Consider the following 115,343-nt stretch of genomic DNA (forward strand, 5'->3'; position numbering starts at 1 on the left):
GCGGGGCTTTCTTGCGTCTCCCACACGCAACCCCAATACTCCCACAACTCACACCCCGCCGCGCGCCCGCGCCCAACCCCGCGGGTGGCCTGAAATCGCCTTGTCAGCGCGATCCTCCGCGCTCCCGCGCCGCGAACCTATCCAGCGCTCAATCAGTCGCGCCTCTATCACAACGCCCTCATGCGACTTTCTAAGGGTCGGGCCGGGTTTCGGCGGACTGCCCTTTCGCCGCTTCGCAGTGCGCGCTAAGCCGCTCGCATCATGAGAGGATCGCCATGACCGACAGCTTCGATATTCCCGCACGCTCCTGGTTGTTCGCGCCGGGCGACAGCCAGCGGAAAATGGAAAAGGCAGTCGGGGGCGCGGCAGATATCGTGATCCTCGATCTGGAGGATGCGGTCGCGCCCGACGCAAAGCCTGCCGCGCGCGCAATGGTGGCCGACCTCCTCGCGTCCCGCCCGGAGCCCCATGACCGCCTATGGGTCCGGGTCAATCCGCTCGATGGCGACTGGACGCTGGCGGATCTTGCCGCGATCATGCTGGCACGTCCCGGCGGGATCATGCTGCCCAAGGCGCGGGGGCGAGCCGATGTCGAGCGGCTCGATCATTATCTGTCTGCACTGGAAGCAGCCCATGGCATTGCGCCCGGCAGCACGAGGGTCGCTGCGCTTGTCACCGAAACGGCGGGATCGATGTTCCATACCGGCGATTATGCCGGTTGCGCGCGGCTCGTCGCGATGAGCTGGGGCGCCGAAGATCTCGCCGACTCGATCGGTGCAGCAAGCAATCTCGATCCGCAGGGCGGCTATGGCTTTACTTATCGGCTTGCGCGCAGTCTTTGTCTGCTCGGCGCTGCACATGCGAATGTCATCGCGCTCGAGACGATTCAGGGCGATTTTCGTGATCTCGACGCGCTGAAGGCACGCGCAGAGCTGGTGCGGCGTGAGGGCTTTCGCGGCATGCTCGCCATCCATCCCGCGCAGGTCGACATCATTAATCAGGCTTTCACACCCGGAGAGGCCGAGATCGCAGAGGCGCGCGCGATCGTCGATCTGTTCGCAGCCAATCCTGGCGCAGGCACGATCGGTCATCAGGGCGCGATGCTCGACCGTCCGCACCTCGCCCGTGCGCAGGCGCTGCTTCGTCAGGCGGAGCAACGCTGACCGCCGTTTGACGCTCCGCAAGGACCGCGATTTCCCGGCCCGCTACGCCATGTGCGGGACCGCGAAGGGAAGGACGGGCGATGCGCGATTTCGATATCATCGTGGTGGGAGCAGGACCTGCGGGGCTTGGCTTTGCCCGTGCGCTCGAACCGACGGGGCTGCGCATCGCGCTGATCGAGCGCCAGGCTGAGGCGGAGCTCGCTTCCCCGCCGGTGGACGGGCGCGAAATAGCGCTCACCCATCGCTCGGTCGCGACGCTGGAGCGGCTCGGCGCGTGGGATCGTATCGCGCCCGAAGGGGTATCCGCGCTGCGCGGCGCCCGCGTCTATAATGGCCGATCCCCCCTTGCCCTCGGGTTCGATCCTGAGGGAGGGGGGGATGCGCGGCTTGGTTGCCTCGTTTCCAATCATCTGATCCGCCAAAGCCTGTTCGAAACGATAGAAGGCCAGCCCGGCGTCACCCTGTTTGCGGGAACCGGAGTCGATCACGTGCATGCCGAGCGCGCCGGCGCAACGGTTGCGCTCGCGGATGGGCGCACCCTCACCGCAACGCTCCTCGTCGCTGCCGATTCGCGCTTTTCCATGGTGCGCGATCAGCTCGGCATCCCGGCGGAGATCAACCGGCTCGGCAAGTCGATGCTCGTCGCGCGGGTGTCGCATGCGCTTCCCAATAACGGCATCGCTTCCGAATGGTTCGACTATGGCCAGACCATAGCGATGCTCCCGCTGGGCGAGCGCCGGTCGTCCGCCGTTCTTACCTTGCCGAGCGAAGCAATCGAGCGGATCGCGGCTTATCCCCCCGAACTTCTCGCCGCCGAGATCGAGCGCCGGTTCGATCAGCGCCTCGGCGCCATGCAGCTCGTCTCCGGTCCGCATGTCTATCCGCTCGCCACGACCTATGCCCGGCACTTCGCGAGTGACAGCGCCGCGCTGATCGGCGATGCGGCGGTGGGGATGCATCCCGTCACCGCGCATGGGTTCAATCTGGGCCTGCAATCGGGGGCGACGCTCGCGCATTTGATCCGCGTCGCGGTCGCCAGACATCGCCCGATCGCATCGCCGCTGCTGCTGCGCCGCTATGAAGCACGCCATCGAATCGCGACGCGGGCGCTGTACAGCGGTACCAATCTCCTCGTTCGTCTCTATACCGCCGAACATCGCGGCGCGCGGTTCGCGCGGCGCACCGGACTTGCTGCCGCACGGATGGCGCCTGTCAACACCGCAATCACCCGAATGCTGCTCCGTCATTGACCATGGCAAAGGCACGCATGACAGTTTTCAAAGAGCAGTCGGAAATGCCCCCAAAGCCGCAACGCCCCGGTGCCGAGGACAGAGAGATGCTGCGTCAGGCAGCGTTGCTGACCCGCGACCTGCACCGCCCCAGCCCCGCAATCTACTGGAGCGATTGTTTCGGTTCGGCAGCGATCGGCTATGCCGCGCTGCTCGGTGCGATGGTAAGCCATCATGCGGCGCTCACGACCGCGCTGGTGCTGCTGTCGATCCTCACTCTCTATCGCGCAGTGCTGTTCATTCACGAGATTACGCATCTCGACCATCGCCTGCTTCCCGGCTTCCGGATCGCATGGAATATCGGCGTCGGGGCGCCGTTGCTGCTGCCCTCCTTTCTCTATGAAGGCATTCACGCGGTCCATCATTCGCGCGCGCATTATGGGACCGAGCGCGATCCCGAATATCTGCCGCTCGCGCATATGCGGCCCTGGACGCTGCCGCTCTTCACGCTGGCCGCGTTGGCGATGCCGTTTCTGCTGCTGCTGCGGTTCGGGATTCTCGGCCCCCTGTCATGGGCCGTCCCGCCGCTGCGCCGCCTGATCGTCGAGCGGTTTTCGGCGCTGGAAGTCAATCCGGCCTATCGCCGCCCGGCACCGCAGGGCGATTTCGCCCTGCGCTGGCGGTGGCAGGAGGCTGCGGCAAGCATGGCCGCCATTGCCCTGATCGCCACCACCGCGCTCGGCATCGTTCCGCTGCGCGCGTTCGGATTATATTGCGCGGTTCTGGCGGGTGTTGCGCTCCTCAACCAGACGCGGACGCTGGTTGCGCATTTATGGGAGAATGAAGGCGGGCAGCTTTCGCTCACCGATCAATATCGCGACAGCACCAATGTGCCGCCCGCTTTTCCGGGCATGTTATGGGCGCCGGTGGGGCTTCGCTTCCATGCCTTGCACCATCTGCTGCCGCGGCTGCCCTATCATTCGCTCAGGCACGCGCATCGCCGCCTCGCCGCCGCGTTGCCCCGCGATTCGGCATATGGCGAGGCGAACTATCCCTCGCTCACCATGCTGCTTCGCCGCCTGACCCGCGCGACCATGGGCCGTCATTCATCGCGCAGCGCACGCGCCGGTTCGGCGCGGGCAACGCGCCATGCCTGACCGAAGATCGTCGTGCAGGCGATGACAATGCCGAGCAGGCTTGCCGCGATAAAATAGAGCGGCGACAAAGCGATCCGGTCGTCGAACCCGGTCAGCCAGCGCTGCATCGCCAGCCAGGCAAGCGGCCATGCAATCAGGTTCGCGATCAGCACGGGCCGCAGAAACTGCCCGATCAGCAGACGCAATATGTCGCGCGTCGATGCGCCCAGCGCCTTGCGAATGCCGATCTCACGCACCCGGCGCGCGGTGTCGAACGCGGCGAGCCCGTAAAGACCGATACAGCCGATCAGGACAGCCAGCACCGCGCCGATGGTGAACAGCCGGTTGCGCTGATTATCCTGCTGATAAAAGTGCTCGTTGAGATTCGCGTTCACGGTTTGCGCGGCAAAGGGGACGGTGGGGGCGATTTGCCGCCACGTCGCTTCCAGCTGCGCTTCCATCGGTTTGGATTCGCCGGTGAAGCGCACCGCCGCGAAAGGCGAAGTCTGGCGTTCGGAGTCGAGATAATAGACGGTCGGGCGAACGGGGTCGCGTGGCGAGCCGAAGCGTTGATCGGCGATGACGCCGATTATGGTGAAGGTGGTGCCGCCGCCTTCGACGCTCTTCCCGATCGCGGCTTCAGGGTCTGCGAACCCCAGTGCTTTGATCGCGCTCCGGTTGAAAATCGCGTTCGTCGCCCTGGCCTGCGATCCGGCCGTATCGTCAGCAGGACGATGGGCGCGGTCGAACATGCGGCCGGCCAGCAGATGTGCGCCATAGGTGGCGAAATAATCCACGCCGATATCGACCTTCATGATAGATGGCTGGCGTTCCGGTGCACCGGCGCGGGCCAGCGTCTCTGCATTGGTCGTATCCTGACTGCCGGGTGCCATATTGCCTGAGGTGACTGAAACGACACCCGGCAGCCGCCGAAACGCAGCCAGCAAAGCGTGTCGCTGCGCGGTTTCGAGTGCGCCGTGCGAGAAGGAGTTCAACACGATGAGGCCGTCCCGGTTAAAGCCGAGATCGGCATTGCGGACATGGCGTGCCTGACCGATCATCACCATGGTCGCGATGGTGAACAGGATCGCGATGGCGAATTGCACGATGACCAGCCCCTGTCGCAGCCGCGCGCCGCTTCGCCCGCCGCCCGGCGCCTTCGCCGATGCCAGCACGCTGGCGGGCCGGAAATGCGACAGCACGAATGCGGGATACAGCCCGGCGAGCACACCGACCAACAGCACCGTCAGCGCCAGCGGCGGCAGGATGCTGTCCGATCCCCAATAGGTGATCGAAAGATCGAGCCCGCCCGCTGTATTGACGAAGGGCAGGGCAAGCTCGGCAAGCGCAAGACCGATCAGTGCCGCGATCCCGACCGTTGCCACCGCTTCGAACAGGAACTGGCCGATCAGCGCGCGGCGCGTGCCGCCCAGCGCTTTGCGGATCGCGACCTCACGCGCGCGATGTCCTGCGCGCGCCGTGGCGAGATTCACATAATTAACGATCGCGATGATGAGTGTGAGCAGCCCAACCAGACCCAGCGTCGCTACCATCGTGCGATCGCCCATAAAGGCCAGATGAACCGCGGAAAGCGGCCGCAGATTCTGGTGATAGATATCGGCGACCCGGTTCCCGAAATTGCCGCCCGGCCCGGCATGGCGCTGAAGAAAATCGGGAAGCCGGGTTTCGAACGCATGCGCCGCCGCTGCGTCGGGAAAGCGCAGGAAGGTCACAAGCTCGGTACTCCCCCAATGGGTGAACCATGGTCCCGAAAAACGTTCGGGGACCAGCTTCACGAACAGATCGCCGCCGAAGCTGGTGTTTTTCGGCAGCGGCGCGAGCACCGCGCCGACGCGATACGGAAACACCTCGCCCCCGATATCGATGTCGAGCGTCCTGCCGATGGGCGAGGCGCTGCCGAAATATTTGCGCGCCAGCTTTTGGGAAATCACTACCCCGTTGGGATCGGCCAACGTCGTCTTCCAATCGCCTGCGCTGACCGGATACCGGAACAGGTCGAAGAAATTGGGATCGACCGCATAGCTGTCTTCGACCGCCACCTGACCGTCCTTGCGGACGATCCCGCCGATGCCGCGATAGCGCGTCCCGACAAGATCGGGAAAATCGCCTCGCAGCTGATCGAGTTCGCCGCCCATCGTGCTCAGGCTCGGCTGCGCCGGAGCGCCGGGGCGGGTATAGACTTCCTCGATCACCCAGAGCTTGTCGGCACCGGGAAAGCGGTCATAGCCGGTTTCGAACCGGACATAGAGCGCCAGCACCAGAAACACCGCAATGCCGAGCGCCAGCCCACCGATGTTCAGCGCGGCGAACAATTTGTGGCGGGTAAGCGAACGATAGAGGGTGAGCAGCGACGTGCCGATCATCGACGCAGTTCCCTTTTATGGAGAGGGTGAGGAAGCGGGCAGCGCCTATTCATAGCGCAGCGCCTTTGCCGGTTCGGCGCGCGCGACGCGCCAGGACTGGGCAAAGACCGTCGCGACAGCGATTGCCAGCGCGATCAGGCTCGCGATCAGGAAATAGGCGGGCGACAGCGCAACGCGATCGTCGAAGCCCGACAACCATTGGCGCATCGCGACATAGGCCAGCGGCCATGCGATCAGATTGGCGAGCAGAACCGGCCGCAGAAACTGACCGATCAGCAGTCGCAAAATGTCGCGCGTTGATGCGCCCAGCGCCTTGCGGATGCCGATCTCTCGCACCCGGCGCGACGTGTCGAACGCGGCGAGGCCGTACAGCCCGATACAGCCGATGACGACGGCAAGCACCGCGCCGATGGTGAAGAGCCGTCCGCGCTGCGCGTCCTGCTGGTAGAAACGCTGGTACAGTGCGTCGTCGACCGACTTTGCGCGGAATGGAACGGCCGGGGCGATGCTGCGCCATTGCGCTTCCATCGCCGCTAATGTTGCCGCCGTATCCCCGGCTTTGGCGCGCACCGTCGGAACCATGCCTTCGGCTGCGCGCGGGACATAATGATAGACGACAGCACCGACCGGATCGCGCGGTGAGGTGAAGCGCATATCTTCGACCACACCGATAATGCGCGGCTGTGTGTCGGAACTGAATTTTGCGATCTGGCCGATTGCCGCTTGTGGCGACCGAATGCCGAGCTGCGACAGCGCGGTCCGGTTCAGGATGATGTTGCGCGGATTCTTGTTCAGCGCCTCACGATCCATGCCGGTGGCATCGTCGCTGACATGCGCATCGTCGAAAAACCGCCCTGCCAGCAAATGCGAATGATAGGTCGTAAAGAAGTCACGACCGACATCGACCTCGGTGACCGAAATATCCGTGCCCGTTGCGCTATCGACATAGCGCGATGCGTTGAAACTTCCGCCCGTGGGAAGAAAGCGCGACATTCCTGCCGATTCCACGTTCGGCAGATTGCGGAACGCGCGAAGCAGATCGGCGCGCTGCGCATCGTCCAGCGCGTCCGCAAGAAAACTCGGCACGATAATCAGACCGCTTCGATCAAATCCCAGGTCCGAATGGCGCACATGACGGGTCTGCGCGATCAGCACAAAGGTGCCGATGGTAAAAGCGATCGCGATGGCGAACTGTCCCAGCACCAACGCTTTGCGCAACCAGACACCGGCCTTCCCTCCGCCTGGCGTTCGAACCGATGCCAGCACGCGCGCGGGATTGAATCGGGACAGGATGAAGGCTGGATAGAAGCCGGCAACGATGCCCACGCCAACAATCAACAGCGCAAGCGGAAACAGGATGGAACCCGTCCCGGCATAGTGGATCGATAGCGATGTGCCGCCCACCGTGTTGACAAAAGGCAGCGCCAGCTCGGTCAACGCAAGCGCGAGGATCGCCGATAGCGCCGCCATCGCGATTGCCTCCACCAAGAGTTGCAAGATCAGCGCGCGCCGCGTCGCGCCCAGCACCTTGCGCAGCGCGACTTCCCGCGCCCGAAGCCCGGCGCGCGCCGTCGCGAGGTTCACATAATTGATGATCGCGATAAGAAGCGTGAGCGCGCCGACCAGCCCGAGGGTGAGTACCACAGTGCGGTCTTTCGGTTGGATGAGGTGCACCTCGGCAAGCGGAGTCAGTGTCAGCTTTTTGAAGTCGGAAGGCTTTTGACCAAGGCTCGATTCTTCGTGCCGATCGATAAAGGCGGGCAGTTTGTCCGCGAATGCTGTCGCGGCAGAAGCGTCCGGGAACCGAAGGAACAGGCGAACAGAGCCGTCCGATCCATTGCCACCTTCCAATGGCGGAAGGCCGATGAAAATGTCGCTGCCATAGGTCATGTTTTTCGGCAGATCGTCGAGCAATGCCGCGATCTGGAACGGGCGCTCGCGTCCGCCGATCGTCATGATCAGCGATTGGCCGATCGCCGGGGCTGACCCGAAAAACCGCTGCGCGGCGCTTCGTGTCAGCACGGCCATATCCGGCTGATTCATGACCGCTATCGGATCGCCTTCAATCGCTGTGGCCGGGAACAGCCGAAACCAGCCGGGATCGACTGCGGAGACATTCTCGGTGGTAAGCGAGCGTCCGTTGCGCACCGCAGTGTCCTGATGCTCCTCCAGACGCACGCCATCGATATCGGCGAAGTCGGTCTTCAGATTTTTCAGGAGACCCGAATCGCTGGTCAGGTTGACGGCCGGAAATCCCGGAATGGCGTAGCTGGTATTGACCAGCCAGATTTTGTCCCATCCCGGCAATTGCCGGTCATATCCCCGTTCGAACTGGACAAAAAGGAACAGCACCAGAAACACCGCGATGCCGAGCGCAAGCCCGCCGATGTTCAGCGCGGCGAACAATTTGTGGCGGGTGAGCGAACGGTAGAGGGTGAGCAGCGACGTGCCGATCATGCCTGATTCTCCCCTTTGCCGAGGCGCTGCCAGAGCAGCGCGATGAGCAGCAGCAGCGCCACGCTCATCAGAAAATCGCGAACCCTCATGCCGCGCGCCGGGCGGAGGTGAGGATGCGGCCGTCGAGCATATGGACGGTGCGCTTGGCGATATCGGCATGGGCGGGGCTGTGCGTGACCATCACGATCGTCGCGCCTTCGCCATTCAGCTCGGTAAGGATGTTCATCACCTGCGCGCCGTTTTCGGTGTCGAGATTGCCGGTCGGTTCGTCGGCAAGGATCAGCTTGGGATCGCCGACGATGGCGCGCGCGATCGCCGCGCGCTGCTGCTGCCCGCCAGACAGCTGGTGCGGGTGATGATCCTTGCGATGCGCGATGCCGACCCGGTCCATCGCGGCAGTCACCCGCTCGCGCTTTTCCGCCGACCCCATGGTGCGATAGGCAAGGCCGAGCGCGATATTTTCGCGGATCGTCAGCTCGTCGATCAGGTTGAAGCTCTGAAACACAAAGCCCAGCCGGTCGCGCCGTAACCGGGCAAGCCGCGCTTCGGGTGCCCTGGCAATATCCTCACCCTCGAAGCGATAGACGCCGTCGCTCGGCCGGTCGATCGTGCCGAGAATGTTGAGCAGTGTCGATTTGCCGCAGCCCGACGGCCCCATCACGGCAAGGAACTCGCCCGCCTCCACGACAAGGTCGATATCGGCCAGCGCGGTGGTTTCGATTTCGTCGGCACGGAATCGGCGGCTGATATTTTCGAGCTGGATCATGAGCGACTTTCCATTGGATTAGCGGATGAGGAGATGCTGGAAGGATTGATAATTCTCGATTCCCGACGTCACGATGCGGTCGCCGGGTTTGAGGCCGCCGGTGATTTCGACCTGTTCGGGATTGCGCCGTCCGGTGGTGATCGCGCGGCGCTCCGCCCGGTCGTCGCCGGTGAGGACAAAGGCGATATTGCCCCCGGCGTCGATCCATGCGCCCATCGGCGCGACGATCGCCGGCCGGTCCGCGCCGAGGATCAGCCGTACATCGAGCGTCTGGCCGCGATTGAGCCCTTGGGGCGCGGCGCCGTCGAAATAGAGTTCGACGCGAAACCGCCCGTCGGTCACTTGCGGCAGGACCTTTGCAACGCGCAGGGTCGCTGACGTTCCGTCGATATCGGCGATCGCCTGCTGACCCGTCGCGACCCGGCCGAGATAATATTGATCGACATCGGCGATGAGCTTCCATGATCCCTGCGCGTCGATCTGCGCTACCCGGTCGCCCGCGTTCAGCGTCTGGCCGGGTTGCAGGCTGAAGCCGGTCAGCCGACCCGCCATCGGCGCGCGGATGGTGAGCGCATCGAGGCTGTCGCGCACCATCGTCAGGCTGCGGCGAAGCTGACGCGCGGTCGCGCTGACCTGTTCGCGCTGATCGGTGAGCGTGCCGCTTTCCTGTGCGCTGGCAGCGGTGAGCGAATCGACCCGGCTTTGCTGAAACGCGACTTCTTCGGCGAGCGGTTGGATTGCCGCCTGATTGACGATGCCCTTTTCGAGCAGGAAGCGCTTGCGGGTAAGTTCGGCCTGCGCCTTTTGCAGCGCGTTTTTCGCCGCTGCGATCTCGCTTTCGCTGTCGAGCCGGTTGCGCTGCATCGACAGGCGCTGGGCGCTGACATTGCCGAGTTGGCCCGCGATATCGGCCGAGCGTGAGGCGACATCGAGTTCGAGCGAGCGATTGCTGAGAATCGCAAGCGGTTGCCCCTCCGCCACCAGCGCGCCGTCGCTCGCGATCACGCGATCAACCTGCCCGCCGGTGATGGCTGAGACAAAGGTGGTGTCGCGCGCCGCGACCTCGCCGCGCAGGGGGACATAATCGCGGAACGGCGCGCGCGTTACGGTGCCGGTGCGCACCGCGTCGCTATTCACCGACAGCGAGCTGGACGAAGGCAGCCAGCGGATGAGCGCTGCGCCCGCCAGCAGGACGGCAAGCACGATCGCGCCAAGCTGCACCGGGCGGCGGCGCCACCAGCGATGCGGCCGCACCACGCGCTGGTCCATATTCGCGCCGCTGATCGATCCCACTTGCGTCATATCGTTCATGCCGACAGGATATGTCGAGATCGATCAAACGACCTAAAGCGCTGAATAATAAAGATTATCGGTCGACGCGGCGATGATTCGAACGCCGAAATGTATGGAGTGTCCGATTCCGAACAGTCTTCCCGCTTTGTCAACCGGCCCCGTCCGAATCCTGTTCGTCGACGATGATTCCGATATCGTCGCGGCGGCGGGGCTGGTGGCGCGGCGCCATGGCATGTCCCTGACCGGTGCGGGCAATCCGGAGGCGGCGTGGAGCCTGCTCGCCGAACGGGCATTCGATGTGATCCTGCTCGACCTTAATTTCGCGCGCGGTCAGACCAGCGGCGAAGCGGGGTTCCGGATGCTCGCCGACCTGATGGCGACCGATCCGCGGCGCGTGGTGATCGTCGTTACCGGGCATAGCGGGATCAATGTCGCGGTGGAGGCGATGCGCGGCGGCGCGTCCGATTTCGTCATCAAACCATGGAGCAATGACGCGCTCGCCGAAAAGCTGAAGCGCGGCGCTGCGCTCGCCGGGGCACGCCGCGCGGCGGGCGGCGATGGTGCGGGCGAACCGGCGCTTCTGCTCGGCGACGATCCCGCGATCGAACGGGTACGAAGGATGATCGCGCGGATCGGCGCGACCAGCGCGTCGGTGCTGGTGCTGGGCAATGCCGGGTCGGGCAAGTCGCTGACGGTTGACCTGTTACGGCGTCAGCGGGCCGGGGAGGATGCGCCATGGGTCGAGATCGGCATGCACGACGCCATCACCATCGCGGTGCTCGAGGAAGCGCTGCGCGCGTCGCGCGGCGGCACCTTGGTTCTCGACCGGGTCGAGCAGGTGCCGCGATCGGTTCAGCCCTTTCTTGCCGGACAGCTTGGCGGGCGCCGCGTGCTGGCGATGGCGCGGGACGACCGACAGGGGGTGCGCGCAGCGCTCGACGCCGATCTGCTCGCGCGGCTCAATACCATAGAGATCGAATTGCCCCGGCTTGCCGAACGGGGCGAGGATAAATTGTTGCTCGCCCGCCATTTCGCCGATCGCTTCGCGCGGCGCCATGCGATCGTGCCCCGTCCGATCAGCGAAGAAGCGGCGCGCGCGATTCTGGCCGATGACTGGCCTGACGATGTGCGCGGCCTGTGTCAGGCGATCGAACGCGCGGTCCTGCTGGCCGAGGGCGAGCGGATCGAAATCGCCGACCTCGCTCTGGGCGATTCGGGGCATGGCGATGTCCGGCCGCGCGCTGCGGCGGCGGACCTGAATCTCGACCGCGCCGAAAAGCAGCTGATCGAAGCGGCGCTCGACCGGCACCGGTTCAATATCAGCCGCGCTGCCGACGAACTGGGGCTGACCCGCGCCGCGCTGTATCGGCGAATGGCGAAACATGGACTCTAGGCGAGCGCGCATTCCTTATGGGCGCATCCTGCTGGTCGGGCTGCTGCCCGTGATGGGTGCGCTGGCGGTGCTCGGCTGGCAGCGATCGCTCTACGCCAATGCCATGCTGGCCGCGTTGCTGGCCTTCTGGGCGATTTGCTTGCTCGCGGTGTCGGTGCGGCGAGAGGTCGAGCCGTTGCCGACCGACCCGGAACCGGGCAGGCGGACCGCCGACGCCGAACGGCAGCAAAAGCGCCTGCTCGCTTATCTCGACCTGTCGCCCGCGCCGCTGATGCTGCTGGAGGGATATCGCCTGCGCGCGGTCAATCGCGCGGCGCGGCGGCTGCTCGCCACGCAGGATGTCGTCGCCGATCCCGACCCGGCGCTGGTCCGGGCGATCGCGGGGACCGCGCCGGGGTTGTCGGTATCGCTGCGGCTCGATTTCGGCGCGGGCGCGGAAGGTTATGCGCTGGCGACCGCCGATATCGTGACGGCGGGCGAGGTCAACCGGATAGCGGCGCTGGTGGGGATTGAGGCGGAAATGCGCGCCGCCGAGGCACGCGCGCTGCGCAACCTGCTCAACATATTGAGCCATGAGATTATGAACGGCCTGACGCCCATCGCGTCGCTCAGCCAGTCGGCGGCCGAACTGATCGAAAACGGCGGGGAGGAGGATCGCGCCGAAGCGCAGGCAGCGATCCGGACCGTCGCACGGCGCGCCGAGGGACTGCGCGAATTTGGCGAGGCGTACCGCAGGCTCGCCCGGCTGCCCGATCCGGCGATGCGCGTGGTCGACATGGCGGCGCTCATCGCCGATCTCGCGCGGCTGTTCCGTCATCGCTGGCCGGACATCGCGCTGACGGTCGAAACCGGCACCGTGCCGCGCGCCGTGGAGGGCGATGCCGATCAGCTTCATGCCGCGCTCTGGGCCTTGCTGCAAAATGCGGCCGAGGCCTGTGGCGATCAGGTGCAGCCGGAAGTTATGCTTCGCGCGGAGGGGGCGGAGCGCATGATGATGCTGACCATCGGCGATAACGGCGCGGGCGTCGCGCCCGCAATGCGCGATTCGATCTTCCAGCCCTTTTTCACCACCAAAGCGGAAGGGTCGGGGGTAGGACTTGCGCTGGCGCGGATGATCGCGCTCGCGCATCTCGGCGATGTCACCCTGCTGACCGATGATTTGCCGGGCACACGGTTCCGCTTCGCCTTCGCCGCAGGCGACTGATCCCAGGCTGGATGGATGGCGACCCATCCCCCGCCATCATGCCAGCGCTTTCGCTGGGGTGACGACGGGTGGTGAGGATCGCAATACGCGGATAGGTCCACTTCAGCCCAGCTTGGTATGGACCTCAATAGATGAACGGTTCGAACGTGCCCCGGTCGACCAGTTCGCGGATATAGTCCTCGCGCGGCTCGGCGGGACGTCGATCGACCGTATGTTCGGGCAGCGGCATATCGCCTTTTGCCTGCGCATCATAATATTCGGCCAGTTCGAAATGGCGGATCGCGGCGATATTGCTCGTCGATTTCAGCGCGAGATCGCGTTCCAGCCGGGCGCGGCCGGTGAAATACAGCTTATGCGTGTCGTCCGACACAAAATACTCCATAGATGGTTGCGCGAAAGCCGCCCGCGATCAAGGCGGACGGCTTCCTGCGCGGTTCGGGCGTCAGATACGCCCAGGTTCGAATTCGCGTTCCAGATGAAAAGCGCCGTTGCTTTCCTCGACATAGACATGGCCGCGCCGTCCGCGCTTCGCGGAATTTTGCGCGGAGAGGATCGCGGCATCGACCGCTGCCTCCTTGCTGTCGAAAATCTCCAGATCGGCATCGCCCTGTTGATTGTCGGAGCGCACTTGCCACTGATCCTGGCGCGGCTCGACATAAAGATTATCGCGCGACATAAGCCACCTCCTGTGTTGCGGGTCGGAGGCCACCAACGAGCGTAAGAAACGAAGGTTCACCAAAGGGTTGGAGGAAATATGCCCGCCACGAAAATGCAAGCGGCGGCGCCGCCTCGCCCGGTTCGCCATGTCCCGCACCTCTTCTGGGGGGCGGGTTTCGCCGCGCTCTCGGTCGCGATCCTGCTCTCGCTCGGGTTTCTGATCGATCCGGCCCGGCCCTATGCGTTCGATGCATGGGTCCTTCGCATGCTGCGCCGGCCCGGCGACCTGGCGGTGCCGGTCGGACCGGCATGGCTGAAAGAAGCGATGGTCGATATCACTGCGCTGGGCGGTGCGACCGTGCTGACGCTGGTGGTGGTGGTCGCGGTCGGCATGCTGCTGGTGTCGCGCAAATGGATGACCGCGGCGCTGGTCGCGGCGGGTACGATCAGCGGATCGCTGGCGGTCAGCGCGGCCAAGGAAATTGCCGCACGCCCGCGCCCCGATGTCGTGCCCCATCTGGTCGAGGTCAGCTCGCAAAGCTTTCCCAGCGGCCATTCGGCGAACAGCGCCATCGTCTATCTGACGATCGCCGCACTGCTCACGCAAGTGACGGGTGCCGATGCGCGGCGCACCTATCTGTTCGCCGTCGTGGTCGCGCTGGTCACGGTCATCGGGCTGAGCCGCATGTATCTGGGCGTCCACTGGCCGACCGATGTGCTGGCCGGCTGGAGCTTCGGCACCTTCTGGGCGCTGGCATGGTGGCGGATCGGCCAGTGGCTGCGAATCCACCCGCATGCCGCCATGCCGCAGGACGAGCGCGAACCCGTCGGCTGAACCCGATCAGTCCCGCTCGGCGAGCTTTCGTTCCCAGGCGAGCGCATCGTTGATGATCGCTTCCAGATCGTCATGGCGCGGCCGCCAGGGCAGCGTGGCAAGAATGGCGCGGTTGTCGGCGACCAGCGCGGGTGGGTCGCCCGCGCGGCGGCCCTCCATGCGGCGCTCGATCGTCCGGTTGGTAACCCGGTCGACCGCATCGAGCACTTCGAGCACCGAATAGCCATGGCCATAGCCGCAATTGAGCGTATGGCTCTCGCCCGGTTTTTCGACCAGCAGGTCGAGTGCGGCGACATGCGCGGCGGCAAGGTCGCTGACATGGATATAATCGCGAACGCCGGTGCCGTCGGGCGTGTCGAAATCGGTGCCGAAGACGCCGACGCTCTCGCGCTTGCCCGTCGCAGCTTCGACCGCGACCTTGATGAGATGCGTGGCGCCCGCCGTGGACTGGCCGCTGCGCCCCTCGGGATCGGCGCCCGCGACGTTGAAATAGCGCAGCGCGCAATAATTGATCGGATGCGCGGCGGCGACATCGCGCAACATGATCTCGGTCATCAGCTTGGATGAGCCATAGGGATTGATCGGCGCTTTGGGCGCGGTTTCCGGAATAGGCACGCTTTCGGGAACGCCATAGGTCGCCGCGGTCGACGAGAAGATGAAATGCTTTACCCCGCACGTCACCGCACTTTCGATCAGCGAACGGCTGGCCGCGGTATTGTTGCGATAATATTTGAGCGGATCGGTGACCGATTCGGGCACGATAATCGATCCGGCGAAGTGCATGATCGCGACCACATCATGATCGCGCATCACCTGACGCACCGTCGCTTCGTCGGCGATATCCGCTTCGACCAGCGTCGCGCGATCATCCACCGCCCAGGCAAAGCCGGTAACCAGATTGTCGATGACCACGACCTGCCACCCGGCATCGAGCAGCGCCAGCACGGCATGGCTGCCGATATAGCCGGCACCGCCGGTCACCAAAACCTTGCCCTTGTGCATCGAACGATCCTTCGATTGATCCTGTCGGTCCGTTGCCTAGCGCCTGCGCGACCCTATGTAACCGGGCAAAAGGAGATCAAAATGGAACATGCAACGCTCGCGGGCGGCTGCTTCTGGTGTGTCGAGGCGGTGTTCAACGATGTGATCGGCGTTGAAACCGTCGAAAGCGGCTATATCGGCGGCCATACCGACAACCCGACCTATCGCGAGGTGTGCAGCGGGGATACCGGTCATGCAGAGGCGATCCGTATCGGCTTTGACCCTGAAAAGGTCAGCTATGACGATCTGCTCGATATTTTCTTCGCAACGCACGATCCGACCCAGCTCAACCGGCAGGGCAATGATGTCGGTACGCAATATCGCTCAGCCATTTTCCCGCATGACGAAGCGCAGCGCAAGGCGGCGGAAGCAGCGATTGAGCGCAACGCCGCACAATGGCCCGCACCCATCGTCACGACCATCGAAGAAAATGGCAAATGGTGGGATGCCGAGGAGTATCATCAGGATTACTGGGATAAGGAAGGGCAGCGTAATCCCTATTGTATGGCGGTGATCCCGCCCAAGCTGCAAAAGCTGCGCAAAAGCTTTGCCGCGCGGACAAAGTCGCAGAATCCGAACCCCGCCTGATTCTGCCTACCGGAGAGACGGCGGGCGAGTGGTGATTGCGCGTCGCCCGCCTTTCTTGCGAAAACATCCGGACAGGAGGGCCTGTCCTCGTTAGCTCTTCCTTAAAACCCTGGCTTTATATCCCCGCTAAACAGGGAGCGATATTGTGGCCGTAGAAGCGCTGATATTTCGGGATTTCGATCGCGCACCGCGAAAGCCGATCGATTCCGACGCCACCATCCGCGATGGCGAAGGCTATCCGGTGCAACTGGCGCTGGTCGATCTTTCCGAAACGGGCTTTCTGATGGAAAGCGATGTCGCGCTGTCGGTGGGCGAGAGTTTTTCGATCGGTATTCCCGGAGTTGCCATGCATGGTGCGACCGTCCGTCGTGTTGATGGAAATCGCTATGGCTGCGAATTTCTCTATCCGCTGACCGCCGAAGAACTCGCTATTGCCGGGCGCGAAACCGTCATCGCCTGGCCCGGTAGTGACCCTGCGAACGGCATCGCTGCGGATGAGGATCTTAGCGAAGCCGGCGCAACCTTTTACGAGCGCTATTCCCGCCCCGTGCGCATTGCCATCTATATCGGTGGTCTGGTGCTTTCCTGGGCTGCCGTGTTCGCGATCGCGCGCCTTTTCTGACGCGTTAATCGGGCGGGACTGCCGCCCGCTTCAGACGATCGCTGATCGCAGCGCCGATCCCGTGGTGGGGAATGGGCGCAACCGCGATGCGCGGTCTTTCCGCCATGTCCGCGCGGTGCAGTGCGTCGAACAGACGGGCCGCTGCTTCGATCAGGTCCCCGGTCGCCGAGAGGTTGTCGTCGCCCCGGACAGCGCCGAATCCGATCAGCCATTCGTCCGGCTGCGTAGCGCGTGCGTTGAGGCGCAGCGGCTTTCCCGGAGCATAATGGCTGGCGAGCTGGCCCGGTGCCTCGATGGCGTCGCCTGCCGCCGCGAGCGGTGTCTGCAACAGCGCCGCGATGTCCTCCGCAGCGATCGGGCCGGGGCGCAGCAGGCGCGGTGGCGGGCCGGGCGCGATGATCGTCGATTCCAGCCCGGCCTCGGTAGGCCCGTCATCGAGGATCAGCCGGATCCGCCCGCCCAGCGAACGCGCCACATGGGCGGCGCGGGTGGGGCTGATCGATCCGCTCGCATTGGCGCTGGGTGCGGCGAGCGGCTTGCCGCAGGCGCGCAGCAGCCCCTGCATCGCACGATGCGCGGGTACGCGGATCGCCACGGTCGAAAGTCCTGCGGTGACCAGCCCGGCAATCTCCGCATCCGCTCTGACCGGCAGCACGAGAGTCAGCGGTCCCGGCCAGAACGCTTCTGCCAGTTTCAGCGCCTCCGCGTCGAATTCAGCGATTCGCTGTGCTGCCTCGATATCGGGCACATGCACGATCAGCGGGTTGAAGCTGGGGCGTCCCTTGGCGGCATAGATGCCCGCCACCGCGCGCGAATCGGTTGCGTCGGCAGCGAGGCCATAGACGGTTTCGGTCGGCACCGCGACGCACTCCCCCCGTGCGATCGCTGCCGCAGCCTCACTCAGCGCGGCGTCGCCGTAGGGTAAGGTTCGCGTGTCGAGTCCGGGATTTGGCGTGCTCACCGGTAACGCGCTATATCCTCCCGCAAAACCGGGCAAGAGAGGACCAATGAGCTTTACCGCACCCGTCGCCGAACAGCGTTTCGTACTCGACCATATTGTCGGCATGGCACAGCTTGCCGAAACCGATCGCTTCGCCGCCGCCAGCCCCGATATGGTCGAAGCGGTACTCGAAGGTATCGGCCAGTTCGCCGCAGGCGAATGGGCGCCGCTCGACCGTAGCGGCGACACGGTCGGCGCGAAATGGACCGATGACGGGGTCGTCATGCCCAAAGGCTTTCGTGAGGCTTATCAGGCCTATGTCGAGGGCGGCTGGGGCACGATCGGATCTCCGGAAGAATTTGGCGGGCAGGGGCTTCCCTATGCGCTCGCCACCGCAGTGCTCGAAACGCTGGGGGGTGCGAATATGAGCTTCGCGCTCGCCCCCACGCTGACCGTGGGCGCGATCGAAGCGCTGACGCATCACGGGTCGGAGGAGCAGCAGCGGCTATATCTGCCGCATCTGGCCACCGGCGCATGGACCGGCACGATGAACCTTACCGAACCGCAGGCGGGATCGGATGTCGGTGCGCTGAAGACTCGTGCTGAGCCGCGCGGGGACGGCACATGGGCGATCACCGGGACCAAGATCTATATCTCGTTCGGCGATCACGACATGACCGATAATATCGTTCATCTGGTGCTTGCCCGCACGCCCGATGCTCCGGCGGGGACCAAGGGACTGTCGCTGTTCCTCGTGCCCAAATACCGGCTCGACGAAGAAGGCGCGCCGGGGGCGTTCAACGATATCAAGGTGGTGTCGATCGAGCATAAGATGGGCCTGCACGCCTCGCCCACCTGCGTGCTGTCGTTCGGCGACAATGGCGATTGCATCGGCGAGCTGATCGGTGCCGAGGGCGGCGGGATCGCGGCGATGTTCACGATGATGAACAATGCCCGGCTGAATGTAGGTCTGGAAGGCGTACAGGTCGCCGAACGTGCGACCCAGCGCGCGGTCGCTTATGCGAAGGATCGGGTGCAGTCGGCCCGCGCCGGTGCGGCGAGCCGCGATTCGGTTGCGATCATCGACCATCCCGATGTCCGCCGGATGCTGATGCGGATGAAAGCGCAGACTCAGGCGGCGCGCGCATTGGTCTATTATGCGGCGGGTCAGGTCGATCGCGCCAATCTGGGCGATGCGGATGCGAAAAAGCGGCTCGACCTGCTCACCCCGCTTGCCAAGGCGCATGGCACCGATCTGGGCTGCGAAGTCGCCGATATCGGCATTCAGGTGCATGGCGGCATGGGCTATGTCGAGGAAACGGGCGCAGCGCAGCATTTCCGCGACGCCCGCGTCACGCGCATCTATGAAGGGACCAACGGCATTCAGGCAGCCGATCTGGTCGGGCGCAAGCTTAGCATGGACCATGGCTCGACGCTGAACGCGCTGCTCGCCGAGATGCGCGAAGGATCGCAGGGCGAAGCGCTGATCGCGCTGATCGATGCGTGCGGGGAAGTCGGACGCCATATGCTGGGCGCAGCGGTCGACGACCGGCTGGCCGCGTCCTATCCGTTTCTGACGATGCTGTCGGTCGCAGTGTGCGGCTGGCTACTGGAGCGGGAAGGTCGCGCGATCGATGATTCCGACAGTTCGGATTTCGCGAAGATGAAGCGGGCGGTGACTCGCTTCTATGGCGATCAGATTGTGCCGGAAGCCCTGGGGTTGCAAGCGTCGGCGCTTGCCCCGGCCGATGCGCTGTACGCGATCGGGCCGGAGGCGTTCGCCGCCTGATCAGGCGGCGAGCGGCGCTGGTTGGGTGCGGCGCGTGCCGCGGACGAGGCCGGTTCCGATCGAACCGCCCTCGTTCAGCGGCAGTGCGGTTTCGCAAAAGGCGCATTCGGCGACGCTGCGCCCGACGATCCAATGCGTATTGCCGCATCCCGGGCAGTGATTGACCTCATGCATGCGATACGAAATCCGGTATCCGGTCCGTCCCGGCAGCGACTGGTCGCGAAACTGGTGCATCTCGGTTACTCCTTAAAGCATTTTCCAGTCGGGTGGACTCACCCGACGGTTTAGAAAATGCGTCAAAACAATAATCCAGAGCGGCCGATCTGATGCAATCAGGGCGTAAACCGCTCCAGAAACTTTGCAGGAATAACCGGGCGGCAGTCCGTTTGGTTCCGGCGACGAGCTGAGGTGAAGCCAGCGAACGACCGGTATCGTTGCCGAAGTGCAACAGTGGTGTTGCCCCGTTTTCAGCGGAAACGCGCCGCTCCGTTCGCCATTATCTCAGGCGATTTCCGGCCCCATGAGTTTTTCCATATCGAGGCCGAGCAATACTATATGTTCACGAATGCGCGGCCATTGTCCGGTCAGAAACCGCTCGCGTTCGGCCGTGCGCAGCCGTTCCACCGCGCCGGGCAGCAGGAACATGCCGACGCCGCGGCGCACGGTGACATAGCCGTCGTCCTGAAAGGTCTGATATGCCTTGGCCACGGTCAGCGGGTTGGCGCCATAATCGGCCGCAAGCGCCCGAACCGAGGGAAGCTGATCGCCCGCGCCATAATCGCCGCGCAGGATCGCCGCCGCAATCTGCGCCCGCAGCCGCAGATAGACCGGGCCTTCCTCTTGTTCATTAGCTGTCATGGTGACTTAATACAGCAACGGGCCGCAAAAGGCCAGTGCGTAGAATTACGATCCGTCCCAGCGCGAGGCCATGTCGTCGAAATCGGGGCGGGGACGTTCGGTGAGCGGCTTGTCGGGCGTGCCGATGAACACGAACCCCGCGATCCGCTCCGGCGCGTTGCCGAACGCATCGCGCACCCGATCATCATAGGCAGCCCATCCGGTCAGCCATCCCGCAGCAAAGCCCATCGCATGGGCTGCATGGCACAGATTCATCGTCGCCGCGCCCGCCGAAAGCTCCTGCTCCCAAAGCGGAATGTGGCTTTCGGTGCGCGGCGAAAACAGCGTTACGATCAGCGTCGGTGCCTGATGCGCGAATTGCTCGATCGCCTCGATCTCCAGCCGCCCGGCATCGGGTTTTCCAGCCAGATAGGCGGCTTTTAGCATATCGGCAAAGGCTTCCCGGCGGTCGTCGGGCACCACCACGAAGCGCCAGGGGCCAAGCTTGCCATGATCGGGCGTGCGGCCCGCAATCGCGATCATCCGGCCGATCTGATTGTCATCCGGGCCGGGAGCGACAAGGTCGCGCGGCTTGCCCGAACGGCGCGTTTCGAGCAGCGACAATGGGGTGGTGGGATCGTTGAAATTCATGGCGTGTATCTAGGTACAGGCACCGGTACGAACAACCGGGCTTCACAGCGCGCGGTTTGCCGTTAGTCTGCGCGCTTTCATCCGCGCGACATCCGCTCGCGGAATTAAAATCATATTGTTCAGGGAGTATCCGCCTGATGGCGAGTGCCAATCCGGTCCCTATGACGGAGAAGACCTTTCTGGGTCATCCGCTCGGACTCATCATCCTTTTCTTCGCGGAGATGTGGGAGCGCTTTTCCTATTACGGAATGCGCGCGCTGCTCATCTTCTACCTTACCAAACACTGGCTGTTTTCGGACAGCGATGCGTCCGTCATCTATGGTGCCTATACCTCGCTGGTCTATATCACGCCGGTACTGGGCGGCTGGCTCGCCGATAAATATCTGGGACAGCGAAAAGCAGTGATGTTCGGCGCGGTCGTGCTGACATTGGGCCATGCGCTGATGGCGTTCGAAGGCAATGGCGGTCAGGGCGATCCGACCATCAACATATTCTGGCTGGCACTCGCCTTCATCATCGTCGGATCGGGATTCCTCAAAGGAAATATCTCGGTGATCGTGGGCCAGCTCTATCCGATCAAGGATGTGCGGCGCGACGGTGCGTACACCATCTTCTATATGGGGATTAACCTCGGATCGCTGATCGGGGTGCTGATCACCGGCTATCTGGGCGAACATTATGGCTGGTCCTACGGCTTCGGCGCGGCGGGGATCGGCATGTTGCTGGGTCTGGTCGTGTTCGTGCTCGGCAAACCGCTGCTGCTGGGCAAGGGCGAGCCGCACAACCCTGCGCTGCTGAAAGAGCGTGTCGCAGGCGTGCCGCGCGAATGGCTGGTCTATCTGGCGGGCGTGGCCGCGATCGGTGTGCTGTGGCTGCTGATCCAGTATCAGGCGGTCGTCGGGTGGCTGCTCGGCATTTCGGGACTGGCACTGCTCGGCTATATCGCATTCATCGCCTTCACCAAGCTGTCGAAGCGTGAGCGCGACCGCATCCTCGTCATCATCTTCCTGCTGGTGCTGCAGCCGGTCTTCTGGGGCCTGTTCGAGCAGGCAGGTGCGTCGGTGAATCTCTATACCGACCGCTATGTCGACCGGATGCTGTTCGGCTGGGAAGTCCCGGCGACCTGGTTCCAGTCGGTCAATTCGGCGTTCATCCTGCTGTTCGGCCCGGTCTTCGCATGGACATGGACCTCGCTTGGCCGTCGCGGGCTGGAGCCGTCGACGCCTGCCAAATTCGGCATCGGCATCATTCTGGTCGGCCTTGGCTTCATGGCGCTCAACTGGGGTGCGCAGGCCATGGGCGTAGACGTGCAGACATCGATGTGGCTGATCGTCCTGCTGTACCTGCTCCACACCATGGGTGAGCTTTCGCTCTCGCCGGTCGGACTGTCGGCGATGAACCGGCTTGCGCCCTGGCACATGGCCGGGCTGATCATGGGCGGCTGGTTCTTTGCAACGGCCGGCGGCAATTTCGTCGCGGGCCAGATTTCGGCGCTTGCCGGGGCAGACGGCGCGGAAGGCGGCGAAGCGGCGAAGGAACTGTATCTGCAGGTCTGGAATACCGTCGGCTGGATCGCCTTCGGGATCGGCATTGCCGTGCTGCTGGTATCGCCCTTCATCAAGAAGCTTCAGCATCTCGACACGCTGGAGGAAGACACCGATCACGCCATGGCGGGCGAGAGCGAGCTCGCCGAGCCGCAGGCCGCGGGGCGCGATACCTGGGAGGAAACGCGCCGCTGATCCATAAGCCATAACCCAAAGGGGGAAATGACGATGATGAACCTGGTGCTTGCGTGTGTCGCGTTTGTTGGAAGCCATTTCCTCCTGTCCCACCCGCTTCGCCCGCCGCTTGTTCGGCGGCTGGGCGAACAGGGATTTATGGGCGTCTATTCGCTGGTCGCGTTTGCGACGCTGGGCTGGGTGGTCTTCGCCTATCGGGCGATCCCGATGCAGCTATTCTGGTGGCATGTCGGCGACGGGCTCTGGACGCTGGCGACGCTGATCATGCTGCTGGCGAGCGTGCTGCTGGTCGGGTCGCTCCACGGCAATCCCGCACTTCCCGGACAGGCGGAGGGGGAGCGCCCGCCCGCGCCGCGCGGCGTCTTCGCGATCACCCGTCATCCGATGATGTGGAGCTTCGCGCTCTGGTCGCTGGCGCATATCCTTGTCCTGCCCGTTGCGGCGAACATCGTTCTGGCGATCGCCGTGGCGATTCTGGCGCTGGTCGGCGCTGCGCTGCAGGATCGGAAAAAGGCGCGGCTCGAACCGATATTCTGGCCACGTTGGGAGGGGGTGACCTCCTACTGGCCGTTCGCCGCGCTTGGCTCGGGCCGGGCACAATGGGCAGCGGCCATGCCGGGCGCGCCCGCGCTGATCGGCGGTGTCGCGCTATGGCTGATCGCGACATGGGCACATATGCCGCTCGCCGGATGGCCCGCCGGTATCTGGCGGTGGGTGTGATCGGTTAAGGTGCCGAGACCTGAAACACATCGCCATCGGCGTCGACGATGAAAAAGATACCTGCCCGATTGACCGCGATGTGCGTGATAGCGGTCAGCTTTCCCTGATCGGTGGTGATGTCCGCCTTGTGGTGCGCGAGCACTTCCAGCCCCAGGTCGGCACCAGGCGTCATCCGCTTCTGCGCAATCGTCCATAGCCCGCCCTTATCATCGCCAAACACGAACTGGCCTGCGAAAAGGCCGGCTCCGCTTGGCGATGGGCGCCCGGGGCCGATACGCGGTCCGTTGGCGCCAATCGGGAAGGTGATCGACGGGAGCAGATTGTGCGGGTTCGGCTGATCGACCACAGGGTCTTGCCCTTCCAATTGCGGCCATCCCAGAAAGGCACCCTTGTCGTTGACCAAATCAAGGACATCGACCTCGTCCGCTTTTGCTTCGCCACGGTCTGCGAGGATGAGGCGCGAGTCTTGCAGCCACAAATCCTGCGGATCGTGCAGGCCGGTCGCCCATATCGCGCGCGTTGCCCATTGGCTCTGATCGGCACCATCCATTCCATCGGGGATGTAATAAACAATCGATGCTCCGGCATAGGGATCGGGGTTCTTGATGAAATGCAGAATTTTGCCCAGGGGCGACGTCAAATCGGCGGCCTTGTCGGGCTCACCAGCATCGCCAGTTGCCAGAAAGAACCCGCCCGATCCGTCAAGCGTAAGCGCGCCGCCCCGGGGCACCGATCCCGACGGCATTACGAAAGATATAAAGGGACGTGGCTGCAATCCGCTTTCCGACGCCGAGATTTGCAAGACTGGACGTACAACCATGTAATCCGAGTCCAGGAAGGCGCTGACCCACAATTCGTTCGTATTGGAAGCACCGGGGGGAAGGGTCATGCCGGTGACGCCGTGAACGCCATCATCGGATATGTCCGCCATCGCGGCCCATAGCGTTTTGGCTCCGGTGGCAGGCGACACGCGATAAATTTTGCCATTCCGTTGCGCGATCAACAGGTCGTCACTGTCAGGGGCGCTGACAGCCGCGACCACGTCAACCAATCCCGATCCCACACGCTTGAGATGGATGTCGTCCGCTACGTTCGACACGCGGACGGTCAGGTTCATCGTCGCGGTATCAACACCGTTGCTTGCGGACAGGCGAACCTCGAACTGGTTGTCGTGGTTGGCGTCCTCCGCAGCCTCGAAATCAGGCAAGCGGGTGAAGGATAGTTTGCCATCCTCGGTAATCGTGAAAAAGTCCGCATCCGCTCCCCCGGTGATTGCAAAAGCGACCGGGCGGCCCTGAACGTCTTGTGCCGCGGCTCGATAGGTTAGCGGCTGATTTTCCAATACATCGTCGGTGGAGATGGAAGTGAATGCGACCTGCGTAGTAGGGGTGGGGGTCGGCGCTGGCGGGGTAACCACCGTGCCATCGCCGCCGCCGCCGCAACCGACCAGCAATGTTGCCGCAGCGATCGCCATATAGCTCGCCGCCGCCTGCTTCAAAGAAATCATGTCCAATAAACTCCCCCCAGACAATTTGCATAAGGAGAAGTTTCCCAACGGGAAAGCGATATTTATAACATTAAGCGAGCGGCAAAGCCTTCGATTTCAGGCGCTTCACACGAGGCGGATCGTCTCTACCGTCAGCATTCCGTCGGCTTCGACAATGCCGGTCAGCGCGACTCGCTTTTCGACCTCATCCACCGGGGTTCGCGGCAGGAGCAACGGCAACCGCGCGCCATGTTCGCATTGCAGCACGAACCCGCCCGCTTCGCGCACCAGTCGCCCGGTTTCGGCGACCCGCATGCCCGCGTCGGCACCTTGCGATGAGGGCAGCGGCATCAGTCGGGCACCACGCGCGGATGGGCGATGCGAAGATCGTCGGCGAGCCGCTCGATCACCGCATTTTCGGCTGCGCTGCCTGTCGGGCTGACATTCCAGTTGCAATGCGGATGCGTGGCGGGATCGTACAGCCTGACCGGCCCGAGTGCGAGCCGCCAGCGCCGCTGATTCCCGCCCGCCTGTTTCAGCAGCGTGCGAAGGAACAGATCTTCGAGTTCGCCGACCCTCACGCGACCCCGTTCTCGATCAGGTGATCGACCACATCGGGATCGGCCAGCGTCGAGGTATCGCCAAGGCTCGACGTATCTCCCTCAGCGATCTTGCGCAGAATGCGGCGCATGATCTTGCCCGACCGGGTCTTGGGCAGCGACGGCGCGAACTGGATCGCTTCGGGTGTCGCGATCGGTCCGATTTCGTCGCGCACCCATTGCACCAGCGTCCTGCGCAAATCATCCGACGCCTCGACCCCTGAATTGAGCGTGACGTAGGCATAGATGCCCTGACCCTTCACCTCATGCGGGCGGCCCACCACAGCGGCCTCAGCCACCGATTCATGCAGGACCAGCGCGCTTTCGACCTCTGCCGTGCCCATGCGATGGCCCGATACGTTGATCACGTCGTCGACGCGGCCGGTGATCCAGTAATCGCCATCGGCATCGCGCCGCGCGCCGTCGCTGGTGAAATATTTGCCGGGATAGGTGGAGAAATAGGTCTGGAAAAACCGCTCATGGTCGTTCCACACGGTGCGCATCTGGCCGGGCCAGCTTTTTGCGATGACCAGATTGCCCTGCGCTGCGCCGGTCAGGACATTGCCGTCGGCGTCCAGAATCTGCGGATCGACGCCCGGCATCGGGCGCGTGGCCGAACCGGGCTTCAGATCATGCGCGCCGGGCAGCGGGGCAATCATATGGCCGCCGGTTTCGGTCTGCCACCATGTGTCGATGATCGGGCAGCGGCCATCGCCGACGACGTTGTAATACCAGCGCCATGCCTCCGGATTGATCGGTTCGCCCACCGTGCCCAGCACGCGCAGCGAGGCGCGGCTGGTCTTTTTCACCGGCTCGTCACCATCGGCCATCAGCGCGCGCAGCGCGGTCGGCGCGGTGTAGAGGATATTGACCTGATGCTTGTCGACCACCTGCCAGATGCGGCTGGAATCGGGCCAGTTGGGCACGCCTTCATACATCACGACCGTCGCCCCGTTGGCGAGCGGGCCATAGACAATATAGCTGTGCCCGGTGATCCAGCCGATATCCGCCGCGCACCAATATACATCGCCCTCGCGATAGTCGAAGGCCAGCTCGTGCGTCAGGCTGGTCCACAGCAGATAGCCGCCCGATGTGTGCAGCACGCCCTTGGGCTTGCCCGTCGAACCTGAGGTATAGAGGATGAACAGCGGGTCTTCGGCGTCCATCGCCTCTGCCGGGCAATCCTCGCCAACGCCTTGCGCCGCTTCATGATACCAGACATCGCGCCCGTCCTTCATCGTGACATCGGCACCGGTCGCCTGCACCACGATGACTTTTTTCAGGACCGGGGCCTGATCGGCTGCTTTGTCGACATTGGTTTTCAGCGGAACCATCTTGCCCGCGCGCCGACCGGCATCGGCGGTGATGACATAGGCGCTGTCGCAATCCACGATCCGCCCGGCAAGCGCGTCGGGTGAGAACCCGCCGAACACCACCGAATGGATCGCGCCGATCCGCGCACAGGCGAGCAGCGCGAACGCCGCTTCGGGGATCATCGGCATATAGATGGTGACCCGGTCGCCCTTCTGTACGCCCTGACCTTTTAGCACATTGGCGAAGCGGCACACTTCGCGATGCAGTTCGCGATAGGTGTAGGTGCGCACCGAATCCTTCGGATCGTCGGGCTCCCAGATAATCGCCGTCGTATCGCCGCGAGTCGCAAGGTGGCGATCGATGCAATTGGCGGCGACGTTCAGCTTTCCGTCGGCAAACCATTCGATATGGAAATCGGCTTCGTCGAACGACCAGTCGCCGGCGATTTCGGGCCGTTTGATCCAGTCGAGCCGCCGCGCCTGCTCGAGCCAGAAGCTGCCCGGATCGGCAATCGAACGGCCATAGAGAGTCTCATATCCTCCGGCGTCCACGCGCGCGCGCTTTTTCCATTCATCAGAAACGGGATAGCGTTCCGGTTCGGCCATTTCATGCTCCTCAACCTTTTTCGCCGCTGTGCGGCGTGGATGCAGCGATATTCCATCCTAACCGGCGAACTGCAACAGGATCAGCCCGGAAGTGAGACACATTGCGGCAAGGATTCGCCGGACGCCGAACCCTTCGCGCAGCCATACCACCCCCATCACCGCTGCCCATACCACCGCCGTTTCGCGCAGCGCGGACACTTTGGCGGTTTCGACGAAGGAAAAAGCATAGAGCGCGGCGCCGAAGGACAGGATCGACAATGCCCCCGCCGCCGCGCCATAGCGCCATTTTTCCCGGATCGCAGCGGCAAGCGCGCCGCGGCGAAAGACGATCGCGGCGATGGTGACGCAGATCCAGTCGAACAGGAACAGCCAGACGATATAGGTCACCGGCTGCTGCGCGGTGCGCACGCCCCATGCATCGGTCGTGTTGTAGAGCGCGATGCCGACCGCCGTCGCCGCTGCCCAGCCGAGCGCCACCTTGTCGGGATGAAGGGCGAGTCGGGTTCCGCCCGGCGGCAGGGCAAAGGCGATCACCGCTGCGGTCGCGATGGCAAGGCCGAGCCATTCGAGCGGGGTAAGCGCTTCGCCCAGCACGACCCCGGCGACGATTGCCGTGACCAGCGGCGATGCTCCGCGCATGATCGGGAAGACGAGCGAAAGGTCGCCGCGCCCCAGCGCCTGAATCAGGCAGCATTGATACGCGAAATGGGCCGGAATCGCGAAGGCGAGGACATGGAATGTCGCTGCATCGGGGGCGGGGACGAGGAAGGCGACGGGCAGGAGCAGCAGCGCAGCGCTCATCGACAGGATCGATCGGCTGACCAGAATGTCGCTGCCCATCTTCACCGCCAGATTGGCGAAGGCGAGCGTCACTGCCGAGAACAGGCCGAGGAGCAGCCCGGCAGCTGCGCTATGCACGGGGCAGGCGGGCGAGATCGTCGGGCGTGTCGATATCGATCAGCTCGCCCGGCGCGGCCTGTACGAGGCGCGCGCTGCGCAAAAGGGCACGCGCACCCCGGTCGCCGCTCTGCGTCTCCAGCGCATCAAAATGGGCAGCGCCGAACAGGGCAGGGGGCATGGCGGTGTCGCTTTCGCTCGACGCGACGATCGCGTGACGCTTTCCCGCTGCGGCGATCAGGTGGCGGATATGGGCTTCGCTGATGCGCGGCATATCGGCCAGCGCGACCAGCACGGCCTGCGGCTGGTATGCGCGCGCGGCGGCCATGCCGAGGCTGAGCGAATGGCTCATGCCGCGTTCGGGCTCGCTATTGATCACGCTTTCGAACCCGGACGGCACCGGCGCGCCTTCGCCGAGGACCGCGATGCGCGCGAGAAACTCTATTCCTGCCAACGTGCGGGCCGCGTGCAGGCCGAGCGGCAGGCCGTCCAGATTGGCGGAGAGCTTGTCTTCGTCTCCGAATCGATTCGATCGCCCCGCCGCGAGCAGGATCAGGGCGATACGCGACGCATCAGCCATGAAAGGCCTGAACCATCCCCGCCGCGATCGACAGCGCGATTTCGGCCGGGCCGATCGCGCCGATGGAAATGCCCGCAGGCCCGTCGATCCGATCGATATCGGCGTCGCTCACCCCGGCAGCGCGCAGCCGTTCGCGCCGCGCCGCATGGCTTTTGCGCGATCCCAGCGCCGCCACATAGGCAGTCGGATGACGCAGCCCCTCGATCAGTGCGGGATCGTCGATCTTGATGTCATGGCTCAGCGTCACCAGCGCAGTCGAGGCATCGGGTTTCAGCGCAGCAACCGCTTCATCGGGCCAGCGATCGTCGAGCGCGACCCCCGGAAAGCGTTCCTCGGTCAGGAACCGCGCGCGCGGATCGACCAGCACGGTTTCGATCCCCAGCTCACGCGCCAGCCCGGCGAGCGCCTGCGCGATCTGCACCGCGCCGATGATGATCAGGCGGCGCGGCGGATCATACCGGTTGACGAAAGCAGGGCCGGTCATCTCCGCCTGCAACCGGCTGACCCCGCTTTCCAGATCGGTGGTGATCGTCACCTGCTCTCCGGAGGCGCGGCCATCGGCGATCCGGTCGAACAATTCGGGATCGAAGCCCAAAGGCGAGACCGGCTGGACCATTACCTCGATCTCACCGCCGCACGGCAGGCCGACTTCCCATGCGGCATCGTCAGCGACGCCATATTGCTTCACCTGAAAGGGCGCGCCCGCAATGACCTCGGCTGCGGTGGCGAGGATGTCGGTTTCGACACAGCCGCCCGACACCGATCCTTCGAACCGGCCATCGGCATGGACCAGCATATGGCTGCCGCGCGGGCGGGGAGCGGAGCCCCAGGTCTTTACCACGGTGGCAAGCGCCATGGGCGAACCCGCCCAGTCGCGCGCCGCCGCCAGAACGGAATCATTATCGGCCATGGTCAGTCCTGTTCGGGGAGCGCGGAAAGCAGCTTATCGAGCGTGATCGGGAAATCATGCACGCGGATGCCGCACGCATTGTAGATCGCATTGGCAACGGCAGCGCCTGCGCCCGAATTGCCGAGTTCGCCCACACCCTTCGCCCCTGCTTCATTGGCGAGGTTGTCCACCTCTTCGATGAAATGCACCTCGATCGGCGGCGAATCGGCATGGGTGGGAATGTGATATTCGCCGAAATCGGGATTGACGAACTGGCCGCTATGCGGATCGATAACGCCGTCCTCGTGCAGCACCGATCCGATGCCCCAGACGATCCCGCCGACAATCTGGCTGCGTGCGGTTTTTTCGTTCAGCACCCGCCCGATATCGAAGATGCCGGTCATGCGCCGCACGCGTACCTCGCCGGTAAAAGCGTTCACCGCGACCTCGGCGAAATGCGCGCCGTAGGAGGCCGAGACATGCGCATCGGTATGCTTGCCGGGCTTGGCATGGCCTTTGGCGCTGATCGCCTCGCCGCCGAGCAGTTCGGTCAGCGGAACGCGGCGGTTGCGCGCGGTGGCATGGCCGTCCTGCAGCGTCAGATCCTTTGCCTCGGCATCCAGCTTCGCGGCGAGCTTTCCCGCAATCTCCTGACAGGCGAGCGCCGCCGCGCTCGATGCGCTCGACGCGCCGAACGACCCGCCCGACCCGGCGGAGCGGGGCAGGCTGCTGTCACCGATCGAAACGCGCACCCTGTCCGGTGACAGGCCAAGCGCTTCGGCGACGACCTGCATCAGAATGGTGTAGGTGCCGGTGCCGATATCGGTCATATCGGTCTCGATATGCGCGCTGCCATCGGCTTCCAGCGTCACCGTGGCGCGCGCTTCGACCGTGATATTGCTGCGGATCGCAGCGGCCATGCCGTGACCGATCCACCAGTCGCCCTCGCGCCGCGACGCCGGTTTTGCCGAGCGCTGGTCCCAGCCGAAGCGGCGTGCGCCTTCCTCATAACACTCGATCAGCTTGCGCGTGCCGAACGGCTTGCCGTTCGCCGGGCTGACCTTCGGTTCGTTGCGGCGGCGAAATTCGATCGGGTCGAGGCCGAGCGCTTCGGCCGCTTCGTCCATCGCGACTTCGACGGCCAGCGTGCCGCACGCTTCACCCGGCGAGCGGACCGCGCCCGATGTGGGATGGTCGGCGCGCGCAAGATCCACCGTCATCAACCGGGCGTCACCGGCATAAAGATGGGTGGTGCCGATATGGACCGGTTCGACGAACGAGCGATTGTCGCGCTGTGCGATGACGGCGTGGTGGCCAAAGGCACGGATATGCCCATCGGCATCGGTCGCGATCCGCACCCGCTGACGCGTCGGCGCGCGGTGATGGGCAAGCGCTGCGACCTGTCGCCGCGTCTGCACGATCTTCACCGGACGGCCGGTATGTTTTGCGGCGATGGCAGCGTAGATCGCCTCTGCCCCGACCGACGTTTTACCGCCGAAGCCGCCGCCCACGAACGGCGCGATGACGCGGACCTTTTGCGGGTCGATGTCGAGCGCGCGCCCGACCGCCTTTGTCGCGCCGCCGGTCGATTGCAGGCTGGAATGGAGGATCAGTTCATCGTCCTCCCACCGGGCGAGGGTCGCCTGCGGCTCCATCGCGGCAGGGAAATGGATCGGGGTCGAATAGCTCTGATCGTAGCGAAAGGTAGCGCCCGCGAATATGGCATCGAAATCGCCGGTCTTCACGGGCGGGCGCAGCCCTTCGGGTTCGATCTCGTCAGGGTGCGAAAGGTCGGGAGTAAAGCGCCCCTGCTGCGGCGCATAGCGAATGTCGACCAGCCGGGCGGCCGCACGCGCTGCCTCCTGCGTTTCCGCAACGACGACCCCGATCGCCTGTCCGAAAAAGCGGATATCGTGGCCCAGTCGCCAGCTTTTGAGCTTGTCGAAACTATTCACCGCATCGGCGGGAAGGCGCGGGTCGTCGACCAGCACCGCGACCACGCCGGGCGCGGCGCGCGCGGCATCGGCGTCGATCGCGTCGATCCGCCCCGCGCCGATGCCGGCGGTCAGAATATGCCCGTACAGCGCATTGTCTGCTTCGATTTCAAAGCTGTAGCGGGCATCGCCGCTTACCTTGGCAGGACCGTCGGTCCGGTCGATGGGCTGTCCCAGAACGCGCTGCACCGCGCGGTCGAGCGTGCTCAGCCGCTCCGGGCTGGATAATGTGTGATCGGCCAAAAAATTCGCTCCTGTGCCCCGGCCCGCAATATAGGCCGGGGCAGGGACGGTTCAAACCGGTGGAAGCGAATCCAGCAGCTTGTCGAGCGTGAGCGGATAATCGCGCACGCGCGCTCCGGTCGCATTGGCGATGGCGTTGGCCACTGCCGCACCAGCGCCCGCAATGCCCAGCTCACCGATCCCCTTGGCATGGAGCGGATTGGCATGGGTATCGCGTTCGGGAAGGAAGCGAATATCGACATGCGGCACATCAGCATGGACCGGCACATGATATTCGGCGAGGTCGCGATTGACGACCTTTCCGTTGCGCGGATCGTGCACCAGCTCCTCGGTCAGTGCTGCACCGATCCCGAACACCACGCCGCCCAGACATTGCGAGGTCGCCGTCTTCTCGTTCAGGATACGGCCTGCGGCAAAGACTGCGGTCCAGCGGTCGATGCGCACCTCACCGGTAACAGCATTGACCCGCACGGCGCAGAAATGCGCGCCATGGCCAGCCTGTCGCACTTCGTCGCCCTGATCGCCGGGTTCGATACGGCCGGTCGCTTCGATCTCGCCCGACATGATGTCCGAAAGCGAAACGCGGCGGTTCGCGGCAATCGCCTCACCGTCCTTCAGGGTGAGGTCCGACGGTTCGCAGTCCATCGCTGTGGCCAGCTTGCGACGAATATCTTCGCAGGCAAGATAGACAGACGATCCGCTCGATCCCGCACCGAACGATCCGCCTGATCCCGATCCCGGCGGGAAGCGGTTGTCGCCCAGCCGGACATCGACCCGGTCGATCGGAAGACCCAGAAGCTCGCCCGCAATCTGCGACAGGATCGTATAGGTGCCGGTGCCGATATCGGTCATATCGGTTTCGACGATCGCGCTGCCATCGGGGCGAAGCACGACACGTGCTTCGGACGGTTGCAGCTGGTTGCCGCGCGCCGAGCCCGACATGCCATGCCCGATCAGCCATTCGCCTTCGCGCATTTTGCCGGGGGTGCGGTTGCGCTTGTCCCAGCCGAACCGCTTTGCGCCTTCATCAAGGCATTCGGTGAAACTGCGGCTCGAATAAGGGATGTCCTTTTCGGGGTCGCGCTTGCAATCGTTGATCTTGCGCAGCTCGACCGGGTCGATGCCCAGCCGCTCGGCAAGCTCGTCCATCGCGCATTCCAGCGCCAGCATCCCCGCCGCCTCGCCCGGCGCACGCATCGATCCCGACAGCACCCGGTTCAGCCGCGCAATCGCATGGGTGATCCGGCGATGTTCGCCGCCATACAGGAAATGGGTGGCAATCCCCGCGGGTTCAAAAAACACTTCGTCGGGCAGGTTGCTGCAATGCGTTTCATGCCCGATGCCGGTCAACTTTCCGTCCTTGCCAGCGGCAAGCCGGACGCGCTGGCGCGTATTCGACCGGCGAACGGTCGCGTCGAACACCTGCTGGCGGGTCATCACCGTTTTTACCGGACGACCGATCTGCTTCGACGCAATCGCGGCGGCGACCGATTCGGGCGCAATGCCCAGCTTCGACCCGAAGCCACCGCCGATATAGGGCGTGATGATCCGAACCTGTTCGGTTTCCAGCCCAAGCGCGTCGGCAAGCGACGGCCGGTCGAAGCTCGGCATCTGGTATGAGCCGTAGAGCGTCAGCCCGTCGTCGTTCCAGAGCGCGACCGAGGCATGCGGCTCCATCGCAGCGCTGTTCTGGCTGGGCGTCGTCCAGACTTCATCGACCGTGGCGTCAGCGTCGCCCATCGCCTTGTCGAGATCGCCCTGATCGTGCGTCGCGGGGGCAGCGCCGTCAGGCGGAATATCGGCATCGGCGATCGCTTCGGCAAAATCGAAATTGCCGCTGCCCGCTTCATGCTCGATCCGCACCAGCGAGGCCGCATCGCGCGCCTGTTCATAGCCTTCCGCCACGACAATCGCGACCGGCTCGCCGAAATAAGCGACATCGCGAACGCCCTGCACCGGCGCGCTCTTCACTGCGCCCTGCGCCGAGTTGCGGATGAAGCGGTCGAAGTCGGTGACGACGTCGATAACGCCGGGAAGCGCCTTTGCCGCCTGCGTATCTATTTTGGTGATCCGGCCCACCGCGAAGGGGGCGCGAACCAGAAAGCCGTAACAGCCGTTTTCGAAACTATATTCGGCCGAATAGGTCGCCTGACCCGAGACCTTTTTGGGCCCGTCGACGCGGTCGAGGCCCTTGCCGATCAGCCCCTGCGCGCTGGTGTCGAGCAGGCTGGTCTCGATCGGATCATCCATCGTGAGCGTATAGGTGTCGCTCATGCCGCATCCCCCGTCAGCTCACGCAGCACCGCGATCAGCGTTCGCCGGGCGAGCGGAATTTTGAAATCGTTCGAACCGAAGCCCTTGGCATCGGCGAGCAGAATATCGGCGGCAGCGTTGAAGGCGGCATCGCCGGGCACCTGCCCGATCAGCGCCTTTTCCACCGCGTCCTCGCGCCAGGGCATGGGGCCGATCCCGCCGAATGCGAGCGAGGCGTTGGTGATCCTGCCATCGTCCACCGCGACGATTGCAGCGACCGACACCAGCGCAAAGGCATAGGAAGCGCGGTCACGGACCTTCCGATAGCTCTGTTTGCCCACCGGCGGAGGCGGCAGTTCGACATGGGTGATGAGTTCACCTGCCTCCAGCACCGTTTCGATCTGCGGGGTATCGCCGGGCAGACGATACAGGTCGTGGATCGAAATCCGCCGCCGGTCGCCATCGGGCTTCAGCGTGACGAGTACCGCATCGAGCGCCCGCATCGCCACCGCCATGTCGCTGGGATGGCTGGCGATGCAGTCGTCGGACGTGCCGAGGATCGCATGGATGCGGTTGAAGCCATCCTTTGCCGGGCAGCCGCTGCCCGGTTCACGCTTGTTGCACGGAACGGCGGTGTCGTAGAAATAATAGCAGCGGGTGCGCTGGAGGAAATTGCCCCCGGTCGATGCCTTGTTACGCAACTGGCCTGACGCCCCGGCGAGCAATGCGCGCGACAGCACCGGATAGCGCGCGGTTACCAGCGGGTTGGCGGCAAGATCGGCATTGGGCACCATCGCCCCGATGCGAAGACCGCCATCCTCTCCCTCTTCGACTTCGTTGAGGTCGAGGCGCGAGATATCGACGATGCGCTCCGGCGTTTCGATCTGCAGCTTCATCAGGTCGAGCAAATTGGTCCCGCCCGCGATAAAACGGGTGTTGCCGACAGCGCCGCCCTGAACGGCAGCTTCGGGGCTATCAGCGCGCGAATAATCGAAGGTCTTCATGCGGGCTCCTCCGCGACTTCGCGAATGGCGTCGACGATATTGGGATAGGCCGAACAGCGGCACAGATTGCCGCTCATCCGTTCGCGGATTTCGTCATCGGTCAGCTCGACATCGCCTTCCAGCCTTTCGCTGACATGGCTGGGCCAGCCCTGTTTCGCTTCGTTCAGCATGCCGGTCGCCGAACAGATCTGTCCCGGCGTGCAATATCCGCACTGAAACCCGTCATGTTTCACGAACGCCGCTTGCAGGGGAGCGAGATTGTCGGGGGTGCCGATCCCCTCGATCGTCGTGATTTCATCGTCCTGATGCATCACGGCCAGCGTCAGACAGCTGTTGATCCGGCGGCCGTTGACCAGCACCGTGCACGCGCCGCACTGCCCATGATCGCACCCTTTTTTGGAGCCGGTCAGGTTCAGATGCTCGCGCAGCAGATCGAGCAGACTGGTGCGGATATCCGGGTCCGCGTCATAATTCTTTCCATTGATCGTGAAATGCATCGCTTTTCCCACCTTGCGTTCCCACGCCAACGCCTCACCCCCTCAGGGTTTCCAAGGAAGTTTCAGATGAGAGTCGTTCGCAGCTTTTTCTTATTTCTCACGGGCTTGCTGGCATATTCCAGCGCGTCGGCGCAGAACGGAGCGGTCATGCACAGCAAACAGCTATCCACCCCCATCGTCATCGCGCATCGCGGCGCCAGCGGCGAGCGGCCCGAACATACACTTGGTTCCTATGGACTGGCGATCGAACAGGGGGCCGATTTCATCGAACCCGATCTGGTCCTGACAAAGGACAATGTCTTCGTCGCGCGGCATGAAAACAATATCGCCGAAACGACCGATGTCGCCGATCATCCCGAATTCGCGGATCGCAAGACCAGCAAGGTGATCGATGGCGAAACGCAGACTGGCTGGTTCACCGAGGACTTCACGCTTGCCGAGCTGAAGACGCTGCGCGCGAAAGAGCGGCTGCCGCAGCTTCGCCCCGGCAATACCGACTATGATGGCCGCTTCGAAATCCCGACACTGGCCGAGATTATCGCGCTTGCCAAGCGTGCTTCGGCCGAAACCGGGCGGACGATCGGCATCTATCCCGAAACCAAACATCCCAGCTATTTCGCCTCGATCGGTCATCCGATGGAGGACCGGCTGGTCGAACAGCTGCATGCGGCGGGATGGGACAGCGCGGACGCGCCGGTGTTCATCCAGTCGTTCGAAGTGAACAACCTCAAAAAACTGCATGACCTGACAAAGATTCGGCTGATCCAGCTGATGTACGAATCGGGCGGTCCTGCTGATCATGCGGTGCCGGGCTATGCCGCGATGATGACGCCGGAGGGACTGCGCGCGGTTGCGGCTTATGCTTTTGGCATCGGGCCGAATACCGGGCTTGTCACTGATCCGAAGGTCGATCTGGTCGCGCATGCGCATGCGGCGGGGCTGCGCGTTCACCCCTGGACCTTCCGCGCGGAAAATTATTTCCTCACCCCCGAATTTCGCAATGGCGATAATCCCGCCGCGCATGGCGATATCGAAGGCGCGATCACGGAGGCGCTGGCGATCGGTGTCGACGGTTTCTTTACCGACTTCCCCGGAAAAGGGGTAGAAGCACGCGACCGGTTCCTGCGCGCCCGTACCGGTCAGTAAAGGTGGAGAAAAGTCCCATGCGTATCCGATTGCTGCTGCCCTTCCTTGTCCTCCCGCTCACCGGGGCGTGCGTGGCCAAGACCGCGTGGAATGTCGCGACCGCCCCGGTAAAGGCGGGCGGCAAGGTGGTCGACTGGACCACCACCAGTCAGGATGAGGCCGACCGCAATTACGGGCGCAAGATGCGCAAGAAGGAGGAGCGTGAGGGCAAAGAGCGCCGCGCATGGGAAAAGCGCTGCGACGGCCACCCCGAACGCGACGGCTGCGATCGCTATGACGGCTATCGCGCGGCTGACGATCCCGAATAATCGTCGTTACAGCGACATCATCACGCTGACGGGCAGCGGCGTCCACACGCCCATGCGTACGCCCGCAAAGCGGAGCGCCGCGCCCGTCCAGCTATTGCAGGTGTTGAGCGCGCTATAGCGCCCCTCACCAGCATAAAAGGCGTCATAGGGGCCATAGCCATGGCGCGCGCGCGGTGCGCCGGGGGCGAAGCTTGCCCGGATGAACCCGGCCAGGCGGCGATATTCCTGCGGGCGCAGCAAGACGGTGCGGACGCGCCCGCCCGGTTCGGGCACGGGGACATGTTCGACATGCAACACGGTGTCGTTGCTCCCGATCGCGGCGCGCAACACGGTTGCAGGCCGGACATCGGCCCAGCGCGGCGTGCCGATATAGAAAGCGCGATCCCCCCATCCGAACGCCAGATGGTCATATGCGGCATAGCGCGGATCAGCGATGTCCTGCGAACGGACGATCGTGTTCCAGTCCACTCCCGCAGCGCGTTTGGGCACGACGATACCGGTATGGATGCCGTTATCCTCGATATAGATACGGATTCCCTGTTCGGGCGGCTGCCATGCGGCATTGGCGGGAATTGCGCCGCCGATCAGCCCCGCGGCCCCATAGCCGGCGAACACAAGCGCGATAGTGAGCAGCAGCGCCGACAGGACGCGAACAAAGCGCCTGCGACGGGCGGCTTTACCGGGATTATTTCCAGCCTGCATCGAACCATGATAAACTGCCGCTATGGCAGAGCAAACGCATATCACCGATCATCCGCCCGAAGGCGCGGCGGCCGACTGGACCGTCCCGCAGGACTGGTCCGCTTATAGCGCCGAGGATCACCGTACCTGGGATACGCTGTTCGCGCGGCAGGCGAAATTGCTGCCGGGCAGGGCATCGGAAGCCTATCTGCGCGGTCTCGACGTGCTGAAATTGTCGAAGCCGGGCATCCCCGATTTCGAGGAACTGTCCGAAAGGCTGATGCAGCTGACCGGGTGGCAGGTCGTGGCGGTGCCGGGACTGGTGCCCGACGATGTGTTTTTCGATCATATGGCCAATCGCCGCTTCGTTGCGGGCAACTTCATCCGGCGGCCCGACCAGCTCGATTATCTTCAGGAACCCGATGTGTTCCATGACGTGTTCGGCCATGTCCCGATGCTCGCCGATCCGCGCTTCGCCGATTATCTGGAGGCCTATGGCCGGGGCGGGCTGCGTGCGCTGGAACTGGGATCGCTGAAACAGCTGTCGCGGCTATACTGGTATACGGTGGAGTTCGGCCTGATTGAGGAACCCGAAGGCTTGCGCATCTATGGATCGGGCATCGTGTCGAGCTTTTCGGAAAGCCGGTTCGCGCTCGACGATCCCAGCCCGAACCGGATCGGCTTCGACCTCGAACGGGTGATGCGTACCGATTACCGGATCGACGATTTTCAGCAGACCTATTTTGTGATCCCCAGCTTCGACGAATTGCTGCGCGTAACGATCGAAAGCGATTTCGAACCGCTCTACGCACGCAATCGCGAAAAGCCCGAAATCGCGATCGATACGATCCTGCCCGAGGATCGGGTGATTACCCGGGGCACGCAGGATTATGCGCGCGGCAAGGCGAAAGCGGCGGCGAGCGAACCCGCCTGACCGCTACCAGCTGCCGAAACCGGGGGCGAGGCCGGGACCGTCGGGTCCCGGGCGGCGCACCCGGCCCACGCCATAGCGCGTCCGTTTGACGAGGCGCAGCGCGGGCCATTCGCCCTCGATCCGTCCGGCAAGCCGCATTCCCTGACGCCGATAGGCGGTAGCGACGCTCTGCAACTGGCGGTCGAGCAGCCCGGCAAGGATCAGCGTCCCGCCCTCGGCAAGCACGCGCGTCAGGCTTGGTGCCAGCTCCACGAGCGGCCCGGCAAGGATATTGGCGATCACCAGATCATAGGGCGCGCGCCGCACCAGCAGCGGATGGTCGACCCCCGCTGCGGTCGCGAGCGCGAGCTGGCCCGGCAGGCGGCCAAGCGGCACCCGGTTCGCCAGCGCATTTTCGTGCGTCACTTCCATCGCGACCGGATCGATGTCCGAAGCAGCGACCGCTGCCGCCGGCCAGAGGTGCAGCGCGGCAAAGGCGAGCAGGCCGGTGCCCGTGCCCACATCGGCGACATTGTGGAAACGAAGCCCGCGCGCTTTCATTCCCTCCAGCATCTTCAGACAGCCGAGCGTGGTATCATGCTGCCCGGTGCCGAACGCGCGTCCCGCCTCGATCAGAAAGCGGTGCTTTCCTGCCGGAACCTCGCCGCAATTCGCGCTGGTATGAACGTAGAAGCGCGCCGTGGCGACCGGCTCGATCCCCGCCTGGCTGAGCGTCACCCAGTCCTCTTCCTCGACAGACTCGGCCTCCGCCGCGATATCGCCTGCGCTCGGCACCAGCGCGCGCACCGCTGCGATCGTTTCGGGATCGGGGCGCTCCTCGAAATAGGCGTCGAGCTGCCATTGTTCGGCATCGTCGCTCACTCGCTCACTGGTCATCAGCACCGGGACCGGATCGAATTCGGCGAGCGCGAATTCATTCTCGCCGATCGCCTCTGCCTCTGCGCGAGTGCAGGGCAAAGTGAGTTTCCAGCTACCGGACAAAGCTTGCTCCATTGGCATCGATCACTGCGCCGGTCATCGAAGCCGGGGCTTCCAGCGCGCAGAACCGGGCGATGGCGGCGATTTCCTCGGTGCTCGCCACCCGGCCCAGCGGAATATCGGCGAGCAGCTTTTCGCCGCCCCGGCTCGCCAGATAGTCGTCGGCCATGCCGGTCATGGTGTAACCGGGGCAAATGGCGAAGGCGAGGATCCCCTCGCTCGCATAGCCGCGCGCAATCGTCTTGGTCATCGCGACCATGCCCGCCTTTGCCGCGGCATAGTGCCAGTGCGCCGGGCTGTCGCCGCGATAGGCGGCGCGGCTGGCGATATTGACGATGCGGCCCGGCGTGCCGTGTTCCTGCCAGTGGCGTACGGCAAGCCGACTGAGTTCGGCAGAGGCGGTCAGATTGACCCGCATCGTTCGCTCCCAGTCAGCGACCCAGTCGTCATGCGGCCGGTCGAGGGCGGACGCTTCGAAAATGCCCGCATTGTTGATCAGCACGTCGATCCGCCCGCCCAGCGCATCGCGCGCGCGGCTCCACAGCGATTGCGGTGCGTTCGGGTCGGTGAAATCGGCAGCGATCCCGTCCCGGGTCGAATGGCGGGCAAGCGCGACATCGGCGCGGTCGAGCGCAGTGGCGATTCCTGCCCCGATCCCCCGGCTTGCGCCGGTCAGCAGAATATTGGTGGTCATGCCCCGCCCATAGGACAAAGCGGCCGGGGGGCGAAAGGGCCGCTTCAGCCGGCTCCCGACCGGGAGAAACGATCTGCCGCATCTTTCAGCCGCGCGAGCTGCTCATCGACCTGCGCGGTTTCCCGGCTCAGCGCGGTGACTTCGCCGGTGACGCTTTCGATATCGCGCCGGATCGCTGCGATGGTGTTCGACATGGCGTCGGCGCTCAGCGCGGTCTCATCCACCGATGCGGTGATCGAGGTCACGATATGCGACTGATTCTCCATGGCGCTGCGGATTTGAGTCGCCCGGTCGCGCAATGTGCCCACGGTGGAGGATACGGACGCGTTGATCCGCACCGTTTCGCGAATATCTTCCTGAATCGCGGCGACCTTTGCAGCGATTTCGTCGGTGGCACGCGCGGTCTGGCTGGCAAGGCTTTTGACTTCCTGCGCGACCACGGCGAAGCCCCGGCCGGCATCGCCCGCGCGCGCAGCCTCGATCGTCGCGTTGAGCGCGAGAAGATTGGTCTGGCCCGCAATTTCGCGGATGAACGCCAGAATCGATTCGATCGATTTGGCATGTTCGTTCAGCATTTCCGAACGCTCTGCCGCCAGATCGGCTTCCTTAGACGCCTGTGTGGCGATGCCGGACGCGTCTTCGACTTCGTTCCGGGCATCGTCGATCGCGCGGATCAGCCCCGCTGCGGTCCCGGCGGCATCGCGCATGGCGATCGCGGACTGGTCGGCTGCGATCGCGACTTCGGACGCTTTTTCCAGCATGCCGTCCACCGATTCCGACGCGGTTTTCGACTGGGCCCGGATTCGGTTGCCGAGACCTGCGGTCAGGTCGAGCGTCGATCCGATATCTTCGCGAAACGTACGCGACCGGTCCTCCTGCTCCTTGCGCGCGATATAATCGCGTTCATGGATGGAATGTTCGACCATGACCGCAGATTCTGCCATCGCCAGCCGTTGCACCACGTCGCATAATTTTGTTGCGCGGGCCGCGTCTCCCTCCGTCCTTCGATAGAGCAATTCCATCAAATGGCTGTGGCCGAGCGCGATTGCGGCGATAAAGGCATGAAGCGGCACGCGGAATTTCAGACTGAGTCCGATGTTGCGAAGCGCGGCGCGCAGCCACTCCCGGCTGAGCGGCTTGCGATATTTCAGGCGGAGATAGTCACGCGATTCGGCGATCTGGCGCTGATAGGCCGGGCTGCCGACCGCCCCGAATTGTCCGTCGCTCGAAATATATCCCCATAAAGAACGAAGAATGATGTCAGCGACCGCTTCGAAATCAGCGTCGCTGAGCTCGCTGATTTCCGCGCATACAGCGGAGACGGCACCGTCCCGGTCATATTCGGGCAGCGATCCGATCAGAACATCAATCGCCGCATCGCGGCTTTTCTGAAGCTCCGCACGCTCCCGGGTTTCGCTGCTGGCCCTGGTTTCGCTGCTGGTGTCCATCGTGCCGGCATCCACGTTATACCGCGACCTTCATCGCGAACTCGCCCGCGCTTGTGCGCAGTTCGCCCAGTTCCCTGTCAAGCGCGGCGAAGCCCTGACCGACGCTGTCGATCTCGCTCGCCACCCCTTCCGTGTCTTCACGGATGGCGGCGATCGTATTCGACATCGAGTCGGCTGCAAGCGCGGTTTCGTCCACTGCGGCGGTAATGGCAGTGACGGTGTTCGCCTGAGCCTCCATGGCAAAGCGGATGCGCGATGCGGAGTCCTGAACCTCGATCACCGTCGTCTGAATCGATGCGTTGGTTTCGACGGTCGAATGAGTCGCGGCCTGAATCGACGCGATCTTTGCGGCAATTTCGTCGGTCGCGCGCGCGGTCTGGCTGGCGAGGCTCTTCACTTCCTGCGCGACCACGGCGAAGCCGCGCCCGGCATCGCCCGCGCGCGCTGCCTCGATCGTTGCGTTGAGCGCGAGCAGATTGGTCTGCCCGGCAATGTCGCGGATCAGGCCCAGAATCGATTCGATCGATTTGGCATGATCGGAAAGCGTTTCGGACATGCCCACTGCCTTGCCCGCCTGTTCCGAGGCGCGATTGGCGATTTCAGCAGCGCCCTCCACTTCGGTTCGTGCATCCTCGATCGCACGGATCAGGCCGGCGGCGGTCTGCGCCGCTTCGCGCATCGCCACGGCGGATTGCTCGGCCGCCGCCGCGACTTCGCTTGCCTTGCCCAGCATGCCGCGGGCCGAGGCGGATGTCTGCCCTGCCTGACTGCGCAGCGAGCTGCCTTCGCGGGTAGCGCGTTCGAGCGTTTCGGTGATCCGCTCCTGAAACTCCCGCGCCAGGCGGTCGCGTGACGCCTGTGCACTGTGCGCACGATAACCGGCATAAATATCGACGGTAATGTCGCTTTCCAGCGCCGACAATCGCATCAGCGTGTCGATCAGCTCGGGCAGTCGCGAATCGTCGCGCTCGATCCGTCGGATCAGCGAATCGAGCGCCACCCGATCGCTGGCGCTGATCATCGACAGCAGCGCCATCGGTTCGACATCCGCAGCATAGGCCGACGCAACCGAGCGTTCGATCGATTCGACCCAGGCGCGTCCTGTCGTGTTGAGAAAGCGATCGGCAAGGAAGGTGCAGCCGAGATCGATCATCTTTTCGGTTTCATGCGGGCTCCAGCGGGGCGCGTCAGGAAAACAGCGCTGCCATTGATGCCAGTAAGCGGCCGATATTTCACGGGAATCGGGTTCGATGATCGTCCAGGCTTCGCGCGCGCGTTCGGTCAGGGTTCCGTCGAGGTCGAAGATCCGCATCCGCGCGGAAAGATCGATTGGGCGCGCAAGTTCGCCGATCGCAGGCATATCCTTGCCGCTATGGATTGCATTCACCGATGAAAGTCCTTGTTAGACGTGGTTTTGGCGCTCGCGAACCGTATCTATGGCAAAGCGGTTAACGCCCGGTTAGTCAGGGGCGTGCGGACGGCGCTTGCATCGTGGGCCATGGTCTTTAAGTAGCGCATCCTGAAAGGAGCCCATCGTCTTGGCAACCGCATCACCGAAATCGCGCCCGCTTTCTCCGCATCTCGGGGTCTGGAAATGGGGCACGCACATGCTCGTTTCGATTCTGCACCGCATTACCGGCGACGGAATGGCGCTGGTCGGAACGGTTCTGGTCGTATGGTGGCTCGCTGCGCTGGCCGGCGGCCCGGAAAGCTATGCGGCCTTTATGGATGTCTTCACGGTGAAGGGCGGCGCGCTGAACATCATCGGCTATATTGTCGGGGTCGGGCTAACGCTCTGCTTCTTCCAGCATATGGCGAGCGGTATCCGCCATCTGGTGCTCGATACCGGCGCGGGATATGAGCTGAAGACGAACAAGATGTTCGCGACGCTGACCATGGTGTTTTCGGTCCTCGCGACGCTGGCCTTCTGGGCCTATCAGATCTGGGGCAAATAATATGGGCAACGGAACCGAACTGGGGCGGGTGCGCGGACTGGGCTCCGCGCGCGAGGGCGCCCATCACTGGTGGCACCAGCGGCTGACCGCCGGATCGAATCTGGTCCTGATGGTCTGGTTCTTCGTGTCGCTCGCACGACTGCCCGGTCTGGAATATGGGCTGGTGCATGACTGGATGGCATCGGCATGGGTGGCGATCCCGATGGCATTGCTCGTCGCCAGCGTTTTTTATCATGCGCGCCTCGGCCTTCAGGTGCTGATCGAAGACTATCTGCACGATGAAAAACAGTTCGTGTTCCTCGTGCTGCTCAACGCCTTTGTCGTGCTGGGCGCAGGCATCGCCATCTTCTCGATTCTCAAGATCGCTTTCGGAGCGTCCGCATAATGGCTGAAGCGTATAAGATCATCGACCACACCTATGACGCCGTCGTTGTCGGTGCGGGCGGTTCGGGCCTTCGCGCGACGATGGGCATTGCAGAGGCGGGGCTCAAGACCGCCTGCATCACCAAGGTGTTCCCGACGCGCAGCCATACGGTTGCAGCGCAGGGCGGCATCGCGGCGAGCCTTGGCAACAACACGCCCGACCACTGGTCCTGGCACATGTACGACACCGTAAAGGGGTCGGACTGGCTGGGCGATCAGGACGCAATCGAATATCTGTGCCGCGAAGCGCCGCAGGCGGTGTACGAGCTGGAACATGCCGGCGTACCGTTCAGCCGCAACGATAACGGCACTATCTATCAGCGCCCGTTCGGCGGCCATATGCAGAATATGGGCGAAGGCCCGCCGGTGCAGCGCACCTGCGCCGCGGCCGATCGTACCGGCCATGCAATGCTGCACGCGCTGTATCAGCAGTCGCTGAAATATGACGCGGATTTCTTCATCGAATATTTCGCGCTCGATCTGATCATGGAAAACGGCGTGTGCCGCGGCGTGATCGCGATGTGCATGGACGACGGATCGATCCACCGCTTCCGCGCGCACTCGGTCGTACTGGCGACCGGCGGCTATGGCCGTACGTTCCAGTCGGCGACCAGCGCGCATACCTGCACCGGTGACGGCGGCGGCATGGTGCTTCGCGCCGGGCTGCAGCTGCAGGACATGGAATTCGTCCAGTTCCACCCGACCGGCATTTACGGCGCGGGCGTGCTGATCACCGAAGGCGCGCGCGGCGAAGGCGGCTATCTCACCAATTCCGAGGGGGAGCGGTTCATGGAACGCTATGCCCCCTCCGCAAAGGACCTTGCCAGCCGCGACGTCGTGTCGCGGTCAATGGCGATGGAAATCCGCGAAGGCCGCGGCGTGGGCAAGGAGAAGGACCATATCTACCTTCACCTCGACCATATCGATCCCAAGGTGCTGGCGCAGCGCCTGCCCGGCATCACTGAGACGGGAAAGATTTTCGCGGGCGTCGACCTGACGCGTCAGGCGCTGCCGGTGGTTCCGACCGTGCATTACAATATGGGCGGCATCCCGACCAATTATCACGGCGAAGTCGTGCGGTTGAAGGACGGCGATCCCGAAAGCGTCGTGCCCGGCCTGTTCGCGGTCGGTGAAGCAGCATGCGTTTCGGTACATGGTGCCAACCGTCTCGGCTCCAACTCGCTGATCGACCTTGTCGTGTTCGGCCGTGCAACGGGCATTCGCCTGAAGGAAACGCTGAAGCCCGGCAAGGCGCATGATCCGCTGCCCAAGGGTTCGGAAGAGATGTCGCTGACGCGCCTCGACCATTTCCGCAACGCCAAAGGCGGTTCGCCGACCGCCGCCATCCGCACCGATATGCAGAAGACGATGCAGCGCCACTGCGCCGTGTTCCGCACGCAGGAGCTGATGGAAGAAGGCATCGAGCATATGGACAAGGTCTATGCGCGGATGGAGGATATTCATGTCAGCGACCGGTCGCTGATCTGGAACACCGACCTTATCGAGACGCTCGAACTCGACAATCTGATTAGTCAGGCGCTGGTCACGATCCGTTCGGCGGCCAACCGCAAGGAAAGCCGCGGCGCGCATATGCATGAGGATTTCCCCGAGCGCGACGACGCCAACTGGATGAAGCACACCGTCGCGACGTTCGACGGCTGGGGCGGCAAGGGTGGCGCTACCGAGATCGGGTATCGCCCGGTGCACGATTATACGCTCACCGACGAGATCGACTATATCAAGCCGAAGAAGCGGGTTTATTGATCCGCGCGTAAGGCATTCAGGCAAAAGAAAAGGCGGGGCATGGCGCTCCGCCTTTTTTGCTCGGGCATCTTATACCAAGCTGCAGGGATGGCGACCGATCCCGCGCCGTCATGCCAGCGCAATCTGGCATCTGCTGCAGCTGCGCGGCTCCGTTTTTCCCAAGTCCTCCGAGGACGCCAGCTTTCGCTGGGGTGACGGCAGGTGGCCAGGATCGCAATACGCCGATAGGTCCACATCAACGCAGCTTGGGATAAGGTGCCGTTGGGAGGAACTTAAGGAGCGTGCGGACGGTTGCGCGCTTTATGAACCAACTCTCCACCGATTCCGACAATCGCGCCAGCCGCTACCCGTTGCTCGCGCATCCGCATGTCCATTTGTCGGGCACGGTGGATCAGGCGATGTATCAGTCGTTTCGTGAGCAGCTGAGCAATGCGCCGGACGAAGGCGCGATCGTCGTCGCTATCTCGACGCTGGGCGGCGATCCGGAGGTTGCGCGGCTGATGGGCGATGAAATTCGCCTGATGCGCGATTATTCGGAGCGCGAAATCCTGTTTCTGGGAAAGGTCGCGGTCTATTCGGCGGGGGCGACCTTCATGGCGGCGTTCCCGGTCGACAAGCGGTTTCTGACGCGCGGGACGCGGATCATGATCCATGAACGGCTGATCACCAAAACGATCAATCTGTCGGGCCCCTTGCGAAGCTGTGTCGCCTCGCTGAAAGCCAGCCTCCATGAAATCGAACATTCGATTCGAATCGAGGAAGAGGGATTCACCGATCTGGTGCGCGGGTCGGATATATCGTTCGAAACGGTACGCGAACGCGCGCCGGAAAACTGGTATATCGAGGCGGAAGAAGCGCGCGACCTGAAACTTGTCCTCGACGTTATCTGATTCCCCGAATGTTCGCATTTGCGGTATGCGCGATGCTGAGCTATCGAGCCGCATCGGGTTGACCGCGGATGCGGGGAAGCCCATCTCGGGACTCTGATCAAAGACCGGAATGGATAATGGCCGAATTCACCCTGCCGAAGAATAGTGTTGTCAAAAAGGGCAAGGCGCACCCCGCTCCTGAGGGAGCGAGCCGGGTGAAGAAGTTCAAAATCTATCGCTACGATCCCGATTCGGGTGAAAATCCGCGCTACGACACCTATGCCATCGATCTGGACGATTGCGGGCCGATGGTTCTTGACGCGCTGATCAAGATCAAGTCGGAGCAGGATTCGACGCTGACCTTCCGCCGGTCGTGCCGTGAAGGCATTTGCGGATCCTGCGCGATGAACCTCGACGGCAAGAACGGCCTCGCCTGCACCACGGCGATGGAAGACATTAAGGGCGAGATTCGCATCACGCCGCTGCCGCATATGGACGTGATCAAGGATCTTGTCCCTGATTTCACCCATTTCTATGCGCAATATGCTTCGATTCAGCCTTGGCTGAAGACCGTGACGCCGCCGCCCGCAGGCAAGGAGCGGCTGCAGTCGCCCGAACAGCGCGATCAGCTCGACGGCCTGTACGAGTGTATTTTGTGCGCCTGCTGCTCGACCTCGTGCCCCAGTTACTGGTGGAATTCGGATCGCTTCCTTGGCCCTGCGATCCTGCTTCAGGCCTATCGCTGGCTGGCCGACAGCCGCGACGAGATGACCGGTGAGCGCCTCGACGAGCTGGAAGATCCCTTCCGCCTCTATCGCTGCCACACGATCATGAACTGTGCGAACGTCTGCCCCAAGGGGCTGAACCCGGCCAAGGCGATTGCCGAGACCAAGAAGATGATCGTCGAACGCGCGATCTGATTCGATCCCATGGTAGCCGACAGCAGCACGGCGCCGCATTTCGTCTATGAAGATGATCCCGACCTTCCGGGCTGGAAGCGTTGGGAACTGGGCGAGGCGGGGCGCTATAACGACTTTCTCGGGCCGCTGTCGGTTCGGATGGAGGGCGATGTCGCGCGCGTGCGGATGGTGCCGCAGCACTGCCATTCCAATGTTTCGAACAATCTGCACGGAGGTGTGCTGCTCGGCTTTGTCGATGTGGCGATGTTCGCTGCATCGCGCGGATTCGAGGTGTTGACCGCAGGGGCGGGCGTGACGCTCGACGTGTCGGTGCAGTTTCTCGCCGCGGGTTCGGTTGCCTCCCCGGTCGAGGCGCATGTCGAATTGCTGCGCGAAACGGGGCGGATGCTGTTCCTGCGCGGGCTGGTGGTGCAGGATTCGACGACGATCGGCAATTTTTCCGGCACGCTGCGCAAGCTGTCGCCGCGATGAGCACTGTCCTCAAACGCTATTCGCAGCTGGTCGAAGCGGGCGAGCTGAAGCCCGATGCCGAGCAGGCGGCGGTGGCGGAGCGGCTCGACAGACTCGCGCAGGAGCTGGAAGCCGTGCCGAAGCGCGGCAGCCTGCTCTGGAAAGTGCTGGGCAAGGCGCCTGAACCTGCGCGCGGCCTGTATATGTGGGGCGGGGTCGGACGCGGCAAATCCATGCTGATGGATTTGTTCTTCGACAATCTCGACATTCGCCGCAAACGCCGCGTGCACTTCCACGAATTCATGCTGGAGGTGCACGAACGCCTCGCCGAGGAACGCAAGAAGGAAGCGGGCGACCCGATCGTGCCGGTCGCCGATGCGATGGTCGGCGAAGCGCGCCTGCTCGCCTTTGACGAGATGGTCATCAACAATACCGCCGATGCGGCGGTGCTCTCGCGCCTGTTCACGCGGATGATGACGCACGGTCTGACCGTGGTGACAACATCGAACCGGCCGCCCTCCGATCTGTATAAAAACGGACTGAACCGCTCGCTCTTCCTGCCGTTCATCGATCTGTTGCAGGAACGGCTCGACGTGCTGTCGCTCAACGGACCGGTCGATTATCGGCTCGACCGGCTGGGCAGCATGGATACCTGGCTGGTGCCCAACGGTCCGGAAGCGACGGCGGAACTGTCCGATGCGTTCTTTCGCCTAACCGACTATCCGGTCGAGGATCGTGCGCATGTCCCGACCTGTGAATTGCCGGTGGGCGGCACGCGCGAGCTGCACGTGCCCAAATGCCTGAAGGGCGTTGCGGTATTCAGCTTCAAACGGCTGTGCGGCGAAGCGCGCGGATCGTCCGATTATCTCGCCATTGCGCGGCGATTCCATACCGTCGTACTGGTCGGCATTCCCAAGCTCGGCCCCGAAAATCGCAACGAAGCGGCGCGCTTCGTGACGCTGATCGATGCGCTGTACGAGCATAAGGTAAAGCTGCTCGCCGCAGCCGATGCCGTGCCCGAACATCTTTATGATGAAGGCGACGGGCGGTTCGAATTCGAACGTACCGTGAGCCGCCTCAACGAGATGCGCTCCGACGAATATCTCGCCAAGGGGCATGGCGAGGGCGAAACGCTGGACGCGCCGGGGACGACTGCCTAGCCTCTATCCCAAAACAGGAGGGATGGATGTGGAAGGTGGTTGCCGGCCTGATTGCAGGCAGCATGGCGCTGTGCGCAGCGCAGGCGCAGGAGGTGGTTCCTGCCGCCCGGGACGGGACTCCCCCAATCACGCTTGTCGCGGCGGATATGCGCGCCGGGCAGGACCTGTCGGGGCCGTGGCATAGGGGGATCGACCCCTATCGTGACGGGCTGGCGGGTTTTCATGGCGGCGATCCCGGCCTTTCCAGCAGGCGCTATGCCGATCTCGACATTGCCGCGACCGAGCGCAACGACGGCGGCGCGCTGTTCGAGCAGGATCTGGCGCGCGGGCCGGTGGTGACCTTGCCCTCCTCCTGGCTCACTGAGGCGCCTGAGCTTCGCCACTATCAGGGGCTGGTCTGGTATCAGCGCCATTTCGATACCGCGAAGCAGCCTGGCAAGCGGTATCTGCTGCGCTTCGGTGCGGCGAATTATGCCGCCTATGTCTATGTGAACGGCGCGAAGGTGGGCGAGCATCGCGGCGGGTTCACGCCGTTCACCTTCGACGTGACCGACCGGCTGCGCGATGGCGATAATCAGATCACCGTCGGAGTCGATTCGCAGCGAAGCGATGCGGACGTGCCGCCGCCTGTCACCGACTGGGAGACCTATGGCGGCATTACCCGCGAAATTCGCCTGATCGCGGTTCCTGCGACCTTTATCGACGATGCATGGGTGCGGCTGGAGCGCGACGGGAACATTCATGCGAGCGGCAGGCTGGAGGGCGCGCAGGCTGCGGGCATGGCAGTGAAGGTGACGATCGCCGGGCTGAGCGTGCCGCTCTCAGCGCGAAGCGATGCGAGCGGCCATTGGGAGGCAAGCGCCCCGGTGCCCGCCAATCTCGAGCGCTGGTCGCCCGAGCGCCCGCGCCTGTACGATGTGACCGTTGCTGCGGGCGAAGACCGGCTGACCGACCGCATCGGCTTTCGCACTGTCGCGGTCGATGGTGACCGGATTCTGCTCAACGGCAAGCCGATCTTCCTGCGCGGGATCAGCATTCATGAAGAGGAGTTCGGCGCTGATCCGACCCGTGCGATCACGCCTGCCGCCGCCCGCGCGCTGCTCACCGAGGCGAAAGAGGGGCTCAACGGAAATTTCGTCCGGCTGGCGCATTATCCGCATTCCGAAGTCATGACGCGCATGGCGGACCGGCTTGGCCTGCTCGTATGGAGCGAAATTCCGGTCTATTGGCGCGTCGCGTTCGATAACCCCGCCACGCTGGCCGATGCACGCACGATGCTGGCCGAGAATATCCGGCGCGATCGCAACCGCGCCGCCATCATCCTGTGGAGCGTCGGCAATGAAACGCCGGTGAGCGACGCCCGCAATCATTTCCTGCGCACGCTGGCGGGCGATGTCCGGCGGCTCGACGATACGCGACTCGTCACTGCGGCCCTGCTGTCGCATCGGGAAAAGCGCGGCGGTGCCGATACGGTGGTGATCGACGATCCGCTGATTCCCGCGCTCGATGTGATGGCGGTGAACGCCTATAATGGCTGGTACAGCGACGACCGGCTTGCCGATCTGCCCGCCCTCCGATGGACGTCCGCTTATGACAAGCCGCTGATCTTTTCCGAACTGGGGGCAGGGGCGAAAGCGGGCTATCACGATCCGGCGGGCACCCATAAATTTTCCGAAGAGTTTCAGGCGGAATATTATCGCCAGACCCTGAAAATGGCTGAGAAGGTGCCGCATCTGCGCGGAATGTCGCCCTGGATATTGAAGGACTTCCGCTCCCCGCGCCGCCAGCACCCGGTATATCAGCAAGGATGGAACCGCAAAGGGCTGGAATCGGAAACCGGACAGCGCAAACAGGCGTTTAGCGTTCTGGCAGACCAATATCGCCGCTGGGCCGAGGCGCCGCCCGACCCGGTGGAGTAGAGCCGTGCGCCAGCTTATTGCACTTGCGAACCATGTGCAAAGAAAGACGTTAACCTTTGGGCGTTACCGGTTGCCCCCGCGCTTTTAAGCGCCTAAGTCGCGTGCGTTTCAATCGCGGGTTCGTCCGAGTCCCGTGACATGGTTGAGGAGATCCCAATGGCCCGTAAGAAGATCGCTATGATCGGTTCCGGCATGATCGGCGGCACGCTCGCGCATCTCGCCGCGATGAAAGAACTTGGCGACATCGTTCTGTTCGACATTGCCGAAGGTGTTCCGCAGGGCAAGGCGCTCGATCTGGCGCAGGCCGGCCCGCCCGAAGGGTTCGACGCGAAGCTGAAGGGCGCGAATTCCTATGAGGAAATCGCCGGCGCCGATGTGTGCATCGTGACCGCGGGCATTCCGCGCAAGCCCGGCATGAGCCGCGACGATCTGCTCAAGACCAACCTCAACGTCATGAAGGCTGTGGGCGAAGGCATCGCCAAGCACGCGCCCGACGCGTTCGTCATCTGCATCACCAATCCGCTCGACGCGATGGTATGGGCGCTGCGCGAATTTTCCGGCCTGCCGCACCAGAAGGTCGTCGGTATGGCGGGCGTGCTCGATTCGAGCCGCTTCCGTCACTTCCTCGCCGAGGAATTTGACGTTTCGGTCGAAGACGTCACGGCATTCGTGCTGGGTGGTCATGGCGACACGATGGTCCCCGTCGTCGAATATTCGACCGTTGCGGGTATCCCGATCCCCGACCTGATCAAGATGGGCTGGTCGACGCAGGAGCGTATCGACGCGATCGTTCAGCGCACCCGTTCGGGCGGCGGCGAGATTGTCGGGCTGCTGAAGACCGGCAGCGCTTTCTACGCGCCCGCGACCAGTGCCATCGTGATGGCCGAGAGCTATCTGAAGGACAAGAAGCGCCTGCTTCCCTGCGCGGCGCATCTGACCGGCCAATATGGCGTCGATAATCTGTATGTCGGCGTTCCGATCGTGATCGGCGCGAACGGCGTTGAAAAGGTCGTCGAGATTGAGCTGAATGAGGGCGCTGCTGCGAACTTCCAGACGTCGGTCGACGCGGTCAAGGAGCTGGTCGCTGCCTGTAAGGGCATTGACGGCAGCCTGAATTAATTCGCCGCGGCCCCGCGACTCTGCGGGGCCGTTTCATGGCACGCGATGCCGGTGTTCGCCGGCACCACGGAGAAGGTCACGAATGAGCATCCTCGTCGATAAGAATACCAAGGTCATTACCCAGGGTATGACCGGTGAAACCGGCAGCTTCCACACCAAAGCTGCGCTGGAATATGGCACGCAGATGGTCGGCGGTGTTACGCCGGGCAAGGGCGGCACCACCCATCTCGACCTGCCGGTGTTCGACACCGTGGCAGAGGCGAAGGAAAAGACCGGCGCCGATGCGAGCGTCATCTATGTTCCGCCGCCCTTCGCAGGCGATTCGATCCTTGAAGCGATCGATGCCGAAATCCCGCTGATCGTTTGCATTACCGAGGGCATTCCGGTGCTCGACATGGTGAAGGTAAAGCGCGCGCTTTCGGGTTCGAAGTCGCGCCTGATCGGCCCGAACTGCCCCGGCGTGCTGACGCCCGGCGAATGCAAGATCGGCATTATGCCCGGTTCGATCTTCTCGAAGGGTTCGGTCGGCGTCGTGTCGCGTTCGGGCACGCTGACCTATGAGGCGGTGTTTCAGACGACCAATGCAGGTCTGGGCCAGACCACGGCGGTCGGTATCGGCGGCGATCCGGTCAACGGCACCAACTTTATCGACGTGCTTGAGCTGTTCCTTGCCGATGACAAGACCGAATCGATCATCATGATCGGTGAGATCGGCGGCAGCGCTGAGGAAGAAGCCGCGCAGTTCCTGAAGGACGAAGCGAAGAAGGGCCGCAAAAAGCCGATGGTCGGCTTTATCGCGGGCCGCACCGCACCCCCGGGACGCCGTATGGGCCATGCCGGCGCGATCGTTTCGGGCGGCCAGGGCGGCGCGGACGACAAGATCGCGGCGATGGAATCGGCGGGTATCCGCGTTTCGCCTTCGCCTTCGCTGCTCGGCGAAACGCTGGTCGAAGTTCTTAAAGGTTAAGCGTGTCGCCCCGGCGGAGGCCGGGGCCGCTGCCCGTTCCGGGATGCGCTGCTTACAATAAAGGCTCCGGCCTCCGCCGGAGCGACGGAGTGAAGGCCATGGGTTATGAAGGCCTGGATTTTTCGGAAATCGCCGGTGGGGTGAGCCCCGCTTTCGTCGAGACCCTGTACCGCAAGTACAAGGCTGATCCGACCTCGATCGAGGCGGGATGGCGCGAATGGTTCGACGGGCTGGAAAACGCGGTTTCCGGGCCAAGCTGGGCGAACCCGAACTGGCCGCCCAAGGATACCGATTCGCTGACCGCAGCGCTCGATCCGACGCAGATGGAGGCAGCGCCCAAGCCTGCGAAACCCGACAAGCCCGAAGCGAAAGTAGCCGCTGGTAAAACGGCAAGCACCGAAGATGTGGCAAAGGCGGCGGGCGATTCGATCCGCGCCATGATGCTGATCCGCACCTATCGCGTGCGCGGTCACCTTGCCGCCAATCTCGATCCGCTGGGCGCGCATCAGTCCGAAATGCCCGAGGATCTTCGCACCGAATATCACGGCTTTCCCGATAGCGAGATCGACAGGCCCGTCTATCTGGGCGGCGCACTCGGCCTTGAAACCGCTACGGTGCGCGAACTGGTCAATATTCTGCGCGCCAATTACTGCGGCAATGTCGGCCTGGAATATATGCACATCGCTGATGTCGAGGAGCGCCGCTTCCTCCAGGAGCGTATGGAGGGCAAGGACAAGGCGATCGAATTTACCGAGACGGGCAAAAAGGCCATTCTCGGCAAGGTGATCGAAGCCGAGCAGTGGGAAAAATTCCTCGGCAAGAAATATGTCGGGACCAAGCGGTTCGGCCTCGACGGCGGCGAATCGATGATTCCCGCGCTTGAAGCGGTGATCAAATATGGCGGTCAATATGGCGTACGCGAAATCGTGTACGGCATGGCGCATCGCGGCCGTCTGAACGTCCTCGCCAATGTGATGGCAAAGCCATTCCGCGTGATCTTTCACGAATTTTCGGGCGGTTCGGCAAACCCCGAAGATGTCGGCGGTTCGGGAGATGTGAAATACCATCTCGGCACCAGCACCGATCGCGAATTTGACGGCATCAACGTGCATATGTCGCTGGTCGCCAATCCCTCGCACCTTGAAGCGGTCGACCCGGTCGTGCTGGGCAAGGCACGCGCGATCCAGACCTATCGCGACGATCTGGAGGCGCATGAGCAGGTGCTGCCGGTGCTGATCCATGGCGATGCGGCCTTTGCGGGTCAGGGTATCGTGTGGGAATGCCTCGGCTTTTCGGGCATTCGCGGATACAATACCGGCGGCTGCATCCATTTCGTCATCAACAACCAGATCGGCTTCACGACGAGCCCGCAATTTGCGCGCTCCTCGCCCTATCCCTCGGACGTGGCGAAGGGCGTTCAGGCGCCGATCTTCCACGTTAACGGCGACGATCCCGAAGCGGTCACCTTTGTCTGCAAGATGGCGATGGAATTCCGTCAGCGCTTCAAGCGCGACATCGTGATCGACATGTGGTGCTATCGCCGCTTCGGCCATAATGAGGGCGACGAGCCGAGCTTTACGCAGCCGATCATGTATTCGGCGATCAAGCAGCACCCGCCGGTCAGCGAAATCTATGGCAAGCGCCTCGCTGAGGAAGGCGTGATCGACGGCGACTTCGTCAAGGAGAAGGTGGAGCAGTTCACCAATCTGCTCGAAGGCGAATTCGAAGCAGGCGAGAGCTATAAGCCGAACAAGGCGGACTGGTTTGCCGGTCGCTGGTCGGGCCTGTCGGTTCCCGCCGATGCAGAAAGCGGACGGCGCAGCGTCGATTCCGGGCTGGATCGCAAGCTGTTCGATTCGCTCGGTCGCACGCTGACCACCGCGCCCGACGATCTGGAGATGCACAAGACGCTTCGCCGGATCATCGATGCCAAGCGCAAGATGTTCGAAACCGGCGAAGGGTTCGACTGGGCGACCGGCGAAGCGCTGGCATTCGGATCGCTGCTGTCGGAAGGCTATGGCGTCCGTCTGTCGGGTCAGGATTCGGGTCGCGGGACGTTCAGCCAGCGGCACGCTGTCTGGGTCGATCAGAAGGACGGGCATGGCTATGTGCCGCTCGACCAGATCGAACATGGCCGGTTCGAGGTGCTCGACAGCCCGCTGTCCGAATATGGCGTGCTGGGCTTCGAATATGGCTTTGCGCTTGCCGATCCGAAAACGCTGGTCCTGTGGGAAGCACAGTTCGGCGACTTTGCGAACGGCGCGCAGATCATGATCGATCAGTTCATCGCGAGCGGTGAGGCGAAATGGCTTCGCGCCAACGGCCTCGTGATGCTGCTTCCGCATGGCTATGAAGGGCAGGGGCCGGAGCATAGCTCGGCGCGGCTCGAACGCTATCTGCAGCTTTGCGCGCAGGACAATATGCAGGTTGCGAACTGCACCACGCCGGCGAACTATTTCCATCTGCTTCGCCGGCAGATGCACCGCAATTTCCGCAAGCCGCTGATCCTGATGACGCCCAAGTCGCTGCTTCGGCACAAAATGGCGGTGTCGAACGCGGACGATTTCCTCGGCGACAGCCATTTCCGGCGCATCCTGTCCGACCCGTCGGCCCCTGCTGATGGCGAGACCAAGCGTCTTGTGCTGTGCACGGGCAAGGTCGCCTATGACCTGATCGAAGCGCGCGATGCTGCGGGTGACAAGAACACCCAGATCGTTCGTATCGAGCAGATCTATCCCTTCCCGGGCGATCCGCTGACCGAACGGCTGAAAAAGATGCCCGCACTGGAAGAGGTCGTCTGGTGTCAGGAAGAGCCAAAGAACAACGGCGCATGGTTCTTTGTCGAACCGCTGATCGAACAGTGCCTGACCGATGCTGGCGTGAAGCCCGCACGGGCCACCTATGCAGGTCGCGCCGCAGCGGCGTCGCCCGCAACCGGCCTGATGAAACGGCACCAGGCCGAACAGGGCGCGTTGGTGGCAGAGGCGCTGGGGCACAGCGTCAAGGACGAAATCCGCCGCACGCGGCAGGGTTAAGGTAGTAACCGTCGCCCCGGCATGTGGCCGGGGCCGCTTTGCAAATTAAAGGATTCCGGCTTCCGCCGGAAGGACGAGGTAGAGATGGCAACCGAAGTCAAAGTACCCACCCTGGGCGAATCGATCACCGAAGCGACGCTGGGCGAATGGCTGAAAAAGCCCGGAGATGCGGTTGCGGCCGACGAACCGATCGCCAGCCTCGAAACCGACAAGGTGTCTGTTGAGGTGCCTTCGCCTGTCGCCGGGACCATGGGCGACTACAGCGTGCAGGTCGGCGACACGGTAGAAGTAGGCGCAGTCATCGCATCGATCGAATCGGGTGCAGGCGGTGCGAAGGCCGCTCCTACCCCGCCCGAAACCAAATCTTCCGACGCAGCGGTGAAGCCCGAAAATGCCGGGCAGCAAGCGCCGGGCGGCGATGTCGAGGCCGCTGCGCTGTCGCCGTCGGTGCGTCGCGCAGTGCTCGAAACCGGCGTTGATCCGTCGAATATCAAGGGAACCGGCAAGGATGGCCGCATCACCAAGGAAGATGTGATGGCGGCGGCCGAGAATAAGGGCGGCAGCACGCCTGCACCTTCGCCTGCTCCGGCACCCGCCCCGGCGGCTGCACCGGCAGGTGGCGAGCGCAAGGAAGAGCGCGTGCGCATGACGCGCCTGCGTCAGACCATCGCAAAGCGCCTGAAGAGCGCGCAGAACGAAGCGGCGCTGCTCACCACCTTCAACGATGTCGACATGACTGCTGTCATGGAAGCGCGTGCGAAGTATAAGGACCTGTTCGAAAAGAAGCACGGCGTTCGCCTTGGCTTTATGGGCTTCTTCGTGAAGGCCGCGTGCATGGCGCTGAAGGACGTTCCGGCGGTCAATGCGCAGATCGACGGCGATGAGATCGTCTATCACGATTATGCCGACATTTCGGTCGCGGTTTCCGCGCCGCAGGGGCTGGTGGTGCCGGTGATCCGCAGCGCCGACCAGATGAGCGTCGCGACGATCGAAAAGACGATCGGCGATTTCGGCAAGCGCGCCAAGTCGGGCGATCTCAAGATGGACGAGATGAAGGGCGGTACCTTCACGATCTCGAACGGCGGCGTGTTCGGTTCGCTGATGTCGACGCCGATCGTCAATCCGCCTCAGGCAGCGGTGCTCGGCCTGCACCGGATCGAGGAACGCCCGGTGGTTCGCGATGGTCAGATCGTCGCGCGTCCGATGATGTATCTGGCGCTGACCTATGATCACCGTCTGATCGATGGTCGTGAGGCTGTGACCTTCCTCGTCGCGCTGAAGAACGCGATCGAGGATCCGACCCGTATCCTGATCGATTTGTGAGCGGTTGGTGCTCCTGCGAAAGCAGGAGTCCAGGGCATCAAACAGTACGCTTCAATTGTGACTCTGGATTCCTGCTTTTGCAGGAATACGAAAATGGAGAAGACAGACGAAGTCGGGCTTTGTGTATCTGATGGCGAACAAGCGGAACGGGACGCTGTATTTGGGCGTCACCAGTGATCTGGCCGCTCGGGTCCATCAGCATCGCAACGGACTGATCGACGGGTTTTCGAAGCAATACGGGTGCACGCTGCTTGTATGGTTCGAAGCGCATGACGATCTGCAGGAAGCGCGCCGCCGCGAATTGCAGATCAAGAAATGGAAACGGGATTGGAAGCTCGAACTTATCGAGGCTGAAAATCCGCAGTGGAAGGACCTGTACGCGACACTGTTCTGAAGTGCCGTACTCCTGCGAATGCAGGAGTCCAGAGCCGCGAACGCGTCACGTCTAAACCCTGGGCTCCTGCGTGCGCAGGAGTACGATGGAGCGAGAGATGGCAGACAATTACGACTATGACGTTCTGGTAATCGGCGCCGGTCCCGGCGGTTATGTCGCGGCGATCCGTGCGGCGCAGCTGGGCCTGAAGACCGCGTGCGCCGAAAGCCGCGAAACGCTGGGCGGTACCTGCCTCAATGTCGGCTGTATTCCGTCCAAGGCGATGCTGCACGCATCCGAATATTTCGATGCCGCAGCGAATGGTGCGATGGCGAAGATGGGCGTCAAGGTTACCCCTGAGCTCGACCTCGACGCGATGCATGGCCAGCGCAAGGACGCGGTCAAGCAGCTGACCGGCGGCATCGAATATCTGTTCAAGAAGAACAAGGTCACCTGGCTGAAGGGCCGCGCTGCGTTTGAGGACGCGCACAAGGTGAAGGTCGGCGACGAGACCGTGACCGCGAAGAATATCGTCATCGCCACCGGTTCGAGCGTAACTCCGCTTCCCGGTGTCGAGATCGACCAAAGGATCGTCGTCGATTCGACCGGCGCGCTTGAACTCGCGAAAGTGCCCGAACATATGGTCGTTATCGGCGGCGGTGTGATCGGCCTTGAGCTGGGCAGTGTATGGCGGCGTCTGGGCGCGAAGGTTACCTGTGTCGAGTTCCTCGATCAGATCCTGCCCGGCTTCGACGGCGAGGTCCGCAAGGAATCGAACAAGATCTTCAAGAAGCAGGGGATCGAGTTCAAGCTGGGCACCAAGGTGACCGGTGTCGAGGTGAAGGGCGACAAGGCGACGTTGACGCTCGAACCCGCCAAGGGCGGCGATTCCGAAACCATGGAAGCCGATTGCGTGCTGGTGTCGATCGGGCGGCGTCCGAATACCGACGGGCTTGCGCTCGACAAGGCTGGCCTGAAAACCAATGAGCGCGGCCAGATCGAGATCGATCACGATTTCCGCACCGGCGTCGATGGCGTCTGGGCGATCGGCGATGTCGTTCCCGGCCCGATGCTCGCGCACAAGGCCGAGGATGAGGGCATTGCGGTTGCCGAGAATATCGCCGGCCAGACGGGTATCGTGAATCATGAGCTGATCCCGAGCGTCGTCTATACCTGGCCCGAAATTGCCGGTGTCGGCCTGACCGAAGAAGCGGCCAAGGAAAAGGGCGAGGTGAAGGTCGGCAAATTCCCGATGCTCGCCAATAGCCGTGCCAAGACCAATCACGAGCCCGACGGCTTTGTGAAGGTGATCGCCGATGCCAAGACCGACCGCGTCCTGGGCGTATGGTGCATCGCTTCGGTAGGCGGCACGATGATCGCGCAGGCGACGCAGGCGATGGAATTCGGCGCGACCAGCGAAGATATCGCCTATACCTGCCACGCGCATCCCACGCATAGCGAAGCGATCAAGGAAGCGGCGATGGCGGTAACGGGCAAGCCGATCCATATCTGATTTTGCGGGGTGCCCGGTCCGGGCGGCTGGCAGTTTCAAACTCCAAAACGGCATGTCGGGATATCCCGGCATGCCGTTTTTGCATTCGGCCCGCGCATACCAGGCTGCGGTGATGTGGACCTACACGCATATTGCAATTCTCGCCACCCGTCGTCACCCCAGCGAAAGCGTGGTCTCAGTGGGCTTGGGGAGAACGGAGCTGCGAACCTGCAGCAGATGCCAGCGTGCGCTGGCATGACGGCGGGGGATGGGTCGCCATCCATGCAGCTTAGTACCATCTCTCCCGCTCGCTTCGAGCGAAGTCGAGACGCGCACCCGGTTAGCCAGTCAACGCCCTGTTGCGCAAGGCGCTCCGGATTGCTTCACCGCGCCGTGCGGGTTCGCAATGACGGCTGCTGATGGTCGGGAGCAGCCCGATTCGGGTCAGTCGCGAAACCGGGTGCGAAACTGCGCCTGATCTGCCCATTTTCCGTTACGCCGGCCTCGACGCGGCATTCAGTGTTTCAGCCGGGATCGTATGCGGCTCTGGATGCCGGGTCAGGCCCGGCATACCGGTTTTTGATAGCGTCGCCGCCCCAGCGAGATCGCTTGGCGCGTGAGTGCCTCGGTAGAAAACTGTCGCGCGCGCGTCCAATCAAGCGCTGATCAGCCCCGGCCTGCCCGATTCGACTGCCCATCGTGCGGCGGTGCGGATCGGGGCGCCCGGCTGACGCACCGAATCGACGACGCGGAAATGGCCGGTCCATGCTTCGGGCGTGATCTCGGACAGCACATAGCCGCGCCGGTCGTTGGTCCAGTGCAGGAAGGGGTTGTCCTGCATAATTTGCTCATTGCCCGGACGCACATCATGGCCGTCGCCGCCGCTGCTCATCGAGGTAGAAACGAACTCGCTGGCGACCGTGCGCCCTTGATGCTGCAAATCCATCGCCCAGTTCTGATGCTCGTCGCCGGTGATCACCACGACATTGCCGCCCTTGTGGCGACCGAACATCGCGAACAGCCGGTCGCGCTGATCGGGATAGCCGGCCCAGCTATCCATATTATAGGTGGGTTCGGGCGCGGGGTAGGCGGCGGTGCGGCGGTCGATCGGTGCCATCATCACCTGTTGCGCCAGCCCCTGCCAGCGCTGGTTGCTCGATGCGAAGCCCTGATCCAGCCAGTCTTCCTGCGCCGTGTCGATCATCTGCTGCCCCTTGGCATGCGCGCCCGGACACATCGGTTTGAACCCGTCGCCGCAGGGCTGATCGCTGCGGTACAGGCGGGTATTGGGCATGTGCAGCCGCACCAGATCGCCGAAATCGACCCGCTTGCGGAAATGCACCGCGCCTTCGGCGTCCGGGAAGGAGGCGCGGCGCACCGGCATATGTTCATACCATGCCTGAAGCGCGGCACGGCGACGCAGCAGAAACTCCTGCGGCGGCGTACCGTCCTGCGCCCATTGCCCTGCCCAGTTATTCTGCACCTCATGATCGTCATAGGTGCAATACCAGGGCGCGGCGGCGCGGGCGGCCTGAAGATCGGCATCCATCGTCGTTTGCGCGTACCGAACGCGATAATCGTCGAGCGAGAACGGCTCACGCGTCGCATAGCGACGCACCGGCGCGATCGGCCGGTCGAACGCGTCGAGCACATAGCCCGGCGAATATTCGTAAATATAATCGCCATAATGGAACATGAAATCGGGTGCATCCTCCGCCGCGTGGCGGAAACAGGTGTACAGCCCTGCCTCGAAATGCTGGCACCCGACTGCGGCGAAGCGCACGCGATCGACCTTCGCGCCCGGTGCAGGAAGCGTCGTCGCACGGCCGGCAAAGCTGCGCTCTCCGGCACAGCGGAAGCGATACCAATAGGGGCGGCCGGGTTTCAGGCCGCTGACCTCGACATGCACGGAATGGGCGAGTTCGGGCCATGCCTTTTCGCTGCCCTTCGCAACGACGTTCCGGAACCCGTCGTCTTCGGCGACTTCCCAGTCCACCGGCACTGCTGCCATTGGCATGCCGCCATGCGGCGCCATCGGGTCGGGGGCAAGCCGCGTCCAGATCACGAAGCCGTCGGAAAGTGCATCGCCTGCCGCCACGCCCAGCGTGAAAGGATAATCGGCAAAACCGACCTGCGCGCGGCTTGCGGCGGGGAGAAGGAAAGGAGCGGCGATAAGGCCGCCGACAAAGCCGCGGCGCGTGGGGGTGAGAATCGACATGACAGGCCGCTAGCCATGATATGTTGCAACATTGTGGCGATCGCATCGCCGAATTGCGCCAAAGATCGTTACCGAATGACCGCCCCCCTTTTTTTGCGGAACAATTTCCGCTAAGCGCGCGCAAACCTCGTTTCCGGGACAATTTATAATGACACTTCGCAACGTGGCGATCATCGCCCACGTCGATCACGGCAAAACAACGCTCGTCGACCAGCTTTTCCGCCAGTCCGGTACCTTCCGCGACAATCAGCGCATCGACGAACGCGCGATGGATTCGAACGATCTCGAAAAAGAACGCGGGATCACCATTCTGGCCAAGTGCACCTCGGTCGAATGGGAAGGCACGCGGATCAACATCGTCGATACGCCGGGCCACGCCGATTTCGGCGGCGAAGTGGAACGTATTCTCAGCATGGTCGACGGCGTGATTCTGCTGGTCGATTCGTCGGAAGGCGCAATGCCGCAGACGAAGTTCGTGACCGGCAAGGCGCTGGCGCTCGGCCTGAAGCCGATCGTGGTCGTCAACAAGGTCGACCGTTCCGATTCGCGCATTCAGGAAGTGCTCGACGAAGTCTTCGACCTGTTCGTCAGCCTCGACGCGAATGACGAGCAGCTCGATTTCCCCGTGCTCTACGCTTCGGGCCGTAACGGCTATGCGAGCGAAAATCCCGATGCGCGCGAGGGCACGCTGACGCCGCTGTTCGAAAAGATCGTCAGCCATGTTCCGGCACCCGATGTCGATGTCGACGCGCCGTTCAAATTCCTTGTGACCTTGCTCGACCGCGATAATTTCGTCGGTCGTATTCTGACCGGCCGCGTCGAAACCGGCACGGTGAAGCTGAACCAGCCGATCCACGCGCTCGATCGCGACGGCAAGATCGTCGAAACCGGCCGCGCGACCAAGATCATGGCGTTCCGCGGTCTGGAGCGCGTGCCCGTGGACGAGGCAAAGGCAGGCGACATCATCTCGATGGCTGGCCTTGAAGTCGCGACGGTGGCCAACACCATCGCCGACACCTCGGTCAGCGAGCCGATTCAGGCGCAGCCGATCGATCCGCCCACGCTGTCGATGCGCTTTGCCGTGAACGATTCGCCGATGGCGGGCCGTGAGGGCAGCAAGGTCACGAGCCGCATGATCCGCGACCGTCTGTTCCGCGAAGCCGAATCGAACGTCGCGATCAAGGTGACCGAGGCTGAGGACAAGGACAGTTTCGAAGTTGCAGGGCGCGGCGAATTGCAGCTGGGCGTTCTGATCGAAACCATGCGCCGCGAAGGCTTCGAGCTGGGGATCAGCCGCCCGCGCGTGCTGTTCCGTGACGGCGAAAATGGCCGTGAAGAGCCGTATGAAACCGTCGTTATCGATGTGGACGAGGAGTTTTCGGGCACGGTCGTCGAGAAGATGAACCTGCGCAAGGCCGAAATGACCGATATGCGCCCGTCGGGCGGCGGCAAGACGCGCATCACCTTCTCCGCGCCCAGCCGCGGCCTGATCGGCTATCACGGCGAATTCCTGTCCGACACGCGCGGCACCGGCATCATGAACCGTCTGTTCGAGAAATACGGTCCGTATAAGGGCCAGATCGAAGGCCGTAAGAACGGCGTGCTGATCTCCAACGGCACGGGCGAGGCGAATGCCTATTCGCTCAACAGCCTCGAAGATCGCGGCATTCTGTTCGTCGGCCATGGCGAGGCGCTGTACGAAGGCATGGTGATCGGTGAAAACGCCAAGACGGATGACCTTGAGGTCAATCCGATGAAGGCGAAGCAGCTCACCAATATCCGCTCGTCGGGCAAGGACGATGCGATCCGTCTAACCCCGCCGCGCAAGATGACGCTGGAACAGGCCATTGCCTATATCGACGATGACGAGCTGGTCGAGGTAACGCCCAAGACCATCCGTCTGCGCAAGCGTCATCTCGATCCGCATGAGCGTAAAAAGGCGAAGCGCGCGGGCGCCGGCGCATAAGCGATTGCAGATATGGTAAGGAAGGGGCCTGTCGCAGCGATGCGGCGGGCCTTTTTTCATTGGTTATCGATGGCGAAGTAGCGCGGCAATCCAGCGGCGCTCGGCACGCCCTGAATAGGGTCACCCGGTGACCTATTAATGACGCGCTATGCGTCTCGACTTCGCTCGACACGAACGGAGGATGTTGGGGCCGGGAATTGCGCGAAAGCAAAATTGCCTGACCTGAACCTATGGCACGCTCGTCATCGCGAGCCCCGAAGTGGCGCGGCGATCCAGCGGCGGCACGCACCGCCGGATCGCCGCGTCGCTGCGCTTCCCGCCAGGACGGGTTTGGGTTGGTGGGGCGGCAGACGATTGCGGCTCCGGCCTCCGCCGGGGCGACGGTTGTTGCAATCGCGGCGCATATAAGCCCCTAACCCATGCGTCGCCCCGGCGGAGGCCGGGGCCGTGGGCGTGTGGCGCTATGTGGCAGGAAGCGGTGATGGTTGGTGGCGCCAGCCGCAAGGCTGCGGGCGGCGTGGCGCTCCGGATCGCTTGACGTTGGCACCATAGGTTCGGATCAACGCCGGTCGGTATCAGGCCTGTCGCGCTTCTCTTTGGCTTGCGTCTGTCCGTAGCGACCCTATGTGTGCTGCGATGCAACATGAACGGAAATCGGCATGACGCACGGCACAGCGGCTCCGGCGGCACGGCCCGGACTGGTATTGCTTGCGCTCGCCATGGGCGGGTTCGCGATCGGGACGACCGAATTCGCGACGATGAGCCTACTGCCCTATTTCGCCGACGATCTGCATATCGACGCGCCGACGGCAGGCCATGTCATCAGCGCCTATGCCGCGGGCGTGGTGGTGGGGGCGCCGCTGCTCGCCATCGTGTCAGCGCGGCTTGAGCGGCGCTTGCTGCTCATCCTGTTGATGAGCGTGTTCGCGGTTGCCAACGGATTGAGCGCGCTGGCCTCCAATTATTCGATGATGATGCTGGTGCGCTTTTGCAGCGGCCTGCCGCACGGTGCCTATTTCGGGATCGCTTCGCTGATGGCGGCGTCGCTGGTGCCGCCGGGAAAGCGGACCTGGGCAGTGTCGCGCGTGATGCTGGGGCTGACGGTCGCGACGATCATCGGCGTGCCGCTGGCCAATGCGCTGGGCCAATGGGCGGGCTGGCGCTGGGGCTTTGTGGTGGTCGCCGGGCTGGCGCTGACCACGGTCACGATGATCCGGCTGTTTGCGCCGCGCCAATATCCCGATTCCGATGCCAGTCCGTTTCGCGAGCTCGGCGCGTTGAAACGGCGTCAGGTCTGGCTGACGCTCGGCATCGGGGCAATCGGGTTCGGAGGAATGTTCGCGGTCTATACCTATCTCGCCTCGACCCTGGCCGATGTGACGCATGTGTCATCCGCCTGGTTGCCGGTCTATCTCGCCATTTTCGGGGCCGGGATGACGATTGGCAATCTGATGATCCCGAGCTTTGCCGATCGTGCGCTGATGCCGACCGCGGCGGGCGTGCTGATCTGGGCGATCGTCGTGACGCTGCTCTATCCGCTGGCAGCGCACAGCCCGTGGAGCATGGCGGCCATCGTGTTCCTGATCGGCATGGTGGGCGCGCTGGGCGCAGTGCTGCAAACGCGGCTGATGGATGTCGCGGGCGATGCCCAGTCGCTTGCCGCAGCGCTCAACCATTCGGCGTTCAATACGGCGAATGCGCTGGGACCGCTGCTCGCAGGGATAGCGATCGCTGCCGGGTTCGGCTGGACCTCGTCGGGGCTGGTCGGCGCGGCACTCGGCGCGGGCGGGCTGCTGATCTGGGCAATCGCATGGGTCGATGCGCGGCGTAGCGAGGCAGTGCCGCAGCCCGCGTGACGTCTGTTCCACGCGAAAGACGGTGGAGCGCCCCCGTCATGCCGGCCTAGTTTCGGCATCCGCCGTCGCACTGCACCCGCCGCCGATGCGCCTGACGCTCGGTGGGCCCCGGAACACGTCCGGGGTGACGTCTGAGACTGTCCTTTAGCTATAGGAAGCTCGCTTCTATGCCCCTGCCATCCTCAGCAGGTGCTTCCATTCGTCCTCGCGTACCGGGCTGACCGAGAGGCGCGATTGTTTCAGCGTCGCCATGTCCGACAGCGCCCCTTCGGCCCTCATCGCCTTTAGCGTGACGGGGGAGGGGAGCGGTTCGACGGGCGTCATCTTGACCGAGGCCCATTTGCCCTCCTCACCATCGGGCTGCCATTCGCGGGCGACCGCCATGATCCCGACGATGCACGGCTGGGCAATGGCGCTGTGATAGAAGAAAGCGCGATCGTCCTTCTTCATCGCGCGCAAATGCTTTGCGGCGGCATGGTTGCGAACCCCGGTCCATTCGGTGCTGCCGTCGCGAAGCAGATCGTCCCAGCCATATTCGTCAGGTTCCGATTTCATCAGCCAATATGCCATGTCGCTCTCCCCGGTCGCGCAATCGCCCTCAAGCGAGGCCAATGGTTGGTAAACGCATGCTGAATAGCCGGTTTTGAGCCGGTTCAGAAGCGGGACGCCATATTCCTCTCCATCGTCCGCCATTCCTGCGATCGGCCAACAGGGCCTGGCGAAACGACCAGTCAGGAGGATGGATATGACCATGTTGATGACCAAAGCTGCCATGGGGCTCGCCCTTGGCGCGACCGCGATGACCGCCGCCGTGCCCGCCGAAGCTCAGCGCTATCGCGATGACTATCGCTACCACGATCAGCACCGCGACAACGGTACCGGGACGGCGATCGTCGCCGGGATAGCCGGGCTCGCCATCGGGGCCGCGATTGCCTCGGCGTCGAACAACCGCCGCGAGTATCGCGACTATCGCTATGACCGCCCCGATTATCGCGATCGCTATTACCGCGGCGGCTATTATGCTCGACCCGCTTATCGTCCTCGCCCATATTGCAGCGTGCGGCGCGTATGGGACCCCTATCTGCACCGTCGGGTCGCGGTCCGTTATTGCCGATAAAGCCGAAGGGACGTTCGGCCCGTCCCTTTTTTCGCGGCTATAGGTGACGAAACCCCTTTTCCCGGCGGCGATCCTGCGGCACAGGGCGATCCCATGACTGATACGCCCCCCGACCGCCTTTCGGTAAATCCGCGCAGCCCGCATTTCGACCAGTCGGTGCTCGAACGCGGCATCGGCATTCGCTTCAAGGGCAATGAGCGCCGCGATGTCGAGGAATATTCGATGTCGGAAGGCTGGATCCGCGTCCAGCTCGGCAAAAAGGTCGACCGCCATGGTCAGCCGCTCACCATCAAGCTGACCGGCCCGGTAGAGGCCTGGTATCAGGATGTCGGCGCGCCGGAGGGCGACACCGGCAATGCCGGGCCGCAGGACGAAATCGACGAAGCGTAAGGGCGTCGGGCGTTCGCGCCTGGCACGCTGATCCTTTGAAACGGGCGGACGCAACGGGGCGCCCGCCCTTTTTCATGGTCAGTGCACGAACCGCGCGACCACGTCGCGATAGGAGCGCGACACTTTTACCTGCGCGCCCGAATCGAGCACCAGAAAACATTCGCCGTTGGTATGCGGCTTTACCTGCCGCACCAGATCGAGATTGACGATCGTCGAGCGGTGCACGCGCTGGAACCGGCGCGGGTCGAGCCGCTTTTCCAGATCCTTCATCGTTTCGCGCAGCACCAGATTATTGTCGCCGGTATAGATGACCATATAATCGCCCGCCGCGTCGATCCGTTCGATCGTATCGACGTCGACCCGGAAAATCTGGCCGCGATCCTTGATATTGATCAGCTTTTCATAGCGGCTGGCGGCCACCGCGTCGCCGCCGTCTGCATATTCCTCGGCCGCTTCGGGTGCGATTTCGGCGAGCACTTCCTTCAGCTTTTCGACCTCGGCCTGGCCGCGCTTTTCGTTGATCCGCTGGCGCACGCGCTCCAGCGTATCGGCGAGCCGCCCTTCTTCGACCGGCTTGAGCAGATAATCGACCGCCTGCGCCTCGAACGCGCGGATCGCATGGTCGGAATAAGCGGTGACGAACACGAATAGCGGCGGTTCGACTTCCAGCAGGCCCTGAACGACCGAAAAGCCGTCAAAGCCGGGCATCTGAATATCGAGAAAGACCAGATCGGGCTTTTGCGTCTTGATCGCACGGATCGCCTCGCGCCCGTTCTGGCACTTTTCGATGATCTCGACATCCTCATGCGGCTGCAGGCGCAGCTCAAGCCCCTGAATGGCAAGTGGTTCGTCATCGACGAGAATAGTGCGGATTGTCATGCTGCCTCGCGTTTGGGTTCCTCGATCTGGAACGGAATTTCGATCTCAACGCGAAAGCCCCCTCCGGGGTTCGTCCTTGTTTCGAATCGATGGTCGGGGCCGAACGCCTGAAGCAACCGCTCCCGGATATTGGCGTGGCCCACGCCCGTCGAAAGGTTCGGCCTGCGCGGCCCCCGGGTCAATCCCGGCCCGGTGTCCGCCACGACGACCCGCACTCTGTCTCCGGCGAGCCGCGCGGAGACGGCGATTTCGGCGCCTTCTTCCTGCGGGGTGACGGCATATTTGATCGCATTTTCGACCAGAGGCTGGAGCAGTAGCGAGGGGAGGCGCGCCTTTACCGCGCGCGGATCAATGTCGAAAACGGGGCGCAGCCGCTCATCGAAGCGCATCTTCTCAATCTCCAGATAGAGTTTGAGCGTGTCGATCTCCTGCGCCAGCGTGACATGCGCGGTGGGTTCGTTGGCGAGCGTGTAGCGAAGGAAATTGGACAATCGCGCCAGCATCGCATTGGCGCGCTCGGTTTCGCGCAGCAGCACCAGTGTCGAGATCGAATTGAGCGTATTGAACAGGAAATGGGGATTGAGCTGATAGCGCAGCATGGCGAGCTGCGCGGTCGATGCCTGAGTCTCCAGCAGCCGGAGCTGGGTATTCTGCTCCTCGACGATCAGATAGAAATTGATACCGAAATACAGCGCCGACCAGCCCGCAAGCACAACGAAATTGAGGAACACCGTCCCGAGCACGAGGTTCAGCGTGATGCCCGGTGCGGCATTTTTGAACGAAAAGGTAAAGGCGTCGATCACCGCATAGATCGCGGTCGCGGCCGCCAGCGTCGCCAGCGTGACGACGATCCCGGTGATGCGCGGCAGGCGGCGATAATAGCCGTACAGCGCCGATAGCAGCAGCGTCAGGCAATAGCCGACGATCGCTTCGACCAGCACCGCGATGACCGCCTTGAACGAAAAAGTGTTCGAAATGCTCGACACCGTGCGGAGCACCAGATAGCCGCCCCAGCCCGCTGCCTGCAGCATCCAGAAGGCGCGGCTCTTATCCTCGAAAAAGGGGCGCGAAAGGATCGAGGGTCTGGTTTTCGGCACGATGGAGCAGGCGCTTTCGGGTCAGGCGGTTGTCGGTAACCGTCACGAATATAGCGCAGCCGTGCCAAGGGCAAAGGGATTGGTCAGCCGGAACGCCACCCCAAAACAAAACCGCCGCCCTCCGATGGGAGGACGGCGGCTTTGGCAGATGATGTTGAGAGGTACTTAGAAGCCGACAACCAGCGAGCCGACAATGGCGCGCGGCGGGCCGATATTGACGAAGCTCGATGCCGAGCTGAGCGTCAGACCACCACTGAACGAACCGATGTAATTTTCGTCGAACAGGTTGGTGACGTTGAGCTGCAGACGGCTGTTTTCGAGGCCTGCATCCTTCAGCGAGTACCGGATTTCCGCATCTACGACCGTATAGGGGTCGAAGCGGAAGGTGTTGGTGTCGTCGAAATAGCGCGGGCCGGTGCGCTTCGCCTGAACACCGATTTCGACCGGGCCGAGCTGGCCCTGGACACGGCCACCGAACATATATTTCGGTACGCCGCGCTCGTAATTGCCCGCAGTGGCGATTACGCTGCCGTCCGAACCCGCCAGAACATCCTGCTTGATGTCCGAAACGATATACGAACCGAAGGCGTAGAAGCTGATCTGCGGGATCGGCTGCCAAGAGAAGCTGCCGTCGACGCCATATTTCTCGACCTTGCCGAGGTTGGTTTCGACGCTGCAGTCACACTCGACCTTATATGCCGAAACAAGGCGGTTGTTGTAGCTCGAATACCAGCCGGTCAGCGAGGTCGAGATCGTGCCCGACTTGAACCGTACGCTGCCGTCGAAGCTGTCCGAGGTTTCGGGCTTCGGCTTATTGGCATCCGTGTCGGGCAGATACAGCGAGTTGTACAGCGGGTCGGTGCCGGGAACCGAGATATTCTTAGTATAACCGGCCGCGATCGAGAGCGCGGGGGTGAAGTGGTAGGTGAAGCCGATGCTCGGCAGAACCTTGCTGTAGTTGTAATGACGGCTCTGCGGAAGGGCGGCGCCGGTCACCGAACCATCTGCATCGACGACATACGGATTGGCCGCTGCATAGGCTGCCTGACCAGCAGCCGAGGGAATGCAGTCGACATAACCGCTGGTGTTGGTGGTGAAGCAGTAATTGTCCAGGTCACGCGAGAAGAACGGCACGCGCAGACCGGCGAGTACGTTCAAACGGTCCTCAAGGAACGTGCCGCTATATTCGCCCGAAACCTGATGCAGCGTCGCGAACGATTTACGATCACGCTTTTCGAGCAGATTGCCGTTTACGTCCTTGAGGCCGTCATTGATCGGGAACACATCGTATGGCGAACCGTCAGGACGCAGCAGTCCGGCTTCACCCGTCTGACGGTGACGAGCGCGGTCGAAGCTGTAGGAAAGACGTACGCGGTTGGTGTCGTTGATCTCATATGCCAGGTTGGCAATGGCGATCCACCGGTTGGTAACGGTCTGGCTGGGCGTAAGAACCCGGATCTGGTCAGATTCGCTCGGCGAGATAACGCCGTCGCCATTGGCATCCACGCCCAGCGTCCCATCGCCATTCATATCGATGCCGAAATAAGGCTTGCCACCGATATAGCCGACGAGCTGCTCGCCATCAGCGGTCTGATATTCGCTTTCATAGCCGACCGAGGTGCCGCCGCCATTCGCCTTAGTATAGGTATAGGCACCGTCGAACGAGAAAACGAGCTTATCCGTAAAGTTGAACTTTGAGTTCAGACGAATATTGCCAGTGTTTGACGGGTTGAAGCGCCGTTCAAACTCGCTGCCACAGCTATTCGGCGTATCCACGACGGTCGCGCTGGCAGAAGTGTTAATCGTGCAGGGATAATTGATGTCGTAGAAACGCTCTTCGCGGCTGATCGGATAGTTTTTATAGCTAAAGGGCGAGCCGTTGAAGTTGTTGCGGTTCTGGTTCCAGTGACCGGCAAGCGAAACGAAATCGCCGTTCGAGCCGATCCGCTGGTAGATTTTCGCGTTATATTGCTGCTTGTCGACGCCGCCATAGTTGGAGAAGGTCGAGTCCTGCTTGACGCGCGATGCAGAGAACCATGCCTTGGTTCCGTGGCCGGTGATGTCGCCGGTCTGAATCAGGCCGAATACGCGGTTATACGGACGGCTTTTGCCTTTGCCGTCGGCAATGATGTCGCCATAGCTGGCAACCGCCATCGCGCTCAGCGTGTCGCTGGGTTCGATCGTGTTGATGTTGATCGTGCCGCCTACCGCTGCCGGGGTCGGGCTGTCGACATCCGTCGAACCAAGGTTGACGTTGATGTTATCGACCAGTTCGATGTCGATATTCTGGTTGGTATAGAGCGCGTAGTTGCCCGAATCGTTGAGCGGGATACCGTCGAGCGTTTGCGAGATACGGTCCGAGTTGAAACCGCGAATGCTGAACGAACCGCCCAGCGAACCGAACGGATCGTTGTTGGTGAAGCTGACGCCCGGAACCTGGTTCAGGACTTCGTTAACGCTCTGACCCGGCGTCTGGCGACGCAGCAGTTCGGAGGTTACGACGACCTTCGCCTTCGGCGTGTCGGGAATTTCGATCCCGGCGATACCGCGTTCCGCCTGACCCTGAACGACGATATCCGAATCATCGAATTCGATCGAGCCGGTCGACTGCGCGAAGGCAGCGCCCGGAATGGCAAGCGCGGCGATGGCGACGCCGGCATAAAGCATGTTGCGCATGATTCTTCCCTTATGGATTGGCACCGAAATCGGCGCGCGGCGTATTCGCCGTCGGGGCGGCTGATGGGCATGGAATATGTCGGTTGCATGACAAAATCGACTTCCAGTTCCCGCAATCTGCCAATCGCGTTAAAGAATCATGCTGCGTTGCAAAAAAGCATCACCGGGCGTCGGCGACGATGCGTGCCCATTCGGTCTCGTCGATGATGCGGATGCCCAGATCGCGCGCCTTGTTCAGCTTCGACCCTGCGCCCGGCCCGGCGACGACCAGCCCGGTCTTTGACGAAACGGACCCGGCGGTGCGCGCGCCCAGCGCCTCTGCCTGTGCCTTGGCTTCGTCGCGCGACATGGTTTCGAGCGATCCGGTGAACACCACGGTCATGCCGCTGACTTCCGATTCGCGCGTTTCGTGCACCACATCGGCCGGCGTCACGAATGTCAGCAGATCGTCGACCGCTTCGCGATTATGCGGCTCGGCGAAAAAGTCGGCGAGCGCCAGTGCGACCTCCGGCCCGACGCCCGCGGTTTCGGCAATGGTCGCCATTTCCTTCCCTATGCGCGCCAGGAACTTGTCGTCGCTCTCGCCCAGCGCCTGCGCCATCTCCGTCCGCTTCGCCAACATGGCGTCGAGCATCGCGCGAAACGCGCTCCAGCTTGTCCAGCGGCGCGCCAGATCGCGGGCGGTGATTGCGCCGACATGGCGGATGCCGAGCGCGAACAGGAATCGGTCGAGCGGCGGATTGCGCTTCGCCTCGATCGCCGCGATCAGGTTGCGCGCCGAGGTTTCGGCCCAGCGGTCGCGCGCGACGAGCACGTCCTCGGTCAGCCGGAAGATATCGGCGGGGGTGTGGACCAGATCGTCCTGAAAGAAACTCTCGATATTCGTCGTACCCAGCCCTTCGATATCGAGCGCATGACGCGACACGAAATGGCGCAGCCGCTCGACGCGCTGTGCCGGGCAGATCAGCCCGCCCGAACAGCGCCAGTCGACCTCACCCGGGTCGCGCTCGGCCGCGCTGCCGCATTCGGGGCAATGGGTGGGGAACGGCCAGGGCGCGCGGGCTTCGTCACGCGAGAGATTTTCGACGATCTGCGGGATGACATCGCCTGCGCGCTGGATCACCACCCGGTCGCCGGGATGGACGCCGAGCCGGGCAATCTCATCGGCATTGTGGAGCGTGGCATTGGTGACGACGACCCCGCCGACCGTCACCGGTTCGAGCCGCGCGACCGGGGTCAGCTTGCCCGTGCGTCCGACCTGAATATCGATCGCGTTGAGCGTGGTCTGAGCGCGTTCGGCGGGGAATTTATGCGCCATGGCCCAGCGTGGCGCGCGTGCGACAAAGCCCAGCCGCTCCTGCCAGTCGAGCCGGTCGACCTTGTACACCACCCCGTCAATGTCGAAGGGCAGGTCGGCGCGCTCCGCTTCGATCGCGCGATAGACGTCGAGAGCGGCCGCTGTCGTTTCGGTGCGCGTGAAGCTGTCCGCGACCGGAAAGCCCATGGCGTGGATTGCATGGATCACCTCGGTCTGGGTCTCACCCGGAACCGCGCTGACTTCGCCCCATCCATGGGTCAGGAAGCGCAACGGGCGCTCGGCAGTGACGGTAGCGTCTTTCTGCCGCAGCGACCCGGCAGCGGCGTTGCGCGGATTGGCGAATTGCCGCGCCTTGTCCGGGTCTTCCGCCGCATCGCGCAGCCGCTGGTTGAGGGCGGCAAAATCGGCTTTGGCCATATAGACTTCGCCGCGCACCTCAAAAATGTCGGGCGCGCCCTTGGGCAGGTGCTGCGGAATGTCGGATATGGTGCGCACATTGGCGGTGACGTCTTCGCCCACCTGCCCATCGCCGCGGGTGAGCGCCCGGACCAGCACGCCGCCCTCATAGCGTAGCGAACAGGATAGCCCGTCGATCTTCGGCTCGGCGGTCAGTGCGACCGGCGCGTCCTCGGCAAGGCTGAGGAAGCGTCGGACGCGGGCGACAAACTCCGTCACTTCTTCGTCGGAAAAGGCGTTGTCGAGGCTCATCATCGGGCGCGCATGGGCGACCTTGGCAAGATGGCCGGACGGCGCGGACCCGACCAGCAGCGAGGGCGAATCTGCGCGCTTCAACTGCGGAAACGCGGCTTCCAGCTCCGCATTGCGGCGCATCAGCGCGTCATAATCGGCATCCGAAATCTCCGGCGCATCCTCGCTGTGATACAGCCGGTTATGCCGCGCAATTTCCTGCGCCAGCTGCTCCAGCTCTGCTGCTGCCTGTGTCTCTTCCATGCCGTCGATCTCGCTCATGGCAGACGTCGCTATGCGCTGCGACAAGGTGCCGCAAGATGGATTTGCGCATCCGCAAATGGGCTTGGCCATGGGCGCGCAGGCGAATAAGGCTGGCGCTACTTTCCTTTGACCAGCCGGACGATATCGCAATGCCCGTAACCATTCGCACCGATGACCTGATCGAAAGCGTCGCCGACGCGCTGCAATATATCAGCTATTACCATCCGATGGACTATATCGGCGCGCTGGGTGAGGCGTATGAGGCGGAGCAGTCCCCCGCGGCGAAGGATGCGATCGCGCAGATACTGACCAACAGCCGGATGTGTGCGGAGGGGCATCGCCCGATCTGTCAGGATACCGGCATCGTCAATGTCTTCGTCAAATGGGGCATGGACTGCGTGCTCGACGACACGTCGCGCAGCTTGCAGGAGGTCGTCGATGAGGGCGTTCGCCGCGCCTATCTGAACCCCGAAAACAAACTGCGCGCTTCGGTGCTCGCCGATCCCGCTTTCACGCGCCGCAATACCAAGGACAATACGCCGAGCGTGCTGTCGGTCGAACTGGTGCCGGGCAACACGGTCAGCATCGACGTCGCGGCGAAGGGCGGCGGTAGCGAGGCCAAGTCGAAGTTCAAGATGATGAACCCGAGCGACAATATCGTCGACTGGGTGCTGGAGATGATCCCGCAAATGGGCGCCGGCTGGTGCCCGCCGGGAATGCTGGGCATCGGCATTGGTGGCACGGCGGAACATTGCGTCAAGCTTGCCAAGCAAAGCCTGATGGATCCGATCGATATGGGTCAGCTCAAGGCGCGCGGGGCGAAGACCGACATCGAACAGCTTCGCATCGATATTTTCGACGCGGTCAATGCGCTCGGCATCGGCGCGCAGGGGCTGGGCGGGCTTTCGACCATTCTCGACGTGAAGATCATGGACGCGCCGTGCCATGCGGCGAACAAGCCGGTCGCGATGATTCCGAACTGCGCCGCGACGCGCCATGCGCATTTCACGCTCGACGGATCGGGGGCGAGCTATCTCCCCGCGCCCGACCTGTCGGCATGGCCGAAGGTGGAATGGACGCCGCCTGCCGAGGCGAAGCGAGTCAATCTCGATGCGCTTACGCCGGAAGAAGTCGCAAGCTGGAAACATGGCGACCGCATTCTGCTGTCGGGCAAGATGCTGACCGGCCGCGATGCCGCGCATAAGCGGATCAAGGATATGCTTGATGCGGGCGAGGAACTGCCCGTCAGCTTCAAAAACCGCGTCATCTATTATGTCGGCCCGGTCGATCCGGTGGGTGAGGAGATTGTCGGCCCGGCAGGCCCGACCACCGCGACCCGCATGGACAAATTCACCCGCATGATGCTGGAACAGGGACTGCTCGCCATGGTGGGCAAGGCAGAGCGTGGCGAGATGGCGATTAAGGCGATTGCCGATCACAAGAGCGCCTATCTGATGGCGGTTGGCGGCGCTGCCTATCTGGTGAGCCGCGCGATCAAGGGATCGAAGGTCGTCGGGTTCGAAGATCTGGGCATGGAAGCGATCTACGAATTCGAAGTGAAGGACATGCCGGTGACGGTCGCCGTCGATAGCGAAGGGCAGAGCGTCCACCACCTCGCCCCGCTGGTGTGGCGCGAGAAGATTGCCAAGGAGCGGTTGCTGGAGAAGGTTTGAGGGGCGGCGCGCGCTATATTATCTATCGCCCATGGAGCGCCCGCGCCCGATAGCTATGCGCTTTCTCTCCCGTCTCACTCGCTACAGCACGCCCCTGCCGGAACCCGGCACCTCTGCCGAACGCTATGCCTCCCGAACCTGTGGATTTGGAGAGAGATATGGCGCGCTTTGATGGTCGGACGTTTCTGGTGACCGGCGGTACGTCAGGGATCGGGCTCGCGACCGCGAAACGGCTATCGGATGAGGGCGCGAAGCTGCTGATTACCGGGCATAGCGAGAACCATATCGAGGAGACGCGCAAGGCCCTTCCCAAGGCGAAGGTGATCGAAAATGACGCCTCTGCCCATTATTCGGCGCAGGCGCTTGCGGATTGCGTGCGTGAATTCGCGCCTGACGGGCTGGACGGCGCGTTTCTGAATGCCGGGTTCGGCCGGTTCAAAGCGCTGGGCGAGATCGACGCGACCGAAATCGACGACCATTTCGACCTCAACCTGCGCGCGCCGCTGCTTCAGGCGAAGCATCTGGGCCCGTGCATGAAGGATGGCGGGGCGATCCTGCTCGTCGGATCGGGCACCGTCGGCGGCGGGCGCGCTGATACGCTCGTCTATTCAGCAACCAAGGCGGCGGTGCGGCAGGCGGCGCGCAGCCTTGCCACCGAATTCGCGCCGCGCGGGATTCGCGTCAATGTCGTGACGCCAGGGGCGACCGAGAGCCGCTTTCACGAACGCGGTGGGATGAGCGAGGCTGAGGAAAAAAGCTATAAGGAAAAGGTAGCTAAGGCGGTGCCGCTGGGCCGGCTGGGCACGCCCGAGGATGTTGCGGCAGTTGCCACCTTTCTTTTGTCCGACGATGCGGCCTATGTCACCGGATCGGAATATCGGGTCGATGGCGGGCTGACCATGGCCTGAGCGGCAACGGGCGGAGGAGGCGATCAGCGTGGCTAGACGGATTGCGCGGGGCGTCGGCATCGCGCTGCTCTTTGCGATTATCGGCATCTGCCTGACGCTGGTTATCGTGCCGCGCTTTCTTGACCGCATCTATTATCGCGGGCCGGTGAGTGGGCATTTCGACGGCGAGCATTTTTTCAATCCCGATGGCGATCAGGATATCGCGCCGCCCACCGGACGCAGCCGCCCGGGCTTTATTGCGCGCTATCTGCTGGGCGAGGACGATCGCCCCGTCTGGCCAGACCATGTCGATGTCGCGCAGGCAAAGCCGCCCGCGCGGGTGGCGGGGCAGCGGATGCTCGTCACCTGGGTCGGCCATGCCAGTGTGTTGGTGCAGACCCAAGGCCTCAATATCCTCACCGATCCGGTGTGGAGCGAGGTTGCCGGGCCGTTCGGAATCGGGCCGCATCGCGTCGCACGACCCGGTATCGCGTTCGACGATCTGCCGAAGATCGACCTCGTGCTGGTCAGCCACAATCATTACGACCATCTCGACCTCGCGACGCTGGGCAGACTGTGGCAGCGCGATCATCCGCTGATCGTCACCGCACCGGGCAATGACAGCGTCATTGCGCAGGCGGGCGCGAAGGCGGCGGCGCGCGACTGGGATAGCGGCGTTGCGGTGAAGCCCGGTGTCGATGTCGTGGTGACGCGCAACCATCACTGGAGCAGCCGCTGGTTCGCCGATCGCAATCGCGCGCTCTGGTCGAGCTTCGTCGTGCGGATGCCGGGCGGCAATCTGTTCTTTGCGGGCGATACGGGTTTCGGCGACGGCAAATGGCCGGGCGAGGCTGCGGCGCTGGGCCCGATCCGGCTGGCGCTGATCCCGATCGGCGCGTTCCGTTTTCAGGAAGGGCAGATGGGAATCGACAGCCATATCGGCCCGGTCGATGCAGTGCGCGTGTTCGAACGGCTGCACGCCGCGCATGCGATCGGCATCCATTGGGGGACGTTCCGGCTTTCGTGGGAAGGCTATCTGACCCCGCCGCGTCTGCTGAGCGCCACGGCGAATTGCGCCGGGATCGGGGATGCGTTCACCACCATTCCGATCGGCCGGACGGTTGAGATACCGGCGGGCGATTCGCCGCCAAAGGCAAAACCCGCCAGCCGCAAGCAATTGCTCAAATGTCTCGACACGCCTGAAGTGCGCGCGATCCGTTAAAATCAGGTCTCGCGCGTAGCGAAGGTTGCCGAAAGTGCGTGGTAGAGGCGGTCGCGGCACACCCACTGGCTTGCCTGATCGGCGATCAGTGCAGCACCGAGCATCGGCAACATCAGTCCCCGGCTGACCGTGGTTTCGGAGATAATGATAACAGCCGTCAGCGGCGCGCGCACCACGCCGGTAAAGTAAGCGGTCATGCCGAGCAGCACGACGGCGCTCCCCGGTTCGCCGGGGAAGAACCAGCGCAGCACATTGCCGAAACCAGCGCCCGTGGCGAGGCTGGGCGCGAAGATGCCGCCCGGCAGCCCCGAAATCGCGGTTGCGGCGGTGGTGATGAACTTGGCAAGCCCGAACCAGAGCGGTGCGTGCACGCCTTCGATCATCGCGCGGGCAGGGGCATAGCCGGTGCCCCAGGTCAGGTTGGTGAGCACGCCCGTAACCGCAACGATCGCGCCGCAGATACCGGCGGCATACATCGGGTTGCGGCGCATCCACAGCATGGGCTTATTGTCCGCCCGCGCGGCGAGCAGCAACAGGCGGGAAAAGGCACCGCCGAAAATGCCGCCGACCACGCCGGCCAGCGGCGCGATGACCAGCGCGCTTTTGAACGGCAGCGACGCGCCGGTGACGCCGAAATAGATATAATCGCCCGCGACGCCTTGCGCGACCATGCCCGAAATCAGGATCGCGGTCATGACGAGCAACGTCATGCGCTGTTCGTACGCAGCGGCGAGTTCCTCGATCGCAAAGGCGATTCCGGCCAGCGGCGTGTTGAACGCGGCCGCCACACCCGCCGCGCCGCCCGCAATCACCATCGACGCGCGCATCGGCGCCTGCAGCAGCCGGTGCCACCCCGCCATGACGGCGGCGGCGAGCTGAACCGTCGGCCCTTCGCGGCCCACGGAAGCGCCGCACAGCAATGCGCCGAGCGTCAGCACCGACTTTACCGCCGCGGTGCGCAGCGACATCAGCGACTTCGTCGCTTCGGTCGGGTTGGATTTCGCCGCGATGATCTGCGGAATGCCCGATCCGCGCGCATCGGGAGCGACTTTCTTGGTCGCCCAGGCGATCAGCACAAAGCCCAGCGGTGTCAGGAGCAGCGGCAGATAGGGATAGACGCGGACGATATCGAGAAACAGGCTGCTGACATCATCCGCCGCAGTCGCGAAGATCAGCGCGAACAGGCCGACCGAAATCGCGCCGCCGCCGATCGCAACGCGACGGCGAAACACCATGGACTGAGGTCCCTGACGACGGATCAGGGCACGCAGACGGTTTCGGGTCAGTTTCTTCACAGGCGTAAACGGGTTGACATGGCGCGGCGCATAGCCGCTCTCTATCGCGCGATTGGTCCGGGGGCAAAGTCGTTTGCGAAAGAATCTTCGCGCCCGCCGGCAAGCCGCTCTATATTGCGCGAATGAATCGGGAACAAGTATCCCTGTTGATGCTTGGGATCACAGCTTCCAATCCCCATATGGCGCGGCGATGGCGATTCAGATCAGAACAACGCTCGACGAACCGGAAACCGGTGATACCTTCATTCCGCACCGTCCGGCACGGCCTGACAAAGCGGAGGGCGGTAAGCCGTTCAAGCTGGTCAGCGAATATGAACCGGCGGGCGATCAGCCTGCTGCGATCGAAGAACTGGTCGCTGCCGCGCGAGCGGGCGAAAAGGATCAGGTGCTGTTGGGCGTCACCGGATCGGGCAAGACCTTCACCATGGCGAAGGTCATCGAACAATTGCAGCGCCCGGCGCTGATCCTTGCCCCCAACAAGATTCTCGCAGCGCAGCTTTACGGGGAGTTCAAAAGCTTCTTCCCCGAAAATGCGGTCGAATATTTCGTCAGCTATTACGACTATTATCAGCCCGAAGCCTATGTGCCGCGTTCCGACACCTATATCGAAAAGGAATCGAGCACGAACGAGGCGATCGACCGGATGCGCCATTCGGCGACTCGCGCGCTGCTCGAACGCGACGATGTGCTGATCGTCGCATCGGTGTCGTGCATTTACGGCATCGGATCGGTCGAAACCTATTCGGCGATGATTTTCGACATCAAAAAGGGCGATGTCGTCGACCAGCGCGACATCATCCGAAAGCTGGTCGCGCTGCAATATAAGCGCAACGATGCAGGCTTTGCGCGCGGCAATTTCCGGGTGCGCGGCGACAGCCTCGAAATCTTCCCGTCGCATTATGAAGATACCGCATGGCGCATCGCTTTCTTCGGCGACGATGTCGAAGAGATCACCGAATTCGATCCGCTTACCGGTCAGAAGATCGCCAGCCTCGACAAGATCCGCGTCTTCGCCAATTCGCACTATGTGACGCCGGGGCCGACGCTGAAACAGGCGACCGGCGCGATCCGCCACGAGCTTGCCGAGCGGCTGAAGGAATTGCAGGCCGAAGGGAAATTGCTCGAAGCACAGCGGCTGGAGCAGCGCACCAATTTCGATCTTGAGATGATCGCCGCGACGGGATCATGCGCGGGGATCGAAAATTACAGCCGCTTCCTCACCGGGCGGCTCCCCGGCGAACCGCCGCCGACTTTGTTCGAATATCTGCCCGAGAACGCGATGCTGTTCGTCGATGAAAGCCATCAGACGGTGCCGCAGATCAGCGCGATGGCGCGCGGCGACCATCGGCGCAAGATCACGCTGGCCGAATATGGCTTTCGCTTGCCGAGCTGCATCGACAACCGACCATTGCGCTTTAACGAATGGGACGCGATGCGCCCGCAAACGGTCGCGGTGTCGGCCACGCCGGGTAATTGGGAGATGGAGCAGACCGGCGGCGTGTTTGCCGAACAGGTCATCCGCCCCACGGGCCTGATCGACCCGCCGGTTGAGATCAAGCCGGTCGAGGAACAGGTGCAGGACCTGATTCAGGAAGCGAAGAAGACAGCCGAAAAGGGCTATCGCACGCTCGTCACCACGCTGACCAAGCGGATGGCCGAAGACCTGACCGAATATATGCACGAAGCGGGGATCAAGGTCCGCTACATGCATTCGGATGTCGAAACGCTGGAGCGTATCGAGCTGATCCGCGACCTGCGCATGGGCGTCTATGACGTGCTGGTCGGCATTAACTTGCTGCGCGAGGGCCTCGATATTCCCGAATGCGGGCTGGTCGCGATTCTCGACGCTGACAAGGAAGGGTTTTTGCGCAGCGAAACCTCGCTGATTCAGACGATCGGCCGCGCCGCGCGTAATGTCGATGGCCGGGTGATTCTCTATGCCGACCGGATGACGGGCAGCATGGAGCGCGCGCTGAGCGAAACCAGCCGGAGGCGCGAAAAGCAGGAAGCCTATAACCGGGAACACGGCATCACGCCGACGACGATCCGCCGCAATATCGGCGATATCATCGCGCATGTCGCGTCGAAGGATCAGGTCACGGTCGATCTGGAAGACGATCGCCCGCACATGGTCGGCCACAACTTACGCGCCTATATCGAGGAGCTTGAGGGCAAGATGCGCAATGCCGCCGCGAACCTTGAGTTCGAGGAGGCAGGCCGGTTGCGCGACCAGATCCGCGAGCTGGAGGCCGAAGAGCTTGGCCTGCCCGAAGCGGATCGCAAGGCACCGGTAATGGGCCGGTCGAACGAGGGTAAACCCGGCACCCGCAAGACGCGGTACGGCAAGGTGCAGAAGAAATTCGGCGGCGGTTCGCGCCGCTGACGATTAGCCGTTGAGCGGTGGGGCATTGCGTCGCATGTTTCCCGAAATCCATGGGGAGAATCGAAATGCGCCTTGCCCTGATCGCCGCCGCTGTTGCGCTTGCCCTTCCGCTTCCTGCTGCCGCGCAGGTGGTGAGCAAGGGACAGGTCGGGGCCGCGCTTTTCATGCCGGGCCGTCCGGCGGACGCGGTTAAGCTGGATGCCGATCGCAAACCGGCTGAGGTGCTGAACTTTCTTGGTCTGAAAAAGGGCGATGTCGCCGCCGATATCATGGCGGGCAGCGGCTATTATTCCGAAATCATGGCGCGGCTGGTTGGACCGAAGGGGAAGGTCGTCGCGTATGAACCCACCCAGTTTTATGATGAAAAGGCAAAGGCAAGCTGGCATTCGCTGATCGGTCGAGAACCCAATGTCAGCGTTGTCAGCTACCCGTTCGACAAATTCGCGGCACCTGCCGACACCTATGATTTCGTGATGCTGCACATGGTCTATCACGACCAATATTGGGAAAGCGCCAAATATGGCATTCCGCGCAGCGACCCCGCCGTCTTTGTCAAAACGCTATATGCTGCGATGAAGCCGGGAGGTATTGTCGGCGTGGTCGACCATGTGGCGAACCCGAATGACGATACACGCGCGACGGTAGAGGCGATGCACCGCATCGACCCGGCAGTGGTGAAGGCCGATTTCGAAGCGGCAGGCTTCGTGCTGGAGGACAGCAGCGATGTGCTGAGCAATCCGGACGATGCGCACGACAAGAGCGTGTTCGATCCGGCGATACGGGGGCATACCGACCGGATCGTGTACCGGTTCCGCAAACCGGGCTGATCGACCGGCCGGACGCTTTCGCTCTTGAGGGGGGCGGATGCGGGCTGCATAAGCCTTTGCCATGCGTCATCTGTTCCGTATCGCCCCGGTCCTTGCGCTGGGCATCGCCGCGTCCGCCTGCGTCCCCAGCGTGGCTCCGCCGCGGGTGACTCCGTCGCCCGCACCGACCCCGGCCGCCAGACCCCTTCCTGCGCCTGCGCCTGTCCTGAAGGGCGACTGGCGCGACTGGCCGCTCACCCCCGGCGACTGGCGCTATCAGGACGGCGCGCGGGAATCGGTCGCGCGTTATGGCGAACGGGGCGGGGAGACGGTGTTCGCGATCCGTTGCGACAAAAAGCGGCGGCAGATTTCGCTGTCGCGCCCCGGTGCCGCGCCGCGCAGCCTGCCGATGACGATCCGCACCAGCTCGCAGACCCGCACCCTGACCGCGCAGCCCGACGGTCGGGAGATGGTCGTCACCCTTGCGGCGCAGGACCGGCTGCTCGATGCGATGGGGTTCAGCCGGGGGCGGTTCATTGTCGAAATGCCGCCGATGCAGACGCTGGTGATCCCGTCCTGGGCCGAAGTGCTGCGCGTTACCGAGGATTGCCGGTAGGCTGTTCGGCGCGGTTATCGGTGGAGACCCCGCCGCAACCCATCCCTGAAGGGGAGGGGCTTGCGTTTCCGCGCCCATCGTCACCCATCCCGTTGGAGCCGCTTGCTTTTTCCGGCGTTGATCGTGCGCAAGGAGAGACGTGATGGCAAACGATAAATGGTCGCAGGATGTGACCGAACATTCCGACGCGCTCGATCTGGAAGCAGGCGTATTTACCTGGAACGACCCGGACGCGATCGCGAAATCGCTTAAAAAATCGGCTGAGGCGAGCGACCGCAATAAGGGATCGGACTATCAGTCGGCAATGTCGATGCTGACCTTCTACATCAACCGCGCAGGCAAAGATCTGGACGAGGAGCAGCGGCAGGTGCTGGAGGATGCCAAACAATCGCTTCGCCGCCAATTTGGGCGGGAATGAGCGTCGCCCCCGACGCAGGCGAAAGAATCTGACGCAAGATCGGGAATAATACAAGGCTTGTTCTGCGAATCGCGATGATTCACATAAGAGGGGCACCGCAAAAGGGTGTATTGTGCTTCAACTAGCGAAAGGAGGTGATCCGATGTCTCATGGTTCAGCAATGGGGTCGGTTCAGTTCGTTCGGGAGACGCGCCGCTAATCAAGTGAACGGCGCCGGAGCGGGGAAAATCCTTTCCCAATCAACATTCCGGCGACACGATTCACGCGCGGCTCGCATGGTCTCCCGGGCTGGAGCTTCCGGCCGCTGACCATGCTTTGGGCTGCCGGGTTCGGATCGGACCCGGCAGCCTTTTTCATTTTAGCCTGATGTGAAAACGTCCTGAGCGCGCGGTACGGGCTTTCCGTGTTTGCGAGTGGCCGAAGGTGGCCCGGCAATCCGGCGTGACGCACGCCGCTCCGGATTGCTTCGCCTGGCGGCCCGCAATGACGGTGCGGCGCGCTTCAGCCTCAACGCGCGGCCACCGCTTCGCCCTCGCGCTGCCATCCGCCGCCCAGCGCTTCGAACAGATTGATCTGATCGTTCGAAATCCGCGCATCGATCGTGGCGAGATCGGCCTGCGCATCCGCATAGGTCCGCTCGGCATCGATCAGGTCGAGCGAATTGACCGCCCCTTCGCGCTGCTGCGCGCGGGTGATGGTCACTGCTTGCTCGGCTGCGTTCAGCGCTTCCTGAAAAGCGCGCCGCCGTTCGAGATCATGCGCATAGGCCGAAAGCGCCGTTTCGGTCTCGCGCAGCGCGGTGAGCACGGTGCCGTCGAACGTCGCCAGCGCCTCCTGCGAATCCGCCTTTGCCGCCGCAATCTGCGCGCGTGCCTTGCTCTGATTGGGGAAGGACCAGCTGATCAGCGGGCCGAGCAGCCAGCGTAGCGGCCCCGCACCGAACAGATCGCCGAACGACGTGCTGGTCTGCCCCACCGATCCGCCCAGCGAAATGCTGGGATACAAATCGGCCGTCGCCACGCCGATGCGCGCGGCTGCCGCTGCCAGCCGCCGCTCCGCCGCGCGCACATCGGGCCGCCGGGCAAGCAGCGCCTGACCATCGCCAACCGGGATCGGCGTATCGAGCGCCATCGTCGTCTTCCGCTCGCCCGCAATGGGCGGCAGGTCGGCCGGTGCACGCCCGGTCAGCGTGGCGAGGCGGAAGAGGGCCGCGTCGCGCTGCGCCTGCAAAGCGGGTACATTCGCTGCGCGCTGGTTGCGCAGCGCGGCAATGCGCGCGGTGTCGAGGCCGTTGGCCAGCCCCGCATCGTGCCGTTTTTGGGTAAGCTCCAGCGACTGGTCGAGCAGCTCGACGATATGCTCTGCCACTGCCAGCCGCTGCGCCGAGGAGGCGGCATCGGCATAAGCGCGCGTCGTGTCGGCAACCACCGCGACGCGCACCGCTTCGGCATCGGCGCGGGCGGCGTCGACATCGCCCTTTGCCGCTTCGACATTACGGCTCACCCGGCCAAACAGATCGACCTGATAGGCAACGTCCAGCCCGCCATCGAACAGCCAGCTTTCCCGGTCTAGCCCGGGGAGACGCTGCTGATCGGGCAGGCGGCGATACTGGCCGCTGGCCGACAGATCGGTCGAGGGCAGTTCGTCGGCCCGCGCGCCCTTCAGTCCGGCGCGGGCGCGCTGGATACGCGCAACCGCGACGCGGATATCGGTATTGGAGGCAAGCGCGTCCTCGACCAGTCCGTTCAGGACCGGGTCGTCATAGAGTCGCCACCAGTCCGCCGCGACGGGCTGAGCGGATACCGCCGCGCTATCGGCAGCGATGAAGGGGCCGGACGCCGTCTGCGGAGGGACTGGCGCAACATAGTCCGGCCCCGCCGCGCAGGCGCTGAGCGCCAGCGCGGATAGCGAGGTCATCATGATCGTGCGAAACATCAGAATAGGCTCCTATTCGGCGGGCTGGATGGCGGTATCGTCCCGCGCATCGCCCTGCCCATTGGTGCGGCGGCGCGAGAAGCGGTCCCCAAGCGCGCGGCACACCACGTAGAAGGTCGGCGTGAAGATCAGGCCGAAGCCGGTAACGCCCAGCATTCCGAAGAACACCGCCGTACCCAGCGCCTGACGAAGCTCCGCACCCGCACCGGTTGCGATCACCAGCGGCACCGACCCAAGGATGAAGGCGAAGCTGGTCATCAGGATCGGGCGCAGCCGGTCCTTTGCAGCACGAACCGCTGCTTCCACCGGAGAAAGCCCATCCTCATCCTCTGCCTGCTTGGCGAATTCGACCACCAGAATGGCGTTCTTCGCAGCAAGCGCAATCAGCACAATCAACCCGATCTGCGTCAGGACATTATTGTCCATGCCACGCAGATTGATGCCGATCATTGCAGCGAGCAGACACATCGGCACGATCAGGATGATCGCGAGTGGCAGCACCACGCTTTCATATTGCGCGGCGAGCACGAGGAAGACGAACACCACGGCGAGGGCGAAGACCACAGCGGCGGTATTGCCCGCCAGCTTCTGCTGAAACGCAATGCCGGTCCATTCATGGGCGTAGCCATCGGCCAGCGTTTCGTCGGCCAGCTTTTCCATCGTCACCAGCGACTGGCCCGATGAAAAGCCCGGCGCGGTATCGCCATCGACCGCAACGGCGGGGTGCAGATTGTAGCGCGTGACGCGATACGGCCCCGTTTTGCTGTCGAAGGTCGCGACAGAACCGATCGGCACCATCGCCCCGCTGTTCGAGCGGGTCTTCAAATTGGCGATGTCAGCTTCGGTCGCGCGGTGCGCGGCGTCGGCCTGAGCAGTCACCTGATAGGTACGACCCAGCAGGTTGAAGTCGTTGATATAGGCCGAGCCGAGATAGACCGAGAGTGCCTCGAACACCCGCGACGGGGGAACGCCCAGCATATCCGCCTTGCGCCGGTCGATATCGGCGAAGATGCGCGGCGTTGCCGTGTTGAAGAAGGTATAGACCTGCGCCAGTCCCTCTGTCTGATTGGCCTTGCCGATCAGGCCATAGGTCTGTTGGGCGAGTGCCTCCGGGCCTTTATCGCCCAGATCCTCGACCATCATGCGATAGCCACCGGCCGAACCAATGCCCTGAATCAGCGGCGGGGGTACGATCATCAGCCGCGCTTCGTTTATATCGGCGGTACGCTTTTGCGCCTCGGCCATGATATCCTGAAGGCTGACGCCAAGCTCTGCGCGCTTTTCGAAGCTTTCGAGCGGGACATAGGCGGCCGCCGCATTGGGGGCGAGTGTCTGTGACGGACCATCGAACCCGGCGAGCATCACCGATCCCTTTACCCCCGGAATGGGCAGGATGCGCTTTGCGACCTTCTGCATCACCGCATCTGTGCGTTCGAGCGACGATCCGGGCGGCAGCTGGATGACGGTCAGGAAGTACCCCTGATCCTGCGCGGGAATGAACCCGGTCGGCGTAGCCCAGAACAGTCCCACGGTCGCGGCAATCAGCCCGGCATAGGTCAGCATCATGATGACCGGGCGGACCACCAGCTTGCGGGTGAGGCGGGCATAGCCGTCGCTCATCCGCTCGAACCCGCGATTGAATGCATCGCCTGCACGGTGAAGCTGACGCACCACCCAATGGCTTTCGCCACGATGATCGTGCGCGCGCAGCAGCAAAGCAGCAAGCGCGGGCGACAGCGTGAGCGAAAGGACCAGCGAGATGACGGTTGCCGTCGCGATGGTAACCGCGAACTGCTGATAGAATGCGCCCGACAGGCCGGTCAGGAACAATGTCGGCACGAACACCGCGCACAGCACCAGAACGATCGCGACCAGCGCGGCGGACACTTCGTCCATCGACGTCTTTGCCGCCTCGATCGGCGACAGGCCGCGTTCGAGGTTACGTTCGACATTTTCGACCACGACGATCGCGTCATCGACGACGATGCCGATGGCCAGCACCATGCCGAACAGCGAAAGGCTGTTGAGCGAATAGCCAAAGGCGACGAGCACCAAGCAGCTTCCGATCAGCGATACGGGAATCGCCACCACCGGGATGATCGCCGCGCGCCATTTCTGAAGGAAGACGACGATAACGAGCACGACCAGCACGATTGCTTCGAACAATGTGTGCATCACCGCATCGACGGACTGCGAAATGAACTCGGTCGGGTTGTAGATGACCTTGTATTCCAGCCCCTTGGGGAAGTCCTTCGACACGGTCTGCATCTCTGCATTCACCGCATCTGCGGCGGCGAGAGCGTTCGATCCGGGCCGCTGGAACACCGCCATGATGACGGTGGGCTTGCCCGACAGATAGGTGTTGGACGAATAATCGGCGGCACCCAGTTCGACGCGCGCAACGTCGCGCACGCGCACCTGCTGCCCGTCATTGCCCGATTTGATGATGATATTGGCGAACTGATCGGGGTCGGCGAAACGGCCCTGCGCCTCGACATTCACCTGAAACGCATTGCCCTGATCATAAGGCGGCTGGCCCAGCGTTCCGGCTGCGACCTGCACATTTTGCGAACGCAGCGCCTCGACAATATCGCCTGCGGTCAGGTTCAGTGCTGCCGCACGGCCCGGATCGATCCAGACGCGCATGGCGTAATCGCGGCTGCCGAACAGGCGCACATCGCCAACGCCGTCGATGCGGGTCAGCCGGTCGCGGATGCGGGTCAGTGCGTAGTTGGAGATATAGCCGCGATCGAGCGAATTGTCGGGCGACACCAGATTGACGACCATCAGGAAGTCGGGCGAGGTCTTTTGCGTCACCACGCCCTGCCGCCGGACCGCTTCGGGAAGGTTAGGCTCGGCGATCGCCACCCGGTTCTGCACCAGCACCTGCGCCGCGTCGAGATCGGTGCCGATCTTGAACGTGACGGTTATGGTCAGCTTGCCATCGCCAGTCGATTCCGACGACATGTACAGCATGTTGTCGACGCCGTTGATCTGCTGCTCGATCGGTGCGGCGACGGTGTCGGCCACGGTTTGCGCGGTCGCACCGGGATAATTGGCGGAGACCGTTACGGTCGGCGGGACGATATCGGGATATTGCGACACCGGCAGGCCAAGATAGGCGATCGCGCCCACAATGGTGATGACGATCGCAAGCACGGCGGCAAAGATTGGCCGCGTGATGAAGAAACGTGAGAGGCGCATGCTGCCCGCTCCTGTTCATGGGGCCGGTCGGGCCCCGATAATTCTCTGACATTCCGCCCGCGCTGAGCGCAGTTGAAGCGGTCCGTTCTTCCTGCGTTGAAGAAGAACGGTGCTTCGGCCGTGCTCAGCAGCGGCGGAATGAATTGCGGAAACTGCCCGGCGCTAATTCGCCGCGAAGCTCGCCCCGCCGGTCGTCGGATCGGCGACGGCAGGCGGTGACTGCCCCTCCTTCACAGCGACGATCTTGCCCGGTTTCATTTTTACCGGCGCGCCGGGAGGTGCGAGTTCGGGATCGCTGATGACCACCTTTGTCTCCGGGGTCAGGCCGCTGCGGATCACGCGAAGCCCGTTGATGACCGGGCCGAGTTCGACGGGCACTGGCTGTGCCTTGCCATCCTTGCCCACCGTCATCACCAGCTTGCGCGCCTGATCGGTCGTGACTGCGGCATCCGGCACCAGCAATGCCTGAACCCGTCCGCCGCTCGACAATCGGGCATCGCCGAACATGCCGGGGGTGAGGAACAGCTTCGGATTGCTGACCACCGCGCGGATGCGGATCGTGCCCGAATCGGGATTTAGCCCGTTATCGGTGAAATCGAGCCGCCCGTGCCAGCGATACTGGTTTTCATCCTGCAGCTTGATATCCACCGTCGCAGGTTTGTCGCCGGATTCCGCTGCGCGCTTCGTTTTCAGGAAGAGCGCTTCGGAGGCATCGAAGCTGAAATAGATCGGGTCGAGCGCGTTGATGGTGGTGAGCAGGGTTGCCTGCGCCCCTTCTCCGCCACCGACCAGATTGCCCGCATCGACTTTGCGATCCGAAACCCGGCCGGTAATCGGCGCGCGCACCTGCGTGAAGCTGAGGTCGAGCGAGCGTGCGCGAACATCGGCCTGTGCCGCTGCCAGCGCTGCCTCGCTCGCCTGCTGTTTGGCGCGGAGCTGATCGATCTGGCTTTGCGAAACCGCATCGACATCGACCAGCTTCAGCGCGCGGGCGAGGTCCGCTTTGGCAAGCGCCAGGTCGCTCTTCGCGCTGGCGACGCGCGCCTGTGCTTCGGCCAGACGCGCCTGAAACGGGCGGCGGTCGATCGAAAACAGCAGGTCGCCCTTATGGACGATCGCGCCGTCGGTAAAATGCACGCCGGTGATTTCGCCCGAAACGCGCGGACGCACATCGACCGTCTTCGATGCGGCGAAGCGGCCGACATATTCGTCCCATTCCTCGATCGGGCGGACAAGCGGCGTCGCCACCGTTACGGTCGGCGGGGGCGGCGCTGCCTGTGCGGGCCGGGCATCATGCGTAAGTTCATACCCGCCCCAGACGAGCAGCGCGGCGGGGAGCGCGATCAGCGCCCCCTTTCGCCAGCGCGAGGGGGCACGGCGGGGTTCGGGCGAATCCACATCCGCCCGTTCAATCTTTTCGAATTTCGTCATTCTCAGGCTCGCTGATTCAGGGCATTGCGACCGCGGCTGATGCTGCCCAGCACCAGCTCATATTGGGCAAGGCTAAAGCCCGCGGACATGAATGCATGGATTTCGTGAGAGGCAATCGCATAGCCGCGATGCCAGGCGAGAACCGCGATACGGCGCAGCGCCTCCAGCTTCGGATCGGCCAGTTCGGGATTGGTGCGGGTACGGAACAGCTTGCCCATGGCCACCGCCATTTTTCCGGGCCGTTTCAGGCTGGCCATGCTGTCCTTCTGAGCCAGCGCTACCACCGACCATTCCAGCGCGGAAAGCGCAGGTTTCGTGTCCGCGACGGGATTGGAGGCGGCGCAGGGAAAGGTTGCGGTCGCTGCGCCATTTGCAACATCCAGATAAGCCATGATCTGTTCCCCTTTTTTATGGTGGCGCAGGCAAAGCGGCGCCGTGCCGGAAAAGCGCCTCGCGGCTTTCCGGGTGTGAAAGACGTGCGCCCGACGCTCGCACCGAATGCATGTTCGGCGACGCGGTAAGGCGAAAAATGATGACAGAGCAGCGCCGGTCAGGCCGGAACAGGCCACTCAAAAACGACAGGTGCCGTTACGGCATACCCGGTCGGTTACAGGATGAACTTCGGTTCGGAGCGTTCGTGCATCGGCACACCCCTTCGGTTGTTTCATACTGAGCGGTATATAAATGCCGCATGAACAACGTCAAGAGTGATTTCTGTACCGATCGTTATTTTTTTGCAAGTGCGAAGTTTATCGACCCGGCCAGTTGGCGAGCATCGTGGTGACGATCGCCTCCAGTTCGGCGCGGCTCGATCCCGATCCCGCCATGACCGCCATGCCCTGAAGCACAGCGAACATATAATTGGTCAGCGCCTCGATATCGGCATCGGGGGGCAGGTCTCCGTCCGCCTTGCCCTTTTCCAGCCGCGCGATGATTTCAGCGCGCGACGACGCGCGGCGACGGATGACTTCCTCGCGGATACAGTCCGCCTCCGCGCCGCACGCGACCGAACTGATCACGCCAAGGCAGCCGCGTGGTTCGCAATCGCTGCACTGAACGTCGATCGCGCCGCGCATGAAATATTCGATGACGGCCCGAACCGTCGGCTGGTTCAGCGCCTCGCGGGTGTAAGCCAGCTTCTCATTCTCATAGAGGTCGAGCGCCTTGCAAAACAGCTGTTCCTTGTTGCCGAACGCGGCGTACAGGCTGGGCCGCGTAATCCCCATCGCTTCGGTAAGGTCGCTGAGCGACGCGCCCTCATAGCCCTTGCTCCAGAACACCCGAAGGGCAGCGCTCAGGGCCTCATCCACGTCGAATTCGCGCGGTCGACCCTTGGCGGGCGTGCAGGTTTTAATATTCATAACGAGCGGTATGTAATTGGCGCGTCGCCGAATCGCAAGCATTGTCGGTTCGCGCTGCGCCAGACTCATGCTTGCGTGATCTCGAAATCGCTTTATTGTCTGACAAAATTTCAAGGCGGGGTTCGTACCCGCTTATGCCGGCTCAATAAGGGGAGAGAGAAATGTACAGAATGATTTCGGCGCTTGCTCTGGTTCTGGCCGCGCCTTCCTTTGCCCAGTCATCGGGCGCTCCGGCGACCGACGCGGTGACCGTTCATGCCGATCGGCCGGGTCCGGAATATAATAAGCGGCTTTTCGGTCAGTTCGCCGAACATCTCGGCCATGGCATCTATGGCGGCATCTGGGTCGGCGAAGACAGCAAAATTCCCAATATCCATGGTTATCGCACTGATGTCGTCAATGCGTTGAAGGCAATCAACGTGCCCGAAATCCGCTGGCCCGGCGGCTGCTTCGCGGACGAATATTACTGGCGCGAAGGCATCGGTCCGAAGGACAAGCGCCCGGTAAAGGTCAACACCAACTGGGGCGGCGTAACCGAGGACAATTCCTTCGGCACGCATGAATTCATGAACTATACCGAACTTCTGGGCGCAGAGGCGTATGTTTCGGGCAACGTCGGCTCGGCTCCGCCCGAAGACCTTCAGAAATGGGTGGAGTATATGACCTCGCCCACCACCTCTTCCATCGCCGAAGAACGCCGCGCCAATGGCCGTGACAAGCCGTGGAAGCTCGCCATGTTCGGCATCGGCAACGAGCTTTGGGGCTGTGGCGGCAATATGCTGCCCGAATATGCAGCCGATGTGACGCGTCGGTACAGCACCTTCATCCGCGTGCCGCAGGGCGAGAAGATCATGAAGGTCGCAAGCGGCGCCAATTCGGACGATTATAACTGGACCGACGTGATGATGAAGAAGGCGGCGAACACCTTCGACGCCATCGGGGTTCATTATTACACGGTGCCCAATGACTGGAGTCACAAGGGCGCGGCGACCGGTTTCGATGAAGAGCAATGGGCGCGCACTTTGTCCAAAACGCGCAAGATGGACGAACTGCTCACAAAGCATTCAGCGATCATGGACAAATATGATCCCGAAAAGCGTGTTGCGCTGCTCGTCGATGAATGGGGTACCTGGTATGATGTCGAACCCGGCACCAATCCCGGTTTCCTGTATCAGCAGAACAGCCTGCGCGACGCGCTGGTCACCAGCCTGAACTTCGACATTTTCGCCCGCCATGCCGATCGCGTGCGCGGCGCTAATATCGCGCAGATGGTGAACGTGCTTCAGGCGATGCTGCTGGTGAAGGACGACAAGATGGTCCGCACGCCCACTTATTGGGTGTTCGACATGTATAAAGGCTATCAGGACGGCACCGTCCTGCCGGTCGATGTCCAGGCAGACACGTATAAGAAGGATCAGTGGGAAATGCCCGCGATCAGCGCAAGCGCGGTGCGCGGCACCGACGGCGTCGTCCATGTGGGCCTGACCAATGTCGATCCCAACCGGCCGCAAACCGTTCAGGTGACACTGGACGGTGTGGAAGGGCGCAGGGTGCAGGGGCGTATCCTGACCGGCGACCGGATCGATGCGCATAATACGTTCGACAATCCCGATCTGGTCATGCCTGCGGCGTTCAGCGGCGCGCGGCTGTCGGGCAATCGCCTGACTGTCACCATGCCCGCCAAATCGGTGGTAATGCTCGACATCCGCTGATGCGGGAACCAGCGCCTGCCGGGTCGATCCCGGCGGGCGCTGGTCTTAACCCGGACTATGCAACGCGGTCCGTTGCCCGGTTTACCGGTGGCGGAACCGCCAGCGCCCCGAATCGCTCTCCGGATCGAACGGCACCAGCACCGGCGTGCTTGCCCCGATCGCGACCAGCGCGAGCGATTTGTCGGCCGCCTTCGCCGGACGTATCCGATAGCTGCCGTCGGCCAGCTGATCGATCTGCCACAACTGGTCGTCGCTTCCGTCATAGGCGGGGACGGTGGATACCGCGCTGGCGGGGCCTGCTGCGAGCGCGCGCTGCGTACCCGCGATGGTGATCCTGTAGCAAGGCGCGCCGAACCACCCGCCCTTTTCCGGGACCGGCGTTACGGTCCATAGCTGATGCGGGCGAACCATATAGTCGCCCAGATCGGCGGCGATTTTTCCGTCCGGCCAGTCTGCCGAATCCTCTTTCAGACTCTGGTCGGGGACCGGCGGGACAACCGTATCGGGCTTCGCCATGAAGCTGCGCCGCGCATCGAAATCGATGCGGACGAAATCGGTGGCAAGCTGAAGCGCGCGACCGCTGCGTTCGGATTCGATTTCATACGTGCCGGCAGCGATATTCTCGCCCTCGACCGGCCACCCGTCGCGCCACAGCAGCGGTGCGATCGCGAGAACGCTTCGCCCGCCACGGTCCATATCGGCTTCATAATGCATCGAGAATTTCTGAACGCCCTGACCGAGGTCGATCAGCCCGAAATGCCCCGGACCGATGCCGCGGCCGCGGGCATTGGCGACCAGCTTGCCCCCGCCCTTCAATAGCGGAATGCCCATATTGTCGACATAGGGGCCGGTAGGGGTGCGCGAGCGGCCGACCCGGATATTATAGGTCGAATTGGGACCGTCACAGCAGGTGCCGTGGGTGCCGAGCAGATAATACCAGCCGTCGCGAAACATCATCGCGGTCGCTTCCATGTCGATCGCGACATCGACGGGTTTGCTATCGGGCAACGGCATTGCGGTGTCAGGATCGAGCTCGACCATCCGGATCGACCCGAAATAGGTGCCGTAGCTGAGCCAGAGCCGCCCCTCGGCCAGCAGAAAAGCAGCATCGATCGCGTCGGCGAGCTCGGTGCCGTCGGTCGATGCGACCACGCCGATATCGTGATAGCCGAAATCAGGCGATTCGGGGTCGAGCGACCTGGTCCACATGATCCTGATCTGGCTGGCATGCCCGCCGTTCAGCCCGCCGCCGCCCACGGCATAGGCGACATAATAACGGTCCCCCAGTTTGATGACATCGGGCGCCACACCGCCGCCGGGGCGCACCGGCCCCTCGACCCATTTCCAGCCGTCATCGGAAACCAGCCCGCCGCCGCGTGTGCCGAAGGTGTAATAGCGGCCGTCCGATTCGGTAATCGTAGCGGGATCATGGATGAACGGTCGCCCGGCAAGCTGCGCGTGCGCCGCGCCGCTTGCAGCGATGAACGACAGGGCGAAGGCCAGTGCCCGGTGCGGGCGGATCGCAGTAGCGCGCATCATTTCGCCGCTCCCGTCGTTACGATGTTCAGGTCGCGGATCGGCTGTTCGCTGTCGTCGATGAAGCGCAGACAGAAATCGGAAAGGCCCGGCCCGTTGATAACTGCGCCGCGAACCACGTTGCGCCCTTTTTTAAGGGTGAGCGGACGCGAAACCATATCGTCCATCACCATACGCCGGTCGTCGAACAGCCCGAGCGCTTCCTCGCCGTTCAGCCACCACATGGAAGCGGAGTTCGACCCGACGGCCATGCGCACCGTCTGTTCCTTCGGGCTGTCGATCACGGTGACGGCCCAGAAGATGACGCCATAGGTCGGCTTACCCAGCGCCTGGGCAAAGGCGAAAAGCTTCACATCGAAGCGCTGCGCATCATAAGCGTGCCAGGTCAGCGGCGTCGCTGCCTGAACGATCTGGCCGTTCTGCGGGACGATGGTCATCTGGCCGGGGAAATAGGTTTGCGCGAGGGCGTTGCGGACATAGCTGCCCGTAAAGCCGGCATTGCTGCGATTGGGCTTTACGATCGGTTCGAGCAACAGCCAGCGCCGGATGAATCCGTCGTCGTCGGGGCGCGCGGACGCCGTTGAAGCAGGAACGAGATAGGCGCTCAGATCGATCGTTGCGTCCGACACCGGATTCTGTGCCATAGCCGGTGACGCGACAAGCGCGGCGACCGCAGTAACCAGCCTACCAAATTGACCCATGCCCCGAAGCGATTTCGCGGACAGGTGTCTGCCCCTTGCTATATCAACCATGCCGTCTCCTTTCAGACTGGTCGATCCGAAGCCGGTGAGGCGGAATCGCCGTCTTTATGTAGTTGATGTTAACGTGACATAAGAAGCATTGAATAATTCACCGGTATTATATGTTCGGAACAGGATAATCTTGGTGCAAAAACGCTTACAAAGTGAAACTGGTTATTTGAATTATAGAAATTCATCATATCCGGCGAAGGTGCATTCGCCGCCCCGCTGATCGATTCACTGACTAGCCGTCAAAATTCCAGATTTCGGTTGAAAAAGGGCATGACCTTTTCCTGAAACCTGATCGCGACATCGCTGGTATGCGTGACGGGATAGATTTCGAAGCTGTTTGCAATGCCATAGCGCGTCCACAGATCGTGCAGCTTTTCGGCATCGGCTTTCAGCCCGTCCTGATCGCCGACATCGATGGCAATCGCCTTATAGCGCCGCATATTGCCGATATACTGGTCGGCAAAGGCGAGCGGTGCATTGGCCGTCCATTTGGCGAGCACTGTCTCGTCCGCCTTTCCGTCCTTTACCGGCAGGTCGAGATAGAGCGGCGCTTTTTTCGGGTCCGGCGACCATGCCGCCGCAGTGGCCAGCATAGCTTTTGCAAAAAAGGGCAGGTTCTCGGCGTCGCCGGGGTTTTTGACCGCTGCGACCTTTGCCATGGTGTCGGCATCGGGCGCGTTGTTGACCGAGCGCGGCGAGAGGCAGCAGGGGCTCATCATATACACCGCGCCGAAGACGTCGGGATGGCGCATGGCAATGCGCGTCGCGCCGTAGCCGCCCATCGAATGGCCGACCAGCCCGCGACTCCGCCGGTCGGCGATCGTCCGGTAATGCGCGTCGATATAGGCGATCAGATCATGGCTGATAAAGCGCTCAAAATCCCCCGTGGTAGCGGAACTCGAATACATCGATCCGCCATAGATCGTTTTTGAATCGGGAAAGACGACGATCATGTCGCGAACCCCGGCGGCAAAGGCGTTTTCGATGGTTTCGGGAACATGGATTTCGCGCGTCCATTGCTTGGCCCCGATCGAATAGCCGTGCAGCGCATAGACGACCGGATAGCGCCGGTCGGGATGCGCGGCATAGCCGTAAGGCAGCACCACCATCACGTTGCGGTCAGGCGATTCGCCTTCCAGATTCCCTTCGATCGCCGGGGAATGAACGGTGGTGGTTTCGACCGGTACCGTCTTTGCACCCGCCACGCGGGGCGGTGCCTTTGTGTCTACCTGTGCCGATGCGGGCAGGGCAGCGGCGCCTGCCAGTATCGAAAGCGCAGCAATGCAACAGCGTAGCGATTTCATCCTCATCCTCCCGTTGATTATTTTCCCTGAACCAGTGCGGCATCGCCCCATACGACCGGGTCCGGAAAGCGAACCGCTTCGGGCGTGCGGGCAACCAGTTCGATCAGCTTCACGCCGCGTACATTCGCGCTGATCGGTTGCGGCGCATCACCAAATGCGACCGGTTTCGACCGGGCGAGCAGCCTGCCGTCGCCATAGACGAAGAAGGTCACCGGCTGGCTGCGGTCGCGGGCGCTGTCGTCCATGCCGACCTGCGCCTGAAAGCGGGCATAGCCCTTGTTTCGGACCTCAAGCCGCGAACCGGCGAGCACACCGATCCCTGTGTGGAAGTCATGCCCGCCCGAACCAAGCATCTTGCCGAACGGCGTGGCATCCGCCTCAGCCCCGCCCCACCCGCCATAGCGCGGATGCTGACCGGTGCCGCGCGTTCCCTGCCAGGGCAGGATACCGCGATGGATAAGCGGCTCGTCCTCGGGCACGACGACGCCATCGACCGCCGGATTGATGCTGCCGGGCATTTCCGAGAGGAACAGTCCGTCGGACAGGCGCCGCGTTCCCTTTGCCGCGAATATCAGCGTCTGATGGGGTGCGAGGTGAAGAGTCTTCTCCCCCGTGAAACTGTCGTCCGAACCGGTCCACAAATCGGTGAGGGTGATCGGCGCCTTGCCCGCATATTTCAGATGATCGGCGGTAAGCTGCGCATCGACCGGCGCGGCGGTGCGATTGACGATCGCGACCCCCTTTTCCCCCGAAGCCAGCGTCTTGACCAAAATCTGCACATCGTCGGAATCGTAAGCGAGCACCGCCTGATTGCCCGCCGGGTCCTGATCGAGCGCGATGATGCGCGGATTGCCGAGAACTTCCAGCAGGGCAGGTGTCGCCTTGCGCAGGTCATAGCCGATCATCAGCGGCGCATTGAGCATCGCCCATAATGCCATGTGCGATCGTGCTTCGGTCAGGTGGTCGGCATCGAACGCGCCAGTCCCAACGAACAGCATATCGGGGTCGTTCCAGCTTCCGGGACCGGCATAGAGCGGGCGACGCACGGCGCTGTCGAAATTATGGAGCATGCGGCTCCAGTTGGGTGAAATATCCTCGCTGGTGCGCGATATATTGCCCATATCCTTGGCCCAGGCGCGGACATCTGCCGATCCCCACAAACAGATCGAAAAGATATAATCGCCGTCGGGATTATAGCGCGCCAGTGCGTCGGCAACCGATCCGTACAGCGCCTTCACCTTCGCAATATCGGTTCGCCCCAGCGTTTCGAGATCGATGATGGGGTCAAAGGCGCGAAGATAGCCTGATGTCACTTTCGGATTGGTCACGGGCAGGCCGCGAATGCCGCAGCCGTCGACCTTGATCAGGTCGAACCCCCAATCGGCGAAATACAGCCGGATATCCTGATCGACATGGCCGTACAGCCCGACTTCGCGCTCTGCCACGCTGCCTTCGGGCTGATTGGCGAAGTCGGATGTGTAAACCTGACCGCAGGAATTGCGGCCGATGTCCGAATAGATGCCTGCCTTCAGCCCCATCGCGTGCAGCCGGTCGGTCAGGGGGCGAAAACTGGTCGTGCCGTCGGGCATCGCGGCGGAGGGAAAGCTCTTCGCCCGGATCACCATCCGCCCGTCGGGCTGGTCGCGGCGAAGCCACCAGCCGTCATCGATATCGACATAGCGATACCCCTTCGCTGCCAGCCCGGAATCGATCAGGATCTGCGCCGATGCCATCAGCTTGGCCTCATCGATATCGCTGTTGAACGCGTTCCAGCTGTTCCAGCCCATCGGCGGGAGCGCGGCGCGCCCGCGGGTATTCGCGCTCCAATGGCCCCTCGGCGTGAGTGGATCGTGCGGTGCTTGCGACTGCGCGGCCAGCGGCGCGGCACTGGCCAGCAAGCCGAATGCCGCCATGCGGACCAGATGTGAAACTGCCAAAACCCCTTCTCCCCCTTGTCGTTCGGCCATCAGATGTTGCGCAACATCTGCATGACCAATGCGCGGATGCGCCCGTAATTTTGCTTCACCGGACCAAGCAGCCCGTGCTTTTCCTCCGGCAGATGTGCCAGCGGATGCCCGGCGCTGCGGAAAACATAATGGTCGAACATGGCGTCCCACGCCGCGCGCTCTGCCGGCGGCCGGTCAGCGATCGTGATCATCGCTAGCATCATCGCGGCATAGGGCGAATCCGGGCCCGCCGCATGGGCATCCCACCAGTAATTGACCAGCACATTGGAAGGATCGAGGGCCTCCACCTGATGCCACCATGTCTTTGGAAGGTAGAGCGCGTCGCCGGGATGCAGCGTGATGCTGTGCGCCTTTGCCGCGGCCTTCGCAAAGCGCGGATAGCGCGGGTCCCCCGGCGGCGCGGCGGCGGCCATCGCGACGGGCTGGCCCGCCATCGTAAAGTCGACGGGGCCGACATACAGATCATGAATGCATTCAGGCGGATAAAGGGTAAAGCGACGCCGCCCGGCCACCACACAGGCAAGATTGTCGAACATGTCGTAATGGCATGCGACATCGGAGGCATTGCCGACCCAGATACGCGGTGCCACCGACATATCGATCACCGGCATAGGATGGTCGGCAGCGAAGCCGGGCAGGAATGTATCGGCGGGCAGCGACCCCATATACCAGCTATCGCCGCTACCGCCGGCCGCACGGGCCGAGACCCGGTCGATCAGGGCGCAGAGCGCCAGCGTTTCACGTTCGAAATTGAAGCCCGACAGTGCGTCATCATAATAATAGCGCCCGCCAATGTCCGGGCTGCCATGAAAGGCTTCGCCCGTGGCACCGCTTGCCCGCTCCTTCAGCCATTGCGCAAATATCGGCCAGCCTTTCCCTGCCGCCTGAACCGCAGGCCAGTCGGCGCACAGGCCGCGCAGCACGAACGGTCGGCACGCCTGCTGCCGATCCGCGAACGACGCGCTGTCGATACTGGTGGTCTCTTCCACGGGCGCGGCATGCGACATCGGGTTCAGGCCATCGTCAGTTGACGGTTGCGCGCCTGTGCCAGCAGCGGCAATTGTCTGAGCGATGCGGCCATGATGTGCGCAAGCTGCAAATGCCCCGCGCGGAACAGCGCAACCACCGCTGCATCATCCAGATCGTGCAGCGCATCAAGGCTGACGGTGTACAGGCCGTCGAGCACGATCCGTTCGCCATCGTCGAATTGCAGCGACACGTCGAGCGGCTCGATCAGGCGATGGGCGTTCAATGCTGCGACCAGCTTTTGCGTCTCGTCCGCCCCCTCGGCGAGCGCGGTGAGCGCCCGGCGGATGCGGTGAAGCGCAGGCGCGGGCGTGCCATCCGCTTCGAACAGGGGATCGCCCGAATGATGCGAGAAGCGCGCATGGTCAGCGTCGATCGCGATATGATCTCCGTCGATGAAAAGGCCCTGACAAATCGCATCCTGCGGCACGAATCGCGACGCATCGCCATAGGCGGCGGCGAGCAGATTCTCGCCTTCCCGAAATCCCATGAGCGCGGCTGCATAAAAGGCACCGGTATCGGCCCGCTTGGCAAACAGGACCGGACAGGATGCTGCTGCAACCGCGAACTCCGAAGGCGCAATCGCAACGAAATGACGCCGCTCATGCGCCGGTTTTTCTATCCGCAGCGTTCGATGCGTCTCGCTATCCAGCGCCGTTAGTTGTTCTGTCATGTTTGCGCTATCCCCCATTCGCTCTTTTGCTGCGACGCAACAAGTAACGCCGGCAGAGTATTCTTTTCCGGCAAGTTATGCCAAAATGCTGCTTACTCCAAGCGTAGAACGCGCGCTTGGACATTACCCATACAAATAGATTGATAGCGGTAACTCTTGGTGGTAGCGTTATCGAATAATAATTGTCGGGGAGAGTTGATTATGTCGTTAGCTGAAAGGGGAAGCGTCTGAACTCCCTCTGACCTGTCCGCGTATCCGGCGGGCATCCCAAAGAGGTGCCGCGCCGCAATTCGATAATAATATCGGAGTGGAGGGGTATGACGTTCGAACCAAGAGAAATTCGCCGCCATCGCATGGCCCGGAACGGCTGGTGCTGTGCTGTCAGCATGATTGCGCTCATCGCCGGTGCGCCCGTCGCTGCCCACGATCTGTCGGCGGAGCATGACGGCCCGGCCCGTCCTGCCGAAGCGCCGGAACCGGCATCGCCTCAGTCGCAGCTCAATCAGGCTGCCACTGCGCCCAATGGCGGGTCGGGGCAGAATGGTCAGAATCCGGAAGCCAGCCTGGACGACAATCCGCAAAAGGACATCATCGTCACCGGCATTCGCGGATCGCTTCAGCGCAATCTCGACATCAAGCGCGAGGCCGCCGGTGTCGTCGATGCGATCTCTTCGGAAGATATCGGGAAATTCCCCGATTCGAATGTCGCCGCCTCGCTTCAGCGACTCCCGGGTGTGTCGATCCAGCGATCGGGTCCGCGCGGTGAGCCGACCGGCATTACGGTTCGCGGGTTCGGCGGCGATTTCAACGAAACGCTGTATGACGGTCGCCGTATCTCGACGGCGACGGGCGGCCGCTCGATCGATTTCAGCACGGTCGGCGCGGACTTTGTCGGCGGCCTGACGGTCATGAAAACGCCCGATGTGACGCTATCGTCCAACTCGATCGGCGCAACGGTGAATGTCCAGTTTCCCAAGCCGTTCGACAAGCCGGGGATGCGCGGCGCTATTTCGGCGTCGGGATCGATTCAGGACGATTCGGGCAAGATCGTGCCGGTCGTCGGCGCGTTGTTCAGCGATACCTTCGCCGACGATACATTCGGCATATTGGTCGATGCCATTTATTCGCGGCACGATACGCAGACCAACCGCGTATTCGTATCCGGCTGGCCCGGCGGCAGGATCGCGCCATGTCAGCTGGCCGGTTCGACCGCTGCCACCTGTGCGCCAACCGATGATGCGACCGCCGACCCCAGCCAGCAAAAATCGGTCGTAAGCTGGTTCGAACAGCAATATGGCGCGACGCAAATCTATACCAAAGACGAGCGGATCGATGGCCGGATCGCGCTGCAATGGCATCCCAATGAAGATGTCATGGTGACGCTCGACGATAATTTCACGCGGCAAAAGGTGCGGTCGGACAATTTCGGCTTCGGCATCTGGTTCAATCAGGGTTCGCTGCGCAATGTCGAACTGGACGACAACGGCACGATCACCAATTTCACGCAGGACGGCAGCCAGACCGACTTTACCGCCGGCACCGATACGTCGGTTCTTCAGACCAACCAGACCGGCCTGAACGTGAAATGGCAGGCGAGCGACAATTTCTCGGTTGAAGCCGATGGTTCTTATTCGAAGAGCTGGCTCAACCCCGGCGGGGAGCTGACCAGCACCAATGCCGATATCGGCTATGGTTTCGGTATCGGGCCGTCGCTGGGGCTGGTCATCAACGGCGACAGCAGCGACACGCTGCCCGAACTCAACAATTATGGTCCGGGGGGCGATGAATCGCGCTGGGCCGACCCGTCTGTCATCGGATCGCACGTCACCGTTATTCAGGCGCAGAAGAATACCGATGTCGTAAAGCAGGGGCGGCTGACCGGCCGCTGGGAAAGCGACAATTTCAAACTCGCTTTCGGCGGCTCCTGGCTGCAGGACCGGTATAAGTTCCGGCAGCGCAATACGTTCGTGAACAATTTCTGGCAGGCCTATTCGGGCTATGGTCCGGCATCGGGGAATACGACCGGCGTTCCGATCCCCGCCGATCTGATCAGGGGTGAGGTCAGCACGAAGAACTTCATCCCCGGATTTTCGGGTGCATTGCCGCCGGTATTGCTGCGCTTCACCGCTCAGGATTATCAGAATTTCCTGACCGGCCTCGGCAATCCGCAGGCGCAGAATATTCCGGGCTTCAACTATGATGCGCCGACGGTCGGAACGGACTTTACCGGCACGTTCGATACGGCGCTCGACAACGGATCGATCCGCGACATTCAGGAAACGACCTGGGCGCTGTTCCTGCGCGCGAATTTCGATGTCGAACTCGCCGGGATGCCGTTCCACTTCAATGCCGGGGTCCGCAACGAAAATACGCATGTCGTGTCGGCGGGTTTTGGTCAGGTGCCGTTGCAGATCGTCCAGAATTCAGGCGATCCGACGCTGCTGACCGTGATACTATCCGATCCGCAGCCGGTGTCGACCAAGAGCAATTATTCCTATCTGCTGCCCAGTATCGACCTGAAACTGGAGCTGACCGATAAGCTGCACCTGCGTCTCGATGCATCGCGCACGCTCACCCGGCCCGGCCTGAACCTGCTCACCCCGGTCGCCAGTGTCGGGACCGGCCAGCGTGTCGGCGCACTGACCGCAAGCGGCGGCGCACCCGCGCTGCGGCCTTATCTTTCCGACAATTTCGATGCGGCCCTCGAATGGTATTATGCGCCCAATTCCTATGCCGCGGTCGATTTCTTCCTGAAGCATGTCAGCAACTTCATCGTCGGCGGGACACAGCGTCAGACGATCAACGATGTCATCGATCCGACTACCGGGCAACCGGCGGTCTTTGCGGTGTCGCAGCAGGTCAACGGGCCCGAAGCAACGGTGCGCGGCGTCGAAATCGCATGGCAGCATGTGTTTGGTGACAGCGGCTTCGGCTTCAATGCGAACGCGACCTTTGTCGGCACCAACAAACCCTATGACGAGAACGATATTTCGCTGAGCGGCTTTGCCGTTACCGGCCTTGCCAATTCGGCCAACTTCATCGGCTTTTTCGACAAATATGGTTTCGAATTCCGCGCGGCGGTGAATTATCGCGCCGAATATCTGCGCGCCTTCGGGCAAAATCAGAATACCGGCGCGTTCGGGTCAGAACCGACCTTTGAAGACCCGAACCTGCAGATCGATCTCAGCACCAGCTATCAGATCACACCGCAGTTCAACATTTTTGCCGAAGCGACCAATATCACCAACGAGGTGCAGAGCACCCATGGCCGGTTCGACAATCAGTTGCTCGACGTGTTCGCTTATGGCCGGAGATTCACGGCGGGCGCACGATTCCATTTCTGACCTTCCCTCTCTTGCCGGGGATGTCACTCTGGTGTCCCCGGCAACTTTTTTAACGGTTTTTCATGGTAGCGCGGACCAGACATATCGTGATCGTCGGCGGCGGGACCGCCGGATGGCTGACGGCGGGACTCATCGCGGCGAAGCACCGCGCGCGCATTCCGCATGACCTGACCGTCACTCTGGTCGAATCGCCGACCACGCCGATTCTGGGCGTGGGGGAAGGCACCTGGCCGACGCTGCGCAGCACGCTAGCGCGGATCGGCGTGTCGGAGACCGACTTTTTCCGCGAATGCGATGCCGCGTTCAAACAAGGGGCGCTTTTCGCGCGCTGGACCACCGGTGCGGCGGACGACGCTTATTATCACCCGCTGATGCTGCCGCAGCATTTTTCGAAGCTCAATCTGGTTCCGCACTGGCTGGCACAGCAGGAAGCGAGCAGTTTTTGCGACGCCGTTTGTCCGCAGGGGCGATTGTGCGATGACGGCCTTGCCCCCAAAACGATCGCGACGCCCGAATATGACGGCGTTGCCAATTACGCCTATCATCTTGATGCCGGAAAGTTCGCGCCGTTTCTGCAGCGCCATTGCTGCGAGAAACTGGGTGTTTGCCATGTTCTTGCCGATGTGCGGGAGGTGCGGCTTCACGAACATGGCGATATTCGCGCCATCGACACCGAACAGGCGGGCGAGATAGCGGGCGACCTGTTCATCGATTGCACCGGATTTCGTTCGCTGTTGCTGGGCGACGCCATGGGCGTTGGTTTCAAGGACTGTTCGGACATTCTGTTCTGCGACACCGCGCTTGCGGTGCAGATGCCCTATCCCGACGAGCACAGCCCGATCGCGACGCATACGATATCGACCGCGCAATCGGCGGGGTGGATCTGGGATATCGGCCTGCCCACCCGGCGCGGCATCGGCCATGTCTATTCGAGCCGCCACCAGTCGCAGGACGCGGCGGAGCGCGAATTGCGCGCCTATCTCGGCCCCGGAGGCGCGGATTTGCCGATCCGACAGATCGCCATCCGGTCGGGCCATCGCGAAACCTTCTGGAAGCGTAACTGCGTTGCGGTGGGCGTAGCGGCGGGGTTCCTCGAACCGCTCGAAGCTTCGGCAATCGTGCTGATCGAATTGTCGGCAAAGATGATCGCCGAACAACTGCCCGCCTGTCGGGAGGTGATGGACGTCATCGCATCGCGCTTCAACGAAACCACCCACTATCGCTGGGGCCGGATCATCGATTTCCTGAAGCTGCATTATGTGCTGAGCAAGCGCGAAGACAGTGAATTCTGGCGCGACAACCGGTTGCCCGAAACGGTGCCCGACCGCCTTCGCGACCTGATGCTGCTCTGGCGCTATCAATCGCCATGGTTTCATGACGAATTCGACCGGGTGGAGGAGGTTTTCCCGCCCGCCAGCTATCAATATGTCCTGTACGGCATGGGGTTCGAGACCGAGGTCGAACCCGCCTTGCTGGTCAGCGACAGGCGGCTCGCCGATCAGGCGATGCGCGAAAATGCGGTTCAGACGCAGCGGATGCGGCAGGGCCTGCCGCGCCACCGCGACCTGATCGACAGGATTCACCAGCACGGCCTGCAACCGGTGTGACGCGCAGGACGGCGAGAACCGATGAAGAAGGGGAGCAGGATGACGAACAAAGCAAGCATGGCACGGATTACGCGGACGCTGCTGCTGGTCAGTGCAGCGATATTACCCGCAACCGTGTGCGCGCAGACGACCCTAAATGCTGCACCCGATGCTGCGCTCTCTCCGGTTCGGAAAAAAGCCCGCGACATGGCCGCCGCACTTGTCGCGAAGATGACGATCGGCGAAAAGCTGGGGCAGCTTGTAAACGTCGCCCCTGCAATCCCCCGGCTTGATATTCCGGCCTACAACTGGTGGACCGAGTCGCTGCACGGGGCGCTCGGGCCGGTTCCCACCACCAATTTCCCCGAACCCATCGGCCTTGCCGCGACCTTCGACGCGCCTTTGGTCAAGAATGTCGCGGGCGTGATCAGCACCGAGGTGCGCGCGCTGCACACGCTCGGCCGAGAAACGGGCAAGCTGGGGCGGATCGGCACCGGGCTCGACACATGGTCGCCCAATATCAACATCTTCCGCGATCCGCGCTGGGGGCGGGGGCAGGAAACCTATGGCGAAGACCCCTATCTGACCGCGCGGCTGGGCGTCGCCTTTATCGAAGGGATGCAGGGGCCGGACCCGGACCTGCCGCGTGTCATTGCCACGCCGAAGCATTTCGCGGTCCATTCCGGCCCGGAACCGACCCGCCATGAAGCCAATGTCTTCGTTTCGCGCCACGATATCGAGGACACGTACCTTCCCGCCTTCCGCGCCGCGCTCGTCGAGGCGAAAGCAGGGTCGGTGATGTGCGCCTATAACCGTATCGACGGTCAGCCCGCCTGTGCCAGCGACGATCTGCTCAAGGATCATCTGCGCGGCGCATGGGATTTTCAGGGCTATGTCGTGTCCGATTGCGACGCGGTGAAGGATATCAGCGACAATCATCACTATGCGCCCGACCCGGCAGCGGGTGTCGCGGCTGCGTTGCGCGCCGGGGTCGACAGCGAATGTCACACCGCGACGCTTGGCCCCAATCCGCCCGATCTGACGACGCGCTATCGCGAGGCGCTCGACCGGCATCTGATTACCGAAAGCGATGTCGATCGCGCGTTGATCCGATTATTTTCGGCGCGGTATCGCAACGGCGATCTCCCCGGTTTGCGGTCGGATGCACCGGTGCCGGTAAGCGCGATCAACACAGCCGGGCATCAGCAACTCGCGCTGAAAGCCGCCGAAAAGAGCCTTGTGCTGTTGAAGAATGACGGTGTTCTGCCCCTAAAGCCCGGTGTGAAAATCGCGCTGATCGGCCCGCTTGCCGATGCGACGCGGGTGCTGCGCGGTAATTATTCGTCGCCCGCTTCGGCCCCGCCGATCTCGGTGCTTGACGGGCTTGGCCGCGCTATGCCCGGTGCGACGATCCTCCATGCCCCGGCCGGCGCATCGATCACCGACGGCGATCCGGTGCCTACAGCAGTGCTGCGCAGCGAAGATGGCAAAGAGGGCCTGACTGCACGCTATTACAACGCCCTTCCGGATGCGGCGGGTAAGGATGACGGCCCGATGAAGGTCGAAGCGCAGCCGGTCGTCACCAAAGTCTCGGCAGGCCTTGATGATGAAAGTCCCACGCTTCCCAAGGTGCATGAGGATCACCGCGTCACATGGACCGGATATTTCGTGCCGCCGGTCACCGGCACCTATCGCCTTGCCCTGTCGGGATGGCGCAGCGGGACAATGATGTTCGACGGAAAACCCTTTGCCGAGCTGAAAGACGCTGCATGGGGCAGTATCCCCAAGCTTCAGACGCTTCAGCTGGAGGGCGGGCGTCGTTATCCGATCCGGGTGTCGACGGACGCGCACGGCACGGCGGGCGTCGGCATCGTGTGGAAACGGATTTCGACCGATCCCAGGGCGGAGTTGCAAAAGGCAGCCGCCTCGGCCGATGTGCTGGTCGCGGTTGTCGGTCTGACCTCCGATCTGGAAGGGGAAGAGGCGCCGGTCGATGCTCCCGGCTTCAAGGGCGGGGACAAGACCGACCTGCAACTTCCCGCCGATCAGCGCGAATTGCTGCGCGCAGCAAAGGCGACGGGCAAGCCGCTGATCGTCGTGCTGATGAACGGCAGTCCGATCGATCTCAGCTGGGAAAAGGACAATGCCGCCGCGATCGTGGAGGCATGGTATCCGGGCCAGTCGGGCGGGCTTGCCATCGCGAATGTCCTGTCGGGCAAGGTCGATCCGGGCGGGCGCCTGCCTCTGACCTTTTACAAGAGCATCGACGATCTGCCGCCCTTTGACGATTATGCGATGGCGGGGCGCACCTATCGCTATTTCAAGGGCAAGCCGGTGTACCCGTTCGGTGCGGGGATGAGCTATACCAGCTTTTCCTATGGCCCGGTGGAGGTCTCCCCGGTTGCGGGCGGTGCGGAGCAGGGCGTCCGCGTGACGAGCGAAATCCGCAATACGGGCAGCCGTGCGGGCGATGATGTCGCGCAGCTCTATCTCGACTTTCCCGATGCGCCGGGCACGCCGCAAATCGCTTTGCGTGGCTTCCGGCGCGTATCGCTCGCCCCCGGCGAACGCCGCACGGTCACGTTTGACCTTTCCCCCCGCGATCTGAGCAGCGTGTCGCCCGATGGTGTGCACCGCGTGCTTGCCGGAAATTACCGGATCAGCGTCGGATCGGGGCAGCCGGGGACCGGCGGTGCGGGTCAATCCGCGGCACTTACGATCGATCGCACGACGAACCTGCCGGAATAGAGGTCGGAACTGCGGCGATGGCGCAGCAGGCGCGCAACAGCGATTGCGCGCTTTAGCCAGCGCGGCCAGATGGGCCGAAACCCGTCCGCCGCGCGGCCGACATCGCCGCAATCGGACGCCGGCGTCGCCGAATCCCGGCGATAGCCTCGCCCGGGCCATGATGTGCCAGTCCTGTTGGAAAATGGTGCCGCTTACAGGACTCGAACCTGTGACCCCCGCATTACGAATGCGATGCTCTACCAACTGAGCTAAAGCGGCACGGGGCGGGGCAATGCCTTCGCCCGAGGGAGCGGCGCTTAGCAGCAAGCATCGCGGCTGACAAGCGCCCGATTGCATCCGGTCGAACGTCCGCAGGGCTTAACCGGCTGTTTACGGCGGCGATGGCAAAAGCCGGGCGATAGCTGTACGCTGGCATGCCGAAGATTGAGGATGGGGTTACATGGTGTCGGCGCGCGACATGAATGCACGGAGCAACCGACCGGCAAGGGGGTTCGACGTTTTTGACGGCGCCCCGGTTCGCATTGCCCGCGATGAGCGGCGGATGCATGTGCGCGCCTATAATCATTGGGTCTCGCTGCTCCATGGCCGCCCCTTTCCGCTGATCGACGATCTCGATCCGAGCGATCTTGCCGATTTCGGGCCGAGCAGCGTGCTTCTGGATTTTACCTCGGGCCATGCCGATCCGGTGATCCGCTATCTGGGCGACCGGTTGCGAGAGGAATGCGGCGCGGTAGCAGTTCCCGATCATCTGAACGAAGTGCCCAGCCGGTCGCTGCTGTCGCGGCTGACCGACCAATATCATCGAATCATCGCCACGCGCACGCCTATCGGGTTCGAGGCGGAATTTGTCAGCCGCCGGGGCCATGAAACGCTCTATCGCGGCATATTGATGCCCTTTTCGGCAACCGGCGAATCGATCGACTATCTGTACGGCGTCATCAACTGGAAAGAGCTTGTCGACGCCGATACGCAGGCGCGGCTCGACGCCGAGCTGGCACGCGCGCGGGAGGTTCCCAGAAGGACGCCGCCGATTGCTGCGATCTGGGCCGATGGCCCCGGTGGAACGGTGCCAGAGGCGTCCGGGGACCGGGCGGCGGACCGGCTGCGTACGCGTCCGGCGCTGGCACATGTCGCGCTGGAGGCGGGGGAGCAGGAATTCGCCTTGCTCGTCGCGCGGCGCGGTGCGGCGTCCGGGCTCGACATCGTCGCACGTATCGACGGCGACGACCCGCTGGTCCGTGCAGCGATATTGCGGGCGGCGGACTGAATCAAAGCGGCGATCCGTTTTACAGCCTCTTGAGCCGGGCGCGCGCGAGGCGCATAGCCAGCGCATGACAAAGCAGAGCAAAAAGTCGCTGTCGCAGGCTTTCGAGGCACGGCTCGTCGAAGGCGCGCTACCCGGAGAAACCGAAGGATTTGGAGAGGTTGAACGCGCGGAGGCGGCACGGTTCATGGCCGATGTCGCCGCCGAACGCCGGGCCGGTGGCCCGGTCCTGAAACTGGATACATTCACCCGCGGTGAAAAGCGCCGCATGCGGCTCGCCGTCATCAATGACGATATGCCGTTTCTGGTCGATTCGATCGCCGGCACGATCGGCGCGCATGACATTGCGATCGACCGGATCATTCATCCCGTCGTGCCGGTCGCCCGCGATTCGGAGGGCAAGCTTACCGATATCGGCAATGGCGGCGACCCCGAATCGCTGATCTATATCGAAATGGACCGGGCGGATGCGAAGCCCCGCCGCGAGCTGATGGCGGAGCTTGAGCGCGTCCTCAGTCAGGTTCGCCATGCCGTGACCGACTGGCACGCGCTGGAAGGCGCGATGCGCGCCGATGCCGACCGGCTCGACGATGAAGAGGGCGCGGCATTGCTGCGCTGGTTCCTCGACCGCAATTTCACCCTGCTCGGCCATGAACGCTGGTTCGAAAACGGCCGCAGCGAAGGGCAGCTTGGCCTTGCCCGCGATGTGCTCGACATCCCGCTGCTCGCCGAATCGTCGCGCGAGCGCGCGCTGAAATGGTTTCGCGACGGCAAGCCCACGCCGCTGCTCCTCAAATCCAACTCGATTTCCGCCGTGCATCGCCGGGTGCCGCTCGATCTGGTGCTCGCGCCGATTATCGAGGGCGATACGGTCGTCGGCCTGTCGGTCCATGCCGGACTGTGGACGAGTTCGGCGCTGCACACCCCGCCGCGCGACGTGCCGGTGCTGCGAGCGCATCTCGCGACGCTGGAAAAGCGACTCGGCTTCGATCCGAAGGGACATACGGGCAAGGCGATGACGCATTCGCTGACTGCGTTGCCGCATGACCTGACCGTCGCATTCTCGCTCGCTGATCTCGAAAAGCTGGTGCTGACCGCGATGTCGATCGCTGACCGGCCGCGCTCGCGGCTGGTACTGATCCGCAGCGCGCTGGGCCGCCATCTCTTCGCGTTCGTCTGGCTGCCGCGCGATGAGGTATCGACCGGACGCCGCGTCGCGATCGGGCACATGCTCTCCGAAGCGGCGAATGCCGATCTGCTGAGCTGGGCGATCTCGCTCGAGGACGGAATCGTCGCGCTGCAACGCTATACGCTCGACCTACGCGGAGAAGCGCGCATGCCCGACGCGGACGAACTCGACGCCCGGATCGAGCGCATGGCGCGCGGCTGGCGCCCCGGTGTCGAGGCGGCGCTCGCCGATCAGGGGGTGGAGCGCGCGACGCGGCTCGCCATGCGCTATGCCAATTGCTTCCCGACCAATTATCGCAATTCGAACGACCCCGAGGAGGCGGCGCGCGATCTGGTCCATATCGCCGATCTCGCCGATTCGAGCGCGCGGGCGGTGCGGATCATCCCGCAGGACGGGGTGAAGGGCCGTATCCGGATCAAGCTCTACCGGCTGGGCGGTGCGCTGCCCTTGTCCGACGCGGTGCCGGTGTTCGAGAATTTTGGTTTCCGCGTGGTTGAGGAAGTGCCGACCGAACTCGACGGCAGCGACCGCCCGTTCATCCATGATTTCGAAGTGTCGCTGGCCAATGGCTATGATCCCGACCGCCCGTTCGACCGCGAAACGGTTGAGGGTGCGATTGCCGCAGTGCTGGAAAATCGGGCGGAGAATGATGCGTTCAACCGCCTGATCGTCGAAGCGGGGATGACGCCCGCCGCCGTGGTGTGGCTGCGCGCATGGTTCCGCTATCTGCGCCAGACCGGCATGTCCTATGGCCTCACCACCGTGGTCGACGCGCTGCGCGGCGCACCGAATGTCGCCAATGCCCTCATTGAGCGCTTCGCTGCGGCGCATGACCCCAACCATGAGGGGAATCGCGACGAGGCGATGGCGAAGGCCGATGCCGCGATCGAGGCGGGGCTGGCCGATGTGTCGGCGATCGACGACGACCGCATCCTGCGCAACTATCGCGGGGTGGTGCAGGCGACGCTGCGCACCAATGCCTATGCCCCGGCAGGCGATGAGGCACTGGCGTTCAAGCTCGATTCGTCGCTGGTGCCCGGTCTGCCCCAGCCGCTGCCCTGGCGCGAAATCTTCGTCTATTCGCCGCGGGTCGAGGGGATTCACCTTCGCGCCGGGCCGGTGGCGCGCGGCGGGCTTCGCTGGTCCGACCGGCGCGACGATTTCCGCACCGAAATCCTTGGCCTGATGAAGGCGCAGCGGGTGAAGAACGCCGTCATCGTGCCGACAGGCGCGAAGGGCGGTTTCTATCCCAAACAGTTGCCCTCACCCGCGACCGATCGTGAGGCGTGGTTCGAAGAGGGCAAGGAAAGCTATCGCATCTTCATCCGCGCGCTCCTGTCGATCACCGACAATATCGTCGGCACTGATGTCGTGCATCCCGACAGCGTCGTGGTGCATGACGGCAACGATCCGTACTTCGTCGTTGCGGCGGATAAGGGCACGGCGACCTTCTCCGACACTGCGAACAAGATCGCCACGGACCGCGAGTTCTGGCTGGGCGATGCCTTCGCCAGCGGCGGCAGCTATGGCTATGACCATAAGGCGATGGGCATTACCGCAAAGGGCGGCTGGGTATCGGTGCAGCGTCATTTCCTGGAAATGGGCGTCGATGTGCAGAGCGAGCCGGTCGATGTCGTGGGCTGCGGCGACATGTCGGGCGATGTGTTCGGCAACGGCATGTTGCTGTCGAAAGCGATCAGGCTGAAAGCGGCGTTCGACCACCGCCATATCTTCCTCGACCCCGATCCCGATCCGGAGGCGAGCTGGAATGAGCGCAAGCGCATGTTCGACCTGCCGCGTTCGAGCTGGGCCGAATATGACAAGAAGCTGATCTCAAAAGGCGGCGGCGTTTTCTCGCGTACTGAAAAGACGATCAAATTGTCGAAGCAGATCCGCGATATGCTGGGCGTGGATGCGGCGGAGATCGATCCCGCTGCGCTCATCTCCGCGATCCTGAAAGCGCCAGTCGACCTCATCTGGTTCGGCGGTATCGGCACCTATATCAAGGCCGCGGCGGAGAATAATGCCGAGGTCGGCGATCCCGCCAATGACCGCATCCGCGTCAATGCCGAACAGCTTCGCGCCAAAGTGATCGGGGAGGGCGCCAATCTGGGCGTCACGCAGGCCGCGCGTATTGCGTTCGCGATGAAGGGCGGACGGGTGAACACCGACTTTATCGACAATTCGGCGGGCGTCGATTGTTCGGATAATGAGGTGAACATCAAGATCGCGCTCAACCGCGAAGTGATGGAAGGCCGCCTTGATTTCGACAAGCGCAACAAGCTGCTTGCGAAGATGACCGACGATGTTGCGCAGCTGGTGCTGGAGGATAACCGGCTCCAGACGCTGGCGCTGTCCTTCATGGAAAATGACGGTGCGGTCGCGGTGCCGAGCTATGTCCGGGTGATCGAGATTCTCGAAAGCTCAGGGCGGCTCGACCGCGCGGTCGAGGGGCTGGCACCGAACGACGATCTGCTGCGCCGGTCGCAGGAGGGCGACGGGCTGACCCGGCCCGAGCTCGCCGTGCTGCTCGCAACGGCAAAGCTGGCGCTTCAGGATGCGGTGGAGGAGCGCGGCCTTGGCGACGATCCCGAACTGCGTTCCGACCTGCATCAGGCGTTTCCCGCCGCGATGCGCAGGAAGTACGCCGATGCGATCGACGAACATCGCCTGCGCGGACCGATCGTTGCGACGGTGCTTGCCAACCGGATCATCAACCGGCTGGGCGTGCTTCACCCCTTCGAACTGGCCGAAGAAGAAGGCGCAGCGATGGGCGATATCGCGGCGATGTTCGTCGTTGCCGAGCGCCTGTTCAACCTGCCCGCTTTGTGGAAGGAGATCGAGGAAGCCGATATTTCGGAAGGCGCGCGAATCGCTTTGTTCGAAGAGGTGGCGGTCGCCACCCGGTCGCAGATCGCCGACCTGCTGCGCGTGTGCAAACCCGATGATTCGCCGCGCGAAATCATCGAATGGCTGAGCCGCGGCATCGGCAATCTCGACAAACAGGCAAAGCATCTGCTGCTTGAGGAAGTGCGCGCGCAAAGCGGGCGGATTTCGGCGCGTCTGGAAGAGGCCGGCGCTCCCGCCGCGTTGGCGCGAAAGGTGGTGCGCATCTTCGAACTAGACGGCGCGGTCGGGCTGGCCGATCTGGGCCAGCGCCGCGATATCGACGAAACCACGCTGACCCGCGCCTTTACCCGCCTGGGTCAGGCGCTTGGCCTCGACTGGGCGCAGGCGGTGGCGGCGCGGATTTCGACCGGCGATCCGTGGGAGCGGCTGCTGGTGGCTGGCCTCGCGCGCGATTTCCAGCAATTGCGGCTTGATTTCCTCGGCCGGGTCGATGGCGAAGACCCGAAGGAGCGGGTCGAGCAATGGCTCGACGACAATGCGTCGCGCGTGAAGCAGTTCGTCGACCTGATCGGCCGCGCCCGCCGCGCGCCTGCGGTCAATGCCGCGATGCTGGCACAGATTGCCGGGCAGGCGCGGGTGCTGCTGTCACGGTAAGGGGCGAAGAGGGGGCGGGCCGACACGATGATTTCGACGCTTGCCATCTCGGGATATCGTTCGATCCGTAACCTCGTTCTGCCATTGGCCCCCCTGACCATCGTCACGGGGGCCAATGGCAGCGGCAAATCCAGCCTGTACCGCGCGCTGCGTCTGTTGCGGGACGTAGGGTCGGGGGCGGCGATTGCGTCTTTGGCCAGAGAAGGCGGCCTGCAGTCCACGATGTGGGCCGGTCCCGAGCAGTTCAGCCGGGAGATGCTGGCGGGGACACAGCCGGTGCAGGGAACCCTGCGTTCGGGGCCTGTCGCTTTGCGCCTCGGTTTTGCGGGACCGGACGATGGATATGCAATCGACCTCGGCTTGCCGCGCCCGTCCGGCTCGCGCTTCGATCGCGACCCGGAGATAAAGGCGGAAGCGCTGTGGACCGGCGAAGTGCTCGATCGAATGAGTGTCCTTGTCGAACGCCGCGGCCCGTCAGCGCGGGTCCGGCGTATCGATGACGGGAGCTGGCGGGAACTGACCCGGGAGCTTTCGCCGGGCGACTCTGTCGTCACCCGATGTGCCGATCCGGGCGACGGGCTGGAAATGCTGCGGTTGCGCGATCGTATGCGCGGGTGGCGCTTCTATGACGATTTGCGAACCGACCGCGATGCCCCGGCGCGGCTCACCGCCGTTGGAACCTTCACGCCCAGATTGGGGAGCGACGGCGGTGATCTGGCCGCCGCGATCCAGACGATTATCGAGATCGGCGATGCCGATTCGCTGGCGGACACGATTGCCGATGCATTTTCAGGCGCAAGCATCGGCGTCGATGAAGAATTCACTCTGCATATGCGGCAGCCCGGGCTGCTGCGTCCGCTTCACGTGCGTGAACTGTCCGACGGCACCTTGCGCTATATCCTGCTCGCCGCTGCGCTTCTCTCGCCGCGTCCGCCTGAGCTGATGGTGCTCAACGAACCTGAGGCAAGCCTTCACGGCGATCTCATCGAACCTCTGGCGCGGCTGCTCCGGCACGCCGCACGGACCACCCAGATCGTAGTCGTCAGCCATTCGCAGGCGCTGGTAGATGCGCTTGATGAGGGACAGCGTATCACGCTCGAAAAACGGCTTGGGGAAACGGTGACGGGCGGCAGCGACGTCATGCCTCGCTGGAACTGGCCCTCCCGCTGATCCTGCGTTCCGCACGCAGCGCCTCGGCCATCAGCCAGCTTCGGATCGTGCTGGCGAGGTTGGGGGCGGTATCGCTTTCGATGCGGGCAAGGTCGATGCGCGCGAT

At 63.0% G+C, this 115,343-nt stretch carries 92 protein-coding genes and 1 tRNA gene (1 of these 93 running past the window's edge); 46 read left to right on the plus strand and 47 right to left on the minus strand.

Annotation, left to right across the window (positions count from 1 at the left end; all coding sequences use genetic code 11):
- The first annotated feature begins 275 nt into the window (after positions 1-275).
- The 3 genes from EV664_RS10040 (at position 276) to EV664_RS10050 (ending at position 3,549) form a co-directional block, all read left to right on the plus strand.
- A complete protein-coding gene (locus tag EV664_RS10040) occupies positions 276-1,163 on the plus strand; it encodes an HpcH/HpaI aldolase/citrate lyase family protein (RefSeq protein WP_133495586.1) in 888 nt (295 codons plus the stop codon).
- A gap of 80 nt (positions 1,164-1,243) precedes the next feature.
- Positions 1,244-2,413 carry a 5-demethoxyubiquinol-8 5-hydroxylase UbiM gene (ubiM, locus tag EV664_RS10045; protein ID WP_133495587.1) on the plus strand — a complete coding sequence of 390 codons (1,170 nt, stop codon included), beginning with the start codon at positions 1,244-1,246 and terminating at the stop codon, positions 2,411-2,413.
- 17 nt (positions 2,414-2,430) lie between these two features.
- Positions 2,431-3,549: a fatty acid desaturase family protein gene (locus EV664_RS10050; RefSeq protein ID WP_133495588.1), complete on the plus strand. Its 1,119-nt coding sequence runs from the start codon at positions 2,431-2,433 to the stop codon at positions 3,547-3,549.
- Here the strand turns inward: EV664_RS10050 and EV664_RS10055 are convergent.
- The 4 genes from EV664_RS10055 to EV664_RS10070 form a co-directional block, all read right to left on the minus strand.
- A complete protein-coding gene (locus EV664_RS10055) occupies positions 3,495-5,912 on the minus strand; it encodes an ABC transporter permease (protein ID WP_133495589.1) in 2,418 nt (805 codons plus the stop codon). The two genes, EV664_RS10050 and EV664_RS10055, sit on opposite strands and share 55 nt — an antisense overlap.
- A gap of 45 nt (positions 5,913-5,957) precedes the next feature.
- Positions 5,958-8,369 (minus strand): FtsX-like permease family protein, encoded by a 2,412-nt coding sequence (locus tag EV664_RS10060; RefSeq protein ID WP_133495590.1) that lies wholly within the window; start codon positions 8,367-8,369, stop codon positions 5,958-5,960.
- 85 nt (positions 8,370-8,454) lie between these two features.
- Positions 8,455-9,135: an ABC transporter ATP-binding protein gene (locus EV664_RS10065; RefSeq protein ID WP_133495591.1), complete on the minus strand. Its 681-nt coding sequence runs from the start codon at positions 9,133-9,135 to the stop codon at positions 8,455-8,457.
- 18 nt (positions 9,136-9,153) lie between these two features.
- Positions 9,154-10,446 carry an efflux RND transporter periplasmic adaptor subunit gene (locus tag EV664_RS10070; RefSeq protein WP_229668221.1) on the minus strand — a complete coding sequence of 431 codons (1,293 nt, stop codon included), beginning with the start codon at positions 10,444-10,446 and terminating at the stop codon, positions 9,154-9,156.
- Positions 10,447-10,540: 94 nt separating this feature from the next.
- Here EV664_RS10070 and EV664_RS10075 point away from each other — a divergent pair, with 94 nt between their 5' ends.
- Complete coding sequence (locus tag EV664_RS10075) at positions 10,541-11,821, plus strand: sigma-54-dependent transcriptional regulator (protein ID WP_133495592.1); 1,281 nt, start codon at positions 10,541-10,543, stop codon at positions 11,819-11,821.
- Complete coding sequence (locus EV664_RS10080) at positions 11,811-13,025, plus strand: sensor histidine kinase (protein ID WP_133495593.1); 1,215 nt, start codon at positions 11,811-11,813, stop codon at positions 13,023-13,025. Before EV664_RS10075 ends, EV664_RS10080 begins: the two co-directional genes overlap by 11 nt.
- 124 nt (positions 13,026-13,149) lie before the next feature.
- Here the strand turns inward: EV664_RS10080 and EV664_RS10085 are convergent, their stop codons facing one another.
- Positions 13,150-13,407: a hypothetical protein gene (locus EV664_RS10085; RefSeq protein WP_133495594.1), complete on the minus strand. Its 258-nt coding sequence runs from the start codon at positions 13,405-13,407 to the stop codon at positions 13,150-13,152.
- 60 nt (positions 13,408-13,467) lie between these two features.
- Positions 13,468-13,701: a hypothetical protein gene (locus tag EV664_RS10090; RefSeq protein WP_133495595.1), complete on the minus strand. Its 234-nt coding sequence runs from the start codon at positions 13,699-13,701 to the stop codon at positions 13,468-13,470.
- Between the two features lie 78 nt (positions 13,702-13,779).
- Here EV664_RS10090 and EV664_RS10095 point away from each other — a divergent pair, with 78 nt between their 5' ends.
- The gene (locus EV664_RS10095) at positions 13,780-14,517 is read left to right on the plus strand and encodes a phosphatase PAP2 family protein (RefSeq protein ID WP_229668220.1); all 738 of its coding nucleotides are present in this window, start codon (positions 13,780-13,782) and stop codon (positions 14,515-14,517) included.
- A 6-nt stretch (positions 14,518-14,523) separates the two neighbouring features.
- Here the strand turns inward: EV664_RS10095 and galE are convergent, their stop codons facing one another.
- On the minus strand, positions 14,524-15,519 hold the full coding sequence (gene galE / locus EV664_RS10100) for a UDP-glucose 4-epimerase GalE (protein ID WP_133495596.1): 996 nt from the start codon (positions 15,517-15,519) through the stop codon (positions 14,524-14,526).
- Positions 15,520-15,600: 81 nt separating this feature from the next.
- On the opposite strand from galE, the gene msrA reads away from it, so the two are divergent.
- Positions 15,601-16,146, plus strand: a complete 546-nt coding sequence (gene msrA, locus EV664_RS10105; RefSeq protein WP_133495597.1) for a peptide-methionine (S)-S-oxide reductase MsrA — start codon at positions 15,601-15,603, stop codon at positions 16,144-16,146.
- Between the two features lie 145 nt (positions 16,147-16,291).
- A complete protein-coding gene (locus EV664_RS10110; protein WP_162848820.1) occupies positions 16,292-16,768 on the plus strand; it encodes a PilZ domain-containing protein in 477 nt (158 codons plus the stop codon).
- A 4-nt stretch (positions 16,769-16,772) separates the two neighbouring features.
- On the opposite strand, the gene EV664_RS10115 is transcribed toward EV664_RS10110, so the two are convergent.
- The gene (locus EV664_RS10115; protein WP_229668219.1) at positions 16,773-17,729 is read right to left on the minus strand and encodes an L-threonylcarbamoyladenylate synthase; all 957 of its coding nucleotides are present in this window, start codon (positions 17,727-17,729) and stop codon (positions 16,773-16,775) included.
- A gap of 46 nt (positions 17,730-17,775) precedes the next feature.
- Here EV664_RS10115 and EV664_RS10120 point away from each other — a divergent pair, with 46 nt between their 5' ends.
- Positions 17,776-19,497, plus strand: a complete 1,722-nt coding sequence (locus EV664_RS10120) for an acyl-CoA dehydrogenase family protein (protein WP_133495600.1) — start codon at positions 17,776-17,778, stop codon at positions 19,495-19,497.
- Here the strand turns inward: EV664_RS10120 and EV664_RS10125 are convergent, their stop codons facing one another.
- The 3 genes from EV664_RS10125 to EV664_RS10135 form a co-directional block, all read right to left on the minus strand.
- On the minus strand, positions 19,498-19,731 hold the full coding sequence (locus EV664_RS10125; protein ID WP_133495601.1) for a hypothetical protein: 234 nt from the start codon (positions 19,729-19,731) through the stop codon (positions 19,498-19,500). It lies immediately after the preceding gene.
- Between the two features lie 267 nt (positions 19,732-19,998).
- A complete protein-coding gene (locus tag EV664_RS10130) occupies positions 19,999-20,355 on the minus strand; it encodes a GntR family transcriptional regulator (protein WP_133495602.1) in 357 nt (118 codons plus the stop codon).
- 45 nt (positions 20,356-20,400) lie between these two features.
- The gene (locus tag EV664_RS10135) at positions 20,401-20,985 is read right to left on the minus strand and encodes a nitroreductase family protein (RefSeq protein WP_133495603.1); all 585 of its coding nucleotides are present in this window, start codon (positions 20,983-20,985) and stop codon (positions 20,401-20,403) included.
- 161 nt (positions 20,986-21,146) lie between these two features.
- On the opposite strand from EV664_RS10135, the gene EV664_RS10140 reads away from it, so the two are divergent.
- Both EV664_RS10140 and EV664_RS10145 read left to right on the plus strand, forming a co-directional pair.
- The gene (locus tag EV664_RS10140) at positions 21,147-22,724 is read left to right on the plus strand and encodes a peptide MFS transporter (RefSeq protein WP_229668218.1); all 1,578 of its coding nucleotides are present in this window, start codon (positions 21,147-21,149) and stop codon (positions 22,722-22,724) included.
- 27 nt (positions 22,725-22,751) lie between these two features.
- Positions 22,752-23,444, plus strand: a complete 693-nt coding sequence (locus EV664_RS10145; RefSeq protein ID WP_229668217.1) for an NnrU family protein — start codon at positions 22,752-22,754, stop codon at positions 23,442-23,444.
- 4 nt (positions 23,445-23,448) lie between these two features.
- Here the strand turns inward: EV664_RS10145 and EV664_RS10150 are convergent, their stop codons facing one another.
- From EV664_RS10150 to EV664_RS10200, 11 genes are all read right to left on the minus strand, one after another.
- Positions 23,449-24,951: a PQQ-dependent sugar dehydrogenase gene (locus tag EV664_RS10150; RefSeq protein WP_229668223.1), complete on the minus strand. Its 1,503-nt coding sequence runs from the start codon at positions 24,949-24,951 to the stop codon at positions 23,449-23,451.
- A 105-nt stretch (positions 24,952-25,056) separates the two neighbouring features.
- Positions 25,057-25,245, minus strand: a complete 189-nt coding sequence (locus tag EV664_RS10155) for a DUF5818 domain-containing protein (RefSeq protein WP_133495606.1) — start codon at positions 25,243-25,245, stop codon at positions 25,057-25,059.
- 35 nt (positions 25,246-25,280) lie between these two features.
- The gene (locus EV664_RS10160; RefSeq protein WP_133495607.1) at positions 25,281-25,511 is read right to left on the minus strand and encodes a hypothetical protein; all 231 of its coding nucleotides are present in this window, start codon (positions 25,509-25,511) and stop codon (positions 25,281-25,283) included.
- The gene (acs, locus tag EV664_RS10165) at positions 25,508-27,448 is read right to left on the minus strand and encodes an acetate--CoA ligase (protein ID WP_133495608.1); all 1,941 of its coding nucleotides are present in this window, start codon (positions 27,446-27,448) and stop codon (positions 25,508-25,510) included. The genes EV664_RS10160 and acs overlap by 4 nt, the downstream gene beginning before the upstream one ends.
- Positions 27,449-27,505: 57 nt before the next feature.
- Positions 27,506-28,366 (minus strand): DMT family transporter, encoded by an 861-nt coding sequence (locus EV664_RS10170; RefSeq protein ID WP_133495609.1) that lies wholly within the window; start codon positions 28,364-28,366, stop codon positions 27,506-27,508.
- Positions 28,359-28,925, minus strand: a complete 567-nt coding sequence (locus EV664_RS10175) for a nucleotidyltransferase family protein (protein ID WP_133495610.1) — start codon at positions 28,923-28,925, stop codon at positions 28,359-28,361. Before EV664_RS10175 ends, EV664_RS10170 begins: the two co-directional genes overlap by 8 nt.
- Complete coding sequence (locus tag EV664_RS10180; protein WP_133495611.1) at positions 28,918-29,835, minus strand: XdhC family protein; 918 nt, start codon at positions 29,833-29,835, stop codon at positions 28,918-28,920. Before EV664_RS10180 ends, EV664_RS10175 begins: the two co-directional genes overlap by 8 nt.
- A 2-nt stretch (positions 29,836-29,837) precedes the next feature.
- Complete coding sequence (locus EV664_RS10185; RefSeq protein WP_133495612.1) at positions 29,838-32,051, minus strand: xanthine dehydrogenase family protein molybdopterin-binding subunit; 2,214 nt, start codon at positions 32,049-32,051, stop codon at positions 29,838-29,840.
- A gap of 51 nt (positions 32,052-32,102) precedes the next feature.
- Positions 32,103-34,325 carry a xanthine dehydrogenase family protein molybdopterin-binding subunit gene (locus EV664_RS10190; RefSeq protein ID WP_133495613.1) on the minus strand — a complete coding sequence of 741 codons (2,223 nt, stop codon included), beginning with the start codon at positions 34,323-34,325 and terminating at the stop codon, positions 32,103-32,105.
- Positions 34,322-35,308: an FAD binding domain-containing protein gene (locus EV664_RS10195; protein WP_133495614.1), complete on the minus strand. Its 987-nt coding sequence runs from the start codon at positions 35,306-35,308 to the stop codon at positions 34,322-34,324. The genes EV664_RS10190 and EV664_RS10195 overlap by 4 nt, the downstream gene beginning before the upstream one ends.
- On the minus strand, positions 35,305-35,805 hold the full coding sequence (locus tag EV664_RS10200) for a 2Fe-2S iron-sulfur cluster-binding protein (RefSeq protein WP_133495615.1): 501 nt from the start codon (positions 35,803-35,805) through the stop codon (positions 35,305-35,307). Before EV664_RS10200 ends, EV664_RS10195 begins: the two co-directional genes overlap by 4 nt.
- Before the next feature lie 147 nt (positions 35,806-35,952).
- Between EV664_RS10200 and EV664_RS10205 the strand changes: the two genes are divergently transcribed.
- Together EV664_RS10205 and EV664_RS10210 are read left to right on the plus strand one after the other, a co-directional pair.
- Complete coding sequence (locus EV664_RS10205; protein WP_133495616.1) at positions 35,953-36,951, plus strand: glycerophosphodiester phosphodiesterase; 999 nt, start codon at positions 35,953-35,955, stop codon at positions 36,949-36,951.
- Between the two features lie 17 nt (positions 36,952-36,968).
- Positions 36,969-37,259 carry a hypothetical protein gene (locus EV664_RS10210; RefSeq protein ID WP_133495617.1) on the plus strand — a complete coding sequence of 97 codons (291 nt, stop codon included), beginning with the start codon at positions 36,969-36,971 and terminating at the stop codon, positions 37,257-37,259.
- Between the two features lie 6 nt (positions 37,260-37,265).
- Here the strand turns inward: EV664_RS10210 and EV664_RS10215 are convergent, their stop codons facing one another.
- On the minus strand, positions 37,266-37,961 hold the full coding sequence (locus tag EV664_RS10215) for a TIGR02117 family protein (protein ID WP_133495618.1): 696 nt from the start codon (positions 37,959-37,961) through the stop codon (positions 37,266-37,268).
- Between the two features lie 22 nt (positions 37,962-37,983).
- Here EV664_RS10215 and phhA point away from each other — a divergent pair, with 22 nt between their 5' ends.
- Entirely contained in the window at positions 37,984-38,874 is an 891-nt protein-coding gene (phhA, locus tag EV664_RS10220) for a phenylalanine 4-monooxygenase (protein ID WP_133495619.1), read from the plus strand.
- Positions 38,875-38,877: 3 nt separating this feature from the next.
- Here phhA and EV664_RS10225 read toward each other — a convergent pair whose 3' ends face one another.
- The 4 genes from EV664_RS10225 to EV664_RS10240 are packed head-to-tail and all read right to left on the minus strand — an operon-like array spanning position 38,878 to position 43,354.
- Positions 38,878-39,873: a 50S ribosomal protein L11 methyltransferase gene (locus EV664_RS10225; protein ID WP_133495620.1), complete on the minus strand. Its 996-nt coding sequence runs from the start codon at positions 39,871-39,873 to the stop codon at positions 38,878-38,880.
- Positions 39,845-40,546, minus strand: coding sequence for an SDR family NAD(P)-dependent oxidoreductase (locus tag EV664_RS10230; RefSeq protein ID WP_133495621.1), 702 nt, complete (start codon positions 40,544-40,546; stop codon positions 39,845-39,847). Before EV664_RS10230 ends, EV664_RS10225 begins: the two co-directional genes overlap by 29 nt.
- A 44-nt stretch (positions 40,547-40,590) precedes the next feature.
- Complete coding sequence (locus EV664_RS10235) at positions 40,591-41,994, minus strand: methyl-accepting chemotaxis protein (protein WP_162848821.1); 1,404 nt, start codon at positions 41,992-41,994, stop codon at positions 40,591-40,593.
- 16 nt (positions 41,995-42,010) lie between these two features.
- Complete coding sequence (locus tag EV664_RS10240; RefSeq protein WP_133495723.1) at positions 42,011-43,354, minus strand: methyl-accepting chemotaxis protein; 1,344 nt, start codon at positions 43,352-43,354, stop codon at positions 42,011-42,013.
- 178 nt (positions 43,355-43,532) lie between these two features.
- On the opposite strand from EV664_RS10240, the gene sdhC reads away from it, so the two are divergent.
- From sdhC to lpdA, 14 genes are all read left to right on the plus strand, one after another.
- On the plus strand, positions 43,533-43,949 hold the full coding sequence (sdhC, locus tag EV664_RS10245) for a succinate dehydrogenase, cytochrome b556 subunit (protein ID WP_133495622.1): 417 nt from the start codon (positions 43,533-43,535) through the stop codon (positions 43,947-43,949).
- A gap of 1 nt (position 43,950) precedes the next feature.
- The gene (gene sdhD / locus EV664_RS10250; protein ID WP_133495623.1) at positions 43,951-44,334 is read left to right on the plus strand and encodes a succinate dehydrogenase, hydrophobic membrane anchor protein; all 384 of its coding nucleotides are present in this window, start codon (positions 43,951-43,953) and stop codon (positions 44,332-44,334) included.
- A complete protein-coding gene (sdhA, locus tag EV664_RS10255) occupies positions 44,334-46,136 on the plus strand; it encodes a succinate dehydrogenase flavoprotein subunit (RefSeq protein ID WP_133495624.1) in 1,803 nt (600 codons plus the stop codon). The genes sdhD and sdhA overlap by 1 nt, the downstream gene beginning before the upstream one ends.
- Positions 46,137-46,438: 302 nt before the next feature.
- Positions 46,439-47,026: a ClpP family protease gene (locus EV664_RS10260; RefSeq protein ID WP_133495625.1), complete on the plus strand. Its 588-nt coding sequence runs from the start codon at positions 46,439-46,441 to the stop codon at positions 47,024-47,026.
- A 116-nt stretch (positions 47,027-47,142) separates the two neighbouring features.
- A complete protein-coding gene (locus tag EV664_RS10265; RefSeq protein ID WP_133495626.1) occupies positions 47,143-47,925 on the plus strand; it encodes a succinate dehydrogenase iron-sulfur subunit in 783 nt (260 codons plus the stop codon).
- A 9-nt stretch (positions 47,926-47,934) separates the two neighbouring features.
- Positions 47,935-48,396: a PaaI family thioesterase gene (locus EV664_RS10270; protein WP_133495627.1), complete on the plus strand. Its 462-nt coding sequence runs from the start codon at positions 47,935-47,937 to the stop codon at positions 48,394-48,396.
- Positions 48,393-49,535 carry a cell division protein ZapE gene (gene zapE / locus EV664_RS10275; protein ID WP_133495628.1) on the plus strand — a complete coding sequence of 381 codons (1,143 nt, stop codon included), beginning with the start codon at positions 48,393-48,395 and terminating at the stop codon, positions 49,533-49,535. The genes EV664_RS10270 and zapE overlap by 4 nt, the downstream gene beginning before the upstream one ends.
- A 26-nt stretch (positions 49,536-49,561) precedes the next feature.
- A complete protein-coding gene (locus tag EV664_RS10280; RefSeq protein ID WP_229668215.1) occupies positions 49,562-51,454 on the plus strand; it encodes a glycoside hydrolase family 2 protein in 1,893 nt (630 codons plus the stop codon).
- A 156-nt stretch (positions 51,455-51,610) separates the two neighbouring features.
- A complete protein-coding gene (mdh, locus tag EV664_RS10285) occupies positions 51,611-52,573 on the plus strand; it encodes a malate dehydrogenase (RefSeq protein WP_133495629.1) in 963 nt (320 codons plus the stop codon).
- Positions 52,574-52,655: 82 nt separating this feature from the next.
- Positions 52,656-53,540, plus strand: coding sequence for a succinate--CoA ligase subunit alpha (gene sucD / locus EV664_RS10290; protein WP_133495630.1), 885 nt, complete (start codon positions 52,656-52,658; stop codon positions 53,538-53,540).
- Positions 53,541-53,638: 98 nt separating this feature from the next.
- Positions 53,639-56,575: a 2-oxoglutarate dehydrogenase E1 component gene (locus tag EV664_RS10295; RefSeq protein WP_133495631.1), complete on the plus strand. Its 2,937-nt coding sequence runs from the start codon at positions 53,639-53,641 to the stop codon at positions 56,573-56,575.
- Positions 56,576-56,659: 84 nt separating this feature from the next.
- Positions 56,660-57,898: a 2-oxoglutarate dehydrogenase complex dihydrolipoyllysine-residue succinyltransferase gene (gene odhB, locus EV664_RS10300; RefSeq protein WP_133495632.1), complete on the plus strand. Its 1,239-nt coding sequence runs from the start codon at positions 56,660-56,662 to the stop codon at positions 57,896-57,898.
- A gap of 121 nt (positions 57,899-58,019) precedes the next feature.
- Complete coding sequence (locus tag EV664_RS10305) at positions 58,020-58,292, plus strand: GIY-YIG nuclease family protein (protein ID WP_268237664.1); 273 nt, start codon at positions 58,020-58,022, stop codon at positions 58,290-58,292.
- A gap of 97 nt (positions 58,293-58,389) precedes the next feature.
- Positions 58,390-59,784 (plus strand): dihydrolipoyl dehydrogenase, encoded by a 1,395-nt coding sequence (gene lpdA, locus EV664_RS10310; protein ID WP_133495634.1) that lies wholly within the window; start codon positions 58,390-58,392, stop codon positions 59,782-59,784.
- A 634-nt stretch (positions 59,785-60,418) separates the two neighbouring features.
- Here lpdA and EV664_RS10315 read toward each other — a convergent pair.
- Positions 60,419-61,981 (minus strand): alkaline phosphatase D family protein, encoded by a 1,563-nt coding sequence (locus EV664_RS10315; RefSeq protein ID WP_133495635.1) that lies wholly within the window; start codon positions 61,979-61,981, stop codon positions 60,419-60,421.
- 148 nt (positions 61,982-62,129) lie between these two features.
- Here EV664_RS10315 and typA point away from each other — a divergent pair, with 148 nt between their 5' ends.
- Together typA and EV664_RS10325 are read left to right on the plus strand one after the other, a co-directional pair.
- Positions 62,130-63,947 (plus strand): translational GTPase TypA, encoded by a 1,818-nt coding sequence (gene typA / locus EV664_RS10320; RefSeq protein ID WP_133495636.1) that lies wholly within the window; start codon positions 62,130-62,132, stop codon positions 63,945-63,947.
- A 659-nt stretch (positions 63,948-64,606) separates the two neighbouring features.
- A complete protein-coding gene (locus EV664_RS10325; RefSeq protein ID WP_133495637.1) occupies positions 64,607-65,803 on the plus strand; it encodes an MFS transporter in 1,197 nt (398 codons plus the stop codon).
- Between the two features lie 165 nt (positions 65,804-65,968).
- Here EV664_RS10325 and EV664_RS10330 read toward each other — a convergent pair whose 3' ends face one another.
- Positions 65,969-66,496: an EVE domain-containing protein gene (locus EV664_RS10330; protein WP_308423522.1), complete on the minus strand. Its 528-nt coding sequence runs from the start codon at positions 66,494-66,496 to the stop codon at positions 65,969-65,971.
- A 52-nt stretch (positions 66,497-66,548) separates the two neighbouring features.
- Between EV664_RS10330 and EV664_RS10335 the strand changes: the two genes are divergently transcribed.
- Positions 66,549-66,920, plus strand: coding sequence for a hypothetical protein (locus tag EV664_RS10335; protein ID WP_133495638.1), 372 nt, complete (start codon positions 66,549-66,551; stop codon positions 66,918-66,920).
- A gap of 93 nt (positions 66,921-67,013) precedes the next feature.
- Positions 67,014-67,310 carry a DUF3297 family protein gene (locus tag EV664_RS10340; protein ID WP_133495639.1) on the plus strand — a complete coding sequence of 99 codons (297 nt, stop codon included), beginning with the start codon at positions 67,014-67,016 and terminating at the stop codon, positions 67,308-67,310.
- A 78-nt stretch (positions 67,311-67,388) separates the two neighbouring features.
- Here EV664_RS10340 and EV664_RS10345 read toward each other — a convergent pair whose 3' ends face one another.
- The 4 genes from EV664_RS10345 to ligA all read right to left on the minus strand — a co-directional run bounded on the left by EV664_RS10345 (position 67,389) and on the right by ligA (position 74,249).
- On the minus strand, positions 67,389-68,189 hold the full coding sequence (locus EV664_RS10345; protein ID WP_133495640.1) for a LytR/AlgR family response regulator transcription factor: 801 nt from the start codon (positions 68,187-68,189) through the stop codon (positions 67,389-67,391).
- The gene (locus EV664_RS10350) at positions 68,186-69,220 is read right to left on the minus strand and encodes a sensor histidine kinase (RefSeq protein ID WP_188656406.1); all 1,035 of its coding nucleotides are present in this window, start codon (positions 69,218-69,220) and stop codon (positions 68,186-68,188) included. The genes EV664_RS10345 and EV664_RS10350 overlap by 4 nt, the downstream gene beginning before the upstream one ends.
- A 231-nt stretch (positions 69,221-69,451) precedes the next feature.
- Positions 69,452-71,962, minus strand: a complete 2,511-nt coding sequence (locus EV664_RS10355; protein WP_133495642.1) for a TonB-dependent receptor — start codon at positions 71,960-71,962, stop codon at positions 69,452-69,454.
- Between the two features lie 160 nt (positions 71,963-72,122).
- The gene (gene ligA / locus EV664_RS10360; RefSeq protein WP_133495643.1) at positions 72,123-74,249 is read right to left on the minus strand and encodes an NAD-dependent DNA ligase LigA; all 2,127 of its coding nucleotides are present in this window, start codon (positions 74,247-74,249) and stop codon (positions 72,123-72,125) included.
- A gap of 131 nt (positions 74,250-74,380) precedes the next feature.
- On the opposite strand from ligA, the gene EV664_RS10365 reads away from it, so the two are divergent.
- From EV664_RS10365 to EV664_RS10375, 3 genes are all read left to right on the plus strand, one after another.
- On the plus strand, positions 74,381-75,904 hold the full coding sequence (locus EV664_RS10365; protein WP_133495644.1) for a fumarate hydratase: 1,524 nt from the start codon (positions 74,381-74,383) through the stop codon (positions 75,902-75,904).
- 158 nt (positions 75,905-76,062) lie between these two features.
- Positions 76,063-76,812, plus strand: coding sequence for an SDR family NAD(P)-dependent oxidoreductase (locus EV664_RS10370; RefSeq protein WP_162848822.1), 750 nt, complete (start codon positions 76,063-76,065; stop codon positions 76,810-76,812).
- A 28-nt stretch (positions 76,813-76,840) separates the two neighbouring features.
- Positions 76,841-78,013, plus strand: a complete 1,173-nt coding sequence (locus EV664_RS10375) for an MBL fold metallo-hydrolase (protein WP_373287508.1) — start codon at positions 76,841-76,843, stop codon at positions 78,011-78,013.
- A 2-nt stretch (positions 78,014-78,015) separates the two neighbouring features.
- Here EV664_RS10375 and EV664_RS10380 read toward each other — a convergent pair whose 3' ends face one another.
- Positions 78,016-79,248: a chloride channel protein gene (locus EV664_RS10380; RefSeq protein WP_133495646.1), complete on the minus strand. Its 1,233-nt coding sequence runs from the start codon at positions 79,246-79,248 to the stop codon at positions 78,016-78,018.
- 250 nt (positions 79,249-79,498) lie between these two features.
- On the opposite strand from EV664_RS10380, the gene uvrB reads away from it, so the two are divergent.
- The 4 genes from uvrB to EV664_RS10400 all read left to right on the plus strand — a co-directional run bounded on the left by uvrB (position 79,499) and on the right by EV664_RS10400 (position 83,531).
- Positions 79,499-81,691 carry an excinuclease ABC subunit UvrB gene (uvrB, locus tag EV664_RS10385; RefSeq protein ID WP_133495647.1) on the plus strand — a complete coding sequence of 731 codons (2,193 nt, stop codon included), beginning with the start codon at positions 79,499-79,501 and terminating at the stop codon, positions 81,689-81,691.
- Between the two features lie 65 nt (positions 81,692-81,756).
- On the plus strand, positions 81,757-82,518 hold the full coding sequence (locus EV664_RS10390; RefSeq protein WP_133495648.1) for a class I SAM-dependent methyltransferase: 762 nt from the start codon (positions 81,757-81,759) through the stop codon (positions 82,516-82,518).
- A gap of 61 nt (positions 82,519-82,579) precedes the next feature.
- Positions 82,580-83,113, plus strand: a complete 534-nt coding sequence (locus tag EV664_RS10395; RefSeq protein ID WP_133495649.1) for a hypothetical protein — start codon at positions 82,580-82,582, stop codon at positions 83,111-83,113.
- Positions 83,114-83,255: 142 nt separating this feature from the next.
- Positions 83,256-83,531 carry a DUF3175 domain-containing protein gene (locus EV664_RS10400; RefSeq protein WP_133495650.1) on the plus strand — a complete coding sequence of 92 codons (276 nt, stop codon included), beginning with the start codon at positions 83,256-83,258 and terminating at the stop codon, positions 83,529-83,531.
- Positions 83,532-84,038: 507 nt separating this feature from the next.
- On the opposite strand, the gene EV664_RS10405 is transcribed toward EV664_RS10400, so the two are convergent.
- From EV664_RS10405 to EV664_RS10425, 5 genes are all read right to left on the minus strand, one after another.
- Complete coding sequence (locus EV664_RS10405) at positions 84,039-85,466, minus strand: efflux transporter outer membrane subunit (RefSeq protein WP_188656402.1); 1,428 nt, start codon at positions 85,464-85,466, stop codon at positions 84,039-84,041.
- Between the two features lie 12 nt (positions 85,467-85,478).
- A complete protein-coding gene (locus EV664_RS10410; RefSeq protein ID WP_133495652.1) occupies positions 85,479-88,670 on the minus strand; it encodes an efflux RND transporter permease subunit in 3,192 nt (1,063 codons plus the stop codon).
- 162 nt (positions 88,671-88,832) lie between these two features.
- Entirely contained in the window at positions 88,833-90,101 is a 1,269-nt protein-coding gene (locus tag EV664_RS10415) for an efflux RND transporter periplasmic adaptor subunit (protein WP_133495653.1), read from the minus strand.
- 2 nt (positions 90,102-90,103) lie between these two features.
- On the minus strand, positions 90,104-90,493 hold the full coding sequence (locus tag EV664_RS10420) for a hypothetical protein (protein WP_133495654.1): 390 nt from the start codon (positions 90,491-90,493) through the stop codon (positions 90,104-90,106).
- 357 nt (positions 90,494-90,850) lie between these two features.
- Positions 90,851-91,462: a TetR/AcrR family transcriptional regulator gene (locus tag EV664_RS10425; protein WP_133495655.1), complete on the minus strand. Its 612-nt coding sequence runs from the start codon at positions 91,460-91,462 to the stop codon at positions 90,851-90,853.
- Positions 91,463-91,623: 161 nt separating this feature from the next.
- On the opposite strand from EV664_RS10425, the gene EV664_RS10430 reads away from it, so the two are divergent.
- Positions 91,624-93,174: an alpha-N-arabinofuranosidase gene (locus EV664_RS10430; RefSeq protein WP_133495656.1), complete on the plus strand. Its 1,551-nt coding sequence runs from the start codon at positions 91,624-91,626 to the stop codon at positions 93,172-93,174.
- Between the two features lie 81 nt (positions 93,175-93,255).
- Here the strand turns inward: EV664_RS10430 and EV664_RS10435 are convergent, their stop codons facing one another.
- From EV664_RS10435 to EV664_RS10460, 6 genes are all read right to left on the minus strand, one after another.
- Complete coding sequence (locus EV664_RS10435; RefSeq protein WP_229668214.1) at positions 93,256-94,713, minus strand: family 43 glycosylhydrolase; 1,458 nt, start codon at positions 94,711-94,713, stop codon at positions 93,256-93,258.
- Positions 94,710-95,411, minus strand: a complete 702-nt coding sequence (locus EV664_RS10440; RefSeq protein WP_133495657.1) for an acetylxylan esterase — start codon at positions 95,409-95,411, stop codon at positions 94,710-94,712. The genes EV664_RS10435 and EV664_RS10440 overlap by 4 nt, the downstream gene beginning before the upstream one ends.
- 290 nt (positions 95,412-95,701) lie before the next feature.
- Positions 95,702-96,766, minus strand: coding sequence for an alpha/beta hydrolase (locus tag EV664_RS10445; RefSeq protein ID WP_211338499.1), 1,065 nt, complete (start codon positions 96,764-96,766; stop codon positions 95,702-95,704).
- A 17-nt stretch (positions 96,767-96,783) separates the two neighbouring features.
- On the minus strand, positions 96,784-98,679 hold the full coding sequence (locus tag EV664_RS10450) for an NPCBM/NEW2 domain-containing protein (protein WP_133495728.1): 1,896 nt from the start codon (positions 98,677-98,679) through the stop codon (positions 96,784-96,786).
- Positions 98,680-98,732: 53 nt separating this feature from the next.
- Positions 98,733-99,722 (minus strand): cupin-like domain-containing protein, encoded by a 990-nt coding sequence (locus tag EV664_RS10455; protein ID WP_229668213.1) that lies wholly within the window; start codon positions 99,720-99,722, stop codon positions 98,733-98,735.
- A 23-nt stretch (positions 99,723-99,745) separates the two neighbouring features.
- Positions 99,746-100,432 (minus strand): SapC family protein, encoded by a 687-nt coding sequence (locus EV664_RS10460; RefSeq protein WP_133495660.1) that lies wholly within the window; start codon positions 100,430-100,432, stop codon positions 99,746-99,748.
- A 317-nt stretch (positions 100,433-100,749) separates the two neighbouring features.
- Between EV664_RS10460 and EV664_RS10465 the strand changes: the two genes are divergently transcribed.
- The 3 genes from EV664_RS10465 to EV664_RS10475 all read left to right on the plus strand — a co-directional run bounded on the left by EV664_RS10465 (position 100,750) and on the right by EV664_RS10475 (position 108,110).
- Entirely contained in the window at positions 100,750-103,776 is a 3,027-nt protein-coding gene (locus tag EV664_RS10465; RefSeq protein ID WP_244923130.1) for a TonB-dependent receptor, read from the plus strand.
- Positions 103,777-103,838: 62 nt separating this feature from the next.
- Complete coding sequence (locus EV664_RS10470) at positions 103,839-105,383, plus strand: tryptophan halogenase family protein (RefSeq protein WP_133495662.1); 1,545 nt, start codon at positions 103,839-103,841, stop codon at positions 105,381-105,383.
- A 39-nt stretch (positions 105,384-105,422) separates the two neighbouring features.
- A complete protein-coding gene (locus EV664_RS10475; protein ID WP_133495663.1) occupies positions 105,423-108,110 on the plus strand; it encodes a glycoside hydrolase family 3 C-terminal domain-containing protein in 2,688 nt (895 codons plus the stop codon).
- Between the two features lie 182 nt (positions 108,111-108,292).
- Here the strand turns inward: EV664_RS10475 and EV664_RS10480 are convergent.
- A tRNA-Thr gene (locus EV664_RS10480) sits at positions 108,293-108,368 on the minus strand.
- A gap of 199 nt (positions 108,369-108,567) precedes the next feature.
- Here EV664_RS10480 and EV664_RS10485 point away from each other — a divergent pair.
- The 3 genes from EV664_RS10485 (at position 108,568) to EV664_RS10495 (ending at position 115,237) form a co-directional block, all read left to right on the plus strand.
- Positions 108,568-109,377, plus strand: a complete 810-nt coding sequence (locus tag EV664_RS10485; RefSeq protein ID WP_373287507.1) for a PAS domain-containing protein — start codon at positions 108,568-108,570, stop codon at positions 109,375-109,377.
- Between the two features lie 64 nt (positions 109,378-109,441).
- Positions 109,442-114,067: an NAD-glutamate dehydrogenase gene (locus EV664_RS10490; protein ID WP_133495664.1), complete on the plus strand. Its 4,626-nt coding sequence runs from the start codon at positions 109,442-109,444 to the stop codon at positions 114,065-114,067.
- Positions 114,068-114,094: 27 nt separating this feature from the next.
- Positions 114,095-115,237, plus strand: coding sequence for an AAA family ATPase (locus EV664_RS10495; RefSeq protein ID WP_133495665.1), 1,143 nt, complete (start codon positions 114,095-114,097; stop codon positions 115,235-115,237).
- Here the strand turns inward: EV664_RS10495 and EV664_RS10500 are convergent.
- A protein-coding gene (locus EV664_RS10500) for a ribbon-helix-helix domain-containing protein (protein WP_133495666.1) crosses the window boundary here: on the minus strand, positions 115,206-115,343 show its end. It continues 156 nt past the right edge of the window; the window shows 138 of its 294 coding nt (coding positions 157-294); its start codon lies beyond the right edge, outside the window; it ends in the stop codon at positions 115,206-115,208. The genes EV664_RS10495 and EV664_RS10500 overlap by 32 nt on opposite strands.

The organism is Stakelama pacifica, from assembly GCF_004361835.1.
Taxonomy (GTDB): domain Bacteria; phylum Pseudomonadota; class Alphaproteobacteria; order Sphingomonadales; family Sphingomonadaceae; genus Sphingomonas; species Sphingomonas pacifica.

What these genes read in the sequence shown, in the direction of transcription:
- EV664_RS10040 (WP_133495586.1), top strand. Translation starts at nt 276, where the DNA reads ATGACCGACAGCTTCGATATTCCCGCACGCTCCTGGTTGTTCGCGCCG.
- ubiM (WP_133495587.1), top strand. Translation starts at nt 1,244, where the DNA reads ATGCGCGATTTCGATATCATCGTGGTGGGAGCAGGACCTGCGGGGCTT.
- EV664_RS10050 (WP_133495588.1), top strand. Translation starts at nt 2,431, where the DNA reads ATGACAGTTTTCAAAGAGCAGTCGGAAATGCCCCCAAAGCCGCAACGC.
- EV664_RS10055 (WP_133495589.1), bottom strand. Translation starts at nt 5,912, where the DNA reads ATGATCGGCACGTCGCTGCTCACCCTCTATCGTTCGCTTACCCGCCAC.
- EV664_RS10060 (WP_133495590.1), bottom strand. Translation starts at nt 8,369, where the DNA reads ATGATCGGCACGTCGCTGCTCACCCTCTACCGTTCGCTCACCCGCCAC.
- EV664_RS10065 (WP_133495591.1), bottom strand. Translation starts at nt 9,135, where the DNA reads ATGATCCAGCTCGAAAATATCAGCCGCCGATTCCGTGCCGACGAAATC.
- EV664_RS10070 (WP_229668221.1), bottom strand. Translation starts at nt 10,446, where the DNA reads ATGAACGATATGACGCAAGTGGGATCGATCAGCGGCGCGAATATGGAC.
- EV664_RS10075 (WP_133495592.1), top strand. Translation starts at nt 10,541, where the DNA reads ATGGAGTGTCCGATTCCGAACAGTCTTCCCGCTTTGTCAACCGGCCCC.
- EV664_RS10080 (WP_133495593.1), top strand. Translation starts at nt 11,811, where the DNA reads ATGGACTCTAGGCGAGCGCGCATTCCTTATGGGCGCATCCTGCTGGTC.
- EV664_RS10085 (WP_133495594.1), bottom strand. Translation starts at nt 13,407, where the DNA reads ATGGAGTATTTTGTGTCGGACGACACGCATAAGCTGTATTTCACCGGC.
- EV664_RS10090 (WP_133495595.1), bottom strand. Translation starts at nt 13,701, where the DNA reads ATGTCGCGCGATAATCTTTATGTCGAGCCGCGCCAGGATCAGTGGCAA.
- EV664_RS10095 (WP_229668220.1), top strand. Translation starts at nt 13,780, where the DNA reads ATGCCCGCCACGAAAATGCAAGCGGCGGCGCCGCCTCGCCCGGTTCGC.
- galE (WP_133495596.1), bottom strand. Translation starts at nt 15,519, where the DNA reads ATGCACAAGGGCAAGGTTTTGGTGACCGGCGGTGCCGGCTATATCGGC.
- msrA (WP_133495597.1), top strand. Translation starts at nt 15,601, where the DNA reads ATGGAACATGCAACGCTCGCGGGCGGCTGCTTCTGGTGTGTCGAGGCG.
- EV664_RS10120 (WP_133495600.1), top strand. Translation starts at nt 17,776, where the DNA reads ATGAGCTTTACCGCACCCGTCGCCGAACAGCGTTTCGTACTCGACCAT.
- EV664_RS10125 (WP_133495601.1), bottom strand. Translation starts at nt 19,731, where the DNA reads ATGCACCAGTTTCGCGACCAGTCGCTGCCGGGACGGACCGGATACCGG.
- EV664_RS10130 (WP_133495602.1), bottom strand. Translation starts at nt 20,355, where the DNA reads ATGACAGCTAATGAACAAGAGGAAGGCCCGGTCTATCTGCGGCTGCGG.
- EV664_RS10135 (WP_133495603.1), bottom strand. Translation starts at nt 20,985, where the DNA reads ATGAATTTCAACGATCCCACCACCCCATTGTCGCTGCTCGAAACGCGC.
- EV664_RS10140 (WP_229668218.1), top strand. Translation starts at nt 21,147, where the DNA reads ATGACGGAGAAGACCTTTCTGGGTCATCCGCTCGGACTCATCATCCTT.
- EV664_RS10145 (WP_229668217.1), top strand. Translation starts at nt 22,752, where the DNA reads ATGACGATGATGAACCTGGTGCTTGCGTGTGTCGCGTTTGTTGGAAGC.
- EV664_RS10150 (WP_229668223.1), bottom strand. Translation starts at nt 24,951, where the DNA reads ATGATTTCTTTGAAGCAGGCGGCGGCGAGCTATATGGCGATCGCTGCG.
- EV664_RS10155 (WP_133495606.1), bottom strand. Translation starts at nt 25,245, where the DNA reads ATGCGGGTCGCCGAAACCGGGCGACTGGTGCGCGAAGCGGGCGGGTTC.
- acs (WP_133495608.1), bottom strand. Translation starts at nt 27,448, where the DNA reads ATGGCCGAACCGGAACGCTATCCCGTTTCTGATGAATGGAAAAAGCGC.
- EV664_RS10175 (WP_133495610.1), bottom strand. Translation starts at nt 28,925, where the DNA reads ATGGCTGATGCGTCGCGTATCGCCCTGATCCTGCTCGCGGCGGGGCGA.
- EV664_RS10180 (WP_133495611.1), bottom strand. Translation starts at nt 29,835, where the DNA reads ATGGCCGATAATGATTCCGTTCTGGCGGCGGCGCGCGACTGGGCGGGT.
- EV664_RS10190 (WP_133495613.1), bottom strand. Translation starts at nt 34,325, where the DNA reads ATGAGCGACACCTATACGCTCACGATGGATGATCCGATCGAGACCAGC.
- EV664_RS10195 (WP_133495614.1), bottom strand. Translation starts at nt 35,308, where the DNA reads ATGAAGACCTTCGATTATTCGCGCGCTGATAGCCCCGAAGCTGCCGTT.
- EV664_RS10200 (WP_133495615.1), bottom strand. Translation starts at nt 35,805, where the DNA reads ATGCATTTCACGATCAATGGAAAGAATTATGACGCGGACCCGGATATC.
- EV664_RS10205 (WP_133495616.1), top strand. Translation starts at nt 35,953, where the DNA reads ATGCACAGCAAACAGCTATCCACCCCCATCGTCATCGCGCATCGCGGC.
- EV664_RS10210 (WP_133495617.1), top strand. Translation starts at nt 36,969, where the DNA reads ATGCGTATCCGATTGCTGCTGCCCTTCCTTGTCCTCCCGCTCACCGGG.
- EV664_RS10215 (WP_133495618.1), bottom strand. Translation starts at nt 37,961, where the DNA reads ATGCAGGCTGGAAATAATCCCGGTAAAGCCGCCCGTCGCAGGCGCTTT.
- phhA (WP_133495619.1), top strand. Translation starts at nt 37,984, where the DNA reads ATGGCAGAGCAAACGCATATCACCGATCATCCGCCCGAAGGCGCGGCG.
- EV664_RS10225 (WP_133495620.1), bottom strand. Translation starts at nt 39,873, where the DNA reads ATGCCAATGGAGCAAGCTTTGTCCGGTAGCTGGAAACTCACTTTGCCC.
- EV664_RS10230 (WP_133495621.1), bottom strand. Translation starts at nt 40,546, where the DNA reads ATGACCACCAATATTCTGCTGACCGGCGCAAGCCGGGGGATCGGGGCA.
- EV664_RS10235 (WP_162848821.1), bottom strand. Translation starts at nt 41,994, where the DNA reads ATGGACACCAGCAGCGAAACCAGGGCCAGCAGCGAAACCCGGGAGCGT.
- EV664_RS10240 (WP_133495723.1), bottom strand. Translation starts at nt 43,354, where the DNA reads ATGCCTGCGATCGGCGAACTTGCGCGCCCAATCGATCTTTCCGCGCGG.
- sdhD (WP_133495623.1), top strand. Translation starts at nt 43,951, where the DNA reads ATGGGCAACGGAACCGAACTGGGGCGGGTGCGCGGACTGGGCTCCGCG.
- sdhA (WP_133495624.1), top strand. Translation starts at nt 44,334, where the DNA reads ATGGCTGAAGCGTATAAGATCATCGACCACACCTATGACGCCGTCGTT.
- EV664_RS10260 (WP_133495625.1), top strand. Translation starts at nt 46,439, where the DNA reads ATGAACCAACTCTCCACCGATTCCGACAATCGCGCCAGCCGCTACCCG.
- EV664_RS10265 (WP_133495626.1), top strand. Translation starts at nt 47,143, where the DNA reads ATGGCCGAATTCACCCTGCCGAAGAATAGTGTTGTCAAAAAGGGCAAG.
- EV664_RS10270 (WP_133495627.1), top strand. Translation starts at nt 47,935, where the DNA reads ATGGTAGCCGACAGCAGCACGGCGCCGCATTTCGTCTATGAAGATGAT.
- zapE (WP_133495628.1), top strand. Translation starts at nt 48,393, where the DNA reads ATGAGCACTGTCCTCAAACGCTATTCGCAGCTGGTCGAAGCGGGCGAG.
- EV664_RS10280 (WP_229668215.1), top strand. Translation starts at nt 49,562, where the DNA reads ATGTGGAAGGTGGTTGCCGGCCTGATTGCAGGCAGCATGGCGCTGTGC.
- mdh (WP_133495629.1), top strand. Translation starts at nt 51,611, where the DNA reads ATGGCCCGTAAGAAGATCGCTATGATCGGTTCCGGCATGATCGGCGGC.
- sucD (WP_133495630.1), top strand. Translation starts at nt 52,656, where the DNA reads ATGAGCATCCTCGTCGATAAGAATACCAAGGTCATTACCCAGGGTATG.
- EV664_RS10295 (WP_133495631.1), top strand. Translation starts at nt 53,639, where the DNA reads ATGGGTTATGAAGGCCTGGATTTTTCGGAAATCGCCGGTGGGGTGAGC.
- odhB (WP_133495632.1), top strand. Translation starts at nt 56,660, where the DNA reads ATGGCAACCGAAGTCAAAGTACCCACCCTGGGCGAATCGATCACCGAA.
- lpdA (WP_133495634.1), top strand. Translation starts at nt 58,390, where the DNA reads ATGGCAGACAATTACGACTATGACGTTCTGGTAATCGGCGCCGGTCCC.
- EV664_RS10315 (WP_133495635.1), bottom strand. Translation starts at nt 61,981, where the DNA reads ATGTCGATTCTCACCCCCACGCGCCGCGGCTTTGTCGGCGGCCTTATC.
- typA (WP_133495636.1), top strand. Translation starts at nt 62,130, where the DNA reads ATGACACTTCGCAACGTGGCGATCATCGCCCACGTCGATCACGGCAAA.
- EV664_RS10325 (WP_133495637.1), top strand. Translation starts at nt 64,607, where the DNA reads ATGACGCACGGCACAGCGGCTCCGGCGGCACGGCCCGGACTGGTATTG.
- EV664_RS10330 (WP_308423522.1), bottom strand. Translation starts at nt 66,496, where the DNA reads ATGGCGGACGATGGAGAGGAATATGGCGTCCCGCTTCTGAACCGGCTC.
- EV664_RS10335 (WP_133495638.1), top strand. Translation starts at nt 66,549, where the DNA reads ATGACCATGTTGATGACCAAAGCTGCCATGGGGCTCGCCCTTGGCGCG.
- EV664_RS10340 (WP_133495639.1), top strand. Translation starts at nt 67,014, where the DNA reads ATGACTGATACGCCCCCCGACCGCCTTTCGGTAAATCCGCGCAGCCCG.
- EV664_RS10345 (WP_133495640.1), bottom strand. Translation starts at nt 68,189, where the DNA reads ATGACAATCCGCACTATTCTCGTCGATGACGAACCACTTGCCATTCAG.
- EV664_RS10350 (WP_188656406.1), bottom strand. Translation starts at nt 69,220, where the DNA reads ATGCTGCAGGCAGCGGGCTGGGGCGGCTATCTGGTGCTCCGCACGGTG.
- EV664_RS10355 (WP_133495642.1), bottom strand. Translation starts at nt 71,962, where the DNA reads ATGCGCAACATGCTTTATGCCGGCGTCGCCATCGCCGCGCTTGCCATT.
- ligA (WP_133495643.1), bottom strand. Translation starts at nt 74,249, where the DNA reads ATGAGCGAGATCGACGGCATGGAAGAGACACAGGCAGCAGCAGAGCTG.
- EV664_RS10365 (WP_133495644.1), top strand. Translation starts at nt 74,381, where the DNA reads ATGCCCGTAACCATTCGCACCGATGACCTGATCGAAAGCGTCGCCGAC.
- EV664_RS10370 (WP_162848822.1), top strand. Translation starts at nt 76,063, where the DNA reads ATGGCGCGCTTTGATGGTCGGACGTTTCTGGTGACCGGCGGTACGTCA.
- EV664_RS10380 (WP_133495646.1), bottom strand. Translation starts at nt 79,248, where the DNA reads ATGGTGTTTCGCCGTCGCGTTGCGATCGGCGGCGGCGCGATTTCGGTC.
- uvrB (WP_133495647.1), top strand. Translation starts at nt 79,499, where the DNA reads ATGGCGATTCAGATCAGAACAACGCTCGACGAACCGGAAACCGGTGAT.
- EV664_RS10390 (WP_133495648.1), top strand. Translation starts at nt 81,757, where the DNA reads ATGCGCCTTGCCCTGATCGCCGCCGCTGTTGCGCTTGCCCTTCCGCTT.
- EV664_RS10395 (WP_133495649.1), top strand. Translation starts at nt 82,580, where the DNA reads ATGCGTCATCTGTTCCGTATCGCCCCGGTCCTTGCGCTGGGCATCGCC.
- EV664_RS10400 (WP_133495650.1), top strand. Translation starts at nt 83,256, where the DNA reads ATGGCAAACGATAAATGGTCGCAGGATGTGACCGAACATTCCGACGCG.
- EV664_RS10405 (WP_188656402.1), bottom strand. Translation starts at nt 85,466, where the DNA reads ATGTTTCGCACGATCATGATGACCTCGCTATCCGCGCTGGCGCTCAGC.
- EV664_RS10410 (WP_133495652.1), bottom strand. Translation starts at nt 88,670, where the DNA reads ATGCGCCTCTCACGTTTCTTCATCACGCGGCCAATCTTTGCCGCCGTG.
- EV664_RS10415 (WP_133495653.1), bottom strand. Translation starts at nt 90,101, where the DNA reads ATGACGAAATTCGAAAAGATTGAACGGGCGGATGTGGATTCGCCCGAA.
- EV664_RS10420 (WP_133495654.1), bottom strand. Translation starts at nt 90,493, where the DNA reads ATGGCTTATCTGGATGTTGCAAATGGCGCAGCGACCGCAACCTTTCCC.
- EV664_RS10425 (WP_133495655.1), bottom strand. Translation starts at nt 91,462, where the DNA reads ATGAATATTAAAACCTGCACGCCCGCCAAGGGTCGACCGCGCGAATTC.
- EV664_RS10430 (WP_133495656.1), top strand. Translation starts at nt 91,624, where the DNA reads ATGTACAGAATGATTTCGGCGCTTGCTCTGGTTCTGGCCGCGCCTTCC.
- EV664_RS10435 (WP_229668214.1), bottom strand. Translation starts at nt 94,713, where the DNA reads ATGATGCGCGCTACTGCGATCCGCCCGCACCGGGCACTGGCCTTCGCC.
- EV664_RS10440 (WP_133495657.1), bottom strand. Translation starts at nt 95,411, where the DNA reads ATGGGTCAATTTGGTAGGCTGGTTACTGCGGTCGCCGCGCTTGTCGCG.
- EV664_RS10445 (WP_211338499.1), bottom strand. Translation starts at nt 96,766, where the DNA reads ATGAAATCGCTACGCTGTTGCATTGCTGCGCTTTCGATACTGGCAGGC.
- EV664_RS10450 (WP_133495728.1), bottom strand. Translation starts at nt 98,679, where the DNA reads ATGGCGGCATTCGGCTTGCTGGCCAGTGCCGCGCCGCTGGCCGCGCAG.
- EV664_RS10460 (WP_133495660.1), bottom strand. Translation starts at nt 100,432, where the DNA reads ATGACAGAACAACTAACGGCGCTGGATAGCGAGACGCATCGAACGCTG.
- EV664_RS10465 (WP_244923130.1), top strand. Translation starts at nt 100,750, where the DNA reads ATGACGTTCGAACCAAGAGAAATTCGCCGCCATCGCATGGCCCGGAAC.
- EV664_RS10470 (WP_133495662.1), top strand. Translation starts at nt 103,839, where the DNA reads ATGGTAGCGCGGACCAGACATATCGTGATCGTCGGCGGCGGGACCGCC.
- EV664_RS10475 (WP_133495663.1), top strand. Translation starts at nt 105,423, where the DNA reads ATGACGAACAAAGCAAGCATGGCACGGATTACGCGGACGCTGCTGCTG.
- EV664_RS10485 (WP_373287507.1), top strand. Translation starts at nt 108,568, where the DNA reads ATGAATGCACGGAGCAACCGACCGGCAAGGGGGTTCGACGTTTTTGAC.
- EV664_RS10490 (WP_133495664.1), top strand. Translation starts at nt 109,442, where the DNA reads ATGACAAAGCAGAGCAAAAAGTCGCTGTCGCAGGCTTTCGAGGCACGG.
- EV664_RS10495 (WP_133495665.1), top strand. Translation starts at nt 114,095, where the DNA reads ATGATTTCGACGCTTGCCATCTCGGGATATCGTTCGATCCGTAACCTC.